The organism is Bradyrhizobium sp. SPXBL-04 (assembly GCF_051853035.1).
GTDB classification, from domain to species: Bacteria; Pseudomonadota; Alphaproteobacteria; order Rhizobiales; family Xanthobacteraceae; genus Bradyrhizobium; species Bradyrhizobium zhanjiangense.
In genome coordinates this window covers 2,508,366-2,617,976 of record NZ_CP182472.1, presented here as the reverse complement: position 1 = coordinate 2,617,976, position 109,611 = coordinate 2,508,366, and the positions used below count along the sequence as shown (strand labels likewise).

Annotated in this window: 122 protein-coding genes and 12 pseudogenes (1 of these 134 cut by a window edge); 54 read left to right on the top strand and 80 right to left on the bottom strand. The window is 60.8% G+C overall.

Translation table 11 applies throughout. From position 1 onward, the window contains the following. Positions 1-74: 74 nt before the first annotated feature. The 6 genes and pseudogenes from ACNJX8_RS12200 (at position 75) to ACNJX8_RS12175 (ending at position 5,002) form a co-directional block, all read left to right on the top strand. Entirely contained in the window at positions 75-572 is a 498-nt protein-coding gene (locus ACNJX8_RS12200; RefSeq protein WP_439360799.1) for an Hsp20/alpha crystallin family protein, read from the top strand. A gap of 434 nt (positions 573-1,006) precedes the next feature. Next, positions 1,007-1,743 (top strand): annotated as a pseudogene (locus tag ACNJX8_RS12195) (MarC family protein). Between the two features lie 102 nt (positions 1,744-1,845). Further along, the gene (locus ACNJX8_RS12190) at positions 1,846-2,316 is read left to right on the top strand and encodes an Hsp20/alpha crystallin family protein (protein ID WP_439360798.1); all 471 of its coding nucleotides are present in this window, start codon (positions 1,846-1,848) and stop codon (positions 2,314-2,316) included. Between the two features lie 74 nt (positions 2,317-2,390). Continuing rightward, positions 2,391-2,789 (top strand): Hsp20/alpha crystallin family protein, encoded by a 399-nt coding sequence (locus tag ACNJX8_RS12185; protein ID WP_439360797.1) that lies wholly within the window; start codon positions 2,391-2,393, stop codon positions 2,787-2,789. Positions 2,790-3,033: 244 nt separating this feature from the next. Beyond that, positions 3,034-4,671 carry a chaperonin GroEL gene (groL, locus tag ACNJX8_RS12180; RefSeq protein WP_439360796.1) on the top strand — a complete coding sequence of 546 codons (1,638 nt, stop codon included), beginning with the start codon at positions 3,034-3,036 and terminating at the stop codon, positions 4,669-4,671. A gap of 160 nt (positions 4,672-4,831) precedes the next feature. Next, positions 4,832-5,002, top strand: a complete 171-nt coding sequence (locus tag ACNJX8_RS12175; RefSeq protein WP_439360795.1) for a hypothetical protein — start codon at positions 4,832-4,834, stop codon at positions 5,000-5,002. 449 nt (positions 5,003-5,451) lie between these two features. Here ACNJX8_RS12175 and dhaK read toward each other — a convergent pair whose 3' ends face one another. From dhaK to ACNJX8_RS12110, 13 genes are all read right to left on the bottom strand, one after another. Then, positions 5,452-6,435 (bottom strand): dihydroxyacetone kinase subunit DhaK, encoded by a 984-nt coding sequence (dhaK, locus tag ACNJX8_RS12170; protein WP_439360794.1) that lies wholly within the window; start codon positions 6,433-6,435, stop codon positions 5,452-5,454. Positions 6,436-6,467: 32 nt separating this feature from the next. Further along, on the bottom strand, positions 6,468-6,890 hold the full coding sequence (locus ACNJX8_RS12165) for a hypothetical protein (protein WP_091883294.1): 423 nt from the start codon (positions 6,888-6,890) through the stop codon (positions 6,468-6,470). Next, the gene (ptsP, locus tag ACNJX8_RS12160; protein WP_439360793.1) at positions 6,883-8,502 is read right to left on the bottom strand and encodes a phosphoenolpyruvate--protein phosphotransferase; all 1,620 of its coding nucleotides are present in this window, start codon (positions 8,500-8,502) and stop codon (positions 6,883-6,885) included. The genes ACNJX8_RS12165 and ptsP overlap by 8 nt, the downstream gene beginning before the upstream one ends. Position 8,503: 1 nt before the next feature. Next, positions 8,504-8,812, bottom strand: a complete 309-nt coding sequence (locus ACNJX8_RS12155; RefSeq protein WP_439360792.1) for an HPr family phosphocarrier protein — start codon at positions 8,810-8,812, stop codon at positions 8,504-8,506. 25 nt (positions 8,813-8,837) lie between these two features. After that, positions 8,838-9,230 (bottom strand): dihydroxyacetone kinase phosphoryl donor subunit DhaM, encoded by a 393-nt coding sequence (gene dhaM / locus ACNJX8_RS12150; RefSeq protein ID WP_129143098.1) that lies wholly within the window; start codon positions 9,228-9,230, stop codon positions 8,838-8,840. Next, complete coding sequence (dhaL, locus tag ACNJX8_RS12145; protein ID WP_439360791.1) at positions 9,227-9,850, bottom strand: dihydroxyacetone kinase subunit DhaL; 624 nt, start codon at positions 9,848-9,850, stop codon at positions 9,227-9,229. The genes dhaM and dhaL overlap by 4 nt, the downstream gene beginning before the upstream one ends. A 12-nt stretch (positions 9,851-9,862) precedes the next feature. Further along, positions 9,863-10,888, bottom strand: a complete 1,026-nt coding sequence (locus ACNJX8_RS12140; RefSeq protein ID WP_439360790.1) for an ABC transporter ATP-binding protein — start codon at positions 10,886-10,888, stop codon at positions 9,863-9,865. Then, on the bottom strand, positions 10,881-11,978 hold the full coding sequence (locus ACNJX8_RS12135; protein WP_439360789.1) for an ABC transporter ATP-binding protein: 1,098 nt from the start codon (positions 11,976-11,978) through the stop codon (positions 10,881-10,883). Before ACNJX8_RS12135 ends, ACNJX8_RS12140 begins: the two co-directional genes overlap by 8 nt. A gap of 10 nt (positions 11,979-11,988) precedes the next feature. Next, complete coding sequence (locus ACNJX8_RS12130; RefSeq protein WP_439360788.1) at positions 11,989-12,189, bottom strand: hypothetical protein; 201 nt, start codon at positions 12,187-12,189, stop codon at positions 11,989-11,991. Next, positions 12,186-13,163, bottom strand: a complete 978-nt coding sequence (locus ACNJX8_RS12125) for a carbohydrate ABC transporter permease (protein ID WP_439360787.1) — start codon at positions 13,161-13,163, stop codon at positions 12,186-12,188. Before ACNJX8_RS12125 ends, ACNJX8_RS12130 begins: the two co-directional genes overlap by 4 nt. Further along, on the bottom strand, positions 13,160-14,134 hold the full coding sequence (locus ACNJX8_RS12120; protein WP_439360786.1) for a carbohydrate ABC transporter permease: 975 nt from the start codon (positions 14,132-14,134) through the stop codon (positions 13,160-13,162). Before ACNJX8_RS12120 ends, ACNJX8_RS12125 begins: the two co-directional genes overlap by 4 nt. Before the next feature lie 70 nt (positions 14,135-14,204). Then, positions 14,205-15,563, bottom strand: coding sequence for an ABC transporter substrate-binding protein (locus ACNJX8_RS12115; RefSeq protein ID WP_439360785.1), 1,359 nt, complete (start codon positions 15,561-15,563; stop codon positions 14,205-14,207). Positions 15,564-16,769: 1,206 nt separating this feature from the next. Continuing rightward, on the bottom strand, positions 16,770-16,901 hold the full coding sequence (locus ACNJX8_RS12110; RefSeq protein WP_439360784.1) for a hypothetical protein: 132 nt from the start codon (positions 16,899-16,901) through the stop codon (positions 16,770-16,772). Positions 16,902-17,270: 369 nt separating this feature from the next. Here ACNJX8_RS12110 and ACNJX8_RS12105 point away from each other — a divergent pair, with 369 nt between their 5' ends. Next, a complete protein-coding gene (locus ACNJX8_RS12105) occupies positions 17,271-18,083 on the top strand; it encodes a hypothetical protein (protein WP_439360783.1) in 813 nt (270 codons plus the stop codon). Positions 18,084-18,217: 134 nt separating this feature from the next. On the opposite strand, the gene ACNJX8_RS12100 is transcribed toward ACNJX8_RS12105, so the two are convergent. From ACNJX8_RS12100 to ACNJX8_RS12030, 15 genes are all read right to left on the bottom strand, one after another. Further along, positions 18,218-18,667 carry a tetratricopeptide repeat protein gene (locus ACNJX8_RS12100; protein WP_439360782.1) on the bottom strand — a complete coding sequence of 150 codons (450 nt, stop codon included), beginning with the start codon at positions 18,665-18,667 and terminating at the stop codon, positions 18,218-18,220. A gap of 167 nt (positions 18,668-18,834) precedes the next feature. Beyond that, positions 18,835-19,236, bottom strand: a complete 402-nt coding sequence (locus ACNJX8_RS12095; RefSeq protein WP_439360781.1) for a hypothetical protein — start codon at positions 19,234-19,236, stop codon at positions 18,835-18,837. 12 nt (positions 19,237-19,248) lie between these two features. After that, positions 19,249-20,910: a type II and III secretion system protein family protein gene (locus ACNJX8_RS12090; RefSeq protein WP_439360780.1), complete on the bottom strand. Its 1,662-nt coding sequence runs from the start codon at positions 20,908-20,910 to the stop codon at positions 19,249-19,251. A gap of 557 nt (positions 20,911-21,467) precedes the next feature. Continuing rightward, the gene (locus tag ACNJX8_RS12085) at positions 21,468-21,884 is read right to left on the bottom strand and encodes a TadE/TadG family type IV pilus assembly protein (RefSeq protein WP_370986613.1); all 417 of its coding nucleotides are present in this window, start codon (positions 21,882-21,884) and stop codon (positions 21,468-21,470) included. Beyond that, positions 21,884-23,254, bottom strand: coding sequence for a pilus assembly protein TadG-related protein (locus ACNJX8_RS12080; protein ID WP_439360779.1), 1,371 nt, complete (start codon positions 23,252-23,254; stop codon positions 21,884-21,886). Before ACNJX8_RS12080 ends, ACNJX8_RS12085 begins: the two co-directional genes overlap by 1 nt. A gap of 8 nt (positions 23,255-23,262) precedes the next feature. Beyond that, complete coding sequence (locus ACNJX8_RS12075; RefSeq protein ID WP_439360778.1) at positions 23,263-23,757, bottom strand: hypothetical protein; 495 nt, start codon at positions 23,755-23,757, stop codon at positions 23,263-23,265. Between the two features lie 30 nt (positions 23,758-23,787). Beyond that, on the bottom strand, positions 23,788-24,435 hold the full coding sequence (locus tag ACNJX8_RS12070; protein ID WP_439360777.1) for an isoprenylcysteine carboxylmethyltransferase family protein: 648 nt from the start codon (positions 24,433-24,435) through the stop codon (positions 23,788-23,790). A 2-nt stretch (positions 24,436-24,437) separates the two neighbouring features. Next, positions 24,438-25,346, bottom strand: a complete 909-nt coding sequence (locus tag ACNJX8_RS12065) for a type II secretion system F family protein (protein ID WP_438109401.1) — start codon at positions 25,344-25,346, stop codon at positions 24,438-24,440. Continuing rightward, complete coding sequence (locus ACNJX8_RS12060) at positions 25,343-26,062, bottom strand: type II secretion system F family protein (protein WP_439360776.1); 720 nt, start codon at positions 26,060-26,062, stop codon at positions 25,343-25,345. Before ACNJX8_RS12060 ends, ACNJX8_RS12065 begins: the two co-directional genes overlap by 4 nt. Positions 26,063-26,271: 209 nt before the next feature. Further along, positions 26,272-27,648, bottom strand: coding sequence for a CpaF family protein (locus ACNJX8_RS12055; RefSeq protein WP_439360775.1), 1,377 nt, complete (start codon positions 27,646-27,648; stop codon positions 26,272-26,274). Beyond that, on the bottom strand, positions 27,645-28,847 hold the full coding sequence (locus ACNJX8_RS12050) for an AAA family ATPase (RefSeq protein ID WP_439360774.1): 1,203 nt from the start codon (positions 28,845-28,847) through the stop codon (positions 27,645-27,647). The genes ACNJX8_RS12055 and ACNJX8_RS12050 overlap by 4 nt, the downstream gene beginning before the upstream one ends. Continuing rightward, entirely contained in the window at positions 28,847-29,803 is a 957-nt protein-coding gene (gene cpaB / locus ACNJX8_RS12045) for a Flp pilus assembly protein CpaB (RefSeq protein WP_439360773.1), read from the bottom strand. Before cpaB ends, ACNJX8_RS12050 begins: the two co-directional genes overlap by 1 nt. 1 nt (position 29,804) lies before the next feature. Continuing rightward, the gene (locus ACNJX8_RS12040; RefSeq protein WP_439360772.1) at positions 29,805-30,308 is read right to left on the bottom strand and encodes an A24 family peptidase; all 504 of its coding nucleotides are present in this window, start codon (positions 30,306-30,308) and stop codon (positions 29,805-29,807) included. 103 nt (positions 30,309-30,411) lie between these two features. Beyond that, positions 30,412-30,621 carry a hypothetical protein gene (locus ACNJX8_RS12035; protein ID WP_439360771.1) on the bottom strand — a complete coding sequence of 70 codons (210 nt, stop codon included), beginning with the start codon at positions 30,619-30,621 and terminating at the stop codon, positions 30,412-30,414. 795 nt (positions 30,622-31,416) lie between these two features. Continuing rightward, the gene (locus ACNJX8_RS12030; protein WP_439362075.1) at positions 31,417-31,644 is read right to left on the bottom strand and encodes a hypothetical protein; all 228 of its coding nucleotides are present in this window, start codon (positions 31,642-31,644) and stop codon (positions 31,417-31,419) included. Between ACNJX8_RS12030 and ACNJX8_RS12025 the strand changes: the two genes are divergently transcribed. The 5 genes from ACNJX8_RS12025 (at position 31,544) to ACNJX8_RS12005 (ending at position 35,267) form a co-directional block, all read left to right on the top strand. Further along, the gene (locus ACNJX8_RS12025; RefSeq protein WP_439360770.1) at positions 31,544-32,254 is read left to right on the top strand and encodes a GntR family transcriptional regulator; all 711 of its coding nucleotides are present in this window, start codon (positions 31,544-31,546) and stop codon (positions 32,252-32,254) included. The two genes, ACNJX8_RS12030 and ACNJX8_RS12025, sit on opposite strands and share 101 nt — an antisense overlap. Positions 32,255-32,256: 2 nt before the next feature. Continuing rightward, positions 32,257-32,988: an aspartate/glutamate racemase family protein gene (locus ACNJX8_RS12020; protein WP_439360769.1), complete on the top strand. Its 732-nt coding sequence runs from the start codon at positions 32,257-32,259 to the stop codon at positions 32,986-32,988. Continuing rightward, the gene (locus tag ACNJX8_RS12015; protein ID WP_439360768.1) at positions 32,973-33,635 is read left to right on the top strand and encodes a hypothetical protein; all 663 of its coding nucleotides are present in this window, start codon (positions 32,973-32,975) and stop codon (positions 33,633-33,635) included. Before ACNJX8_RS12020 ends, ACNJX8_RS12015 begins: the two co-directional genes overlap by 16 nt. Positions 33,636-33,697: 62 nt before the next feature. Then, positions 33,698-34,039, top strand: coding sequence for a DUF2249 domain-containing protein (locus tag ACNJX8_RS12010; RefSeq protein ID WP_439410335.1), 342 nt, complete (start codon positions 33,698-33,700; stop codon positions 34,037-34,039). Between the two features lie 910 nt (positions 34,040-34,949). Continuing rightward, positions 34,950-35,267 carry an ArsR/SmtB family transcription factor gene (locus tag ACNJX8_RS12005; protein WP_439360766.1) on the top strand — a complete coding sequence of 106 codons (318 nt, stop codon included), beginning with the start codon at positions 34,950-34,952 and terminating at the stop codon, positions 35,265-35,267. Positions 35,268-35,269: 2 nt separating this feature from the next. Here ACNJX8_RS12005 and ACNJX8_RS12000 read toward each other — a convergent pair whose 3' ends face one another. The 16 genes and pseudogenes from ACNJX8_RS12000 to ACNJX8_RS11925 all read right to left on the bottom strand — a co-directional run bounded on the left by ACNJX8_RS12000 (position 35,270) and on the right by ACNJX8_RS11925 (position 47,053). Next, positions 35,270-35,821 (bottom strand): YeeE/YedE thiosulfate transporter family protein, encoded by a 552-nt coding sequence (locus tag ACNJX8_RS12000; RefSeq protein WP_439360765.1) that lies wholly within the window; start codon positions 35,819-35,821, stop codon positions 35,270-35,272. A gap of 14 nt (positions 35,822-35,835) precedes the next feature. Further along, positions 35,836-35,976: pseudogene (locus ACNJX8_RS11995) on the bottom strand (YeeE/YedE thiosulfate transporter family protein); the annotation flags it as partial. Positions 35,977-36,032: 56 nt separating this feature from the next. After that, a complete protein-coding gene (locus ACNJX8_RS11990; RefSeq protein WP_439360764.1) occupies positions 36,033-37,103 on the bottom strand; it encodes a YeeE/YedE family protein in 1,071 nt (356 codons plus the stop codon). Positions 37,104-37,188: 85 nt separating this feature from the next. After that, on the bottom strand, positions 37,189-37,632 hold the full coding sequence (locus ACNJX8_RS11985) for a DsrE family protein (RefSeq protein WP_439360763.1): 444 nt from the start codon (positions 37,630-37,632) through the stop codon (positions 37,189-37,191). Between the two features lie 8 nt (positions 37,633-37,640). Beyond that, on the bottom strand, positions 37,641-38,546 hold the full coding sequence (locus ACNJX8_RS11980; protein ID WP_439360762.1) for an alpha/beta hydrolase: 906 nt from the start codon (positions 38,544-38,546) through the stop codon (positions 37,641-37,643). Positions 38,547-38,560: 14 nt separating this feature from the next. Continuing rightward, complete coding sequence (locus tag ACNJX8_RS11975) at positions 38,561-38,995, bottom strand: DsrE family protein (protein ID WP_439361892.1); 435 nt, start codon at positions 38,993-38,995, stop codon at positions 38,561-38,563. A gap of 26 nt (positions 38,996-39,021) precedes the next feature. Next, positions 39,022-39,714 (bottom strand): c-type cytochrome, encoded by a 693-nt coding sequence (locus ACNJX8_RS11970; RefSeq protein WP_439360761.1) that lies wholly within the window; start codon positions 39,712-39,714, stop codon positions 39,022-39,024. After that, positions 39,698-40,969, bottom strand: a complete 1,272-nt coding sequence (gene soxC / locus ACNJX8_RS11965; RefSeq protein WP_439360760.1) for a sulfite dehydrogenase — start codon at positions 40,967-40,969, stop codon at positions 39,698-39,700. The genes ACNJX8_RS11970 and soxC overlap by 17 nt, the downstream gene beginning before the upstream one ends. A gap of 6 nt (positions 40,970-40,975) precedes the next feature. Then, complete coding sequence (gene soxB, locus ACNJX8_RS11960; protein ID WP_439360759.1) at positions 40,976-42,667, bottom strand: thiosulfohydrolase SoxB; 1,692 nt, start codon at positions 42,665-42,667, stop codon at positions 40,976-40,978. 27 nt (positions 42,668-42,694) lie between these two features. Further along, positions 42,695-43,516 carry a sulfur oxidation c-type cytochrome SoxA gene (gene soxA / locus ACNJX8_RS11955; protein WP_439360758.1) on the bottom strand — a complete coding sequence of 274 codons (822 nt, stop codon included), beginning with the start codon at positions 43,514-43,516 and terminating at the stop codon, positions 42,695-42,697. 29 nt (positions 43,517-43,545) lie between these two features. Continuing rightward, a complete protein-coding gene (gene soxZ / locus ACNJX8_RS11950; RefSeq protein WP_439360757.1) occupies positions 43,546-43,872 on the bottom strand; it encodes a thiosulfate oxidation carrier complex protein SoxZ in 327 nt (108 codons plus the stop codon). A gap of 18 nt (positions 43,873-43,890) precedes the next feature. Continuing rightward, complete coding sequence (gene soxY / locus ACNJX8_RS11945) at positions 43,891-44,343, bottom strand: thiosulfate oxidation carrier protein SoxY (protein WP_439360756.1); 453 nt, start codon at positions 44,341-44,343, stop codon at positions 43,891-43,893. An 18-nt stretch (positions 44,344-44,361) separates the two neighbouring features. After that, positions 44,362-44,817, bottom strand: a complete 456-nt coding sequence (soxX, locus tag ACNJX8_RS11940; protein WP_439360755.1) for a sulfur oxidation c-type cytochrome SoxX — start codon at positions 44,815-44,817, stop codon at positions 44,362-44,364. 128 nt (positions 44,818-44,945) lie between these two features. After that, positions 44,946-45,523, bottom strand: a pseudogene (locus tag ACNJX8_RS11935) (SoxW family protein). A gap of 174 nt (positions 45,524-45,697) precedes the next feature. Then, positions 45,698-46,246 carry a hypothetical protein gene (locus tag ACNJX8_RS11930; RefSeq protein WP_439360754.1) on the bottom strand — a complete coding sequence of 183 codons (549 nt, stop codon included), beginning with the start codon at positions 46,244-46,246 and terminating at the stop codon, positions 45,698-45,700. Positions 46,247-46,321: 75 nt separating this feature from the next. Further along, a complete protein-coding gene (locus ACNJX8_RS11925) occupies positions 46,322-47,053 on the bottom strand; it encodes a cytochrome c biogenesis CcdA family protein (protein WP_439360753.1) in 732 nt (243 codons plus the stop codon). Positions 47,054-47,128: 75 nt separating this feature from the next. Here ACNJX8_RS11925 and ACNJX8_RS11920 point away from each other — a divergent pair, with 75 nt between their 5' ends. The 6 genes from ACNJX8_RS11920 (at position 47,129) to groL (ACNJX8_RS11895) (ending at position 53,434) form a co-directional block, all read left to right on the top strand. Then, a complete protein-coding gene (locus ACNJX8_RS11920) occupies positions 47,129-47,500 on the top strand; it encodes a thioredoxin (protein ID WP_439360752.1) in 372 nt (123 codons plus the stop codon). 41 nt (positions 47,501-47,541) lie between these two features. After that, positions 47,542-47,892: an ArsR/SmtB family transcription factor gene (locus ACNJX8_RS11915; RefSeq protein WP_092183595.1), complete on the top strand. Its 351-nt coding sequence runs from the start codon at positions 47,542-47,544 to the stop codon at positions 47,890-47,892. Between the two features lie 72 nt (positions 47,893-47,964). Beyond that, a complete protein-coding gene (locus ACNJX8_RS11910; RefSeq protein ID WP_439360751.1) occupies positions 47,965-49,047 on the top strand; it encodes a YeeE/YedE family protein in 1,083 nt (360 codons plus the stop codon). A gap of 1,594 nt (positions 49,048-50,641) precedes the next feature. Next, positions 50,642-51,067 (top strand): Hsp20/alpha crystallin family protein, encoded by a 426-nt coding sequence (locus ACNJX8_RS11905; RefSeq protein WP_439360750.1) that lies wholly within the window; start codon positions 50,642-50,644, stop codon positions 51,065-51,067. Positions 51,068-51,144: 77 nt separating this feature from the next. After that, positions 51,145-51,543, top strand: a complete 399-nt coding sequence (locus ACNJX8_RS11900; protein ID WP_439360749.1) for an Hsp20/alpha crystallin family protein — start codon at positions 51,145-51,147, stop codon at positions 51,541-51,543. Positions 51,544-51,799: 256 nt separating this feature from the next. Further along, entirely contained in the window at positions 51,800-53,434 is a 1,635-nt protein-coding gene (gene groL, locus ACNJX8_RS11895) for a chaperonin GroEL (RefSeq protein ID WP_439360748.1), read from the top strand. 614 nt (positions 53,435-54,048) lie between these two features. On the opposite strand, the gene ACNJX8_RS11890 is transcribed toward groL (ACNJX8_RS11895), so the two are convergent. After that, the gene (locus ACNJX8_RS11890) at positions 54,049-54,234 is read right to left on the bottom strand and encodes a hypothetical protein (RefSeq protein WP_164934581.1); all 186 of its coding nucleotides are present in this window, start codon (positions 54,232-54,234) and stop codon (positions 54,049-54,051) included. Between the two features lie 134 nt (positions 54,235-54,368). Between ACNJX8_RS11890 and ACNJX8_RS11885 the strand changes: the two are divergent. The 4 genes and pseudogenes from ACNJX8_RS11885 to ACNJX8_RS11870 all read left to right on the top strand — a co-directional run. Then, positions 54,369-54,623: pseudogene (locus tag ACNJX8_RS11885) on the top strand (SOS response-associated peptidase); the annotation flags it as partial. Positions 54,624-54,814: 191 nt separating this feature from the next. Beyond that, the gene (locus ACNJX8_RS11880; protein ID WP_164934602.1) at positions 54,815-54,988 is read left to right on the top strand and encodes a hypothetical protein; all 174 of its coding nucleotides are present in this window, start codon (positions 54,815-54,817) and stop codon (positions 54,986-54,988) included. A gap of 8 nt (positions 54,989-54,996) precedes the next feature. After that, on the top strand, positions 54,997-55,392 hold the full coding sequence (locus ACNJX8_RS11875) for a hypothetical protein (RefSeq protein WP_439360747.1): 396 nt from the start codon (positions 54,997-54,999) through the stop codon (positions 55,390-55,392). 961 nt (positions 55,393-56,353) lie between these two features. Beyond that, positions 56,354-56,530: pseudogene (locus ACNJX8_RS11870) on the top strand (transposase); the annotation flags it as partial. Between the two features lie 95 nt (positions 56,531-56,625). Here the strand turns inward: ACNJX8_RS11870 and ACNJX8_RS11865 are convergent. Continuing rightward, complete coding sequence (locus ACNJX8_RS11865) at positions 56,626-57,156, bottom strand: hypothetical protein (protein ID WP_439360746.1); 531 nt, start codon at positions 57,154-57,156, stop codon at positions 56,626-56,628. Between the two features lie 162 nt (positions 57,157-57,318). On the opposite strand from ACNJX8_RS11865, the gene ACNJX8_RS11860 reads away from it, so the two are divergent. Next, entirely contained in the window at positions 57,319-58,089 is a 771-nt protein-coding gene (locus ACNJX8_RS11860) for an outer membrane protein (protein ID WP_128945169.1), read from the top strand. Between the two features lie 299 nt (positions 58,090-58,388). Here ACNJX8_RS11860 and ACNJX8_RS11855 read toward each other — a convergent pair whose 3' ends face one another. Both ACNJX8_RS11855 and ACNJX8_RS11850 read right to left on the bottom strand, forming a co-directional pair. Further along, positions 58,389-59,759, bottom strand: a complete 1,371-nt coding sequence (locus ACNJX8_RS11855) for a transposase (protein ID WP_439360745.1) — start codon at positions 59,757-59,759, stop codon at positions 58,389-58,391. 62 nt (positions 59,760-59,821) lie between these two features. Beyond that, positions 59,822-60,406: pseudogene (locus ACNJX8_RS11850) on the bottom strand (transposase); the annotation flags it as partial. Positions 60,407-60,495: 89 nt separating this feature from the next. Between ACNJX8_RS11850 and tnpA the strand changes: the two are divergent. From tnpA to ACNJX8_RS11830, 4 genes and pseudogenes are all read left to right on the top strand, one after another. Further along, positions 60,496-60,918: an IS66-like element accessory protein TnpA gene (gene tnpA / locus ACNJX8_RS11845; RefSeq protein ID WP_128942559.1), complete on the top strand. Its 423-nt coding sequence runs from the start codon at positions 60,496-60,498 to the stop codon at positions 60,916-60,918. After that, positions 60,912-61,265, top strand: a complete 354-nt coding sequence (gene tnpB / locus ACNJX8_RS11840) for an IS66 family insertion sequence element accessory protein TnpB (RefSeq protein WP_128942560.1) — start codon at positions 60,912-60,914, stop codon at positions 61,263-61,265. The genes tnpA and tnpB overlap by 7 nt, the downstream gene beginning before the upstream one ends. A 50-nt stretch (positions 61,266-61,315) precedes the next feature. Then, positions 61,316-62,881, top strand: a complete 1,566-nt coding sequence (gene tnpC, locus ACNJX8_RS11835) for an IS66 family transposase (protein ID WP_439361891.1) — start codon at positions 61,316-61,318, stop codon at positions 62,879-62,881. Then, a pseudogene (locus tag ACNJX8_RS11830) lies at positions 62,878-63,297 on the top strand (plasmid pRiA4b ORF-3 family protein); the annotation flags it as partial. The gene tnpC and the pseudogene ACNJX8_RS11830, both read left to right, overlap by 4 nt. Before the next feature lie 226 nt (positions 63,298-63,523). On the opposite strand, the pseudogene ACNJX8_RS11825 reads toward ACNJX8_RS11830, so the two are convergent. The 3 genes and pseudogenes from ACNJX8_RS11825 to ACNJX8_RS11815 form a co-directional block, all read right to left on the bottom strand. Next, positions 63,524-64,219 (bottom strand): annotated as a pseudogene (locus tag ACNJX8_RS11825) (IS256 family transposase); the annotation flags it as partial. A 236-nt stretch (positions 64,220-64,455) separates the two neighbouring features. Next, the gene (locus ACNJX8_RS11820) at positions 64,456-64,644 is read right to left on the bottom strand and encodes a hypothetical protein (protein ID WP_128945168.1); all 189 of its coding nucleotides are present in this window, start codon (positions 64,642-64,644) and stop codon (positions 64,456-64,458) included. A gap of 295 nt (positions 64,645-64,939) precedes the next feature. Next, positions 64,940-65,707, bottom strand: a pseudogene (locus ACNJX8_RS11815) (ABC transporter substrate-binding protein). Positions 65,708-66,107: 400 nt separating this feature from the next. Here ACNJX8_RS11815 and ACNJX8_RS11810 point away from each other — a divergent pair. From ACNJX8_RS11810 to ACNJX8_RS11795, 4 genes are all read left to right on the top strand, one after another. Next, positions 66,108-66,521, top strand: coding sequence for a hypothetical protein (locus ACNJX8_RS11810; protein ID WP_439360744.1), 414 nt, complete (start codon positions 66,108-66,110; stop codon positions 66,519-66,521). Between the two features lie 217 nt (positions 66,522-66,738). After that, complete coding sequence (locus ACNJX8_RS11805) at positions 66,739-66,870, top strand: hypothetical protein (protein ID WP_283811002.1); 132 nt, start codon at positions 66,739-66,741, stop codon at positions 66,868-66,870. Positions 66,871-66,991: 121 nt separating this feature from the next. Beyond that, positions 66,992-67,207, top strand: a complete 216-nt coding sequence (locus ACNJX8_RS11800) for a hypothetical protein (protein WP_439360743.1) — start codon at positions 66,992-66,994, stop codon at positions 67,205-67,207. Between the two features lie 57 nt (positions 67,208-67,264). Then, on the top strand, positions 67,265-67,699 hold the full coding sequence (locus tag ACNJX8_RS11795; protein WP_439360742.1) for a hypothetical protein: 435 nt from the start codon (positions 67,265-67,267) through the stop codon (positions 67,697-67,699). A 67-nt stretch (positions 67,700-67,766) separates the two neighbouring features. On the opposite strand, the gene ACNJX8_RS11790 is transcribed toward ACNJX8_RS11795, so the two are convergent. After that, positions 67,767-68,273, bottom strand: a complete 507-nt coding sequence (locus ACNJX8_RS11790; protein WP_439360741.1) for a hypothetical protein — start codon at positions 68,271-68,273, stop codon at positions 67,767-67,769. Between the two features lie 184 nt (positions 68,274-68,457). Between ACNJX8_RS11790 and ACNJX8_RS11785 the strand changes: the two genes are divergently transcribed. Both ACNJX8_RS11785 and ACNJX8_RS11780 read left to right on the top strand, forming a co-directional pair. Then, entirely contained in the window at positions 68,458-68,970 is a 513-nt protein-coding gene (locus ACNJX8_RS11785) for a DUF1269 domain-containing protein (RefSeq protein ID WP_439360740.1), read from the top strand. Positions 68,971-69,407: 437 nt separating this feature from the next. Next, a pseudogene (locus ACNJX8_RS11780) lies at positions 69,408-69,851 on the top strand (adenylate/guanylate cyclase domain-containing protein); the annotation flags it as partial. A gap of 86 nt (positions 69,852-69,937) precedes the next feature. Here the strand turns inward: ACNJX8_RS11780 and ACNJX8_RS11775 are convergent. From ACNJX8_RS11775 to ACNJX8_RS11760, 4 genes and pseudogenes are all read right to left on the bottom strand, one after another. Then, positions 69,938-70,234: pseudogene (locus ACNJX8_RS11775) on the bottom strand (transposase); the annotation flags it as partial. A gap of 10 nt (positions 70,235-70,244) precedes the next feature. Continuing rightward, positions 70,245-70,839, bottom strand: a pseudogene (locus ACNJX8_RS11770) (peptidyl-alpha-hydroxyglycine alpha-amidating lyase family protein); the annotation flags it as partial. A 39-nt stretch (positions 70,840-70,878) separates the two neighbouring features. Beyond that, positions 70,879-71,550 carry a 4-carboxy-4-hydroxy-2-oxoadipate aldolase/oxaloacetate decarboxylase gene (locus ACNJX8_RS11765; RefSeq protein WP_128932275.1) on the bottom strand — a complete coding sequence of 224 codons (672 nt, stop codon included), beginning with the start codon at positions 71,548-71,550 and terminating at the stop codon, positions 70,879-70,881. 96 nt (positions 71,551-71,646) lie between these two features. Next, positions 71,647-72,633: a LysR substrate-binding domain-containing protein gene (locus ACNJX8_RS11760; RefSeq protein ID WP_439360739.1), complete on the bottom strand. Its 987-nt coding sequence runs from the start codon at positions 72,631-72,633 to the stop codon at positions 71,647-71,649. A gap of 186 nt (positions 72,634-72,819) precedes the next feature. Here ACNJX8_RS11760 and ACNJX8_RS11755 point away from each other — a divergent pair, with 186 nt between their 5' ends. The 6 genes from ACNJX8_RS11755 to ACNJX8_RS11730 are packed head-to-tail and all read left to right on the top strand — an operon-like array spanning position 72,820 to position 77,467. Continuing rightward, positions 72,820-73,575, top strand: coding sequence for an SDR family oxidoreductase (locus ACNJX8_RS11755; protein ID WP_439360738.1), 756 nt, complete (start codon positions 72,820-72,822; stop codon positions 73,573-73,575). Then, positions 73,572-74,081 (top strand): acetyl-CoA carboxylase biotin carboxyl carrier protein, encoded by a 510-nt coding sequence (locus tag ACNJX8_RS11750; protein ID WP_439360737.1) that lies wholly within the window; start codon positions 73,572-73,574, stop codon positions 74,079-74,081. Before ACNJX8_RS11755 ends, ACNJX8_RS11750 begins: the two co-directional genes overlap by 4 nt. Further along, positions 74,081-75,436, top strand: coding sequence for an acetyl-CoA carboxylase biotin carboxylase subunit (gene accC, locus ACNJX8_RS11745; protein WP_439360736.1), 1,356 nt, complete (start codon positions 74,081-74,083; stop codon positions 75,434-75,436). Before ACNJX8_RS11750 ends, accC begins: the two co-directional genes overlap by 1 nt. Beyond that, positions 75,433-76,095, top strand: a complete 663-nt coding sequence (gene pxpB, locus ACNJX8_RS11740; protein ID WP_439360735.1) for a 5-oxoprolinase subunit PxpB — start codon at positions 75,433-75,435, stop codon at positions 76,093-76,095. The genes accC and pxpB (ACNJX8_RS11740) overlap by 4 nt, the downstream gene beginning before the upstream one ends. Further along, positions 76,092-77,069, top strand: coding sequence for a biotin-dependent carboxyltransferase family protein (locus ACNJX8_RS11735; protein ID WP_439360734.1), 978 nt, complete (start codon positions 76,092-76,094; stop codon positions 77,067-77,069). The genes pxpB (ACNJX8_RS11740) and ACNJX8_RS11735 overlap by 4 nt, the downstream gene beginning before the upstream one ends. Then, positions 77,060-77,467: an acetyl-CoA carboxylase biotin carboxyl carrier protein gene (locus ACNJX8_RS11730; protein WP_439360733.1), complete on the top strand. Its 408-nt coding sequence runs from the start codon at positions 77,060-77,062 to the stop codon at positions 77,465-77,467. The genes ACNJX8_RS11735 and ACNJX8_RS11730 overlap by 10 nt, the downstream gene beginning before the upstream one ends. Here the strand turns inward: ACNJX8_RS11730 and ACNJX8_RS11725 are convergent. From ACNJX8_RS11725 to ACNJX8_RS11685, 9 genes are all read right to left on the bottom strand, one after another. Then, positions 77,460-78,227: a LamB/YcsF family protein gene (locus ACNJX8_RS11725; protein ID WP_439360732.1), complete on the bottom strand. Its 768-nt coding sequence runs from the start codon at positions 78,225-78,227 to the stop codon at positions 77,460-77,462. The two genes, ACNJX8_RS11730 and ACNJX8_RS11725, sit on opposite strands and share 8 nt — an antisense overlap. Before the next feature lie 91 nt (positions 78,228-78,318). Continuing rightward, positions 78,319-79,296: a biotin-dependent carboxyltransferase family protein gene (locus tag ACNJX8_RS11720; protein ID WP_439360731.1), complete on the bottom strand. Its 978-nt coding sequence runs from the start codon at positions 79,294-79,296 to the stop codon at positions 78,319-78,321. After that, complete coding sequence (pxpB, locus tag ACNJX8_RS11715; RefSeq protein WP_128932266.1) at positions 79,293-79,988, bottom strand: 5-oxoprolinase subunit PxpB; 696 nt, start codon at positions 79,986-79,988, stop codon at positions 79,293-79,295. Before pxpB (ACNJX8_RS11715) ends, ACNJX8_RS11720 begins: the two co-directional genes overlap by 4 nt. A gap of 237 nt (positions 79,989-80,225) precedes the next feature. Continuing rightward, positions 80,226-81,320 carry an ABC transporter ATP-binding protein gene (locus tag ACNJX8_RS11710; protein WP_439360730.1) on the bottom strand — a complete coding sequence of 365 codons (1,095 nt, stop codon included), beginning with the start codon at positions 81,318-81,320 and terminating at the stop codon, positions 80,226-80,228. Between the two features lie 11 nt (positions 81,321-81,331). Then, complete coding sequence (locus tag ACNJX8_RS11705; RefSeq protein WP_439360729.1) at positions 81,332-82,396, bottom strand: extracellular solute-binding protein; 1,065 nt, start codon at positions 82,394-82,396, stop codon at positions 81,332-81,334. A 29-nt stretch (positions 82,397-82,425) separates the two neighbouring features. Beyond that, on the bottom strand, positions 82,426-83,229 hold the full coding sequence (locus ACNJX8_RS11700) for an ABC transporter permease (RefSeq protein WP_439360728.1): 804 nt from the start codon (positions 83,227-83,229) through the stop codon (positions 82,426-82,428). Then, positions 83,229-84,161: an ABC transporter permease gene (locus tag ACNJX8_RS11695; protein ID WP_439360727.1), complete on the bottom strand. Its 933-nt coding sequence runs from the start codon at positions 84,159-84,161 to the stop codon at positions 83,229-83,231. The genes ACNJX8_RS11700 and ACNJX8_RS11695 overlap by 1 nt, the downstream gene beginning before the upstream one ends. Before the next feature lie 221 nt (positions 84,162-84,382). Further along, a complete protein-coding gene (locus tag ACNJX8_RS11690) occupies positions 84,383-85,585 on the bottom strand; it encodes a pyridoxal phosphate-dependent aminotransferase (RefSeq protein ID WP_439360726.1) in 1,203 nt (400 codons plus the stop codon). Then, complete coding sequence (locus ACNJX8_RS11685; RefSeq protein ID WP_439360725.1) at positions 85,578-86,381, bottom strand: SDR family oxidoreductase; 804 nt, start codon at positions 86,379-86,381, stop codon at positions 85,578-85,580. The genes ACNJX8_RS11690 and ACNJX8_RS11685 overlap by 8 nt, the downstream gene beginning before the upstream one ends. Positions 86,382-86,619: 238 nt before the next feature. Between ACNJX8_RS11685 and ACNJX8_RS11680 the strand changes: the two genes are divergently transcribed. The 7 genes from ACNJX8_RS11680 to ACNJX8_RS11650 all read left to right on the top strand — a co-directional run bounded on the left by ACNJX8_RS11680 (position 86,620) and on the right by ACNJX8_RS11650 (position 92,106). After that, on the top strand, positions 86,620-87,312 hold the full coding sequence (locus tag ACNJX8_RS11680; protein WP_128939460.1) for an SDR family NAD(P)-dependent oxidoreductase: 693 nt from the start codon (positions 86,620-86,622) through the stop codon (positions 87,310-87,312). Positions 87,313-88,245: 933 nt separating this feature from the next. Next, on the top strand, positions 88,246-89,688 hold the full coding sequence (locus ACNJX8_RS11675) for a toll/interleukin-1 receptor domain-containing protein (protein ID WP_439360724.1): 1,443 nt from the start codon (positions 88,246-88,248) through the stop codon (positions 89,686-89,688). 547 nt (positions 89,689-90,235) lie between these two features. Further along, a complete protein-coding gene (locus ACNJX8_RS11670) occupies positions 90,236-90,640 on the top strand; it encodes a Rap1a/Tai family immunity protein (protein WP_439360723.1) in 405 nt (134 codons plus the stop codon). Between the two features lie 48 nt (positions 90,641-90,688). After that, on the top strand, positions 90,689-91,075 hold the full coding sequence (locus ACNJX8_RS11665) for a hypothetical protein (protein WP_439360722.1): 387 nt from the start codon (positions 90,689-90,691) through the stop codon (positions 91,073-91,075). Between the two features lie 130 nt (positions 91,076-91,205). After that, positions 91,206-91,532, top strand: a complete 327-nt coding sequence (locus ACNJX8_RS11660) for a hypothetical protein (RefSeq protein ID WP_439360721.1) — start codon at positions 91,206-91,208, stop codon at positions 91,530-91,532. Then, a complete protein-coding gene (locus ACNJX8_RS11655; RefSeq protein WP_439360720.1) occupies positions 91,529-91,846 on the top strand; it encodes a hypothetical protein in 318 nt (105 codons plus the stop codon). The genes ACNJX8_RS11660 and ACNJX8_RS11655 overlap by 4 nt, the downstream gene beginning before the upstream one ends. Before the next feature lie 5 nt (positions 91,847-91,851). Further along, complete coding sequence (locus ACNJX8_RS11650; protein WP_439360719.1) at positions 91,852-92,106, top strand: hypothetical protein; 255 nt, start codon at positions 91,852-91,854, stop codon at positions 92,104-92,106. Between the two features lie 10 nt (positions 92,107-92,116). Here the strand turns inward: ACNJX8_RS11650 and ACNJX8_RS11645 are convergent, their stop codons facing one another. Then, on the bottom strand, positions 92,117-92,602 hold the full coding sequence (locus tag ACNJX8_RS11645; protein WP_439360718.1) for a hypothetical protein: 486 nt from the start codon (positions 92,600-92,602) through the stop codon (positions 92,117-92,119). 5 nt (positions 92,603-92,607) lie between these two features. Then, positions 92,608-93,726, bottom strand: a complete 1,119-nt coding sequence (locus tag ACNJX8_RS11640) for a hypothetical protein (protein ID WP_439360717.1) — start codon at positions 93,724-93,726, stop codon at positions 92,608-92,610. 869 nt (positions 93,727-94,595) lie between these two features. Between ACNJX8_RS11640 and ACNJX8_RS11635 the strand changes: the two genes are divergently transcribed. Beyond that, a complete protein-coding gene (locus ACNJX8_RS11635; RefSeq protein WP_439360716.1) occupies positions 94,596-94,742 on the top strand; it encodes a hypothetical protein in 147 nt (48 codons plus the stop codon). Between the two features lie 61 nt (positions 94,743-94,803). Here ACNJX8_RS11635 and ACNJX8_RS11630 read toward each other — a convergent pair whose 3' ends face one another. The 11 genes from ACNJX8_RS11630 to ACNJX8_RS11580 all read right to left on the bottom strand — a co-directional run bounded on the left by ACNJX8_RS11630 (position 94,804) and on the right by ACNJX8_RS11580 (position 101,905). Beyond that, the gene (locus ACNJX8_RS11630; protein WP_439360715.1) at positions 94,804-95,250 is read right to left on the bottom strand and encodes a hypothetical protein; all 447 of its coding nucleotides are present in this window, start codon (positions 95,248-95,250) and stop codon (positions 94,804-94,806) included. A gap of 8 nt (positions 95,251-95,258) precedes the next feature. Further along, complete coding sequence (locus ACNJX8_RS11625) at positions 95,259-96,338, bottom strand: SGNH/GDSL hydrolase family protein (RefSeq protein ID WP_439360714.1); 1,080 nt, start codon at positions 96,336-96,338, stop codon at positions 95,259-95,261. Positions 96,339-97,164: 826 nt separating this feature from the next. Continuing rightward, positions 97,165-97,575 carry a hypothetical protein gene (locus tag ACNJX8_RS11620; RefSeq protein WP_439360713.1) on the bottom strand — a complete coding sequence of 137 codons (411 nt, stop codon included), beginning with the start codon at positions 97,573-97,575 and terminating at the stop codon, positions 97,165-97,167. A 97-nt stretch (positions 97,576-97,672) separates the two neighbouring features. Then, on the bottom strand, positions 97,673-98,170 hold the full coding sequence (locus ACNJX8_RS11615; RefSeq protein WP_439360712.1) for a hypothetical protein: 498 nt from the start codon (positions 98,168-98,170) through the stop codon (positions 97,673-97,675). Beyond that, positions 98,167-98,532 (bottom strand): hypothetical protein, encoded by a 366-nt coding sequence (locus ACNJX8_RS11610; protein WP_439360711.1) that lies wholly within the window; start codon positions 98,530-98,532, stop codon positions 98,167-98,169. Before ACNJX8_RS11610 ends, ACNJX8_RS11615 begins: the two co-directional genes overlap by 4 nt. A 189-nt stretch (positions 98,533-98,721) precedes the next feature. Further along, positions 98,722-98,943 carry a hypothetical protein gene (locus tag ACNJX8_RS11605; protein WP_439360710.1) on the bottom strand — a complete coding sequence of 74 codons (222 nt, stop codon included), beginning with the start codon at positions 98,941-98,943 and terminating at the stop codon, positions 98,722-98,724. 238 nt (positions 98,944-99,181) lie between these two features. Then, positions 99,182-99,469, bottom strand: coding sequence for a hypothetical protein (locus tag ACNJX8_RS11600; protein WP_439360709.1), 288 nt, complete (start codon positions 99,467-99,469; stop codon positions 99,182-99,184). Positions 99,470-100,133: 664 nt separating this feature from the next. Next, positions 100,134-100,934 (bottom strand): hypothetical protein, encoded by an 801-nt coding sequence (locus ACNJX8_RS11595; RefSeq protein WP_439360708.1) that lies wholly within the window; start codon positions 100,932-100,934, stop codon positions 100,134-100,136. A 103-nt stretch (positions 100,935-101,037) separates the two neighbouring features. Further along, positions 101,038-101,223 (bottom strand): hypothetical protein, encoded by a 186-nt coding sequence (locus ACNJX8_RS11590; protein ID WP_439360707.1) that lies wholly within the window; start codon positions 101,221-101,223, stop codon positions 101,038-101,040. 179 nt (positions 101,224-101,402) lie between these two features. Next, on the bottom strand, positions 101,403-101,615 hold the full coding sequence (locus tag ACNJX8_RS11585) for a hypothetical protein (RefSeq protein ID WP_439360706.1): 213 nt from the start codon (positions 101,613-101,615) through the stop codon (positions 101,403-101,405). Between the two features lie 50 nt (positions 101,616-101,665). Continuing rightward, complete coding sequence (locus tag ACNJX8_RS11580) at positions 101,666-101,905, bottom strand: hypothetical protein (protein WP_439360705.1); 240 nt, start codon at positions 101,903-101,905, stop codon at positions 101,666-101,668. On the opposite strand from ACNJX8_RS11580, the gene ACNJX8_RS11575 reads away from it, so the two are divergent. The 5 genes from ACNJX8_RS11575 to ACNJX8_RS11555 all read left to right on the top strand — a co-directional run bounded on the left by ACNJX8_RS11575 (position 101,904) and on the right by ACNJX8_RS11555 (position 105,063). After that, positions 101,904-103,178: an IS256 family transposase gene (locus tag ACNJX8_RS11575; RefSeq protein ID WP_439360704.1), complete on the top strand. Its 1,275-nt coding sequence runs from the start codon at positions 101,904-101,906 to the stop codon at positions 103,176-103,178. The two genes, ACNJX8_RS11580 and ACNJX8_RS11575, sit on opposite strands and share 2 nt — an antisense overlap. 601 nt (positions 103,179-103,779) lie before the next feature. Beyond that, positions 103,780-103,953 (top strand): hypothetical protein, encoded by a 174-nt coding sequence (locus tag ACNJX8_RS11570; RefSeq protein WP_439360703.1) that lies wholly within the window; start codon positions 103,780-103,782, stop codon positions 103,951-103,953. Positions 103,954-104,172: 219 nt separating this feature from the next. Then, positions 104,173-104,358 carry a hypothetical protein gene (locus tag ACNJX8_RS11565; protein WP_128956676.1) on the top strand — a complete coding sequence of 62 codons (186 nt, stop codon included), beginning with the start codon at positions 104,173-104,175 and terminating at the stop codon, positions 104,356-104,358. Beyond that, positions 104,351-104,533: a hypothetical protein gene (locus tag ACNJX8_RS11560; RefSeq protein ID WP_439360702.1), complete on the top strand. Its 183-nt coding sequence runs from the start codon at positions 104,351-104,353 to the stop codon at positions 104,531-104,533. The genes ACNJX8_RS11565 and ACNJX8_RS11560 overlap by 8 nt, the downstream gene beginning before the upstream one ends. Before the next feature lie 317 nt (positions 104,534-104,850). Next, positions 104,851-105,063, top strand: a complete 213-nt coding sequence (locus ACNJX8_RS11555; RefSeq protein ID WP_128945135.1) for a hypothetical protein — start codon at positions 104,851-104,853, stop codon at positions 105,061-105,063. Between the two features lie 1,007 nt (positions 105,064-106,070). Here the strand turns inward: ACNJX8_RS11555 and ACNJX8_RS11550 are convergent. Together ACNJX8_RS11550 and ACNJX8_RS11545 are read right to left on the bottom strand one after the other, a co-directional pair. After that, complete coding sequence (locus ACNJX8_RS11550; protein ID WP_439360701.1) at positions 106,071-106,331, bottom strand: hypothetical protein; 261 nt, start codon at positions 106,329-106,331, stop codon at positions 106,071-106,073. An 86-nt stretch (positions 106,332-106,417) separates the two neighbouring features. Further along, positions 106,418-106,624 (bottom strand): hypothetical protein, encoded by a 207-nt coding sequence (locus ACNJX8_RS11545; protein ID WP_439360700.1) that lies wholly within the window; start codon positions 106,622-106,624, stop codon positions 106,418-106,420. Between the two features lie 1,866 nt (positions 106,625-108,490). On the opposite strand from ACNJX8_RS11545, the gene ACNJX8_RS11540 reads away from it, so the two are divergent. Together ACNJX8_RS11540 and ACNJX8_RS11535 are read left to right on the top strand one after the other, a co-directional pair. Further along, complete coding sequence (locus tag ACNJX8_RS11540; protein WP_439360699.1) at positions 108,491-108,733, top strand: hypothetical protein; 243 nt, start codon at positions 108,491-108,493, stop codon at positions 108,731-108,733. A gap of 692 nt (positions 108,734-109,425) precedes the next feature. Beyond that, positions 109,426-109,611, top strand: the 5' portion of a protein-coding gene (locus tag ACNJX8_RS11535) for a hypothetical protein (protein ID WP_439360698.1). It continues 63 nt past the right edge of the window; only the first 186 of its 249 coding nucleotides appear in the window; it begins with the start codon at positions 109,426-109,428; its stop codon lies off the right edge, out of view.

Genomic DNA, 109,611 nt, shown 5'->3' with positions numbered 1-109,611 from the left:
TTGGGCATCGTCTCGCGGCGCGGTGACGCCGCGACAGCGGGAATTTGCCAGTTACCGGATACAAGGAGGAAACCATGGCTATGACTGATCTCATTCCCTGGGGCCGCGGCCGCAACCTTCCCGCCCAACGCGGCGGAGATGCGGGCCCGTTTTTGGCCCTGCATCGCGAAATGAATCGTCTGTTCGACGACGTCTTTCGGGGCTTCGACCTTGCCCCCTTTGGCGATCACTTGCTTGAGCGGTCGATCGGCTGGCCCAACATCGAGGTCAGCGAAACCGACAAGGACGTGAAGGTCGCAGCGGAATTGCCCGGCCTCGAGGAGAAAGACGTTGAGGTCGAGCTCGCCAACGGCATTCTGTCGATCAAAGGCGAGAAGAAGACCGAAACAGAAGACAAGGATCGACGATTCAGCGAGCGCTACTACGGTCGCTTCGAACGGCGCATTCCAATCGAGAATGTGGATCAGGACAAGGTGTCCGCCGCGTTCAAGAACGGTGTGCTGACCGTGACCATGCCGAAGCTGCCGGAGGCACAGTCGAAAGTGAGGCGCATCCGCATCAACGACAAGTAAGCGTCAAGGCGGGAGCGGACGTCGCTTCCGCCCCAAGGGTTGGATAACGACTGCTCGGCTCTGAGGGGGCGGCAGGGCTTGCGAAAGTGATTTGACCGTGGACAAGAAACGTCGATCCAGCTTTGCCGGCGCGGCGGAGCTAGTTACACATGCCGAGGCGGCCAGCAGATACCTCAAAGAATTGAGCACGGCTTGCTCGAATGGCGACAAAGCGGCAGCACGAGCGGCGCTCCGCCGAGCAATCAGCGAGCTGGAGACGGCACGCGCCATGTTACGGACTGGTCTCGACTGACACGGCTGCGCCTCACCTTCCAAATGGAGCAAATTGTTTGTTGGAACGTTGACGGCGGGGCTGCTCGTCCTTGCCGAATCCCCGGCCCAACCACAGCACGCACACCTGCACATCATTTCGCAACGTTGAAGATCCTAAAACAATGGTTTGGAATCAGTTTGTCGGCATTACCATGCTGCTGTATGCGCTGACGAACCCGGTCGGAGCCATTCCGATTTTTCTGGCGATGACGCGCAAGGTCGAAAGAGTAAAGATACATCGCATCATCTTTCTGGCTTCAGTCGCTGTCGCGGTCTTCTTCATGGGAGCGGCGCTGCTCGGCAAGCAGATTTTGAATTTCTTCAATGTCGGACTCGATGACTTCCGCATTGCAGGCGGCCTTCTGGCTTTGATGATCGCCTTCGAGATGTTTCAGGCTCAGTATGGAAGATTTATTCAAGTGGCTGACGAAACGGCCCGCGAGGAAGTGGATATTCATGGGCTCGCAATCACGCCCTTTGCTTTTCCGCTGCTTGTGGGTCCAGCCGAGCTGAGTATCATGATCACTCTTCCAACGACAATCCGGGATGGCTTCCCAAAGCACTGCTTGCGGTTGCATCGGTGCTCGCAACGTTCCTGATTGGACTGACCCTGTGGATGGCCACAGCGATCGAGCGGTTCTTGGGCAGAACCGGCATCAACGTCATGACGCGCGTTATGGCGCTTATCGTCGCCGCGATCGGCGTGAACTTCATCATGACTGGTATCAAGAGCGAATTGCCGGGGTTGGCGAGCCAACAGAGTCGCGTCTCAAGCGAACCCGTCTCCACTCGGAATCTGACGATGACGGTCCGCAATTGGCCTGCAGACAGCGCGCATGCGCTAAACTTTTTTATGTAAAATCAATATCTTAGACAGATAACAGCAATCGCTTGCGCCGATTGGCACTCGCCTCTTGACAGTGCCACCCATCGTCCCAAATCAAAGTCTCGAGGGGCGACCATGACCCTTCGTCGCCCCGTCAACGATGAGCAAGGGGTTGCAAACATGATCATGGGATTTGCCGATCCGTTCGACACACTACTCGAACTACAACGCTCTCTTGAAGCAACTTTAGCCAGCGACTGGCTGCAAGACCTCACCACTAGTCGGGGCCCATTCCCACCGATCAACGTTTTCCAACAGGGCGAGGATATTCTGGCCATCATCGAGTTGCCCGGTGTCAGCAAGAGCGACCTGCAAATCGAGGCCAAGGAAAACTCTATTCGCATCTTTGGGAAAAAGACGGTCGACTATCCCGAGGAGGCGAGCCTGCATCGACGCGAGCGCGCATTTGGTCAGTTCGACCGAACGCTGTCCGTCCCCGTGCAGATCGAGCCGGATGGCATCAAGGCCGAATATCGGGACGGCATCTTGGCGCTATTCCTGCCGCGCGCGGAAAGCGACAAGCCGCGCAGCATCAAGATCACCTGAATCGCAATCTCGCGCTGCGCGTTTATCCCTTACGGAAGATTGGCGTAGCGCAGTAGCCTTGAGGAGATACGATCATGGCTTCAAAAAGGGAACTGCAGGTAGCCCAAAAGCGTGAATTGGAGAAGAAGGAGGAGAGCACCATCCCCGCGCGGCTATTTGTGCCGAACGCGGACATCTATGAAACCAAGGATGGCCTCAACGTGATTCTCGAAATGCCAGGGGTCGACAAGGATAGCGTCGACGTTCGAGTGGAGGACGACGTGCTCAAGGTCGACGGAAAGCTCGACTTCTCCAAGTACCGAGGCCTCCAGCCGCTGTACACTGAGTACAATGTAGGCCACTTTTCGCGGAGCTTCCGGCTATTCGGCAAGATCGATCAGAGCAAGATCGCAGCCGAGCTCAAGGACGGCGTGCTGTCGCTCATGCTGCCGTTGGCAGAGAAAGCCAAGCCGCGAGCCATTCAGGTCAACTGAAGCGACGGTAGGCCCAGGTGGTGTGGGCTAAGTGGATAGCTCAGCCCTATCGACGTCAATATCGGCGATCGTGTGTGTTCGGCAAGTAGTCGGAAATTGAGATCAAGTTCGATGGCGTCGAATACCTGGTCATGAAGCGCACACAGGATGTCGGCGTGCTGACCAGGTTCGGCCGAAACAAGAGGCGACCAGTCGCAGAGGCGCTCTTGAAGTCGCGAGGCAAGCTATTTCGGGAGGAACGATCATGAGTGCAAAGGAGGTACGGTTTTCGACTGACGCCCGAGACAAAATGCTTCGCGGCGTCGACATTCTAGCCAATGCCGTCAAAGTGACGCTGGGACCGAAGGGTCGCAACGTCGTGCTTGAAAAGAGCTTTGGTGCGCCTCGCATCACAAAGGATGGCGTGACCGTTGCGAAGGAAATCGAACTCGAGGACAAGTTCGAGAATATGGGAGCGCAGATGGTCCGCGAGGTCGCCTCGAAGACCTCCGACCAGGCAGGTGATGGAACGACGACTGCTACCGTTCTCGCACATGCAATTGTCCGCGAGGGAGCGAAGGCGGTTGCAGCGGGCATGAACCCGATGGATCTCAAGCGTGGCATTGATCTCGCGGTCGATGCGGTCGTCGATGAACTCAAGAGGAATACGAAAAAGCTGACTTCAAATGACGAAATTGCGCAGATCGCGACGATTTCTGCCAATGGTGACAAGGAAATTGGACGCTTTCTGGCCGATGCAATGAAAAAGGTCGGCAACGAGGGAGTGATCACGGTCGAGGAAGCCAAGTCACTCGAGACCGAACTGGAGGTCGTGGAAGGCATGCAGTTCGACCGCGGCTACATCTCGCCCTATTTTGTTACCAATGCGGAAAAGATGCGGGTTGAGCTAGACGATCCATATATCTTTATCCATGAAAAGAAGCTCTCCGCGTTGCAGCCGATGCTGCCCCTGCTGGAATCAGTCGTGCAGAGCGGCAAGCCCCTGCTTGTGATCGCCGAAGACGTGGAAGGTGAGGCGCTTGCCACGCTTGTCGTAAACAGACTGCGGGCAGGATTAAAGGTCGCCGCTGTCAAGGCGCCCGGATTCGGTGACCGCCGCAAAGCCATGCTGCAGGATATTGCGATCCTTACCGGCGGCAATTTCATTTCCGAGGAGCTCGGCACGAAACTTGAGAGCGTCACGCTCAATATGCTGGGACGCGCCAAAAAGGTCACGATCGACAAGGATAACACGACCATCGTCAGCGGTACCGGCAAGAAGTCAGAGATCGAGGCGCGCGTCAAACAGATCAGAACCGAAATCGAAGAGACCACTTCGGACTATGATCGGGAAAAGCTGCAGGAACGACTGGCAAAGCTTGCCGGCGGGGTCGCCGTCATCCGGGTCGGCGGCGCAACCGAGGTGGAGGTCAAGGAACGAAAAGACCGTGTAGATGACGCCATGCATGCGACGCGCGCGGCCGTTGAAGAAGGTATTCTTCCAGGCGGCGGAGTGGCGCTGCTGCGGGCCACGGCTGCGCTGGCGAAAGTCAGGCCCGCAAATGACGATCAACGCCACGGCCTGGAAAGCGTCAAGCGGGCGCTCACGTGGCCGGCGCGGCAGATCGCGGAGAATGCGGGAGAAGATGGATCGATCGTGGTCGGAAAGGTGCTCGAGGGCAAGGAGTACGCCTGGGGGTTCGATGCACAGACGGCAGAATACGGTAACCTGTTCGCGAAAGGGATCATCGATCCGACCAAGGTCGTAAGATCCGCGCTGCAGGACGCAGCTTCAATCGCCGGGCTGTTGATCACGACAGAGGCCATGGTCGCCGAAGCGCCCAAGAAGCAGAATGGAGCCGGCCAAACCGTCCCCGCCGGTCCCGGCGCAATGGACTTCTAAAGGACGAACAACGTGCGGACAAAGGGCCGGTCGTCGGCCTCTTCCCCCGCATACCATTGGTGGCCACTACAAACGTCACGGCAATGGTTCTTGCCCACCGCGACTTCAGCACATCAATGTCGGCCCGTTTTCGAAGGATCGGATCCAAGGAGAACATCGGGTGTGGAACAAACTCGCGACGACCCGCATCGCGGCGTTCCTTACACGAAAGCAGGAACTGCACAGCCGGCTGAAGGAATTTCCGGGCCCGAAGGAGCGGGATGAAATCGAGCTTCTACTCGACAAGATTGATGCCGAACTGAACGCAGTGGACAGTCCTGATCGGCTGTGAGCCCTCTTCGGAAGCCCGAGTGCACACGAACGGCGGCGTTCGCTCAGTCGCCTCGGAAAATTGGCGCTTTGTCGCTGGAGCCATTCCTCTCTCCACTCTCATCGCAACACGAGCGACACAATGAAAACGCCAAGTGCGACGCACATTCAACCCAAACCAAGAAGCAGCTCTGGCAAGGAAATCAGCATTGATCCAACGCTACGAGGGGTACGTCACATGCGCCACAACGTGAGCGCAATTCAGGAAATGCCTCAATAGAGCGTGAGGGACATGGGACCGACGGGAGATAGCTCTCTACTCGGCACGTAAAAGAATGCCGTGCCCGAGGGACACGGCAAGTTTCAGGGAGGGTGAACCGGAAGACTCCCGGTGCATACGTGAGGCGTGGCCTCGGCCGATCGTCCGCCGGTGCGCGATCGGAAAAAGTCAACGGCCATTCGCGGCCGCGGTCACCATTTCAACGCGGCCGTGCGCACGGGATGGTCCCAGAGCGCCGCGGTCTCGCTATCGAGCACGCTCACGGTGAGCGAGCACCCGGCCATGTCCAGCGAGGTGACGAAGCTGCCGACCAGCGAGCGAGCAATGCGCAAGCCGCGCTTTTCGAGCAGCCGGCGCGCCGCGTTGTACATCAGATAGAGCTCGATCGTCGGCGTTCCGCCAAATCCGTTGACGAGCAAGAGGGCTTCGGCCCCGTCGCGCGCGTTGAGATCCTGCGCGATGGCCGTCGTCATCTCGTCCGCGATCGCGTCGGCCCGCTCCAGTTTGACCCGGCGACGTCCGGGCTCACCGTGAATGCCGACACCAACCTCCATCTCGTCCTCGCCGAGCGAGAAGGTCGGCGTGCCTGCGGCAGGCACCGTGCAGCTCGTAAGCGCCACCCCCATCGAGCGCGTGCGCGCGTTGACGCGCTCGCCCAGCGCAACGCAGCCCTCGAGCTCGGCGCCCTTCTCGGCCGCCGCGCCGACGATCTTCTCGACGATCAATGTGCCCGCCACGCCTCGGCGCCCGATGGTGTGTGTCGAGTTCTCGACCGCGACGTCGTCGTCGGTCACGATGGTAGCAGTGCGACCTTCGGCGATCTCGGCGGCCATCTCGAAATTCATGCGGTCGCCTGCATAGTTCTTCACGATGAACAGCACGCCGGCTTCACCGGCAACCGCCTGGGCGGCCTCGACGATCTGGTCTGGCGTCGGCGACGTGAAGACCTGTCCCGGACAGGCGGCGTCGAGCATGCCATAGCCGACGAAGCCCGCATGCAACGGCTCATGCCCGCTGCCGCCACCCGAAACGAGTGCGACCTTCTTTGGGTTCAGCTCACGGCGCCGCACGAATTTCCGCTCCGGCCCGAGCGCGACGAGATCGGCATGCGCACCCGCAAGCCCGTCGAGGCTCTCTGCGAGCACGGCGTCGACCGAATTGATGAACTTCTTCATTGTATCCTCCCCGTTTCCTCCCTGGCCTCACGCTATTTTTCCCGCATGATGGCAATCAAGCGCCGCGCAAATTCCTGGAGCAGCGCATCGAGTTCGGCGTTCCGCTTGGCGCTGCCGAGATCCGGCAAATGCAGCGTCAAGGTCCGCTCGTGCGATCCCTCCGTCAGCCGGCCGATCCGGCGCGGATGGGCGCGCGCATAGGCACGAAGGAAGGCGGCCTTCGCCTGCGGCGGGAAGTGGCAGACATCGAAGATCGTATTGAGGTGCTGCACGGGTATCGGCACCGGATAGGCGGGGTTGCTGATCTGGCTGACGAAGCTGCGGTTCTTCCCGATGGCATGCGCCAGACGCAGCCGCATGCCCGACGGGCGGCTCTCCAGCACTTCCTTGAAGATGCGCTTGTAGACCGCAACAGCGCCGGCCTCTGCCGGTTCATCAATCGCCGTGTCAGCCAAGCCCGCCTCCGTTGCTCAGCCGGTCGATCGTCCGCTTGATCTGTGCGAGGGCCGATGCATTCACGGACAGCTCCCGCAAGCCGCAATTCAACAATGCGGGCAGGCAGCGCGGGTCGCTCGCCATGTCGCCGCACAGGCTGACGCTGATGCCGGCGCGCCGCCCGTGCTCCGCGGTCCGTGTGATCAGTTCGAGCAAGGCCGGATGTAGTGGATCCATCAAGGGGGCGAGAGCTCCATTGGAACGATCGCAGGCAAGGACATATTGCGCGAGATCGTTCGAGCCGATCGAGAAGAAGGAAGCCTTGAAGCTCGCAATCGCCAGGGCCGCCGCCGGGACTTCGACCATGATTCCCAGCTCCGGGAGCATCGCGTCAATGCCGTCCACCTGCAAGCGCTGCACGATTTCGGAGAACAGCTTGCGTCCTGCTTCGAGCTCGTCCGCCGATGTGACCATCGGAAACATGACCTTGAGGTTTCCGCGCACGGCGGCACGCGCGAGCGCGCGAAGTTGAACGGTAAAGACGTCGGGCCGGGCCAGGCAAAGCCGCAAGCCGCGAACCCCCAGGAAGGGATTGGCTTCGCCGTCCAGCGTGAAGCCGGGCACCGGCTTGTCGCCACCCGCGTCAAAGGTGCGAATGGTGACCGGACGCCGGTCGGCCCAACGCAACACCGCATCGTAGGCTGCGAACTGGGCCTCCTCGTCGGGCAGGCGGCCCCGCTCGGTGAGCAGAAATTCGGTGCGCATCAGGCCGATGCCATCTGCATATTGTGCGTCGGCGTGATCGAGATCGTCGACGCGCTGGATATTGATGAACAGCTTGATCCGCTCGCCGCGCCACGAAGCCGTCGGCCGCCGCAGAATTGCGCGCGCAGACGCTCTGCTCTTGCGATGGTTCTCGCGCCGCTTCTCGAACAGCCGGACCTGCTCCGCATTGGGATCGAGCTCGAGCGTCGCACTTTCGCCGTCGAGCAGCGCCGTGGCTCCGATCTCCGGAACGGCGCCGAGTTGCACGACCATGGGGATCCCCCGTGCCCGCGCCAGCATGGCGACGTGGCTCGTGGGGCTGCCGCGCAGGAGCGCCAGACCGCCGCCGCCGGACCAGTCGATCTCAAGGAATCGCGAGGGCGGCAGATCGTCGGCGCAGACGACGGCGCCGCTCGGAATTTTCAGGACATGCCCTTCGCCTCCCCGCAGAATGTTGATCACGCGGTCACGCAGGTCAGCGAGATCCGACGAGCGCGCCTTCAGATATTCGTCCTCTGCCGAATTGTAATCGGCAATCTGCTCATCGAGCGCCGAACGCCACGTGACGTCCGCAGAACTCCCCTCCCCGATCGACGCGAAGATCGCTTCGATGAAATCTTCATCCTCCAGCAATGCGACCTGGAATTCGAGAATTTGCGCGGCTTCGCCTCCGGCGATCGTGGCAAGCTCCGCAATCTGCCCGCTCGCCACGTCTATCGCACTGCGCAGCGCGAGCGCCTCTTCGACCAAGGTACCGGCGATGCGCTCGCCGTTCGTGCCGGCATCGACACGGACGAACGGGCCATGGGCAAAGCCGATCGAGGCGGTTCTGCCGCGGTAGGCCAGTCCTGTCGCGCCTCCCTGCATGCTACGGAGCTCCGTCAGGAAAATCAGTTGCGATCAGGTCGACGAGCGCCGCGACGGCGGCCTCGGCGTCACTGCCGGATGCCTTGATCTCGATCGTGCTGCCATGCGCCGCACGCATGGCCATGATCTTGGCCACACTCTTGGCATTGATCCACTCGGCCGCCCCCGCCACCCGAACGAAAATCTGTGCCTCGAACTTCTTGGCAAGCTTTGTGAGCTTGACCGCCGGGCGTGCATGCATGCCCACCGCGTGCACTAGCCGTACATTGCCGATGAATGTCTGTCCGTCCGCTCTGTCCAGCATGCTCATTTTCCATCATCGCTTCGCCGACGCCTCAGTCGGCAGAGAGTTCCTCGGCCACGGCCTTCACCTGGGCCAGTGAGCTGCCGCCCGCCGCCTCGGTCGCCGCCATCACGGCGCCCTCGACGATCGGCGCGTTGCATACGACAACGAGCTCGCGCCGTGCGGGCTCCAGCATTTCGACCGCCATTTCGCTGTTGGTCTCTGCGCCGCCGAGATCGACGAGGATCGCGACGCCCTTCGCCGACCAGGCATCGTTGATGGCGTCGATGATCAGGGAGACGCTCGTGCCTAACCCGCCGTCGGGATTGCCGCCGCAGAAGGCCACCTTGACCTCGCTGCCGACCATCTGCCGCACCATGTCGGCGGTGCCCTTGGCGATATCCTTCGAATGCGAGACGATCACGATACCCACGGTGTCGGTCATTGCTGTCCCTCCAGGCTTGCGCAGACCGCCTGCACGAGTATGCAGCTCGAACGTGCGCCGGGATCGACATGTCCGACGCTGCGCGGCCCGAGGAACGACGCTCGCCCCTTGGTGGCCTGCATCGGTGCGGTCCGCTCGACTGCTTCGGCAGCAGTGGCTCGGACCCGCGCGATCAGATCCGGCTGGCCGGCCGCCGTCCTCAACGTTTCCAGGACGGGAACGAGCACGTCGAGCATTGTCTTCTCGCCGGCCTGCGAGCGCCCCCGCGCGCTCACCGCATTCACGCCGCTGCCAAAGACGTCCGCGAGATCGTCCGGCAGGTGCTTGTCGTCCGAAAGTGCTTCGCCCGCGGCAAGAAAGAAACTGCCGTAAAGTGGCCCGGAGGCGCCTCCGACGGTCATCACCAGCGTCTTGCCGATCATCTTCAGCGCCTCGTTCAGCGGCTGCGCCGAAATGGCATCGAGCTTGCCGAGCACGGCCTCAAAGCCGCGCTTCATGTTCGTTCCATGGTCACCGTCGCCGATCGCTTGATCCAGGGTCGTGAGTTCCGGCGCGCTCGCGATGACCCGCTCTGCGGCCACCTTGACCAGCGACTTGAATGTCTCGGGTTGCAGCGACATCGAACGGATCCTCTAGTGAACCATCGCAGGGATGCGTTGCCCAGCGCGATCGAAACAGAGCGGATGCAGCAGGTGTAGTTCGACCTCCTGGCCGGACTGAAGCGGCCGGCGCGGATCCGCAAGCGTCACCAGCATCTCGCCCTTGTAGTCCAGGTGAACGTGATTCTGCTCGCCGAGGTGCTCGACGCGGTGCACGCGGCCGACCATTCGTCCGCCATTGCGCGCGGCAATTTGCAGATGCTCGGTTCGGATACCAACGGTCTCCGTCCCCGGCGGCACCGGCACGTCTGACAACAGACGGGCCGGAAGGAAGTTGATCTGAGGCGTGCCGAGACGCGAGGCGACATAGCTCGAGGAAGGACTTTCATAGATCTCCCGCGGCGTACCGCACTGAAGGAGCTGGCCGTCCCTGATCACGCCGATCCGGGACGCCATCGTCATGGCCTCGACCTGATCGTGGGTCACGTACAGAATGGTCGCGCCAAGCTCGAGCTGGATCCGCTTGAGCTCAAGACGAAGCTCCGCACGCAGCTTCGCATCTAGAGATGAGAGCGGCTCGTCCATCAGATAGATCGAGGGATCGCGAACCAGCGCGCGGCCGATCGCCACCCGCTGCATTTCGCCGCCGGACAGACGGGTTGCACGGTTGTTCAGCTTGCTTGCGATGTGCAACAGCTCCGCAGTCCGTTCGACGCGCTTGCGGATGATCGGCTCCGGCACGCGCCGTGCGGGAGAGCGCAACGGAAACGCCAGATTGTCATAGACCGTGAGGTGCGGATACAGCGAATATTGCTGGAAGACGAAGGCGATATCGCGTGATCCCGGCGGATCACGCGTCACGTCGCGGCCGTCGATCATGACCGAGCCCGCGTCGGGGGTCTCGAGCCCTGTGATCAGCCGCAACGTCGTGGTTTTGCCCGCGCCGCTCGGCCCGAGCAGGACCAGGAACTCTCCATCGTTCACCGCCAGCGAGAGCTCGCGGACCGCCTCGGCCGCGCCGAAACGCTTGCTAATGTTGCGCAACGCGACGTCAGTCATGGCGCACCCTCCCCTCATTGGCGGTTCGAACAGCGAGGCCGCTGGCGATATCGAACAGCGCCAGCCGCCCGGAGTGGAATTCAAGACCCACCGTCTCGCCGATCCGCACCGACGCGCTGGAGGGCAACCGCGCCGCGAGGCGTCCGTGCGGCGTGTCGACGGTGACGATCTGCGTGGTGCCGAGATATTCGGCACCGAACACCTCGCCGCGGACGGGAGCCTCGTCGGCAAAGCGGATGTGCTCAGGACGTATCCCGAGCGCCAGCGGTGCGCTCGCACGATCCTCGCGGATCTCCGGGACTTCGACGCTGACGCTATGAAAGGTGACAGCCCGATCCCCCGACCGCAAGCCGCTTTCAAACCGCAGGAAATTCATCGGCGGCGAGCCGATGAAATCGGCCACGAACATGCTGGCGGGCCGGTCATAGACCTCTTGCGGCGAGCCGATCTGCTCGACCCGTCCCTTGTTCATGACCGCGATCTGATCCGCCATCGACATCGCTTCGAGCTGGTCGTGCGTCACGTAAACAGTGGTCGCACCGATGCGCTCGTGCAGGTCGCGAAGCTCGCCGCACATCAGATGCCGAAACTCGGCATCGAGCGCCCCGAGCGGCTCGTCCATCAGGAAGGCCTTCGGCCGCCTGACCATGGCGCGCCCAAGCGCGACCCGCTGCCGGTCGCCACCCGACAGCTTTGACGTCTTGCTCGACAGGAGATGCTCGATCCGCAGGAGCCGCGCTGTCTCCTGCACGCGCTCGCGAACGTCGCGCCGGCCCATGCCCTGGCACTTCAGGGGAAAGCCGATATTGTCGGCAACATTCATGTGCGGATAGAGCGCGAAAAGCTGGAAGACGAAGGCGATGTCGCGGGCCGCGGCACGGCGGAACGTCACGTCCTCGCCGTCGAGCAGGATCTTGCCCTCGGTCGGCAGCTCGAGGCCCGCAATCATGCGCAGCGTGGTCGTCTTGCCGCAACCGGAGGGCCCAAGCATCGCGAAAAAGGTGCCATCATCGATGGTGAAGTTCGAGCCTTGCACGGCCGTGAACTGATCGAACGACTTGCGCAGGTTTTCGACGCGGATTTGTGCCATGTCTGCCGCCCTATTCCGGAAAATGGCTTACGATGACGTATCCGACCGTACCGGCGAGGATCGTCACGAAGGAATAGCTGTACAGATCGATCGACCAGGGCTGCACCAGCATGATGATGCCGCCCGCGATCAGGGTCATCGCGCCCGTCTCCCAAGGCCCGCGTCGGAGCCAGCGAGACACTCCCCTTTTGGCGACCGCAGAACCGCTCATTTGCGCACAGCTCCGAAGGTGATGCCGCGCAACAGGTGTTTGCGCAACAACACGGTGAACAGGACGATCGGGACGACGAACAGCGTGGTCGCGGCAGCCACCGCTGGCCAATCCTGCCCGCCCTCGCCGATGATGAAGGGGATGAATGGCGGCATGGTCTGCGCTTCGCCGCTCGTCAGGAGAACCGCGAAGGCGTATTCGTTCCACGAGAAGATCAGACAGAAGATCGCGGTTGCTGCAATTCCCGTGACGGCCTGCGGCAATACCACCTTGCACAGGGCCTGGAGTCGCGTGTAGCCGTCGACGAGAGCGGCCTCCTCATACTCGCGCGGGATCTCGTCGATGAACCCCTTGAGCAGCCAGACCGCGAGCGAGACGTTCACGGCGGTGTAGAGCAGGATCATTCCGAGCCTGGTGTCCGTCAGATTGAGCTGGCGGTACATCAGATAGATCGGGATCGCGACCGCGACTGGCGGCATCATTCGCGTCGAGAGGATGAAGAACAGGAGGTCGTCAGCCAGGGGAATGCGAAAGCGCGAAAAAGCGTAGGCCGCGAGCGTGCCCAGAAACACGGCCAGGAACGTCGAGCCAAACCCGATGATCAGCGAGTTCACGAAGCGCGGCACGACCTTCGATGGTCCGGCAATGACCATGTCCCGCTGGCGCACGAGCTTGTCGTACCACGTCTCCGGCGGCGGCAGCTTGGCGATGAAGTCCGGCGTCTGGCGGGTGCGCACGGTGAAAAGGTTCACATAGCCTTCGAGGGTCGGCTCGAAGAGCACCTTGGGCGGATAGGCGATGGCGTCGCTCTGCGACTTGAATGCGGTGGCGACGATCCAGAGTAGCGGCAGGATCGTGATCACGGCATAGAGAATGACGAAGCCACCGGCCACGGCCTTCGAACGCGGCGAGGCTTCGACTATGGAATGAGCGGTGGACTTGGCCGGGACGGATTTGGCGAGTGCAGCGGTCATCGTTGCTTCACCTTGTTGAGCGCTTTGACGTAGATGTTGGCGGCACCGAACACGGTCACGAACAGGATGATGGCGAGCGCGGATGAATAGCCGGTGCGCCACTTCTCGAATGCGGCACGCTTCAGCGTGATCGACACAAGCTCGGTAGTCGACCCCGGCCCTCCCGATGTCAGGAGGTTCACCATGTCGAACATCTTGAAGTTCTCGATCGCACGAAACAGCACCGCGAGCATCAGGAACGGCACTGTCATCGGCAGCGTGATCGACCAGAACTGCCGCCAGGCCGAGGCGCGATCAACTTCGGCCGCCTCATAGATGTAGTCGGGAATGGAGCGAAGCCCGGCGAGGCAGATCAGCATGACATAGGGCGCCCACATCCAGGTATCGACGAGCACGATGGTCCAGGGTGCGAGTGAGACCTGGCCGGTCATGCTGAACGAGCTCGGCGGCACACCGGTGAACATACTGATCAGGTAGTTGAACGGCCCGATTTGCGGCTGCAGGAGTAGTGTCCAGAAGTTGCCGACGACCGCAGGCGACAGCATCATCGGCAGCAGGATGATCGTGGTCCAGCAGCTGTGACCACGAAACTGACGGTTGATCAGGAGCGCCAAGCCGAAGCCGATGATCACCTGCAACGCCACCGACCAGATCACGAATTGCGCCGTGGTCTGGAGCCGGATCCAGACGTCCTCGTCCGTGAGGATGTCGCTGAAATTGTCGAGCCCGACAAACCGCAGCGGCAAGTACGACATGCTGAGGTTGAGGCTGGTGAAGGACAGCCGGATCATCCACGCCAGTGGAAAGATGTTGATCGCCAGCAATAGCGCGATCGTCGGCGCAACGAACAGCCAGGCGATGGTCCGGTCCGACAGGCCGCGGACGCGCCGCGTGGCACGAGATTTGGCGGGCTCGCTCACGCCGGGGATGATAGCATCATCGGGTTGAAGGATCGTCGTCATCTTGTCCATCGGCTGGCTGGTTCGGTTTCCCCGAGGCACATCCCCGGGGAAACCAGTTCGGTTGACGCGAATACCGCGCCTATTGCGACGCGACCTGCTTACCCTGCTCCTTGAAAACCTTGGTCCAATCCTTGACCAGGAGATCGAGCGCCTGCTGCGCCGTGCCCTTGTCGGCAACGACGTAGTCATGCACTCGCTTCTGCATGTCGAGCAGCAGTTGCGCGTAGGACGGCTCGGCCCAGAAGTCCTTGACAATGCCCATCGATTCCAGGAATTGCGGCGCGAATGCTGCGCTCTTCGGGAAGTCGGGCGCGTCGACCACCGCCTTCAGCGCCGAATAGCCGCCGAGCTGCCACCACTTCTGCTGCACGGCGGGCTGCGCGAACCACTTGATGTAGGCCAGCGCGTCGTCCTTGCGATCGGAGGTCGCTACGACCGAGATGCCCTGTCCGCCGAGCTGGGTGAAGTGTCCGTTCGGGCCGGCCGGATTGACGAAGAAGCCGATCTTGTCGCCGCCGACATTAGGATCCTTGTAGAGGCCCGGGAAGAAGGCGAACCAGTTCATCTGCATCGCCACCTGGCCGGACTTGAAGGCATCGAGCCCTTCCTGCATGTAGGCGTTGGTCATGCCGGGCGCGGTGCAGCACTTGTAGAGCTCCTTGTAGAATTCAAGCCCCTTGGCCGCCTCGGCCGAATTGACGATGCCCTGCATCTGGTACGGCTTCTTCGGGTTGTCGTAAGCGAAGCCGTAATTGTAGAGGACGTTGGTCACGCCCATGGTGATGCCTTCGGAGCCGCGTTCGGTGAAGATGTAGGCGCCGTAGACCTTCTTGCCGTCGATCTCGCGGCCCTGGAAGAACTCCGCGACCTGCTTCAGCTCGTCGTAGGTCTTCGGCGGCGCCAGGTCGCGGCCGTACTTGGCCTTGAATCCCGATTGAATGTCAGGCCGCGAGAACCAATCCTTGCGATAGGTCCAGCCCACCGCATCGGCCATAGCCGGCAGCGCCCAATAGTTCGGCGAGTTCTTCGGCCACTGCGAATAGCCGACCACCGTCGCCGGGACGAAGTCGTCCATCGATATCTTCTCCTTGTCGAAGAAATCGTTGAGCTTGACGTACCATTTGTTCTCGGCAGCCCCGCCGATCCACTGGCTGTCGCCGATGATCAGGTCACAGAGCTTGCCGTGGGAGTTGAGCTCATTGAGGAAGCGATCGGCATAGCTCGTCCATGGGACGAACTCGTACTTCATCTCGATGCCGGATTGCTTGGCGAAGTCCTTGCCGAGCTCGACCAGCGCGTTGGCCGGATCCCAGGCCGCCCAGCACAGCGTGAGCTGCTTGCCCTGAGCTGCGGCTTCGCCCCCACCAAATATTCCCAGCAGCGCCGTCCCGAGGACCGTGGTTGCCGCCGAGCTTCTTAGCCAATTGAATGTCCGCATATCCGTTTCCTCTCTCGTTGAAGCATCTAACCCGCTCGGCGCTCCCTGCCGGAACGACGCCAAGACCCTGAAACCGAGTTTGAGGAGCGATGAGTGGAGAACGAGACGGACCATTTCCGGAAACGGGTCCGGAAGGCTTGGGCTCCTCCACACATCGGCTCGATGCGCGATGTTTAGTTTCTTGTGGAACTAAACGTATTACTAAATTTTGGAGATCGTCAAGCCGGTTTGTCGCGAGCCTGGCGAAAAGATCTGCCACGTTCGCGCGCGCAAGCGAGATGCACGCAGTGCAGCAAAATGCTTGGATTTTGTCGGAAGCTTCGATTGCCGATCTGGCGCCGCGGAGCAATCCAGCCCGCCTGGATAACCGGCGAGCCAGAAGCTGGCCAACGCCAAGCATGTTTAGCAAATGGATTTACTGAACGTTCAACGAAGCGATTGAGAGCGTGAGCAGTCTCCTCATCCGCCGAAGTCTGCCATTGCCGCGGACCACACCTGTTTCGCCCCAAAAACAACCTCGCCAAAGCGCAGCTAACGCGATCTCGAACTCAAGCAATGGGTGCAGCAAAATCAGCGAAGGCGATCGATATCCCGTCGCTCACCATGTTCCGGTTGCAGATTCGAGTCCCGACGAGCCCACCAGCAAACACCGACCTTGTGCAGCCAATGCAAATTCGCGCCAGCGCGCCAACCGGTACCGTCAGGCGCGCAAGATCGCGGAACATCGTAGTTTGGCGTAGAAATCGCAGGTTTTGGTAGGGAGGGTCCGCCCCCACCCCGCACAGCAACAGCTGTTTGTTCTTAAGTTCGACCAGCGGGGCTGCACGGAGCGGGATGAGAGGGTGGTGCCTCACGTTTCCAGCAACTGATGCTGATCGTCAGCACTCACCTATCTCCCCTGCACTGGGAAACAATGGGCGTGCTCTTCCGCCGACCAGAGGCAGCCCAATCTCATTTCACGAGGTCTGCTGACATTGGCTGTGACGAGATTTTTCTTGATCTCTTGGTGCACACGTCGTGCACACGCCGCCTTCTAAGCAATTGAAGAACTTGAACTCTCGCTCCAATCCATCATGGGCCAATTTGAGCAACCTCCAGCCAAACGACGCAAGCTAGAGCATGCCGCCAGGCTCCTCCCAATGCGGCGAGAAAGACACCGAGCGAGAACGCCAAGATGAGGGTCCGGTTGATATCGATGCCAATTGACTACGCCATCTCGCGGTCGCTGGTGACCGCCGGGATCAGGCGCCCAAGCCGGACATGGTTGATCAGGAGCCGCAGGCCGATGACGACGAGGATGGCCATCCCGACAAGCAGAATCTGGTAGCTTGGATTCATGACGCCATCAATGCTCGACGTGCAAAGCAATCGTATCGGTGCATCTTCGTAGAACGATTGCAAGCAGATCAGGCGCTCGAAGTCCTCCAGAAGGCGGCGAAGTCGTTCGTCTGTAAGGCGAACCGTTGTGCGCGGTGCCCCGCGCATAGGGCTTGTGCTACGAAACGATATCTGTGGTTCCGATGTCCAGATCCAATGCTGCCGCCGTTGTCCTCAATTGACATAGGCTTTGCCTTTCGGCACGCTTTGCGCCCACGGAAATGGTGAATGATTTACAGACCCGGCGACGTCGGCACGCAAACGCAGCGTGCAAACGACCGTTTGGTGCCCTATTCGAAGCCGCGTCGGCGCACCCGCTAAAGTTGATAGATGACTCTTTCGAGAAAAACTATCGGCCAGCCTGATCAGCCGATGGGGCGTGATCCGTTCCACACCGCCGCTCATCGGCCGGTGGAGCGTCACCTCCCCGAGAACCAAAAGCCGGAGCCACGCGCCGAGCAAACCAACAAAGCACCTATAGTTCATCCGGCCCAGGAGGCCTCTGCTGCGTCATCCGCACATTTCGGTTCTGTACGAGGTGTGTCCGCCAGTGTGACCGCCTATACAGATTGGATGAAGCGAGGACGCCAAATTTGGCACGAGCATTTGCAGCGCGGTCAACTACCCGAGGAGCCCACAGGGTCGATGGGAAACATCGAGCGCTGGTTGCTCGGATTGCTGAGCATTGTTGTTCTCGTGAGCTGCGTTTGCGCGACGATTGTCTTCACGCAGGTCAAGTCGCTCAAAGTAGAGATCGCCACGCTGCAACGCGAGATCATCGCGCTCAAGCTCCGCGTAGCCAGGCTTGATCAGATCGCAACCGCCAACGAGGCACGTGAGAAGCCAAGCAGTGAACCGCCTAAGCCGCCGCCAGAGACCCGGCCTGATCAGGCTTCGCTCATCCTGTCGCGCGAAGAGATTCAGCTGATCCGCGACTATATCAAGCCTGCCCCGGTCGCGGGGTCCGTGACTGAGTCGATCAAGGTCGGCGATCCCGTCTCGGGAGAAACCATCCCCTTCCCTTCTCCGATCACGGAGAAGGTGCGGAAACTGCTTGGCGCGAGATTTACCATTCGCAATGGCGTCATTGTCATTACGCGAAATGGGAGCCACTACGCTGATGCTGTGATCGGGTCCAATTGACGAGCGGCGGCCCAACGCCCCCTGCAACGACTGTGAAGCATATAGAATGGCGCGCAAGGTTCGATAACCGATCTGCAGTTTCAAGGGCGAGCGCCAAAGCCCGCCTGCAATAGCCTTGCAGGTAGTTATTCGACTTATGGCTGGTTGTTCGGCGGCCGTTCAATGAACCGTCGGCTGCCGTTCAGTAGCTCAAGGTTATTGGCGATAACCGGGTTGCCTGGATCGAGCGAATAGGCCTTCTCAAATTTCCGCCGCGCCGCACTTAGATTGCCACGCAGCATGTACGAATATCCCTGATCATTCAGGACTTGCACGGTTTCGCCTCCCAGCTGGATCGCCTGGGCATAGGCCTGGTCAGCCAGATCAAAACGACGTATCCGATCATAGCTCGCAGCCAACCCGATCCAAGCGGTCACGTCCTTGGGCGATTTCTCGACGCCGTCCTTGAAATAGCGCTGGGCAATCCCGTAATTGCCGCGGTTGAAATGCTCCAAGCCCAGCCGTACCGGTTCGTCCGAGGGATAATATTTGACGTCGGTCGGCTCCTGCACGGGATCCCCGCCAGGCGGCTCGACGGGAGCCACGACGGCGGCCTCCCTTAGTGTCTGGTCACAGGCTGCAAGGCCTGGTGCCAGCCAGCAACAGGTCAGCAATACAATGGCACGTCGCATAACTCTTGTCCCCCGCCCGGCCTAGCGGACTCACTGCAGCTTTGGCCAGTAGCGTCGCAAAGTTCACTTATCAAACGCCGTTACCTAGCCCCTGCCGGCGCGCCAACCGGTACCGATACTCCAGCAGTCGATCCAGCCCCCAATCCGGTTACGTTGACATTCTGGGTCACGGGAGGCTTCTGGCCCATTTGTTTCGTCGGATCGCCCATGTCGGGAAGCTGATCCACCGGCTGTTGCGTGTTGCCGTAACGCGAAACGGCTGCCCCCACGCGCCGCGCATCGTACGCGATCCTGCGATCACCGACGTTGCGCGGCCATGGATGGATTGTGTGGGTAGCGGCGTTAACCTCTTTGGCGTTGCCGGCGCTCATCGTGATGGTGTCAGAACGCTGGAAGTAGCGGTCGACCTCGTCGTGACCGGCTAGCCCGTAACATCCCCCAAGCAGGAGCGGTGCGAACAGAGCCAAATATCTGATGGTCATCTCTCGCTTCCTCTAGTTCAGCGTTTTCACGACCGGCTGCTCGACAGCAGCGGCCGGAGCTACAACGGGCGCCCTGACTTCAGGAGCGATGATGTGCCCGTACGCCCCCTTCACGTCGCCGCCGGAATTGACGTAGTCATTGTAACGCTTGCGGACTTCCATCTGGCCATTGAGGAAGAAATCGACATCATTGGCTGGAAGGCGGGAATCGAGCGGAGACGCCAGCTGCTGGCCTGGTGCAGCCGGTGCGACCAGGTGCGGCGTCACGATGATGACCAGATCTGTTTCCTCCTGCTGGTACGACTTGCTGCTGAACAAGGCTCCAAGCACGGGCACCGACCCGATCCATGGTAATTGCGAAACGTCTTGGCGATTGCGGGTCTGCAGCAGGCCGGCGATTGCAAAACTCTGGCCGTCGCGCAGTTCGACCGTCGTGCGCGCATCGCGGCGGGTCAATGCCGGAACGGTCGTCCCCTGAATCGTCACCGCATTGGCGAAATCAAGCTCGCTGACCGACGGTTCAACCCGAAGGTTGATCACGCCCCGCGAGAGGACGGTGGGGACGAAGGCCAGTTCGACACCGAATTTCTTGTAGTCGATCGTAACAGTGGGAAAACCGTTCGTCGTCGTGTTTGGTATCGGCACTGGAAATTCACCGCCGGCCAGAAAGCGAGCGGCATCGCCGGAAAGCGTGGTCAGGTTTGGCTCGGCCAACCTGCGAGCCAATCCCTTGGTTTCCAGCGCCGAGATCAATAAGTCCACCGAGCCGCCATTGCTGGTTCGGATGATGCTGGTCAACAAGCTTCCGAACGGGGCCGGAGCTATGCCGCCTGCGGTCCCCAAGAGCGTTCCTGCGGTTCCGAGTATAGGAAGACTGCCGGTAGGCGAAGCACCAACAGGCGTGCCGCCAGTATTACCAATGGGGTTTGGGACCGTATTGATACCACCGATCGGCCGTCGCCCCGTCGCGGCAGTTGCACCACCACGCCCCGTGTTCCCGACATTGGTCCCATTGGCATTTGCCGCGTACAGGTTCACGCCGAGGTCGCGGCCGGCGTCCCGGGTGACCTCGAGAAAGCGCACCTCCAGCATCACCTGCTGCGGCGCCGCGACGCTCATCGCGTTGACGACGACACCGCCTTTCGCAACTGTGCTGGTGGCGATGGCCATAGCCCGCTCAGCCGCGACCGCGTCGTTGGCGGTTCCGCTGAGCACCACCTGTCCCTCGGAGGCCGAGACGCGAATGCCCTGCATGCCGGTGCTGGACCGGATGTTCTGCTGCAGATTCCCGGTGTCGATCACAACCTCGATGTCGAGGATTCCGATCTGCTTCATCGACGAGTCAAACAGGATGACGTTGGTGGTACCGGTCTGCTTGCCCTGGATGTAGATCATGTGATCGCTCAGGGACTTCACGTCGATGATGTCGGACGAGCCCGCGACGATGGTCGAAAACGCCGTGTCGACCTTGAAGGTGCGTGACTTGTTGACGACCACCCTGACCCGCTGGACGTCGCTCATTTCGCTGACGATCACGCCGCCGGAGGAGCCCCGCCGGTCTGCAGCCGCCGCGAGGTCTGCGGACCCAAGCAAGGCGAGCGCCGCGCCAAAACTCATCACGCTGAAGGCGAGAAGCCCCCCTACCGCCTTATCCGAAACGCGACCGCCACCCATTCGAGTCCCCCCGCCGCGATCCGCGGCATCCCCGCAAATCCACGTGCTCGACGTCCCTCAACAGTTCCCCTCTGCGCACCACGTCGCAGAGCTTACAATCTGTCCCACTACAATTCGTTACTTCATGTTTCCAAGATCATCGCCCTTCATCCTGCCTCCTTGCAACAAGAGACACTTACCGCACAGCCACAAGCTGCAAAGAAAACTTTCCAATGTTGCCAGCGAGCATCATTTTCTCTGCCGCCCTGTCCAGAACTATCCTGCAGCACAACCACCTTGCGCGAGGTTCCGTCGTCGCCCCGCCATCGAACGGGTCGACTCGCAGTCTTGAGATGCGCTTGGCCAGGCGCGAATTGCTCTGACGCAGTTCGATGCCAAGCGTTTGGCCAGTTCCACCGGCGCCGACGCGAAGCGGCGCCCGTCAATATGCGTCAGGTATATTGCCATATTCAGGCTGCGGCAGGGTGGCACTTGCCATGGCATGTCTTGGCTTCGCGTCCGGCATCATCGCCATCGCCAGGGGGGCGGGTGTTCATCGGCCGATGCTCGGGGGTGCGCTAGAAGGGAATTTGCGTGGACGCGCTCGGCGCATTGAGTGCTGTGCCCCATATCGGCATCAGCATGGCGAAGCCGGCTTGAGAAGCTGTAACAGTCAAATTGTTGCCGCTGGACGCCACACTCAGCGTCGGCGTGAGACCGCCGAAATACAGGAACGGCGCCGCGTTCTGCTTAGCGCTGGTGGACATGGGATCGCCGGTGCAGCCGGCCGGCGACTGAGGCGGGCTCTGAAGCAAGTCAGGCGTATAGCAGTTGATCATGACCGCCCGGGCGCCGGCGCTCGCGAGCGTCCGCAAAGACTGCATCGTGATGGCATAGCGTCCGAGATCGAAGATGGCGAAGATCAACATGAAAAGCGGCACGAAGACGAGGACGAATTCGAACGCCGCGATACCCCGCTGATCGAGCTTTCTCATCACTGCACCAAGCGGACAACTTGGGTGTAAGGGACGGTGACCGGATTACATCCATCCGTGCTCAAGAAGCCGCCACCGCCCATGGTGAGTGTTTTGGCGATCACTTGTGAACAGGTCGTATTAGAACTTTGTGTCGCTCCGTTCCACGTAACGTCGACGTGCGGGAAATACATCGCACCACCCAATTTCACGTTACCACCATTGATGGTGACCTGATTACTGCTCTTGCTCGGTGCCTGATCATCAATCAGAACGCCGTTCAGATCAGAAGAGAAGGTGTTGCTGTAAGGGGCGGACAGCTCAACGCTGGCGCCGCCAGAGATCGAAATGCTCGAATCCCCGAGCAATACAAGGGTTACGCCTAAACCCGTGCCCGCCGGTGGCCAACGTGTACAGCCACTGCAGGTGATGGTTCCGCCATTAAATTTTATTGTCCCATTGTAGAAGAAGTACGTGCCCGGAGTAAAATCTACCGTGTTCCCAGTCGTGCACGTTAGGTTGCGGTACAGGTTAGTGCTGCTTGGCGGGGTATTGGGCCTCAACGTACCACTGCAGGCCAAATCGTTTGGCCTCCCGCTCGAGGTCAAGCTGTTGAACGTTTCGCTGTCCAATTTGCTAAGTGGATTGTTTGCGTACGGCATAAAATAGTTGTGCGTGACGCCGGGATCGGCGCAGGTGCTGGCTGGACTACAGCCAGTTGCACCCAAGACGGCCCATCCCGAACCGGTGAAAGAGGCAGTGCTGGCAAATTGAACACTGGCATCCGACATTATCGGGCAACCCGTTCCGTTGTTGCTGACGTTGCCGGCAATTTTAAGCGCCCCTCCGCCGCCGCTCGGATCAGGCCCAAGCGCCAAGGCGCACACCTTGCTCGGCAATTCAACCAGAGCGATGGCTTGGGCGGGGATGTTGACGGTCGTCAAACCCAGCACTCCCGACAAGTAGGCCGGCTGTTGCTGGCTGACCCTGGCGCGAACGGCGTTACCGCCTCCTGCGGGCGGCGTTGTGAACGCACCAGCACTGTAGCTGCCGATATCGATCTGCACGGCCCGCGAGATTCCTGTCGGAAGGCTGGTCGCACAATTGGTGCCCGGATAGGCCGTGTCGCCGGAGTTGCAGAACCCGTTCTGTGCCGCGAATTCCTTTGCGTGATAGTCCACTGATGTATCGCAGAGCACACCAGCATTCGCGCATGCAAGCCGCAAGGCGCCCGAATAGGCCGCCGCGTCGGCGGCATTCTGCGCCTGTTGCCTTGTGACGTACCACGATCCAGCCTCAGCCCCGATCGCGACCACGCCGATGAGGGGGACGAGCGCGATGACTGTTGCGAATGCGGCGGAGCCTCGTCTGGAACGGAGCAGACTACGCATGGAAACACCTACTGGAAGCGTTCAGAGTAAGGCAGCGTGTAGGTACAACCGCTGGGACACAGCACCGACGTCAACACAATCGGGGCCAAAGTGACAGTTGTCGAAAACGTAAAGTACTTTGGAGTCGAACCAAGATTGCCGGAGTTGCAGGCAGTGCTTCCGCACATGACCTGGATGTTGCCGATCGTATGCCCTGCGACTGTTGTCTGCAGCGTTGACACCCAGGTCCCCGGGTTCGCCGGGTCGGGCGGATTCTTGTATTGGATATATTGCCCGAAGGAGCGCAACGCGGTCCACGCGGAGATAAAGCGGAAGCCCGCGGCGGCTACGTCGGCGAGCGGCATCAGCAGGAACGACACCAAGAATATGTAGACGAACACTGTCTCAAACGCGACGGCGCCGCGCTGATCTGCGATGAAGGACTCCCTACGGCACGCGCGCCTGACTTGACCGATACCTACGACTTCCGATCGCGGAGCCCGAGCCTTGGCGATTTGAACCATGTCCATGACAATCCGGCCACGCATAGCCGCTCACCAAACATACGGGATCACGCGCCAACGTGATGCTTCGTAGCTGGAATATTCAGGGCAATTGCGCCGAAGCAGATCTTCTTCGTAAAGAATCCGGCATGCCTGGATGCCCATATGCAGGACCAGTACCATCACTGTAACCGGTGTCAGATATTGCAGCACGACGCCCACGACCACGATCTCTTCTGCGACATAGAGTGGGTGCTTGATCCATCGATACGGACCGGTCTGCACTACCGAACGCGCCTGCGGCACCAAACTGAACGACCGACCTAGATGTCGGATGGTGACAAGCATCATGATCGTGCCGACCAGCACGCAAGCTGTCGATGCCAGGTTTGGCAGCGTTTCGTCGGTTTTGCCCAGGAAGCTGATCGTCCATGGTAAATAGCTCCCGACGAACGCAGCTATTCTCGGAAGTAGGCCGTCTGCATGCGCCTTTGCTGGAGAGCGAGTGATGATCAACAGCGCCAGGAGCATGTAGAAAATGGCAAGGCAAAAACCCGACAGAAGCGATGGCCAGGGATCGGCAAGCGATGCCCCAATCTTGATGGCTACGCAAAGCGCCAGCAATAAGAACCACATGCTGCCGAACAGTCGCATGATCCGATCGTGCGAATAGTTTTTCGAAAGGGCGATTGTGCTCATGGCTACTTACCGAAGCTTGCGAACGAACGCACGAGGTGCAAAACGGGGCTTCCTCCCATGATGACAAACATGGCTGGAAGCAGGAAAAGCACCATAGGAATGGTCAGCTTGGCGCCCAATTTGTGTGCTCTTTCCTCGAGCTTGGTAATACGTTCTCGCCGCAGGTCGACCGCTATACTGCGTAGTGCTTGGCTCAAGGGCGTTCCGTATTGCAGGCTCTGGCTGATCATGGTGCCGAACCGGCGAAGCCCCTCTGAGGTATTTGCCAAATTCTCGAATGCGTCGATGCGATTTGGCAATATCCGGAGATCATCAAGGAGACGGTGCAATACCCAAGCCATGGCAGGATTGGTCTGCTTCATTTCTTCCGCTACACGTCCCAGCGCGCTCTCCATGCCCATTCCCGCTTCGCTGCACACGACCAGCAAGTCGATCATGTCCGGCGCGCCCAGCCGAATGGCTGCATCAAAACGGCGCTTCAGCACAGTCAGAATCAATCGTGGCCCCATAATTCCGATCACGACGCCCACCAGCGTGAAGACCAGCACGTCGGCAGGTCCCCTTCCCGAGAGTTGCGCAAGAAGCAGCGCAATCACCGGGAACAAGAACATGCTGACGACCTTGACGCCGATCCAGATCGGCAAGCTTCGATGATGATTGAAACCAGACGAGTGAAGGATCGTTCGCAGTTCTTCCAAATTCTCCTCGGCGTAGAAGCGCCGATACCGCACGCCGAGCCATGAAAACCAGCTGGTCACGTCTTGGAAGGTCGCTGACCGGTAAGGGATACCCATCACGGCGTTTGACACCCGCGTATCCATCGCGCGGACGTGCATTTCGCGGATGATCAACAGGCAGGCCGCAGTTCCAGCTGCTACTGCGAGGGCCACCAGACTGAGACCAAACGTCATAGTTCTGTTTCCCGTCTGACCATCCAGCTTATCACTAGGTGTCCGATAAGCACCGAGGCTATTGCGTAAGCCAGAAGCTTGTTTCCCATCGGATCAGAGAACAACAGATCGACATTTTGCGGATTGGCGGCGTAGAGCAACGCTCCGGCAATCAGGGGCGAGACCGTAAGTGCCCGCGAGGAGAAAATCACCTCTCCTGCCAGTGCCTTGGCGCGAGCAGCTAGCGCAACACGCTGACTTACTGTGTCGCCTAGCGTCTGCAAGGTTTCACCCAAGCTGCCGCCTGACTTCAATTGGACTGCAAGTGTCACCGCGAACATCGCATACTCTGCCACCTGCGTTCGCCGATAGATGGCTTCGACGGCTTCCTCCGGCGGTCTACCCAGATTCACTTCGCTGCATACGATGGCAAACTGTCCAGCCGTTGGTTGCGGCATCTCGCGCGCGATGGTACGAAATGCTTCGTGCACCGGAAGACCCGATCGAACCGTACTTGTTACCAGCTGGATCGCGTCAGGCAGCTGTCGAAAAAGTTGACCGGCGAAGCGACGTTGCTGCCATCCAAACAAACCGCGTACGACCACTATTGCGGCAATTGCAGCCGCGACAGACACGTAGAGAATGGAAAATCCCAGCAGGCTATTGGCGTAGAAGATTGCGGCTACCGTGATGGCGGAGGCCAGTAGCACATACGCCGGATGCCAGACGTGAACCATCTCGGGCCTGTAGTTCGCCAGGTGGTGGAGAAGCAGAGACCGGGACCCGGTCTCCGACCGGCGAATGGACGGAAGGCTAGCCGGATGTGAAGGTGGTAAAGCTACCGCCAGCCGGCGATGCATGCGTCGTTCTCGGGCGTCGAGCGACAACGAACCGACTGCTGCGCAGATCGCGAGCACCAGAACAGCGACGATCACGAACTCAGGTATCATATTTGCCTCATGACCTCGGCCCAAGCGCGATCAAGGCCGAAATAGACAAGACGGCTTTTGAATTTCGGGACTGCAAGGGTAGACTTGTAAGTGCCCGATATCCGCCCATGCTCATCCTCCTCCTGGTACTCGAAGGCTGCGATGTCATTGGTGGTGACCACATCCCCTTCCAGCCCCATCACCTCGGTGATCTGGATAATGCGACGTTGTCCATCGCGCATGCGTTCGACTTGCACGATGAGATCCAGCGCAGCGACGATCTGAGCTCGAATGGCCCGCGACGGCAGATTGACCTGTCCCATCTGCACCATGTTCTCGATGCGGGTCAGGGCATCGCGGGCACTATTGGCATGGACCGTGGAGATCGAACCATCATGGCCCGTGTTCATCGCCTGCAGCATGTCAAACGCTTCTGCGCCGCGCACCTCGCCCACGACGATCCGGTCAGGACGCATGCGCAGGGCATTCCACAACAGATCGCGTTGTGTCACCTGCCCAGTGCCTTCAAGGCTGGGAGGCCGGGTCTCCAGGCTAATCACGTGCGGCTGCTGAAGCTGCAACTCTGCCGCATCCTCGATGGTGACGACGCGTTCACTGTGATCAATGAACTGGCTCATGGCATTGAGCAGCGTGGTCTTGCCGGAGCCGGTGCCGCCGGAGACCAGAACATTGAGCCGAGACCGAGCGGCAATCTCCAGCAATTGTCCGATGGCTGCGGTCATTGAGCCGTTTTCGACCATTCCGGCGATGTCCAAACGGCGGCTTGGAAATTTTCGGATCGAAATACAGGGGCTGTGGATCGCTAGCGGCGGAAAAATGATGTTGACCCGGCTGCCGTCGGGCAAGCGGCAATCCACCATCGGACTGGATTCGTCAACGCGTCGCCCAACCTGACCGGCGATTTTCTGCGCCACCGACGCAATGTGATCATTGTCGCGGAATCGCACCGCGATCCGTTCCAGCCTGCCAGCTCGTTCCACGTAAACGTTACTCGGTCCATTGATCATGATGTCGTTGATCGATTGATCGAGCAGAAGCGGACGCAGCGGCCCGTAGCCGGTCATGTCGTCCGCAATCTCGTCAGCCAGCTGAAGCTGCTCGCGACCTGACAGTTCGAGCCGTTCCTCATTGGCGATTCCATGAATGATTTCCTCGATCTGCCGGCGAAGGACATCGCGCGAAACAGTCGCGGCCACCGACGGCTCAATCTGCTCAATGACCCGTTCGCGGAGCGATGCTGACATCAGGGGCCGCTGAGGCAATGGCTCGTGCCTGGGCGCAGTTGCAGGTAAGCTCGGCGTCGACGCGGGCCGTGGCGTCGATGCAGGCAAACGAGCTGGCGTGTCGTCGTCGCGCCGACCAAAGGTCTTCATAATCCGAGCAGCCTCCTCAGCCGTCCCTTCCGCTCGGCGCCGAGCCCTGTAATCTCCCTTACAATCGGGGCGAGGTGACGTCGCAGTCCCGATACGTGCTTCAGCGCTGGAATTCCGAGATTGACCGCCTGGGTCATCCCCTTGCCGAGATCGGGTACCACCATGTCTGGTTCTGCGCCCAAAGCCTTGACAATCGCAGCCCTGGGAAGGCCGCCGGGGCGATTGGCGCGGTTGAGCAAAGTAAAGACCCGATCTTTGCCAGCGATGTTCGTGACAGCGGTGCGCAGTGCGTGGGCATTGCGAAGTCCGGTTATCTCGGCTTCCAGCAGCACCAGCACGTGACGAGAATGAGTGATCACCGGATGGATAGATGGCGGAAACGGGACCGGTACATCGACAACGATGTAATTGAACCGTTGGCGGAGCAGACCCAGCACGTGTCTCACGCCCGCTTCAGTGATGTCGAGCTGCGCATCCAGCTCCTCATCGGCGGAGATCAGGCAAACCCGTTCATTGACCTCAATTGCCGCGCGCTCCAGGAACAGTGTGTCCGCCCGCATGGGATTTTCCAGAGCGATGCGCAGCCCTGGTCCGGGCTGAACACCCAGCATCACGGCCGTCTCGCCGGCTTGCAGGTGAAGGTCGAGCAGCGCGACCTTGGCCTTGGTGGTCTCGGCCAGCTGCAGCGCGAGATTGATTGCGATACTCGTTGCGCCGGCACCGCCCTGCGCACCGCAGATCGAGATCACATGTCCGCCCCGATCAATCGAACCGGCCGTCACGTCGCCAAGCAGCTTCGGACGCAGCTGGTCCAGCACCATGTCCCGCGTGAGCGGCCTGGGCAGGTACTCGGTCAAGCCGAGTTCCATAAGCTCGCGGTAGAAGGTGATCTCCCTGTTCTCACCGATCAGAGCCACCCGGACATCGGGTGGGCAGACGCCGGCCAGCCTCTCCAGTTCGGCAAATGGATCATCGATTCCACTGATGTCCGTCACCAACGCGAATAGTTCGGTGTCGGTTTCGAGCATCCGTATGGCATTACGGATCGTGCCACGCTTGATCAATATGTTACTGCCTTCGAGGCCCTTGCGCAGAGCCGCAGCACTAAGCTCATCATTTACAAAACAGACGATCCGGTTGCGCGCTACGACAAATGTGGCTTCTTCAGGCGAACTGACGACTGCAATGTTAGCGCTCATCAACGTTTCTCCAGCAACTTGCCTGCCTGAACCACCATCGTCGTACCCCGGCGGGAAACTTCCGACCCATCGCAGTTGACCATCGTGTCGCCGTCGCCTGAATCCTGTTTCCTGACCGAGTATTGCTTGACCTGACCGCCAGCATGAACGACCACCGCCGCGGTGCGGCCGGCAATTGCATTCTGCCGAGCAATTTCCGGCGACACATCGCAGCTGGACATGGCGCCAGTGTCCGCCGTATCCCACTGCTCGACTGCTGCCCGTACGGCCAGAGAGAGCGTTCCGAGCTGCCTTGCGACAGTGATCTTTTTGACCTGGTCTGGCGCAAGCTCCAACGACACTGTTTGCGCTTGCTTGCCGGCCACCGAGCTTATGGTTCGCCCGCCTTGCACAATCTCCTGGTCAATCGCAATGACTCGAACGTTGCCTAGGACGGTTTCACTCAGGGCCCGACGCGCGGGTTCTGCCTTTTCGAACACCTGGGTCAATAAGACATCAACATAATCACCCGGCCTGATGAGCCCCGAGACGCCAGACTCCTCGTCCACCTTGATGCTGATTGCACGGCTATCCGGTGCCAAGACGCTGGCCAGGAAACCCCGATCCCGCGGCCGCAATACGTCCTGCAAGGTGATCGGACTGCCGGCGTCGACGAACTTGCGAACCAGAGAGCCGGGAAGTCCGACCTTGGAGTCTGGCGTTTCAAGAATCGCCCCTGCTGGAAGACGTTCAGGCGGCACCGAGCGTACTGCGAAATCTTCTTCGCGGGCCAATGTACCTTTCGACAGCGGACGTGCCGCAACAAAATAGCCGACGGTCGAAGGAGGCGCCGGCGCCGGCTCCGCGACCGCCACCGGAACCTGCTTCGGCAGGTTCATGTTGTAGCCAATCAGCCCGAACGCAGCGGTTGCGAGCAATAGCACCAGGATAATTGAGAGACGCAACGCGGATGACATGTCACAATCCTTTGCTCAAGATGGCCCAGATGCCACCGCACGCTATGGCCACGCCGTAAGGGAGCGGCGCGTGTCGCACGTGGCGCCAGCGCTCGATCGTGTAGACTCGGCGTGCGAGCGACGATCCGACTGGCGCCAGCTTCGGATATGGCAGGACGCGCATCATCAGATGCACCAGGGCCAGCACGCCGCCGGCCAACGAGGTTACGGTCACCAACTGCATCAACGCTGTCGGCGGCAGACCAATGGCCAAAGCTACCAGCAATTTGACGTCGCCCCCGCCAATCCACCTCCGCTGGAAAATCATGAAAAGCAACAAGAACAGGATCGTCGCGGCAGTCAGCGATTCGATCAGTTGCATCGGGCTAGCAAGTTGCCCAGCAATCCCGAGGAGCGCCAGCACCAGACAGACGTCATTTCTGATCAAGCGGGTCGCGACATCGAGCGTTGCGACGTACAGCAACAACAAGATTTCCAGTATTGAGACTATGTAAACCCAGCCCATAGGAATGCATGCCTCAAAGAGGTGGTAGGCACACTAAAATCAAGGGAGCCCATTCAGGAGGGGGACACGTTCCAATGCCCCCCTCTGGCGTCAGTTGGTAGAATCAAACTGCCGCAGTGAAAGCGGTGGTGATGGCGGTAATCCCGCCTGTCAGCGCCGTCCCGATCGCACCACCAGCCCCAACACCGAACACCGCCGACACTGCGCCAATGATACAAACCGCGACGATGATGTACTCGAACGACACCACGCCATCCTGGTCCGTCCGCAGACGCTTCAACGCTTCCCTGGTCTCGACGTAATACTTCAACATAGGAGAAACCCCTTCTTTCAACATGGATTTGTAGACACCTCGGCAACTTTTAGCGGCTGCGGCTTTTAAATCTCAGCCGCCACCGATAAACTCTTCATTAAATATCCACTCCAGTCAATATTTAAAATAAAATTGTCCTTAAATTAACCAATTTGAATTTTGTCGCCAAAGCGAGTCATCGTTGGATCGCGCCCAGGACGAACAGAAATCCCAGTGATACGAATATGATAGCTACCCCCTCCCCTCCGGTCAGACTGTTGGCAGAGAGCCGGAAGCGTTCTCCGGAATAATACGGGGCACGTCCGAGAGATAATAATCGGAATATTGGAGAAAGACCGCCTGTTGTGCGGCGGCATTTAATTTGCGTGCCACGCCGATGTGTCAGGCTCCCACAATCGCGAGGACGCTGCGAGGAAGTACTCGGCCGGCACGCCTGGAGCAGTTTCGCAAGGACGATCGACGTGCAAGGGCGCGAAGCGGTACACCTACCCACGAGGCTCAGGCGCGATCCTTCTGAAGGCACCCTGATCGCTGCGTTGCAGCCACATGATTTCGCCAATTGTACTAGGGTGACGCAATCATCGATTCGAGCTCGCGCATCGATATCCGCACCGTGAGCCAGCAGAAGCTCGACTACCTCGTCATCATCCCGCGCTTACGGCATAGTGCAGCAGTGTCCAGTCGTTCAATCCGCGTTGCTGCACGTCAGCACCGCCCGCGCCACATCAAACTTAGTCCGCTCGAAGCGGCCCACTCGAACGGATGTAGCCGATGTAACGGCTGCCACCCGAAGCGCTATATCTGGCCCACTTGCGGCACGAATTTGCGGAAGGCGCCGTCGCGCCGGATCGCGAGGCGGCCGTTCTCGACGCCGATGTCGAACCTGCCACCGGTCATGGTGAACTGAAGCAACGAGGCGCGCGTGCAGCAGAAGTCGGAAACCCCGAAGGGACGAAAGTCGCCCAAACTCAAGCGGATGGGCCTGCATGAGCGCGCCGCCGCGCGGATGCGGACGATGATCATTCGCGGCGAGTTGCCGCCGGGATCGCAGACCCAGGAGACCAAACTGTCGAAGGAGCTGGGCGTGTCGCGCACGCCGCTGCGCGAGGCAATGAAGGTGCTCGCGGCTGAAGGCTTGATCGAGCTCCGCCCCAACCGCAGCCCGCGCATCGCCGACATCGCGGTTGACGGCATCTCGGAGTTGTTCGAGGCGCTCGCTGGCATCGAGCGGATTGCCGCCGAGCTGGCGGCGGAGCACGCCACCGAGCGCGACCTCGCCCGCCTGCGCACGCTGCAGACACGGATGGAAGGTCATCACCGCAGCGGCAAGCTCGATGAATATTTTGCGATCAACGGCGAGATCCACAACACCATCGTCCGCATGGCCCGCAACACGCCGCTGCGCGAGGCGCACGAGACGCTGATCTCGCGCGCCGAACGTGCGCGTTATCTCGCGCTCGGCGCCGACAGGCGCTGGAGCAATTCGGTCGACGAGCACGCCGATATCCTGGCCGCCCTCGAGGCGCGCGACGGCGAAGCCGCCGGCCGCCTGCTCGGCGCCCACGTCGCGTGGACCGGCACGGCGCTGCTCGAAGTCCTCGCCGCCTCTCAGGCCAAGCGGACGGCGGCGTAATCATGAAGCTGCTGCTGCTCAACCCCAACACCAGCACCGCAGTCACCGAGCTGATGCTGGGTGTCGGGCAGCGCGCGGCCTTATCAGGCACCGAGCTGATCCCCTGCACCGCGACGCGCGGCGTGCCCTATATCGCGACACGTACCGAGGCCCAGATCGGCGGCGCCATCGCGCTGGAGATGCTGGCCGAGCAGCACATGCATGTGGATGCCGCGATCATCGCGGCGTTCGGCGATCCCGGCCTGTTCGCCGCGCGCGAGACCTTCGACATTCCCGTGGTCGGCATGGCGGAGGCGGCGATGCTGACCGCCTGCATGGCCGGACGCCGTTTTGCCATCGTCACCTTCGCGCAAGCCTTGGGCCCCTGGTACGAGGAATGCGTCCGCGCGCACGGGCTCTGGAAGCGCTGCGCCGGCATCCGCATGCTCGACACGCCGTTCCAGGCGATCTCGGAGGTCGGCACCGAGAAGGAGGATGTGCTGGTCGACCTCGCCCGGCGCGCCATTGTCGAGGACGACGCCGACGTGCTGATCTTTGCCGGCGCCCCGCTCTCGGGCCTCGCCGAGCGCGTCGCCGACCGGATTCCGGTCCCCGTGGTCGATCAGGTCATCGCCGCGGCGAACTCTTTGCGATTGCGATCACGCAGACCAAGAAAGACGCACAGCACTATCGCCGGCTCGCGGCTTCAGGTGACGAGGCCTTCGAATCCGTCCGCTGCGTGTTCGAAGTGCTGAGCGAGCGTGAACAAGAACGCGCACGGGGGATCGAAGAGGCCTGCATCGACGCCATTGGACGCGCGCCGACTGAGTTCGATCTCCGCTGGATCCCGATGGACCTGGTCCCCGCGGAAGAGCTTTCCGATCTCAAGAACTCGCTGCTTTCGACCGCCTGTGGCGCATGGGCCCTCGCCGTCCGACACCGCGACCGTGCTTTCATCTTCTGGACTTATGTTGCGGCGCTCGCGAAAACCGGAATCGTACGCACGGCCGCCGAGAGCATGGCCCGCGAGGCGCTGCGCGACGGCAATCTGCTTCGCCGCGAACGCCGCCTGGCATGGCGGACTGAGCGAAGAGAAGCCCTTGCGCCAGACGCGCCGGCCGCCACCGAGCTATCCTGGGCAGCGCTGCTTGAAAGCCTTCTTCTCCGGGACATCTATCGGTGGTCGGAGGATGCGCCCGCTTCGCAGCGACGACACCTCCTGTCCATGATCGGAATTGGCTCACCGACTCCGGTCCCCGGAACACTCGACATACGGCTGCACGCCGAATCCTACGATGAGATCAAGCGTCGCGCGCTTCGTCACGCAGAGCAATTGACGTCGATTTATCTGGACGAAGCCGACAAGGCCGTCGACCAGTCCCGGCTGGAACTGGCCCAATAGCTCGCGGCACGCTCTATCGCCCGGCTGGCAGACCTTCGGACGATCGCATCCCTGACCGGATGATGGACAGCGAACGTCCCCGACGTTTGCGCAGCGACAAAGACATGGTCGCGATTCCGGCCAATGTCACGTTCATGAAACAACAGCAGCTCGTCGATCACCCGCGTAAAGAAAAGACGATTGATGTCCGCGCGATTCCGCGGCCGGCGCGTCATCCGTTGATTTTCGGTACGTTCAATCGGTTGGACTCGGGAGTGTCCTTCTGTGTGGTGAGTGACCACGACCCGCGTCCGTTGCACTACCTATTCGGTGTCAGGCACCCTGGCGCCTTCACTTGGGACTATGTCGAGAGAGGCCCCGACGTCTGGCGTGTCTGCGTCGGCCGTACCGCCCACGCTGAATGAGTCACTACATCCTGGATGGACACGAACCCGAGCGCGCGGACCCGGTCGCGTGGCAGCTTTGACTCGGCGGATCGCATCCGTCGCAAGGACACCGGTCAGTCCAAGTATTGTCGTCTCGACCATCTTCGTGGATCTGGCTGACGTAGCCTCCGTCGATGCCCGACGCGTGCGTTACCCCCCATGGACCGAAGCTGAACTTGGTCACCGAGAGGTCTGTTGGTTCAAAGCCAGCTCATCTGGTTTGTCGCGGAAGAAAGCGATTGACGATGATCGTGTCACGCGCCTCCCCGATCTGTAGATGGAAGGCCTGAGAAAACCATTCGAGAGAGCGCGTCACGCTTGATGGCGACCGTCCTACGTTAGCTCATTGTGGAATCTTTTGTATCTCCCGGTGCACACGTCGCGCACACGTCACCCTCTAACTGACTGAAAAGCCTGAACTCTCATTCCAATCCATCGTGGGCAAAATTTGGAGCTAACTAGCACCAGTTAGGATCAAGAGTGGTCCTTTTGCGCCACAAGAGGACTCCCCCGGACAAGCGGCCCTGCAGTACCTAGCGTTCGCAAATAAGTACGCAGATGGCGGAAGGGGTGTCTGTCAATCCACCTAGAAATCGTATGTATTTTCGTCTGCGCGGCCAGCAATTCTACGGTTCCGGCTAGGGCGCCGATGTGCCTCACGACCGTAGGTTTTGAGCAGCTACCCCGCCGTCGCCAAGCACCCTGCTGCCCGCCGTCAGTTCCAGGCAAGGCCGCGCAAAGACTCTGAGGGGCCAATAGAGATCGAATCCATGTTAAGCCTTCCGAGAGGCACCACCGAAATTGCTGTTTATCCCTTGCATCGCTGCGCCAGCGCGTTTGACGGCCGGCCGACAGATGCTATTGAAGACGGCACATGGGCAGAGCGGACATGAGCAAGACGGACACACGCGCGCTGGAACGGCAGGCCAAGGACGTGGCCGCCCTGATGCGCACGCTCGCAAGCGAGCACCGGCTGCTGATCGTCTGTAAGCTGGTCGAATATGGCGAGGCCAGCGCCGGCACGCTCGCCGAGGAGGTCGGTCTCTCCGCCTCGGCGCTGTCGCAACATCTGGCCAAGCTGAAGGCGGAGCGCGTCGTCGCGACGCGCCGCGACAGCCAGACCATCTGGTACCGCATCGCCGACCGGCGGGTCGAAGAGCTGTTTTCGACCCTGCACCGGCTGTTCTGCAGCCCTCGCAAACGCTGAGCTCAGCTGCGCTTCTGCCTCGCTTCAGAGGATTCCACCCACCAGAAGAACAGCGCGGCGCCGACCGCGAGTGCTGCGAACCAGGCGATGTCCGGAATGTGCGTGACATCGGGAAGGCGGACCTTGCCCAGCGCCCAGACGTTGAGGACATGCGCCTTCAGCCAGTCGAAGCTCAGCGCGTAGAAGATGGCGCCGGCGACCATGCCGAGCGCGCCGACCAGAGCATGGACGCTGCCGGTAGCAATGGCGCCGAGCGCCGTTCCCGGACAATAGCCGTAGACCACCATGCCGACGCCGAACAAGGCGGCGCCGAGCGCGACCGCCAGCATGTTGGCATCCTTCACATAGTACTTGGTATTGCCGGTATCGACGAGCAGCAGCACGCCGATGCCGCCGACCACTATCGCGGTGCCCATCACCTTCAGCACGGTGAAGTCGCGCAAACGAAACTGATTCTCGATCACGTTGCAGTTGGTCACCTTGCCCCGCTGCAGCAGGAAGCCGAAGGCTGCGCCCATCACGAGCGGTCCGAGGATCGTCATCATTGCGGTCATCTCGATTCTCCCCTTCAGCGCTTGCGGAACATGAGTGCGGAGATGCCGAGCCCGGTGCCGAACATCACCGCCAGGAACAGCCAGCTCGACACCGCGAGCTGCAAGCCGCCGGAGATGCCGTGTCCGCTGGTGCAGCCGCCAGCAAGCCGCGCGCCGGCCCGCATTGGAGAAAATCCTGTTCAAAAATTGTAATTTAGAAAAGTCTAAAATATCAGGCGCCGGGCGAACCCACCACTTGCTGCGCTTGCGGCATGCCGGCCCGGTCGACCAGGAGATCGGTGAGCCCTGCCCCCAGCCACATGCAGGCGGTGAGCGCGAACACCGAAGCCCCGGTCACGCCGGCGCCGACCGCGCAGCCGCCGGCGAGCATCGCGCCGAAACCCATCAGCACCGCGCCAAGCAAGTAGCGGCGCATGCCGAGTCCGTCGGAAAACCCCTCGAGCTTCAACTCGCCTGCGGCCGCCGCGGCGATGAACGAGCCGAGGAACACGCCGGGGATGATGCCGAGGTCGAAGCCGAGCCTGATCTGCGAACTGTTCAGGACCAGCATCAGCACTTCGGCTGACGGCCCGCTGAAAGTGAGGCTCTTCAGCGTCACCGGCGCGAAGGAGGCCTGCGAGAGCTGGTAGGTGAAGAGCCAGCCGGCGACGACGGCAGCACCGGTTGCGAGCGCGGACAAGATCAGCCGGCGCGGCAAATGGCTGCGAAAGGCGAAGGCGAGCCCCGCGATCAGCCAGAGGCCGCCAAAGGCGAGCTTCTCGGGCAGGCCTGCGCCGAATACCGCCATGATGTCGCGCGACGGCCCACCGTCGACCAGCCAAAGATTGGTGACCCATTCGCGCGCGGGCGACAGCAGGCCGCGATAGGAGGCTTGTGCCGTCACCGCAAACACGAGGCCCGACAGCAGCGCCCGGAGATTGCCGTTGGCCGAGAGCACCAGCAGCCGGCTGGCGCAGCCCCGCGCCAAGATCATGCCGCAGCCGAACATCACGCCGCCGACCAGCGCGCCGGAGATGCTGCCCTGCTGGGCGAGCTGGCGCGCCTCGGAAACGTCGAGCAGGTGGAGGGCGACAAAGCCTTGCGTGCCCACCAGCGCGGCGGCGAAGGTCAGCAGCCACACCGCAAGGCGCGGCCCGCCCTCGCCGCGCGAGAATTCGACCGCCGCGGCGCGCAGACAGAAGCGGCTGTGCTGGGCGAAGAATCCGAAGAGGCCACCGACCAGGAGGTCGCCCAGCCATGACAGCGGGTCTTCTCCCAGGAGATCGATCAATGTCGTCAGCACGACCGCCTCAGCGTTCCCTAGAGGTGCCAATCTATCGCTCGCCGCGGCCGGGCCATATGAGCCAAATCAAGGCTCGCGATAGCGGTCATGGCCGCAGATAGGCATATCCCTGCCGTTGCAGCTCGGCGAGCCGCACCACGCCGCCCTTCTCCGCCACCACGAAACCCGGCGTGAGGTCGTCGAGCTTGACGCCCTGAGCCTTCATGGTGTTGGCGCAAGCGTCGAATCCGACGCCGGCGTTGGTGAGCTTCTTCATCATGTCGATGGTGTGATCTTCGGCGGCGAGCGCATGGAAGGCGCGTAGCGCCGGCCCGTGCACGACCAGCCTGATATCGGCCTTGCCCGGCCCGCCGACGCCATCGACATGGTTCTGGAGATTGCCCAGCACGAAGATGACACGGTCGGCATCGGCGAGATGATAGACCACGCGCTGCCGCGCATTCGCTTCCGTCGCAGCCGTCGCTTCGCGCACGGCGAAGATGCCAAATAGTCCGGCAAGGCTTGCGCGAAGGATGGATCGACGCTGCATGGTCCCTCCTATCGTGTCTGCTTGATGAATTCGGCGATCCGGTCCGCCACGTCTTCCGCGAACAGGTCGCGGAAGAAATGATCGGCGTCCTCGATCTTGTCGAGTTGCACCCTGCCGCCGCTCGAATCGGCAAGCGGCGCGAAGGACGCTATCACATCGGGCACTACGGTATCCTTGGTCGCGGCGAACACCAGCACCGGCAGCTTCATGCGCGCCACGAGCGCCGCGGTGTCCTGGGCCGCATCGGCAGCATAGAAGGATGAAAAGGCCCGCGCGGTGACCACGGCGTTGCGGCAGTAGATGAAGCCCGGCGCATCCATCCATTCCCCACCGCGTCCCGCGGCGACAGCCTTCGTCGCTTTCTCCAGAAGCGGCTCGAGCGGCTTGCCATAGGTCTGGACATAGGAAGCGCGCAAGCTCGCTTCGGCTCCCGCGGTCGTCGGTGCCAACAGCACCGCGCCCGCGACGGGAGGTGTTTCGTTCGCCGCCAGATAGCGCGCGACCTGATTGCCGCCGCGCGAATGACCGAGCGTGAAGACGAACCGGGACATGCTCTTCGCCTTCGCGACCCAGGCGCCGATCTCCGCAACCGCGTCCTCGGCGACATAATCATGCCGCGTGGCGCAGTCGTACATGCCTTTGCGGCGATCGAGCCCGAGCGACAGCGTATGCGCGAGCGAGGCGATGCCGCGCTGCTCAAGCGCTTTCGCGACGCCCTGAATGATCTCCATGTCCTTGTGAGCGAGCGTGCCGTGCGTCATCACGACGAGCGGCGTGTCTGACGCCATCGAGGTCGGCGTGTGCAGCGTCGCGAGCGTTGTACGGCCGTTGATGGACAGTTCGAGCTCCTGCTCGGCAGCGCCGACGGGCTGCGCGAGAGCGAGCAAGACGACCAATCCCATAAACCATCGCATGGGCGGCTCTCTCCTCAGGGACGGACGATCGTCCAGTTGTTTTCCGCAAGATCCATCAACGCGGCAACCCCGACCTGAGTAACGCTGACGCCCTCGATCAGCGGCGGCCGCTTGTCCTCCTTCGCCGCCAGCGTCTCCAGCGTGTTCCCGCAGGCGACGAAGCTCACATTGGGCATCGATTTCAGGAAGTTCACAAGGCGCTCCTTCACCGGCGAGCGGTCGTCGAGCAGCATGTCGAGGCCGCCATTGAAGGCCACCACTACGATCTCGACGTCTTCGCCCTGCCCGGAATAATGCCGCGACACGTTCGCGGCAACATCGAGCACGGCGCGCATCTTGACGGGGTCGTCGTCGCTGATCTGCAGCGCGAGCCTGTGCGGCTCGGCCGCGCGGGTCGGGACGGCGAGACCTGTCACGATGAAAGCGGCAGCGACCAGCCCGCGAAGCAATCCGCGGCGGCTCGCCTGCCCGCGGCTCACTCCACGCCCCGCGACTTCTTGTCCTTGCTGTCCTCCGGCGTCACGTCGATCGCGGCGGCACGCGCGGTAATCTTCACCGGCGCGATGCAATCCTTCATGCAGGGGTCCTTCTGCCAGAACGATTTTTCGCTCGTGGCGCGATCGTCCATCACGAATCCCTGCTCGTTCGGCATCTTGATCGTGGCGAGGTTTTTGTTGGTCAGCTCGAAATTCTGGTCGGTGACGACGTCGTTCAGGTAGAGGACATAGGCGACCAGCGCATAGTATTCATCGACCGATAGTGACTCAGTATTACCATAGGGCATGGCGTGACGGACGTAGTCGAACACGGTCGAGGCGTAGGGCCAGTAGGAGCCCACGGTCTTGACCGGATTGTCTGACGTCAGCGAACCCTTGCCACCGGCCAGCACCGGCCAGCGGCCATTGCCCTCGCCGAACTCGCCGTGGCAGGTCGAGCAATTGTCCATGAACAGCTTTTCACCTTGGGCGACCGTGCCCTTGCCCTCCGGCAGGCCCTGCCCGTCTGGCCGCACGTCGATATCCCAGCCGCGGATCTCGTCCGCAGTCGGCGCACGACCGATATGGTAGTGCGGACCGGCCTTCGCGTCGGTCTTCTGTTGTGCGAGCGCCGGCGCGCCCAGCGCAAGGATGAGCAGCGCCGCTGCGATGAACTTAGGCGACTTCGACATTCTCGACCTCACCGCTGGCCTGCACGTACCAGGTCTGGATGCCATTGTTGTGATAGATGGAGTTGACGCCACGAATCTTGCGCAGCTCGGCCTTGCTCGGCTGCACGTATCCTGTCTCGTCCTGGACCCGCGATTGTAGCAGCAGCGGCTCGCCGTTCCAGTCGAACTCGTAGTAGAAGCGCGTCAGCGCCTTATCGAGCACCGGCCCGTCGAGCCGCGCCGGTCGCCAGTTGCGTCCACCGTCGAGCGACACGTCTACGCGCTTGACCTTGCCATTGCCGCTCCAGGCGAGACCCGACACGATGGTAAAACCCTTGCCGTGCTTGATCGGCGCCTGCGGGCTCGGGCTCGTGATCACCGATTTTGCGTCCATCGACCAGGTAAAGCGGCGCGCCTTGCCGTTCGGAAGAAGGTCTGTGTACTTCGAGGTCTCCTCGCGGGTGTGCCAGGGCTGATCGCCCACCTTGATGCGGCGCAGCCACTTGACCCAGAGATTGCCCTGCCAGCCCGGCACCACGAGCCGCATCGGGTAGCCCTGCTCGGGATAGAGCGCCTCGCCGTTCATCTTGTAGGCGATGATGCAGTCGTCGAGCGCCTTCTCGATCGGCAGGCTGCGATCCATCGCAGCCGCATCGGCGCCCTCGACCAGCAGCCACTTGCCGTTGGTCTTGACGCCGGCTTCTTCCAGCAGGGTACGCAGCGACACGCCGGTGTACTGCACGCAGTGAATCATGCCGTGGGTGAACTGGCATCCATTGAGCTGCGCGCCGCGCCACTCCATGCCGGAATTCGCCGCGCACTCCATGAAGTGGATGCGGTTGACGCGCGGATAGCGCTTCAGCTCTTCCAGCGTGAGAATGAGCGGACGTTCGACGAGCCCATGGATCATCAGGCGATGATCTGCGGGATCGATCTCGGCGATGCCGCCGTGATGCCGCTCGAAACAGAGGCCGTTCGGAGTGATGATACCTTCGAGCTCGTGCAACGGCGTGAAGCTCACCGAGGACTCGCGCGAGGCGGTCAGCCATTCGACGTCGCGCCGGACGACGTCCTTCTCGAATTTCGACGGCTTGCCGTAGGGACGCACGGCGACGCCCTCACCGAGTGCCTTTGTCCATTCCGGCACGTTGGGCGGCTGGTTCGCTGGATTGCCGCCGCCGGCGAGAGCGGGCTTGGCGAGCACCGATGCCGCAACACCGGCGCCAGCGGCCAGGAAACTGCGTCGGGATTGCCGGGGACTGTCCATCTTCGACATCGCTTCTTACGCTCCAGTGACTTTGACAGCTCGGTTGGGTTCGAGGCGAACCGTCTTCTGTCGGGTCAGATAATTGCCGATGACCTCCCAGATTGGCGGTCCCTCGGTTCCTTCATTGACGCTGGCCCAGCCGGCGACCTGATATTCCCTGGCGGGATCGATCGGCGCACCGGTCTTGGCGAGCTGCATGTCCGAGATGCGGCTGCCCTGCGGCTTCGCGATATCGATCGCGTAGGACAACCCGCCGATCCGCACCATGTCGCCGCCCTGCTGATAATAGGGATCGACGTTGAAGAGATTGTCGGCAACGTCCTCGATGATTTCCTTCAGGCGCGAGCCCGTCATGCCCATGCGGTAGACCGCGGGATAAGTGATCGCGGTCGCGTTGGTCACGTCCTCGAAGGTGATGTCCTGTCCGGGCAGCACGCTGGTGCCCCAGCGAAAGCCGGGCGAGAGCGCGATCTCGGCGTCGCGCTCCTGCAGCAGGGCCTGGCAGATCAGATCGTCGAATGTGCCGTTGAAATTGCCGCGTCGGTAGAGCAACGTCTCGGTCTTGCCGAGCACCTTGGATAGGTCGGACGCGAAGGGCTTGCGCACCTCGGTGATCTTCGCCGCCATCTCGGCGTCCGCAGCGATCACATCGGAGAACAGCGGAATGAGCTTGTAGCGGTAAGCCTTGACCTCGCCGTCGCGGACGTCGAGATCGAGCCGCGACACGAACTTGCCGGACGAGCCCGACGCAATCAGCAGCGTCTTGCCGACCTTCACCGCCTCGGGCAGCGCGTCGTGGGTATGTCCGGTCAGGATGACGTCGATGCCCTTGACGCGGCTGGCAAGCTTACGGTCGACGTCGAAGCCATTGTGAGAAAGCAGGACCACGAGCTGCGCCCCGCCCTTGCGCGCCTTGTCGACCTGCGCCTGCACATCCTCCTCGCGCACGCCGAACGACCAGTTCGGAATCATCCAGCGTGGATTGGCGACGGGCGTATACGGGAAGGCCTGGCCCAGCACCGCGATCTTGACCCCGCCACGCTCGATCATGGTCGAGGGTTCGAAGGCGGCCTCGTTCCATTCGGTGTCACGGATGTTGAGGCCGAGGAACGGGAAGCCGAGCCCCTCGATCGCCTGCTTGACGCGTTCGGTGCCGTAGGTGAACTCCCAATGCCCGGTCATGGCGTCCGGCTTGAGCAGCGCCATGCAGTCGATCATGTCCTGGCCGCGCGTCTTCAAGGACGTCCACGACCCCTGCCAGGTATCGCCGCCGTCGAGCAGCGCGACCTTGTCGCCGCGCTCGGCGCGGATGGCCTTGATCACGGTCGCGGCACGATCGAGCCCGCCGATCCGGCCATAGCTCTTGGCCAGCGCCTCGAAATCCTCTGACGTCAGGGCATAGGCCGCGGACGAACCGGGCGCGATGCCGAAGCGGCTGAGAAATTCCTTGCCGGTGACGTGCGGCGGAAGGCCCTTGGCCTCGCCGACGCCGAGATTGGTCGAGGGTTCCCGGAAATAGAGCGGCATGAGCTGGCCGTGGATGTCGGTCACATGCACCAGCGTGACATTGCCGAGCGGCTCGAACGCCAGCAATTCGTTCTGGGTCAGACGCTGCTGGGCGACCGCCCGGGTCAGGCCGGTGCCGATACCGGTCGAGAGTGCCGCCGTTGCCGCAGCAACCTGAATGAACTCGCGGCGAGAAATCATGCGCAATGCTCCTGCATGCTCATCGTTTCAGTTGCGCACCGACGGCGTCTCGACCGGCAGCCCGATGCCGCGCCAGGCGACGTAAAGCTCGAGCGCGAGGAACTCGTCCGACAGCGGCTTGAACGGCTCGGCGCGCACGTCGAACATGCAGCCTTCGAAGCGCTCATGCAGCGGCACTAGGCGCTGGTCGCGCAGCCGATAGGTCGGAAAGCCGTTGGTCTGGCCCTGGCTCAGGAAATCGGCGCGCATGAACTTGCCGTTGTTGCGCTCGTGGCAGGATTCGCAGGCGAGATCGAGCTGACCGTAGCGCGTGTAGTAGATCTGCTTGCCGCGCTCGAACCAGGGCGACATCGGCCCATCGGTCTTCACCGTGACCGGCATGCCGTGCGACTGGTAGCGCACGAAGGTGGTCATGTCGGTCAGTTCCCGGGATTTGAATGTCCAGGGCTCCGCCTTCATGTGCTCGCTGCGGCAGATGTTGATGCGCTGCTCGAGATTGACCGGCTTCTTCTGCCTGTCGTCCCATTTCGGCATGGCGGCGCCGACGCCCTTCATGCTGGTCTCGGCCTCGCCGTGGAAGCTCATGCAGGACTTGCCCTCGCTGCCCTCGACCTTCTTCCAGGCGTCCGCCGCACGCTCCACGGCCAGGAAGCCCGGATTTTCGAGATCGTCGTCCTGCAGCGCGCGGGTCTCCTTGCTGCGAAACTCGTAGCCAGAGATGATGGTCTTGAAGACGTGGCCGGGCGGCGCCGGGATGCCCTTGCGCTCGGCCTCCTCTGCGAAGGCGACCGTCGCGATCGATGCGGCGGCCACGATCGCAGCGGCTATCCCAATAGATCGTGGCGCCATCCGAGCCTCCCCTCAATGCGCGATGCGCATCATGCCTTGAGCGCGATCTTCTCTTCGGCGGTGATCACGGTGCCGTCGTCGTCGGTCCAGGAGAACTTGAACGTTCCGGCTTCATCCACCTTGGCGTCGAACTGGATGTAGGGATTGGCCGAGATCGCCGGCTCCAGCGCGCATGCGAACACCGGCTTGCCGTTGAACTCACAGGCGAACTTGTTGATGATCTTGCGCGGAATGGTTTGGCCCTGCGCGTCCTTGCGCTGGCCCGATTCCATGACGTGCGAAACCAGGGTCTTGATCTGGATGACCTCGCCCTTGGCCGCCTCCTTCGGAAGCTTGATACGTGGTTTGTCTGCCATCTTCTCTCTCCTGAGCCCTTAGCCGCCGCAGCCGCCGATGGTGACCTTCACGGTCTTCTGCTCCGTGAACAGCGAACCGTCGCTCATCTTCGCAATCGCAACCACATTCTGCGTGGTCGCGAGCCGGATCCGGATCGAGGCCTCCGCCTTGCCCGACATCGGCGTGAAGGACAGCGTCGCGACGCCCGCATTCGGGTTGCCGTCCGCGATGATCATGACGTCCTTGACGTAGGACTCCACCGTCATCGGGCTCTCGATGTTGATCGACAGCGGCACGGTGTTGCCGTTCTCCGCGATCTCCGGCAGGTCGAGCGAGACCTTGCCCTTGGCGGGTTGCTTGCCGCCGGTGAACTTCTCGATCCACTTCGCCGCGTCGTTCGTGACTTCGGCATCGGCCGCCATGGGCATCAGGGTCAGCATGACGAAGCCGCCCCCGAGCGCAAATGCCTGCCGTCGATTGATGGCCTTCATTCCTGATCCTCCTCGCCGTCAGTTCAGCGTCTTGAGAAAAGCGATGACGTCCTCGACCTGCGCGGCCGTCAAAATGGATTTGCCGACGAACTCCGGGCGCACCCGGCTCAAGCCCTCGTTCTTGAAGAACGCCGGCATGACCGTGTCGGTGAAGATGCGCTTGGGGTCGGCGACGATGAGGCGCAATTGCGCCTCGGTGTAGCGGCCAGCCACGCCGTCGAGCGACGGACCGAACTCGCCGTGAAATTCCTCGGATTTCAGGCTGGTGACCTGATGGCAGGCCAGACAGTTGCCGAGCGTGCGCGTCAAAAACACTTTCTTGCCGGCCTCGGCATTGCCGGGTGTGCCGGTCAGGGACTTCGGCAGGGAATCGTTGACGACATCGAGCTTGATCGGCGTCTTCGCGGGCTCCTGGGCGGAAGCGCCGACAGCCGACAGACACAGTGCAAACGCAGCCACAAGCGAGCGCCGCATGTTCCCTACCCTTATGACGGGGTGACGCCCGTCTTCGATCGCGATGGACTCACGATCCATCAAATTCAATTATGATGATATGTTCATATAAACGACGCCGTCAAGCGAAATTCGCGAGCCGCTCTCGGCTAGCCGTTTGCGGCGAGAAAATCCCGGAACGATCCGCGCTCATAGGCTCGCTCCCGCACGAAGCGAAACATCGAAAGGAAGGCGGCGGCTTGAGATAGCCCGGCGCCCGCGCAACCTCCCGCGCCATCGGCTCTTTTGCTTCGATACCGGCCGACGTCGGCGGGAAGAACTGAAACGTCGGGGTGAACCTGATCCCGTATTTCTGAGCGAGGTCCTTCTCGGACAATTCCTGGCCGTCGACATCCGTAACCTTACGGGAGCCGATCAGATTGAGCTGCAACACCTCGAAATTGTCGCGGATGTATTTGGTGATGTCGGCATCGGCAAAGTTCACCAGATGCGTCTCGCGGCAATAGGGACAGCCGCGCAGCTCCCACATGATGGCGAGGCGCTTGCCGCCGGCGGCGGCGCTGTCGAGGTCCTCGCGCAGATCGAGGAAGCTCTGCAGGAACCAGGGCTCGTGATAGATCCCGTCTTCTCCAAGCGCAGGCTCAGCCGCCGCCGCGCCGCGGCTCGCGGCAAGAGCCGCGCCCGACGCCAGGGCAAGAAGGCCGCGCCGTGTCGGCGCTCGAAGCATCATCATGGATTTGTGCTTTGGAAGATCTTGCGCGTCGGTCATTTTCATTATGATATTCAAATACACGAATGTGAGAGGATTTCCGATCTTGCGCTGCATCATCGTCCTGTTGGCCTGGCTGGCCTCGTACGCGCTCGCCCTTGGCGCCGAGGGCAACGGGCACCTTTGGATTTCTCATCGGCGGTCGCGCCGATCATGGCCAATCTGCGCACCGCAGCGAGCTACGCCCGCACCGGGAATATCGCGCTGGCACAGATGGAGACCGATGAGGCGGCGATGACGTGGAAGCGGCTTCAGGTCAACATCGCGGCCGGCGCCCTGCCCGCTTACGCCCCAGCCGCGCCGGCGGAATTTCTGACCAAAGGCGGCGAACGGGTCGTGCAGGTAACGCGCGCGCTCGATGGCGGGGATCATGTCGCCGCCGGTCTCGAATTGCTCGCGCTTCGTCAGTCCTATCATGAGCTCAGACGTCGTTCGGGCCTCTACGATCTCGGCGACTGCGTCTTCGAGCTCGCGCCGGCCATGGAGAAGCTGCGCGTGGCGGCTATTCGGTATGGCGAAGAGCCCGCGCCGGCGAACGCCGAGGCGACCGTCGCCGCCGCAAGCGCGTTCCGCGATCGCCTGCAGCGCTGCAACGAGTGGGCAAGTCCCGACATCGCCGAAAAGAGCGAGTTCCGCCGCCTCATCGATGGCGCGGTCGCAAGCAGCGGCGAGATTGCGCATGCGGCGATGGCCGGCGACGGGCCGCTCGTGCATCGGTACCTGATCGAGCTGGCGTCCTACGCTCAGCTGTTCGATTTAGCCGATGCTGGTGAGCCCCGGGAAGCGCTCCAGCAGCCATTCCGAGACCGCCGGCATCAGGCCGGTCAGGAACATCAGTCCGGTCGCAACCAGAAAGACGCCCATCGTCTTCTCGACCAGACCAAGATGCCGGCGCGCACGGCCAAGCAGCGCGATGAAATGACCGGTGAAGGCGGCCGCGATCAGGAAGGGAATGCCGGTCCCGACCGAGTAGGCCAGAAGCAGCAACGCGCCTCGTCCCGTGGCCTCTTCCGAACCCGCCATCAGCAGGACCGCGGCGAGAATGGGGCCTGCGCAAGGCGTCCAGCCGAACGCGAATGCCAGCCCCATCACGAAGGCGCCTGCGACGCCAGCCGGCCGGTTCTCCACCTGCACGGTCGCGCTGCGATAGAGCAGCGGAATCCGGACGACGCCCAGGAAATGCAGACCCATCACAATGATCAGGCCGCCGGCAACCATGCCGAGGGTCGACAGATGCGCGGAGACGAAGCGGCCCGCGATCGATGCGGTCGAGCCGAGTGCGACGAAGACCAGCGAAAAGCCGGCGACGAAGGCCAGGGCGGAGATCAGGATCCGCGGCCGCAGATTCGGCCTGTCGCCGGACAGGTCCGTGACCGACACGCCGGTCATATAACAGAGGAAGGGCGGGACCAGGGGCAGAATGCAGGGCGACAGAAACGACAACAGGCCCGCGACGAAGGCCGCACCCAGCGTGACGTCCAAAGTCATGTCGCCTCATCCCTAGCACATATACGAATTTAATGATATAAAGCCTCGAGGAAGTCCAGAGGCTCGTGCCCCCTCATGAACCGAATCATCGCCTTGCTCGCCGTCACCGTCGCGCTCGCGCTGGCTTCGGCGGCATCGCGCGCGGCCGAACTCGTCATGTTCGAGCGCCCCGGCTGTGTGTGGTGCGCGCGCTTCAACGCCGAGATCGCGCCGATCTACGCCAAGACCGAGGAAAGCCAGGCCGCCCCGCTGCGCCGGGTCGACCTGAACAGCCCCCTGCCCGCCGATCTCGCCGGAATCGATCCCGGCGCCTTCACGCCGACCTTCGTCGTGGTAAAAGAAGGCCGTGAGATCGGGCGCATTCGCGGCTATCCGGGGGATGCCTTCTTCTTCGGCCTCTTGGACCGGATCCTGTCCAGCACAGGATCGGAACCGGGACGCTCGTGACTGCAGATGTTAGGGATGTGACCCCAGGGGAATTTGACGCGATGCCATTGCCAAAGCTGAAGGAGATTGAAGGCTCGGCCGAGCTCGAGCAGATGATCGAGAAGGCGCGCGAGGCGAGCGACATGCTGAAAGCGCTGTCGCACGAGTCGCGGTTGCTGCTGCTCTGCATCCTCGCCGAGGGCGAGAAGTCGGTGACCGAGCTCGAGCAATTCCTGGGCGAGCGGCAGTCGACCGTCTCCCAGCAGCTCGCGCGGCTGAGACTCGACCGACTGGTGACGACCCGCCGCGACGGCAAGGCTATCTACTACAGCCTCGCCAACGAGGACGTCCGCAAGATTCTCACTGCCGTCTACGACGTGTTCTGCGAGCCGGTGCGGCGCCGCCGCCGGTAATTTTCCGCACTGGATTTTCGCACTCCTCCGGCGCAGACTGCCAAGAGGCAGAACGAACATCATGCGGGAGGAATGCTGAGCCCTTCGACCATAGCGTTTGCATGCGGGCTTGCCGCAGGAGCCGTGCTCGGCGTTGCGGGCCGCGCGGGCCGTTTCTGCACGCTCGCGATGCTGGAGGATGCGTTCTTCGGATCGGACTATCGCCGGCTTAAATCCTTTGTGCTCGCTGCAGCGGTCGCCCTGCTCGCAACGCAGGCGCTCGCCGAGCTCGGCATCGTCGACCTGTCGCGCTCGATTTACTTGACATCGTCGATCGGACTTGGCGGCGCGATCATTGGCGGGCTGATGTTCGGCGTCGGCATGGCGCTGGTCGGCACCTGCGGTTTCGGCACGCTGGTGCGCGTTGGCGGCGGCGATCTGCGCGCCATCGTGGTCTTTCTCGTGCTCGGCCTGTCGGCGCTCGCCACCATGCGCGGCATCACAGGCATGCTGCGTGTGGCATTGATCGAACCGTTATCGCTGCGTCTTCCCGAAGGCAGCAACCAGACGCTGACATCTCTGCTCGGCGCAGGCGGCACGGCGCGCGCGGTCCTCGTCGTGGCGATTGCCGCCGCGCTCGCCGTCGGGGCGCTCGCGGATGGCAAGCTGATCCAGTCGCCGCGGCTGCTCGCCTCCGGCTTCGCCGTCGGCGCCACAATCGCATTCGGCTGGTTCGCGACAGGATGGCTTGCGGACGACGAGTTCGATCCCGTGCGCGTCTCCTCGCTGAGCTTTGTCGCTCCCCTCGGCGATAGCATCCTCTACGTCGCCACCTTCTCCGGCGCGCGGCTGAACTTCGGCATCGGCTCGGTCGCCGGCGTCATCGCCGGCGCCTTTGCCGCGGCATTGCTCGCGCGCGGCTTCCGCTGGGAAGCCTGCGACGACGCGCGCGAATTGAAGCGTCACATGACCGGCGCGCTGCTGATGGGCATCGGAGGGGTCATGTCGATGGGATGCACCATCGGCCAGGGACTGACCGCGTTCTCGACGCTTGCCGTCTCGGCGCCGATTACCATGCTGGCGATTGCCTGCGGAGCTCGACTCGGGCTCGAATTCACAATGACCGGCGAATGGTTGCCTGCAGTGCGCAAGCTATTCGGCGTCTCGACGTACTAAAAGACCGCCGCTTTTACACATGTGGCCTGATCCGAAGCGCCTTTGCCAAGACGCAGTCGGCTTTCGACGGCTTCATCCCTTGTCCAGGCCAACTCAATTCGCATCAGTGGGCTTTCGACCGCAACCGTCCGAAGTGCAACATCGCCGCAGATCATAGACTGGCGCACAGATTCATGGCGGAGAGAGCGGTCAAACCCACGATTTTCGATCATTACGCGTCGAACAGCTGAGACTGCAAGCAAGCACTCGCCGGCCTGCTGCGCCGGCCTGCTGCCCTCGGAAATCCAGATTTGCACATGCGCCACAAGCCTGCTCACGTTGGCTGTGGTGAGATTTTTCTTGATCTCCCGGTGCACACGGCGGGCACACGCCGCCCTCTAACCCATTGAGAATTCTGAACTCTCGCTCCAATCCATCATTGGACGAGGTTCAGCGCCCCCCTTCTGGCCGTGATCTGTGCCGAGTTAAGCAGTGACGCGGCCCATCGCATCGTAACGCGCAAATTGATCGCTATTCGCAAGAGAGGACCGTTTGAAAAATCCACTCCTCAAACGGTTTTACCGGCTAAGTCATTGATTTGGTGGGCGCACCAGGGCTCGAACCTGGGACCCGCTGATTAAGAGACACGATACGATCATTGATTTTACAAGAGATTTTTTCCAACCGGGCCAAAATCCGACCATTAGAGATCAATGGCTTAGAGCGAAATATCCAACCGCCGAGGGCACCTCACGGTTTGGGGACACACGATAAGAGATTGTCGGGGGCCCGCGTCCCTGGCCCGCTGCATCGCAAAGCGCACTAACGCCGACGCCTATTTCTTGCCGAGAGCAGCCTTATTCGGAATGTGACATCCTGATGGCCAGCCAAGGACTGCTGTTCGTGCGCGAGCCATCGCGGCCTAAGCGTGCGCACTTTTCGACCGCCTCCTTTGGCACAAATACATCCAGGCGGTGTCGCTCCGCGCTTCCGTAGCTGATATCCCGAGGCTGGTACCTCGCGGTTACGTCGTGACTTCTAAGGGGGCGCGAAATGGTTACGGCTGCAATGCTGGATGGCTTTGCGAAGGTGGCGCGACAGCGCGCTGGGCAAGGGAGACAGCAGCAAAGCGTGAGTTTGATGAAACGTCAGGACAACCGACGCGCCATCAGCAGCCCGCACGGCCGTTGCTGACATGAGCGGACACTGTGGATGGCCGTAGCAATCGAGCGCTTCTTGGGTAGAACCGGCATCAACGTCATGACCCGCGTTATGGCGCTTATCGTCGCGCGATCGCCGTGAATTTCATCCTGATAGGCATCAGGAGCGAATTGCCGGGATTAGCGGGTCAATAAAAGCGTGTCCCGAACGAGTGCTTCCCTATTCGAAACCTGACGAGCACGGGGCTGCAATGGCCTGCGGCTGGTCTCCACCCACGGCCTGCCCCAAGAGCGATTTTTGATTGCAAAATCAATCACTTGTATGGAGGTCGGGTAACAGCTTGCGCCTATTAGCACTCACCTCTTGACAGTGCCACAAGTCGTCCCAAATCAATTCGTCGAGGGGCGACCATGATCCCTTCTCGCCCCGCCAACAACTACATGGGGTTGCAAACATGGTCATGGGATTTGCTGATCCGTTCGATACGCTTCTCGACCTACAACGCTCTCTTGAAGCAACCTTGGCAAGCGACTGGCTGCAAGACCTCACCACCAGCCGCGGGCCATTCCCACCGATCAACGTCTTCCAGCAGGGCGATGACCTCTTAGCCATCATCGAATTGCCCGGTGTGAGTAAGAGCGACCTGCAAATTCAGGCCAAGGAAAACTCCATCCGCATCTTCGGGAGGAAGGCTGTCGATTATCCTGAAGAGTCGAGCCTGCATCGACGCGAGCGCGTTTCTGGCGAGTTTGATCGAACGCTGTCGGTCCCCGTGCAGATCGAGCCGGATGGCATCAAGGCCGAATATCGGGATGGCATCTTGGCAGTATTCCTGCCGCGTGCGGAAAGCGACAAGCCACGCACTATCAAGATCACCTGAACCACAATCTATCGCCAGCCGTTCGTCCCCATGGGCGGAGGGCCGGCGCAGCTGAGCAGCTTTGAGGAGAGACGATCATGGCTTCTAAAAAGGAACTGCAGGTCGCCCAGAAGCGCGAGTTGGAGAAGAAGGAGGAGACTACTATCCCAGCGCGGATATTCGTGCCGAACGCGGACATCTACGAGACCAAGGACGGGCTCAACGTCGTTCTCGAAATGCCGGGAGTCGACAAGAATAGCGTGGACGTTCGAGTGGAGGACGACGTGCTCAAGGTCGACGGAAAGCTCGACTTCTCTAAGTACAAGGGTCTACAGCCGGTGTACACCGAGTACAATATCGGCCACTTTTCGCGAACCTTCCGGCTTTTCGGCAAGATCGACCAGAGCAAGATCGCGGCCGAGCTCAAGGACGGCGTGCTGTCGCTCATGTTGCCGCTGGCAGAGAAAGCCAAGCCGCGAGCCATTCAGGTCAACTGAAGTGGGCGGTTGGCCCGGCTGACCGGGACCAAGCTCGAAAGCTCCGCCCCATCAATATCAATGTTATCAATGTCGACGATCGTCGTGTTGCCGGCAATAGTTCAGGAGATCAAGCTCGAGGACGTCGAATACCTGATCATGAAGGAGACAGGTATTCTTGGCATTCTGACCAAGACTTCGGCTGAGTGTAAAGTTGCCTAGTCGCAGGCGCGCCTCTTGAGGTCGCGCTGGCAAGCATTTTTCGGGAGGAACGATCATGAGCGCAAAGGAGGTCCGATTCTCGACTGACGCGCGAGACAAAATGTTCAATGGCATCGAGGTTCTAGCCAATGCCGTCAAAGTGACGCTAGGGCCGAAGGGTCGCAACGTTGTGCTTGAAAAGAGTTTTGGTGCGCCTCGCATCACCAAGGACGGCGTAACGGTTGCGAAGGAAATCGAACTCGAGGACAAGTTCGAAAACATGGGGGCGCAGATGGTCCGCGAGGTCGCCTCGAGGACCTCCGACCAGGCAGGCGATGGCACGACTACTGCTACCGTTCTCGCACATGCAATCGTCCGGGAAGGTGCCAAGGCAGTCGCTGCGGGCATGAATCCCATGGATCTTAAGCGCGGTATTGACCTGGCGGTCGATGCTGTCGTCAATGAACTCAAGAAAAACTCGAAGAAGCTTACTTCAAATGACGAAATAGCGCAGATTGCAACGATCTCTGCTAATGGCGACAATGAAATCGGACGCTTCCTGGCCGATGCAATGAAAAAGGTTGGCAACGAGGGGGTGATCACGGTCGAGGAAGCCAAGTCACTCGAGACCGAACTTGAGGTCGTCGAAGGCATGCAGTTCGACCGCGGCTACATCTCGCCCTATTTTGTCACCAATGCGGAAAAGATGCGGGTTGAGCTAGACGATCCGTATATCTTCATCCACGAAAAGAAGCTCTCAGCGTTGCAGCCGATGCTGCCCCTGCTGGAAGCGGTCGTGCAGAGTGGAAAGCCCCTGCTTATGATCGCCGAAGACGTAGAAGGTGAGGCGCTTGCCGCGCTTGTCGTGAACAGGCTGCGGGCTGGATTAAAGGTCGCCGCTGTCAAGGCGCCCGGGTTTGGTGAGCGGCGTAAAGCCATGTTGCAGGACATTGCGATCCTTACTGGCGGCAATTTCATTTCCGAGGAACTCGGCACGAAGCTTGAAAATGTCACGCTCGCCATGCTGGGACGCGCCAAGAAGGTCACGATCGACAAGGATAACACGACCATCGTCAGCGGGGCCGGCAAAAAGTCGGAGATCGAAGCGCGCATTAAGCAGATCAGAACCGAAATCGAAGAGACGACCTCGGATTATGATCGGGAGAAGCTGCAGGAACGGCTGGCAAAGCTTGCCGGCGGGGTCGCCGTCATCCGGGTCGGCGGCGCAACCGAGGTGGAGGTCAAGGAACGAAAAGACCGTGTAGATGACGCCATGCATGCGACGCGCGCGGCCGTTGAAGAAGGTATTCTTCCAGGCGGCGGAGTGGCGCTGCTGCGGGCCACGGCTGCGCTGGCGAAAGTCAGGCCCGCAAATGACGATCAGCGCCACGGCCTGGAAAGCGTCAAGCGGGCGCTCACGTGGCCGGCGCGGCAGATCGCCGAGAATGCGGGAGAAGATGGATCGATCGTGGTCGGAAAGGTGCTCGAGGGCAAGGACTACGCCTGGGGGTTCGATGCACAGACGGCAGAATACGGTAACCTGTTCGCGAAAGGGATCATCGATCCGACCAAGGTCGTAAGATCCGCGCTGCAGGACGCAGCTTCAATCGCCGGCCTGTTGATCACGACAGAGGCCATGGTCGCCGAAGCGCCCAAGAAGAATGGAGCCGGCCAAACCGTCCCCTCCGGTCCCGGCGCAATGGACTTCTGAGGGCACAACGGCGTGCGGGTAAAGGGCCGTCCCTCGGCTTTTTTCGCCGCGGGCGAGGAGTGGCCATAGCTACAGAAACGGTCATGGCAATCGTTTTGCCAACGGTCTGCTGCCGTTCGTGGTCGCCTAGGTGGGCGCCCAAGGCTCCGAAAGTCGACCATGCTAGAAAACGGAACGAAGATGGCATTTGCGATGAGATCGACGCGGGATGCAACTCGTCCAAATTGCCCCGCGTAGGTCAAGTCGGCAACCTACCGATGTCCGGCGTCTTCCCGAACTACCGGGCGCCCGTGATCATAATGCCGAAGCCGGAGCTGAGATAGCGCTGAACTGTCACACACGCTTCATTCGTCTGGAGGGCGCCGTGGCCTTACCTTCGCCGCCGACTTCGAGGTTCGGCTTGTGACAGCTTCAAACACCGCAATACGGCGATCGAGTTGCCATAGCTCGACATCGTTGACATCAACTAGCTGCTCAGCACGTTCTCGTGCTTCCTGCTCGTCGGCACATTGCAAATGGGCCACGCTTATAACGTGGTGGTACTGGTCCAAAAGGTAAGCTCGGTAGTGCGCCATGCCCACGACTCCAAGGCCCGCGTTTATCGGATCGTCACCTCAACCCTTCAATAAGCGCCCTCCAGCCGAGCGCATCGTCCGCCGTTCGGGACGCGCGTTCATATTGCCGACAAACGAGGCGACCGCGTTCTTAAGATCACCTCGGTCGAGATGATCGAACGCCCGTTGCTTGCATCGCTCGATATACTTGTCGCGCGTCATCTCAATTAACAGGGAACGTTCCATTTCGCCTCCCCACCGATGAGTTACTTCCAATAGTGGAGTTGGAACCGAGCGGATTTGGCCTGTCGGTTCGAAAAGCGACAAACAGACGCTCTTTGGTCGCAAGTGTGGGAATTAGGATACAGACGCACGTCGCGGGCGCTCGCAGCACGAAGTCCAAGCCGATCCCCGGTCCGCACCTCGTCTATGGTTTCCTGACGACAAACGCCGAATGCCGTCGTCGAGCCGATCCATCCAACGCGATGCCGGTGATCCTGGCGACCGATGAGGACCGCGATGTCTGGATACGCGCGCCGTGGGGTGAGGCCAAGGCGCTGCAACGGCCGTTGCCGGATGATGTGCTCAAGATCGTGATGCGCGGGGCGGAGAAGGAAGATCGGACGGTAGCCTAAAAATACTCGGTCGCCGCGATCCCTCCGCTCGCGACAGGTCCTTTCGCATGGCTATCTGCGCACAACTGCCACGATGGCAAGTTGGCATCTGAAACAAAAAGTGAAAAAAAGAGCGGGGATATTCCCCAAAGCTGACTTGATTTCTCCATTCGCTAGCTTTCTCAGCGCATTTTATCGATGAGTAAGCAGCGATGACTGATCAGCAATTAGCCCTGCAAGCGATTAGCGAAGCGCAACTCATATTGGAAGAATACCTTCGGCCCTGTCCTAAGGATAATGCGCATATCCTTGAAAAGTTGTTGGAAGTTCTCGAACGCCCCGCCTTGCTCGTTGCTGTAAGTCGATTGCAGCAACACGGCAATTGAGCGCGCCCATGAGCAAACCGCTTCAATCGTTTGCTTTAACCGTTTGCATTGCTGCGCTCTCGTCGCTCGAAATGACAAGCGTGCATGCTAAGCAACAATGCGCCGCTGCAATCCCGACAAATCCGCAAGGTCAGTGGTGGTCCTATCGTCTCATCGACGGACGAAAATGCTGGTACGCGGGCAAGCCCATGCTTTCGAAATCACTGCTGGAGTGGCCTACAGAGGTCTCCTCCGAACCCGGTTCTCGCGGAGAAGCTAAAGGCATTGTCATAGCTAGCAAGCCCGGCAATCCATTAGATGCACGAGCGTTGGCATTGAAAGACTTTGACACTTTTGAAGAGCGATGGCGTGAAAGGATCTCAAGTCCAAAGGGGGCCGCGCAACTGACCGATACTCATGACTAAGCGATCCTGCATCGCGCTCATCGTCGGCGAGGAATTTCGACCGTCTGTTCGCGGTCGTGCGCTTGGCTACGTCACGCAATCACGCGCCCCGAGTTCGCCGAAAACAACGTCTCTACGCAAATTGTGTGCAGCGGCCGTCAAGTGGAAGCCTACGATCAGACCTAGCCGCCTTAAGGTCAGGAGAGCAACGGGGTCACACAGCTCGATAGAAAGTCCGGCTCCCAAGATCGCAAAGGTGCGTTGCTCCTCCGCGTTGAGATCAGCCCAGGAGATGCTTTCCATCACGCACCGTAAAATTATCCCGGTATCTCAAAACCCAAACGCGTGCCTGATTTGCCGTAGCATAGTCATGGCCGCGTCGGTGTACCGACCGTTGGTTAGGTATTGATCCAGCTGCGCCGTGCTGACCAGCGCCACAACTGCCACCGTGAAGCCCTTAAACATTGGGCCTCTCCTTCAAGAGACCGCCAACCGAGCGTGTCGAAGTATTAAACTGCCTTCGAAATATGCTGCCACATATGGTGGTGACCTAATATGTAAATGGTGACAGTGACTAGTAACCAGTTCCTTAACGGGCGCGATGTCGCCATGCGAGCGCCATGGGATGAGGCGAAGACGCTGCAACGGCCGTTGCCCAATGAACGCGCTCAAGTCGTGATCTCCGAAGGAAGATCGAGCGGTAGCACAAGGTTCTGAGCACCTGTCCCGGTGTCCTTCGGCCCCATATTCGACGTATGCAACTCACCGATATCCACGACCAAGCAATTCAAGCCCGCATGGCGCTAATCGTCGGCGCGAGACGGTTCGACCGCCTGTTCGCAGGCGCGCGCTTCGACGAAGTCGATGGTGATATCCTCTTCGTCTACGCGAAAGACGAGGACACCGCAGCACAGATAGAAGATGAATTCGCGCTGCACATATCGATCATTGCCTCAAAGATACTGGAGCGCGAGATCAACATCGTCGCCGCAAGAAAATCGAGATGTTGTTCGCGCACCTCAAGCGCATTCTCAAGCTCGACCGTTTGCGTTTACGAGGTCCAAACGGCGCGCGCGACGAGTTCATCCTCGCAGCCACCGCCCAAAACCTTCGAAAGATGGCCAAGCTGATCCCGATGCCTACCCCGAGGCTCGCATAGGGTCGGTCGAGCAGTTCGGCCACGTCGCGACGGAGCTATTACAACGAATACTACCGGCCTTTTTCAACAGAATCGGCCACAAACGGACTTTGAGCTTAGTCGCTAGCAGTCGCGAAGGGGCCGACCGGTTCGGCGTCACTCTCAGCAGACACCAAGAACTCATCTAGGAGGTGCCGCTTGATCCTAATCGGTTCACGCTCCCCTTGCGAAGCGAGCCAGAGAACGCGCTCGGCCACTTCCACGGCAGATCGCTGCTGCTGACGAGTGAACGACGGGCTGGAAAGAACGTCGTCTAGAACGTTGCGGAGCATATGTACTGTTGCCGTGTCGTATGCCATGCGCCAAATATCCCGGCCGTCGAAACAAAATGCGCCGTAGCGATGGCGCAAGGGCAAAGGAAGTGAAGCGTCGCCGGGCTCGAAATAAGCGTCGCGGCAGCGCCTATTCTCTAACTGAGCGCTGAAATCCCAGTTGCCCTGAATTATGCAATGGTCATGCCACAGGTTTGTGACGCGGTTCTCGCTGGCGTGCCGCCATGCTACAGTCGAGCGGCGACCGGAAGCCCCGATCGCAAACTCCCGCCGCATCTTTTTCTCTTCTTCGTAGTATGGCACGTTAGCGGGCATTTGGTCCCCCAAATGCCTAACAAAAATAAAGAATTACCGCTGAACATCCCAGCCGGTTGTTGCGGCTTGGCTACATCAATCTGCAGGCGAACGGGATAGTCTTGATTCCTCACGTGGGCGTCGTGCCTTTTTTGAATTTTCTTACTGGGGAGATTTCTCGTAATGAAAAAGCTTCTGATTGCCGCGGCTGGGATGATGGCCGTGGGTCTATCCGTCCCCGCGTCGGCGGCTGATTTGGCGGCGCGTCCGTACACCAAGGCGCCGCCCCCGATTGTCGCTCCAATCTATGACTGGACTGGCTTTTACATCGGCGCCAACGGCGGATGGGGCCAAAGCCGCGGTTGCGTGGATTTCGTCACGCTCGCAGGAACAGTCGCGGGTGGTTGCGCTTCTCGCTCCGGCGGCCTTGTCGGCGGACAGATCGGGTATCGCTGGCAAACCAATCAGTTCGTGTTCGGATTGGAAGCGCAGGGCGATTGGGCCGACATCAAGAACACGCGCGTCAGCCTGATCGATCCGCTGCTTTCGACCACAGGAAAAACCGACGGTATTGGTCTCTTCACGGCCCAACTCGGTTGGGCGTGGAACGCCTCACTGCTCTATGTGAAGGGTGGTGCCGCCGTGACCCACAATCGTCTTGATGTCTTCAACAACCTCACCGGAGTCGGTCTGGACTCGGCAAGTCACACGCGCTGGGGCGGCGCCTTGGGCGTCGGCTGGGAGTATGGCTTCGCGCCGAACTGGTCGGTCGGTGTTGAATACGACCATCTCTGGATGGGGAATGACACCCGCACCTTCGTGGGTGCAGGCGTGGTCACGCCCGGTGGCATCACCCTCCTTGGCGAGCGATTCAGCCAGGATGTGGACATGGTCACCGTCCGGTTGAACTATCGCTTCGGCGGCTACGGCGCTCCGGTCGCAGCCAGATACTAATCGCTTCAGTCTGCGCAAACCAAAGCCCCGGCGAGCCGGGGCTTTTTTTTGGTTATGGCGATTGCTGCATTTGCGATGTCTGAGTTGGTTCACTCGCGTCATTTTTGGCCCGTTTTTGGCCCGTTTGCCGGATGTCTGCTTCTCCCCTGACAGCGGCGGAATAGCAGATATCCACCAACCGCTGCTTCGGGCCGATTTTGTTGCAAAAGTCGGCTGTAACCGACTGATGTCTTTCGGCCATTCGGTAAGCCGACCGGCTTTGGTCCGCCGACCCTGACGCTCTCAACGCAACTCCTACGCTACGCAATGCACAGGGCATGAGCGGGTGGTGGTCGCGCAACGAACGACGCGAGGCGCCTCAGATTTTGAGCGATGGCAGCCAGAACAAACTCGTCCTGGGCGCCCCGTGGGCCACGAAGCCGAAGCCGGCCAAGCTTCAGGATGCGCTTCAAGTGTGCAAACTGCATCTCGATCTTCTTGCGCTGACGTCGCGACGTCTCGAAACCCTCGGTGCCAGCGAACGACCGGGCGACGTCCCGGGCGTGCTCATGTATGTCGCGCGGGATCTTGCGCGATGGTTCTTTTGGACAGCACTGCGGTTTAAGCGGGCATGCGTCGCAGTCGAGCTTGCTCGCACGATACAGAAGCGTTTTGCCCTCGTGCACGGTGCCACTTGTCCCGAGCCGCTTTCCGCCCGGGCAGTGGTAGACGTCGCTGGTCGGATCATATCGAAAGTCGCTGCGTGAGAAGGTACCGTCATCTCGCTTCGACTTGTCGAACACGGGGATATGTGGCGCGATGCCCTTCTCCTCGACCAGCCAGTTCAGCATCGGAGCAGCCCCATAAGCGGTATCCCCGACAAGCCGCTCCGGCTTGAGACCAAAGCGCTCCTCTGTTCGTTCGATCATTGTCCTCGCCGCTCCGACCTCGGCCTGGCGAATAGAGCGGGACGCCTCAACATCAACGATGACGCCGAACTTCACGTCGATGAGATAATTGTCGGAGTAAGCGAAGAATGCTGGTCCCTTGTGAGCTCCGGTCCACTGGGCCGCGGGATCGGACAGCGAGATGAACTTCGGGACAACGTCGCTGGCCGCGCCCCACGCCGTATCGTCGAGGGTTGCCAGATACTCCTTCACCGCGCGGCTTGACCTCGCCGGATCGCGATCCCTGCGCCAATCCTGACCCGCGATCGAGCGCTGCTTGTTGGCATCTGCCTGGATCAGGCTCGCGTCTACCGCAAAACCTTCGCCACCAACCAGACCGGCAACAATGCACGCCTCGACAATACGTTCGAATACGCGACGAACGATATCTCCCTCGCGGAAGCGCTCATTGCGGGCCCGCGAGAAGGCCGAATGATCCGGGATAGCATCCTCGATACCGAGCTTGCAGAACCATCGATAGGCGAGGTTCACCTGCACTTCACGGCAGAGCAGCCGCTCCGAGCGAATCGCGAAGACATACCCCACGATCAGCATCCGGATCATCAGCTCCGGATCGATCGACGGGCGCCCCATCGACGAATAATGAGGAGCAAGTTCGCTGCGAAGCCAAGACAGATCGAGAGCAGCGTCGATCTTCCGCACTAGATGATCTTCGGGAACCGCGTCGCTGAGATGAAACTCGTAGAACAGTTGACCTTGGTCACTCTTCAGACGGCCCATCATGGATCGAGGGGATGTCCCGATCGCTGTTGAACTAGGTCGGGCCGACGTCGCCGGACTGAATGTTACGCGGCCCTCGTGACGTGGGCAACGGGGTTGATCGTCATGCGATTGTGGCGAGCTTGAAGAGCCGCACGCAGAACCGACAATTGCTTATGCGCCTTCAATCGTCGGAAGCCCTTGTTGGCCTCGATCATGCCGGCCGCAACCCATCGCAAGGCCATACCGGCATCTCGCCAGCGTTTGACGTTGCGCGTGACGCGGCGAATGGTGCCCATCATGTTCTCGGCGATGTTGGTACAGGCGAGCGATCGACGAAGCTCCTTCGGCAACTTCAACCGGACGACAGTCAGGATTTCGTCGAGGCCTTCGAGGATGCTGGCCGCTACGCCGGGCCATTGCTGGTCGAGTCGACGCGCGAGATTGCGGATCAATTTTTCAGCCTTGTCGGCGTCATCGAGCTCCCAGGCCTGGCGCAGCACCCGACGGGTGGCCGCATGATGCTCTTTCGGCAGGCGTTCCATGATGTTGCGCGCCTTGTGGATCTGGCAGCGCTGGATCGCAGCGGCCGAACCGAAGGTGCGGCGGATCGCCTTCGACAACGCCTTCGCGCCGTCGGCGATAAACAGTCTTGGCACTGTCGGGTCGAGCGTAAGCGTAGCGCCGAGGCCCTTTGGATTGTTTGTGCGGAGTCTTGAGAGCACCGTTAGAAGAGTCATCTTCTGGAAGGGTGCTCACAATGGACGACCATTCTGACGACATAAGACGACCGTTGTCACCGCGTATTGAAGTGTTCGCTGGCGCAGGTCGAAAGCGCTGGCCGGATGATTTGAAGGCACAGATTGCCGCGGAAAGCCTCGAGCCGGGGGCGGTTGTCACAGACGTCGCCCGTCGCCATGGCTGCCGGCCCCAGCAGGTGCATGACTGGCGGCACCGGGCGCGTTTGGGCCAGTTGGTGCTGCCAGCTTCGGCGGAGACGCTGTCGTTCGTGCCGGTGGTGTCGGAATCGGCGCTACCAGCGGCCGCAGAGCCTACCGGGTCGCCGGAAGCAGCCATTGTGACGGTTGAGCTCCAGGGAGCACGCGTGGAGGTGCGGGGGGCGCCTGGCCTTGCTGTGTTGAGTGATGTGTTCTTGGCGCTTCGACGGACACGTTCATGCTGACGCCGCCTGCGAACCTTACGATTTACGTGGCGACGCAACCTGTGGACTTCAGAAAAGGTGCGGAGGGCTTGGCGCTTTTGGCGAGGGAGACGCTGGGCCATGATCCGATGAAGGGCGTGGCGGTGGTGTTCCGCGCGAAGCGCGCCGATCGGGTGAAGATTGTCGTCTGGGATGGCAGCGGCCTTGTGATGTATTGGAAGCGGCTCGATAGCAACGGCTTCAAATGGCCTCCCATCGTGGCCGGCGTGATGCGGATGAATGCCGCGCAGTTGTCGGCGCTTCTGGCCGGCATGGATTGGACGCGGATGCACGCGCCTCGGATCCCGCAGCCGAAAGCGCTTGCGTAAAGATACAAATCTCGCTGCATCGGGGCGCGAAGCATGGCAGACTCGGGCCAATGAGTGATTTGCCTGATGAGCTGCCGAGTGATCCAGCTGAGTTGCGTGTCTTTGCCGCGGCTCTGCTGGATCGCTGCGCCAGGCTCGAGCGGTTGCTCAAGCTTGCAAAAGATGCGCAGTTCGGTCGGTCCTCGGAAAAGCTGGACGCTGATCAGCTGCAGCTTGTTCTGGAGGACATCGAAGAGGCCGTCGCGGCCCTCGAAGCAGCCGAGGATCGCGGCAATCCCAGAACCTGCGAGAAGAGGACGGCCGAGCGCAAAGCCAACCGTGGTCAGCTGCCGGAGCATTTGCCGCGCATCATCGAGACCCTGATGCCCGCTGCAACCTGCTGTCCGTCCTGCAAAGGCGATCTCTTTGAGATCGGTCACGATGAGAGCCAGAGGTTGGACGTCGTACCGGCGCAGTATCGCGTGATCGTCACCCGCCGGCCCAAACTGGCCTGCCGCGCCTGTCACGGTGTCATACTCCAGCATGCTGCTCCCGAGCGACTGATCAGGGGAGGATTGCCCACCGAGCGGCTGGTCGCGCATGTGATCGACGCGAAGTATCATTGGCATTTGCCGCTTTATCGCCAGGCGCAGATGCTGGAGACCCACGGAATAGCGCTGGACCGTTCCACGCTCGCCTTCTGGGTCGGCTACGCCGCCCAGGAATTGAAGCCCTTGTGGCATCGTCTGCGCCAGCTTCTGCTGGCCTCCTCGAAGCTCTGTGTCGATGAGACCCCGGCGCCGGTGCTGGATCCGGGGCGCGGCAGGACAAAAACCGGCTACTTCTGGGCGCTGTCACGCGACGACAGGCCTTGGGCCGGACCTGATCCGCCTGGGGTGGTCTATGCCTATGCACCGGGCCGCGGCGCCGTTCATGGCTTGCGGCTGCTTGAGGGCTATCGCGGCATCATCCACTGCGACGGCTATCAGGCTTACAAGACCATGACCCGAGAGACGCGTGCGGACGCCCTGTCCGGGACGCTCGCCTTCTGCTGGTCGCATCTGCGGCGCCAGTTTGTGAAGATCGAGCGGGAGGCTGCGCCGGCGCCAGCTCCGGTTGCCCGCGAGGCGCTCGCGCGCATTGCCCAGCTCTACGCGGTCGAGAAGGCACTGCGCGGCCGCTCTGCTTCCGAGCGCTGCGCCGGCCGACAAGCGCATGCCCGGCCTCTGGCTACAGCCTTGAAGCAGTGGTTTGAGGCCAAGCTTGATCACCTTGCGGGGAAGAGCGACACGGCGAAGGCTTTGCGTTATGCGCTACGCCATTGGAACGGCCTGACGCTCTACCTTGATGACGGGCGCATCGAGATGGACACGAATGCGGTCGAGCGTGCGATGCGGCCGATCAAGCTCAACGCCAAGAACTCCCTTTTTGCCGGTTGCGACGAAGGTGCCGAGAATTGGGCATTGCTGGCTTCGCTCATTGAGACCTGTAAGCTCAATGGCGTCAGTGCCGAGCACTGGCTCGCTGACGTTCTCGCCAAGCTCGTCAATGGTTGGCCTGCGGCGCGACTGGACGAACTGCTTCCCTGGGCGTCGACCTATACGATGCATACACACGATCCGAGGCTGGCGGCATGAGCCTGAACACGACCGCGGTCCGGATCAAGGTGACCCTCAAGGATGTGAAGCCGGAGGTGATGCGTCGCCTTGTCGTACCCGTCACCCTGCGCCTTGATCGGTTGCATCTGACGCTTCAGGAGGCATTCGGCTGGACGAACAGTCACCTCTTCGAGTTCTTCGCTGGTGAGGTCCGTTGGGGGATTCCTGATCCCCACAACGATTACGGCCACCAGCCCATGGATGCCCGCCAAGCGCGGCTTTGCGATATCGTTCGCGAGACCGGCGCCAAGACGATCCACTATCTCTATGACTTCGGCGACAGCTGGGACCATGTGATCAAGCTCGAAAAATGGTTCGAGAACACCACGACGGAGGGGCTTCCCTTCCTGCTCGAGGCCGCCGGCCGTTGTCCTCCGGAAGACGTCGGCGGTGCGCCAGGCTATGCCGAATACCTCGCCGCCATCAGCGACCCCGGCCATCCCGAGCACGAAACACATGCGCCTCTGGGGCCCGGAGCGGTTCGATCCCAACGTCGTCGACCGGAAGGCGCTCGAAGCCGCCGTCAACGCGTTGTCCGACACATGGATACCGCGGCGACGCGCCACGCGAACAAAATAGGCGTCAAGCGTCATTCAAAAGGGCTGCAGAGCTACGCTTACGGTCGAGCCCGCGCGAGATCAGGTTGTCCAGCAGGGCCTGCACCGTCGCGGCATTCTCGGTCGCCCCTTCCACCAGAGCCAGCGGATGCTTGTTGCCTTCGCCGTCAACCCCGATCGCGGCGACCAGCACGAGATCGTCGCCGAGATGCAGCCCGTCGATTTGGACCACCAGAAGGTCGAGCGCGGACAGATCGGCAGCCATGAAGTCGGCCAGCCGCGCCGCCGACAGCGCTACGAACCTCCGCGAGGCCGCCGACTTCGAAACCCCCGATCCGGGCGGTGCCGGCACGTCACCCTCGGGCAGCCGGACAGCGCGGCCGAACCGGCGCGTCGACACATTGATCAGCATCAGGTTCATCGCCCAGCGACCGAGCCAATCCTCCGCCGCCGCCGTTTCCCAGCTCGGGATCGTGACCTCGCGGCCGTCCACGCCCCGGACCCGCGGGCGCTCGACCTCGATCTTGCCGCCGTGGAAGCCGATCCGTCCCCGCGTTCGGCCCCAACGGTGCGCCCGCCGTGCCGCGTCGCGACCGTGGCGCGGCCCGCAGGCCGCCGTGACATCCGCCTCCATCATCGTGCCGAGCGCCTCGATCCCTGCCGCAAGGCAGAACCGATCGAAGCTCGCCCGCACTTCTGCAAGCGCTTCGTCCACAGCCCCGGTCGCCGGCGAACCAGCCGGTGTGATATCTCTCGTCATGGCGTTGCTCTCCTTTGTGGAATCAGCACCCCGAGCCTACCGGCTCAAGGTGGGCAACGCCGACCTCTTCAGAAATTCAACAGAACCCGGGACATCCCCTGGATCGACCTCGTCGCGATTCGCGTCAGCACAACGGAATCACGCTTGCCGGCTCGTCTCAACCGACTTTTGCAACAAAATCGGCCAGAAGCAAACCTCAGGGACCAAAATGAAAGGGGCTGGCAACTGAGGCGGCCTTACTGCTTTGTCTGGGGCTGATCGGCCTCTAAGCGGTCATCAGCCAGCATTTCGAGCTGATGTGATAAAGCGCTAAGACTGTGCGAGATGTTCCTTAAGAGGCTTGCCCTTCTAGGCGACGCCCCGGCTTTATTCGCTTCATGGCGATATTGCATCGCCATTTCGCGGCATTCGGTCGGATTCAGCATGGCTGCTTCCCCCTCAATTTGAGATCAGCTTACTTCCAAACCCGAATTGGGACACTCACAAATTAAACTTAGGACAGGGGCTTAAATACGGACAGTACCAAATACGGGGCATAGGAACAAACCATGCCGACAGCACAAATTGAGAACCGCCGGCAGGTCCGCTGTGGGTCGATCATAAGCGGCCGTCGAAGCGAGCGCGGCCACACGTCTGCTCTACCGACGATAACCGACATCACGACGGGATTATCGTGGTTCGATTAAGGGCCAACAACGCTCTACCGCCTTGCAGCATGCATTATTCCATTACCTCGTCGGCGTTGGCGATCAATGTAGGAGGCACGGTCACACCGAGCGCGTTGGCAGTTCTTAGGTTGATGAGCAGCTCAAATCTGGTCGGTTGCTCCACGGGTAATTCGGCGGGCTTTTCACCCTTCAAAATCCGATCAACGTAAACCGCCGCACGGCGGGCCATCGCCCGCTGGTCAACTCCGTAGGAGATAAGACCGCCAGCCTCAAGAAGCTCTCTTACGTAGCCGCAGCTCGGCAAATTACGCGCAAGTGCGAGATCCGCGATCACTTTCCTGGCCTGAAAGATCAAGCTTTCGCCGTTAGCGACCACCCCTTACATGCCTGCCTTTACCATCGCGTCAAATTCGGGCTCGAAATCGCCGAGCGCGCGGACCTCGAAACCTTGGGTATCAACGCCGAGCTTTATCCCTGCCTCGGTCGCCTCCTGAACATAGAGGCTCGATATTTTGACGTTTGGATTAATGAGCAAGCCAACACGCGTAACCGTCGGGACAATCTCCTTAAGATACTGCAACCGCTTCGCACTGAGCTGGACAGAAAAATTCGACAATCCCGTAACATTCCCACCGGGTCGTGCAAAGTTTTCGATCAGGCCGGCTCCGATAGGGTCAGAACCGAACAGGAAGACTATTGGAATTGTTTTGGTCGCCTTCTTTAAGTGCGGCGCAGCCGCCCCGGCACCAACCAATACATCACACTTTAAAGATACGAGTTCGGCTGCCATCCTGGCGAAAACCTCGGGTACTTCATCCAGGAAAGCGATGTTCTAGCGTTATGTTCTGTCCGTCGACATAGCCCTGCTTCCTGAAACCCTCAACCAGTGACTGATAGTATGGAGTTTCTTCTTCGATGTTGGCGGCATGCCAGAGGACGCCAATTTTGGGGATGCGATGCGGCCGTTGCGCGCGCGTTAGGCGTGGCCACATCGCAGCCGTGCTGCGGAGTAATGTGATGAATTCGCGTCGTCTCATGTGCTGCTCCAGCCAGAGACTGCTCGCGAGTATAGCAGCTTTTGGGCCTTGTCTGTACCGCGCTGCAGCGCAATGAGCGCGGCAATGTCAGCTCAGGTTCACGAGCAGTAATGCTCTGAGCGTAAGATTTCCGCTTGGCCGTCAGAAGCTGACATCTACGCCTTATGAGCACACCTACTACCCATGCCGACGCTCGGGGTCGATTTCGATTTCTCGCAGATCAAGCAGCGCGCCATGGACCTCGGCGCGACCGCTGATCAAATTCCCTACATCATGGCGACCACGCTCAACATGGCCGCCGATAACACCCGGTCCTATCTGATCGAGACGACGTGGCCGTCGTCAGTCACCGTCCGCAATCGTTCGTTCATGAATGCTGCGCTGACCACCAAGGGCTCGCGCGCGACTAAGGGCGATCTGACGGTTGAGATTTACGACAAGCTCGGTCGGGCGAACCTGTCCCTGCATGCCAAGGGCGGCACGCGCCGGGCGAAGGGCGGCAACCTTTCGATTCCGTCATCGGTCAACGTACAGCAGACGAGCGGCGGCGCCGTGCGGACGCAGCAGCAGCCCAAGAACTTGCGGAACAGCTTCTAGCGGGGGCGCTTCATCTTCCAACGCCAGGGCCGATCGACCCGCAAGGCGAAGGGCCGCATCAAGCTGATGTATTCGCTGCGGCCATCGGTCCCGATCCGGCAAGACGTGCCGTTCTACAAGGACTTCGCCGAGCTAATGCGGCAAGAGATGACGCTAAACCTCGCAATCGCGGTCATCCGGGCGATGTCGAGCCGGCGCCGCTAACACGGGGGGTGCCATGGCAGGCAAGCCGAAAGAGGACGAGCGCGAGGATCGGCGCCAAGCGGACAAGCCGCCGGCGGATCATTCCGAACAGCCGCAGACGGCGGCGAAAGATCCCGCGCCCGGCATCCCGCCCTTCAAGGAATAGGCCGTGCTGATACAGCGCGTTGCGCGGGACCGGGCGGTCAACCGACTCGATCCCGAGTACCTCGCGCAATGGCGCGCTACTATTGCAACATCGTCGAGCGATATGTCGCTGGCGCGATGTCATGTCCGACGCCCAAAATGCGCTGGTCTCCCTCGGCTACCGGGACCAAGCACTCAAAATCGAACTGCTTGAATTGGACAAGGCCCGCGCCGGCAATGGCATGGCTGACGATCGTCATCGATGCACCGCAGTCACCACTGGCATTCGGCACTTGACGCGCCCGATGGCAATCAGCATTGCCGTTGATTTAGATCAAGCTTGGATGCATCCGATCTAAGAGGATTTGGCAGGGAGCAAAGTTGCGGGCTGTCCAATCTATCGGGGGAACGACAGCATGAAATGCTGGGCGGGGTTGTTGATCGTCATCCTCTTAGTATTCTGCCCTCCCGCCAACGGTGCCGCCGTGCGGATCACAGATGACCCCGGCGGACGAATAGGTAAATACATCTACAAGTATGAACGCCTCCGCGCTTCGGGCCAGAATGTGATCATCGATGGTTTCTGCGCGTCGGCTTGCACCATTGTGCTTGCAACCATCCCAACGGACAGGATTTGCGTGACTTCGCGAGCCGAGCTAGCGTTCCACGCCGCGTGGGATATTGGTCCGCGCGGACGGCCTGTTACTAACTTCGGCGCGACCCGAATGGTCTATTTGATGTACCCTTCGCCGGTGCGCCGCTGGATTGCCCAGCGCGGCGGCTTAACGCCTCGCACCATATTTCTGCGCGGAAATCCACTACAGGCTATGTATCGCTCATGCCCATCCTGAGCCCGCGAGGAAGAAGAACCAACGGGCGGCGGCCCCAAGGCTCGCCGTCCGCGCTGGATCGATTTAGTCAGTACCTATATCCATAAGGATACTGACCCGGGCAAACGTAGTTGCCGGAGGCGTTGTAGTAGCAGTTGCTGTTGTAGTTGTTGTAGTAGCCGTAGGCTCCGGCTGCAGCGGCGGCCCCAACTGCGGCTGCACCATAGCCCCAACCCGGGCGATAGTAGCCGCCACCGTAGCCCGGATAACCCGCGATCGGACGACCCGGACGGCCAGCGATCGGACGACCCGGATAACCGGGACGACCCGCTATTGGATGCGAAGGCCGAGGACCACCGGCCACGCGGTAGCCGCGACCACCATGGATGCGTCCGGTATGAACGGCACCGCCCCGGACGTGGGCGGCCCGCATGCCGCCGCCATGGAAGCTACCAGCGCGCATCCCGCCGCCGTGAAATCCTCCTCCACCGCGAAAGCCGCCACCTCCACCACGGCGAGCAAATGCGTCATCGGGAACAAGGCTTGCGGCAATAAGAACGATTGCTGCGAGAGCGGCGAGTGCATACCGAAGCATGATACTCCTCCCTCCTATTTGGATTGTTGAACGGTGAGTTCCGCGAAGCGCTGGCTGGTCCGAACAAGCTCGCGAAGAGAAGCCGTTCAGCAGCGTTATGCGCTCTTGCATGAAAGATTTGACGTAGATCAACAGCAGCGACAATCATTTGGTCTGCGGTCAAGTTCCCAAAAGGAGAACGACCATGAGTGATCTAGTCGTGATCGCGTTTCCCACCGAAGCAAAGGCGGAAGAAGTTCGCCAGAAACTTCTGGCAATGCAGAAAGAGTACCTGATTGAGCTTGGTGATGCGGTAGTCGCGGTGAAGGACGCTCAAGGTCACGTCAAACTTAACCAGCTCATCAACACCACCGCCGCGGGGGCAGTTTCGGGCACGTTCTGGGGAGCGCTTATTGGCTTGATCTTTTTGATGCCGCTGGCGGGCGCTGCCCTCGGTGCGGCGTCCGGCACTCTTGGCGGATATTTGACCGATATTGGCCTTGAGGACAAATGGATGAAGGAAACCGCTGCCGCCATTCAGCCCGGAACCGCTGCCCTCTTCGTGCTGGTTCGCAAGGTGACGGCCGACAAAGTGCTTGAAGGTCTCAAGGGTGAAGGCGGCACGGTGTTGAAGACGTCGCTCGACCATACGAAAGAGGCGGCTCTCCAAGCCGCTCTGGCAGGCGTTCAGGCAAGTGTGCCTTCTCCGTCCTCCTGAGTGGAAGTTCTCTGCGGCTCGGCACCATCTGCTCGCGAGGATCATGCGAAATGCTTACGTCACCTGCTGAAACCTAGCCATCAATGCCAAGTTGTGACCACCGATCGTCGAAATTGACTGCATAGGCTGCTCCTTCGAATCGTGGGAGCCTCAAAAACGGCGCTCATACCTTGGCACTCTCGTGCCGGTGGAGGAGCCGTCCACGCATCAGAAGCTGACCTATCGCCATCTGACAGATTTTTCAGCAAGCGCCGGTGGAGAGTTGCGGCATTGGGCTGCCTAGCGGCCCATTCCAGATTATGTTCGCCATTGATCTTCACCCAGTACGTACGGGTAGGCTCATCGTTGTTCGGCTAAGGCCCAAAATGCGACATCAGCCAGGTGGGCATCCCGTCTGATCTGTCATACAATCGCATCCACGTTGGGTTGTGTGGAGCATGGTGCAGGAGCGGCCAAAACGGGTCGAGCGCAGATTGTCGGCGATATTGGCCGCCGATGTGGCTGGCTATTCGCGGCTCATGCACAATGACGAAGAGGCCACGCACGTTGAACTGACCGCGCTCGTGACGGACGCTGTCGTGCCGGCAATTGTCGAACACGGCGGACGTATCGTGAAGAATACTGGCGACGGGTTCTTGGCGGAGTTTACAAGTTCAGTTGAGGCAGTCCGAGCTGCTGTGCAGTTTCAGACCCGGATCAAGCAACTTACCATCAACGAGGATGAAGAGCGGCGAATTGCTTTCCGCGTCGGCATCAATGTTGGCGACGTAATCGTTGAGCCCCATGACATATTTGGAGATGGAGTTAACATCGCGGCGAGGCTTGAGGGCATCGCAGACCCTGGCGGCATCTGCATCTCGTCTTCTGCCTACGATCAAGTTTGGGTGAGTAATGTCGCCAATGGGTCTTGGCCGTATAAAAAAAGCCTAACAGGACCATCAGTCTTGAAGCCAAAACTGGTCCGGTCTCAGGCCGCGATCGCGGCGATCAGCGGCCTGATCCCGAGGATATTCATTGCTCGGGTCAGATTGTAGGCCAGAACCGAGAGGGCCATCTCGGCGGCTACCTTTGGGAGGGTTTTGGTCAGGAAGTGCGTTGCTCCCATGCGTGCCTTCATCGTGCCGAACGGGTGCTCGACAGTCTCGCGACGAAGGCGCATAGCGAGCGGGTTCGCATCGAGCCGCTGCTGCACGGCGTCGAGCAGATCCTCGTGCTCCCATCGCGTGATCCGTCGCTCTGACCCGGGCGTACACTGGGGTCGCATCCCCGATCAGGTCACCGTCGAACACCTGCACGCGATGGTTCTCGCGATCGGCGACATAGACCCAGCCATCGGCGTCGGCGACGATATTGTGCACGATGTTGAACTGGCCGGGATCGGTGCCCGGCTCGCCCCAGCTCTGGATCAGCTTGCCGTCGGGCGTGAACTTGTGCACGCGGGCGTTGCCGTAGCCGTCAGAGACGTAGATCTCGCCCTTCGGCGACAACGCCGTGTGGGTGCAGCGATGGAAGGGATCGCCGCTCATGAACGGCGCCGGCTTTGCGGGGACGCCGATCGTCAGCAGCACCTTGCCGTCGGTGGTGCATTTGCGCACGGTGTGGTCGCCGTCGTCGGTGCAGTAAAGATTGTCGTCTGCATCGATGTGTAGGCCGTGGGCACGAGAGAACAGCCCCTCACCCCAGCTGCGCAGGAAATTTCCGTAACGGTCGAACACCACCATCGGATGGGCGCCGCGGTTGAAGACGTAGATGCGGCTTGCTGTCGACAGCGACGGAGGCGACGTCGGTGAGCTGCCAGCCATCCGGCAATTTCGCCCAGTTGTCGACGACGCGGTAGCGATGCTCACCCGCGCCGAGAATGGCTGCCACTGGTTTTCCTGCTGTTGCGCGCCCGCGGCGCGTGATCGCTCAGGCGAAGGTGCAGCCCTTGGATTCCAGCACCTTGCCGATGCCGGACAGTTCGAGGATGTCACCGCCGGCCTTGAGAGCCTTCATCACGCCGGCTTCCTTGTCCTCGCGCGCCGCCGACTTGGCGCAGACGTCAGCGATGTTCTCCTTCGGCACGATCACGACGCCGTCGTCATCGGCGCTGACGATGTCGCCGGGGCGGACGGCGATGCCGCCGATGACGATCGGCTGATTGATAGTGCCGAGGGTCTCCTTGACGGTGCCCTTCATGCACAGGCCGTAGGAGAAGACGTTGAAGCCGGTGTCACGCACCGCAAGGCCGTCGCGAACGCCGGCATCCGTGACCAGGCCGACGATGCCCTTGGCGACGCAGGCCGTCGCCAGCACCTCGCCGAAGCCGCCCTGCTCGGGATGATCGCCCGCGCTGACCACGAGCACGTCGCCCGGCTTGGCCAGCGAGATCGCCGTGATCAGCATCATGTTGTCGCCGGGATGGCAGCTCACCGTCAGCGCCGGTCCGCAGGCGCGCATGCCGGAATAGATCGGCTTGATGCGGGAGGTCAGCGCGCCCGATCGCCCCTGCGCCTCGTGCAAGGTGGACGGGGGAAACGTCTTGGCGCGCTCGACAAGCTCGGCGGCGGGCCGATCGAATGTCCTGATTACATGCACCATGAAAACCTCCTTACGACCGCGATCTCCGTTACACCTCCATAACCAACCGCCTTGAGGCGGCAAATTCAGAATTTAGGATTGCCGCATCGTGTTTCGTTATGGCTCGTCCTTTGGCCCGTCCAGCGGCGACGTTGGGCCAGCCGCGGCGCTCGCAGCCGAGCCGAGCTGGGCATCGAACGGCCCCCAGGTCTTGACGATGATCTCGAGCAAGATCTTGTAGACGGAGAATGCGGCGTCGGACAACGGGGCGCTATCGGAGATGCATAGCGACATCTGCTGCGAGGCCGACGGCGCGTTGATCCGCCGAATGCAGAGTTCGTCGAGGTTCGGCAACTCCTTTGCGATCGACATGGGCAGCACGGCCGCCCCCACTCCGCCTGCAATCGCCGAAGAGAGGGTCGATTGGGAATGGATCTCGGCGACGATGCGCGGGCGGAGCCCGACCTCGGCGCAGACCCGCTCGACCGTCTGCCGCAGGAAGGATTCCCGGTATGGCAGAAGCAGGTCGAATTGCGCGACCTCCGCCGCCGAAACGTCCTCCAGAGGCATCTGCTCAGGATACATGCTGCGGGGCGCGACGAGATAGAAGTACTCGCGCATCAGCGGCTTGTAATCGAGACCGGTCACCGGGCGTTCGCCGTAGAGGACGGCCATATCCATGCTCCCCTTCAGCATCATCTCGCTGAGCATGACCCCGGAGCTGTCGTAGATGTGCGGCACGATGCCGGGATAGCGTTCGCGTATCTGCGTGAGCAGCGGGGTCGCCAGCAATGCCGCCGAGCTGAGCGGGGCCAGACCGATCGTGACGTTGCCGGTCAGCTCCGGCTTGTTGTCCAGAATGGTGCGCCTCGCCTCTTCGATCTGCCGCTGGATCGACTTGGCATAGCGGTAGAGAATTCGGCCGGCCTCGGTAGGCTTGACCCCGCGGGCGCTGCGGTCGAGCAGCTTGCACTTGAAATCCGCCTCCAGGCTTGCAATGTGCTGGCTCAGGGCCGGCTGTGCGACATTCAGCACCTTCGCCGCGCTCGTCATGCTGCCGAGATCCACGACCTTGATGAAGGCCTCCAAACGTTTCGTATCCAATACGGCGTCTCCGGATGTCCAGTCAGGGAGCAGTGCAGCAGCAATAGGCTGAAGCTATGGGATCAGAAGGAATTGTTCTTACCACCGGGAACCTGAGGGGCCTATAGCTAGTGCTGAACTCGTCCGCCGCGCGCGTTGCAGCCGACGCCACCCGCGGCTTGGACGATAGCAGAGGAGCCCTCGCGGATGGGATTTTCGGACTATCGTACGGCCCTGGTGACGGGCGCATCCTCCGGAATAGGGGCTGCGACGGTTCGCCGCCTGAGTGCGGAAGGGCTCGAAGTCTACGCCGCGGCCCGCGACGCCACTCGCCTGAGCGCCCTGTCGGCAGAGACCGGTTGCCGTCCCTGCGCCGTCGACATCAGCGACCTCGACGCGCTTGCGGCCTTGGCGAAATCGGCCGAGTTCGATGTTCTGGTCAACAACGCCGGCCAGTCTCGGCGCGGCAACATCCTGAACACCACGCCCGAGGATGTCGACGCCCTGATCGACGTCAATTTGCGGGCGGTCCTGCATCTGACGAGGCTGGTCGTGCCCGGCATGGCGCAACGCGACCGCGGCCACGTCGTCAACATCTCCTCGATCGCCGGCCACTACGCGTTCGGCGGCGGCAACACCGTGTATCACGCCACGAAGGCAGGCATTCACTCGCTCTCGCAGCAACTGCGTGTCGACCTCTACGGGACCAGGGTTCGCGTCACCGAGATATCGCCGGCGCGGGTCGAGACCGAGGTTTTCGGCCGGCTGCTCGGTGACCTCGCCAAAGCCAAGCGCCGCTTCTTCGACGACTATGATTCACTTCAGCCCGAGGACATCGCCAATTCGATCGCGTTCGCGGTTGGATCGCCGGCGCGCATGAATGTCGCCTTCATGGAAGTCCTGCCGACCCAGCAGGTCGTCGGCGGCCTCAATTTTGCAAAGAGCAGGCCGCCTGCGGAGTGAAGCATGAACGCACCGAATGCGGCGGGCCGTCAACGCAGAGCGTGACTGTGGACCTCTCCAAGATCGAACAGCTCGTGGATCTCGTTGCCCGCTCCTCGATCGCGGAGCTGGACCTGACGCAGGACGGCACCCGCATCCGCATCCTCAAGCGCGCGTCTGCAGGAGCACCTGCGGGCCCGGCTCAGCCTGCAAACCACATCGAGGTCGAGGCCCCTGCTCTCGATCATCAGAACAGCCCTGCTGCCGAGGCTGTTACCGACATCGTCGTGCCCGCGCCGATGCATGGCATCTTCTACCGGGCTGCGGCGCCGGACGAGCCGCCGCTGGTCGAGGTCGGCGCGCGGATCGAGGCCGGGCAGAAGATCTGCATCATCGAGGCGATGAAGACCTTCATCGACATCGCGGCCGAGGCACCCGGCGTGGTGCTTGCGGTCCTCGCAGAGAACGGTGAGGAGATCGCGGCGGGGCAGGCCCTGTTCCGGATCGGTCCTGCGGGTTCATCCTGATGTTCGACAAGGTCCTGATCGCCAACCGCGGTGAGATCGCGCTTCGTATCCAGCGCGCCTGTCGGGCGATGGGGCTCAAGACGGTCGTCATTCATTCGGAAGCGGACCGCGACGCGCGCTACGTCGCGCTCGCCGATGAGGCACTCTGCATCGGGCCGGCGCCGGCGAGCAGCACCTATCTCAACATTGCGGCGATCCTGCTCGCAGCCGAGGTCAGCGGCGCCCAGGCGATCCACCCGGGTTACGGATTTCTCTCGGAAAGCGCGGACTTCGCCGAACGCGTCGCGCGCGCCGGTCTCACTTTCATCGGCCCGCCTGCGGACTGTATCCGCACCATGGGGGACAAGGTCGCGGCCAAGCGCGCAATGCGGCTGGCAGGCGTGCCCTGCGTGCCCGGGCCGGACAGCGCCCTGCCGGATGATCCGGCCGAGGTGCGCGCGATCGCGCAGGACATCGGATACCCCGTCATCATCAAGGCCGCCGGCGGCGGCGGCGGACGCGGCATGCGGATCGTGCGTAGCGAAGGCGCGCTGGACGAGGCGCTGGCGTTGACCCGAGCGGAAGCCAGCAAGGCCTTCAAGAACGCTGCGGTCTATATCGAGAAATTCCTCGAAAAGCCGCGCCATATCGAGATCCAGGTGTTGTGCGATCAGCACGACAACTATCTGTGGCTCGGCGACCGCGACTGCTCGCTCCAGCGCAGGAACCAGAAAGTGGTCGAGGAAGCCCCCGCGCCCGGCATCGACCGCGCACTGATCGAGCAGGTAGGCGCGAGCTGCGTCGAAGCCTGCCGGCGGATCGGCTATCGCAGTGCCGGCACCTTCGAATTCCTGTACGAGGACGGGCAATTCTTCTTCATCGAGATGAACACGCGCGTCCAGGTGGAGCATCCCGTCACCGAGATGACGACGGGGATCGACATCGTCAAGGCGCAGATCCGCATCGCGCAAGGCGAGCCCTTGGGCATCGCGCAAGGCGACATCGCACGTGTCGGCCATGCCGTCGAATTCCGCATCAATGCGGAAGATCCCGCCACTTTCGCGCCCTCGCCCGGCACGGTGACGCGCTGGGACGTTCCCGGCGGCATCGGCATCCGTGTCGATTCGCATATCACCGCCGGCACCACCGTTCCCCGACACTATGACTCGCTGATCGGCAAGCTGATCGCCCACGGCGGCACCCGCGAGGAAGCTCTGGCGCGTGCGCGCGTCGCCCTGTCTGAGCTGCGCGCCGAAGGCATCCGAACCAATGTGCCGTTGCATCAGGCGATCCTCGCCGATCCCGCATTCTGCCGCGGCGGCTGCGACATCCACCATCTCGAGCACTGGATGAATGCGAAGGTAGCCGCGCCATGACGACGCCGGACCGGCCGCGGATCAGCCTGCTCGGGACATCGGCCCTTCTGTTCGAGGCGCCCGGCGCATTCGACCTGTCGCACCAGCGGCGCATCTGGGCGCTGGCGGCCACTGCATCGAAATGGCCGGGAATCCGCGAGGCCGTTCCCGGCATCACCAATTTGATGCTGACTTTCGAGACCTTTCCTCGCGAGCTCGACACCCTGATCGCCGCTCTCAACGACGGTTGGGACGCGGCGGACAGCCTCGCAATCGGCGGCCGCGAGATCAGGCTGTCTGTCACCTATGGCGGCGAGATCGGATCGAAGCTCCAATCCGTCGCCGATCATTGCGGCCTGTCCGTCGACGACGTGGTCTCGATCCATGCCGCCCCGCTTTACACCGTGTTCGCGCTCGGCAGTCATCCCGGCTATTGCTATCTCGGCGGCATGGACCCGCGCATCACCATGCCGCGCCGGCAGACGCCGCTGCAACGCTCCGCGGGCGGCTCGGTCTCGATTGGCGGATCGCAGACCGGCGTCTCCGCATCACCCGGGCCGAGCGGCTGGCACGCGATCGGGCATACGAGCTGGACCTTCTTCGATCCATCCTGGCCGACGCCTGCCGCGCTCGCTCCGGGCGATACGATCCGGTTCGAGATCGAACGGGTGATCCGGTGATCGAGATCCTGTCAGTCACGGGGCCTGCCAGCGTCCAGGATCTCGGCCGCTTCGACCAATATCGCTTCGGGGTTGGCACATCGGGTGCAATGGACGATGTCGCCCTGCGCGCCGGCAACATCCTTCTCGGCAATGACGAGAACGCCGCCGGCATCGAAATCCCGATACTGCCGTTCAAGCTTCGTTTCGACGGGGACATGGCCTTTGCGCTCACGGGCGCCGGTGTCGAGGCCGAGATCGCGGGAGGCGTGATTCCGCCATGGTGGCGCTCGCATGCCCGTGCCGGCGATATCTTGACGGTCAAGGGAATGCCCCGCGGTGCACGACTCTATCTGACCGTTGGCGGTGGCATTGACGTGCCCATGATGCTGGGCTCGCGCAGCACGCAGTTTCGCGGCGAGTTCGGCGGCTGGCACGGACGATCGCTCCAGGTGGGCGACATCCTACCCTGCGCCGCGTCGACTTCGACCAACGGCGAGCTCGGGGTCGAGCCGGCCGAGATCACGCTGGCGCGGCCGAACACCGCCGGAGACGAGACCATCGTCAGGGTCGTGATCGCCGGCGAATATGATGGGTTCGACGCCGCCACGCAGGCGCTGTTCTGGTCCAGCAGCTGGAAGATCACGCCGCAGAGCAACCGTTACGGCTACCGCCTGCAGGGGCCCGCCGTGACGTCGAAGGCGCCGATCGAGAAGCGCTCGCACGGCATCGTCCCCGGCGTCATCCAGATTCCGCCGAACGGACAGCCGATCATCCAGATGCGCGACGCGCAGACCTCCGGCGGCTACCCGAAGATCGCAACCGTGATCGGCGCCGATCTGTTGCGCGTCGGGCAGGCGCGGCTCGGCAGCAAGCTGCGATTCGAACAGACCGCTTATTCAGATGCGCTGGCAGCCGAAGCCGAGATGTCGGCCTATCTCGATCGGCTCAGGACCAACGTGCGCCTTGTCGAGGAGACCAGGACATGCCGATAGAGCTGACCGACATCGCGCGTCTGGCGCAGATCCTCGAAACGTCCGGCGTCGACACGATCGAGATCGAGGAGCCCGGCCAGTCCTTAAAACTCGTCGTCGACACGAGCCCGCGAACGGCTGCGTCACCGACGCTTGCCGCTCCCGCCGAGGACCATTCCGTCATCGCCAAAGCCGACGTCGCGGGGCATTTCCTTGCGGCTCATCCCTGGCGGGACAAGCCGTTCGTCGCACCGGGCCAGCGCATCGAGGCCGGCGCGATCGTCGGCCTCGTCAAGATCGGGCTCCTGTACGCGCCCATCACGGCGCCGGCCGCCGGCACCGTCGGTGCCGTGATCGCGGAGACCGGCGCAACGGTCGGCTACGGCACATCGGTTGTGCGCATCCACCCGCTCAGTTGAGCAGCACGGTCGCGGGCGTGACTTCGCCGCCGCCCTGCTCGATCACGCGGCGCACCGTGCCGGCGAGGTCGACTGATCCGGGCGTATCGCTGTGGATCAGGATCGAGCGCGCCTCGACCTTGATCGACTTGCCCTCGATCGTCTGCACAGTGCCGCTGTCGAGGAAGCGCTTGACTCGCTCGGCCACCGCCTCGGTCGAGGTGATGACGGAGTTGGGAAGCTTGCGGGACACCAGGTGGCCGTGCTCGTCATAGGCGCGGTCAGCCAGGAACAGCGTGAGGATGCGCAGGCCCACCTTGCGCGCGGCGCGCACGATCTCGGCGTCCGGCTGCGAGAACACGATGAAATCGCGATTGATGGTTGCAATCGCGCGGGCGACGACATCGGCCATGTCGGGGTCGGCATTGACCATGTTGCCCATCGCGGCGTGGAAGCTGACGTGGGTCACGCGATGGCCCGCATTGGCCGCGATCGCCTGCAAGGCGCCGATCTGATAGACCATGTGCTTCTCGAGCTCGGCGGCGTCCATCTGGATCACGCGGCGGCCAAATCCGAGAAGGTCCGGCAGCCCCGGATGGGCGCCGACCTCGACGCCTTTCTGCTTCGCCAGCCGAACCATGCGATCCATGATGATGGGATCACCGGCGTGGAAACCGCACGCCACGTTGGCGGACGAGACGATGCCCATCAGCGCCTCGTCGTCGCAGATGCGATAATTGCCGAAACCTTCGCCCATGTCCGAATTGATGCCGATTTTCATGTTCGTACCCTGCTCTTGTTATTGTTGACGTCCACTTTTATTTGAGCATGATCTTTTCGGAAAACCGCTTCACACTTTTCCGGATCATGCTCTAAAGCGCTCGATAGAGATCCGCTGTCGCACGCAACTTCGCGAGATAGTCGTTGACGGGAGCCATGGCTGCGACCGCGTCCTGGTAGCTAACCTCACTGAAGGCGATGAACGATCCCGGCGGCGCCTGGCCGAGGCGCCAGAGATCGGCCTGGATCACGGCCGCCATCTTCGGATAGCCACCCGCCGTATTGGCATCGCTCATCTGGATGATCGGCTCGCCGGCCGGCGGCACCTGCACGACGCCGGCCACCACACCGTGCGAGCGCATCTCGACCGGCGCGTCCAATGTCAGCTTGCCGCCGATGAGACGATAGCCGCCCCGATCGCTCCGGGCGCTGATCTTCCATCGCGTCGTCCAGAAACTCGCCTGCATCGCCTCGGAGAACAGGTCGTACTCGCCGGCCCGCATCACGCGTATCCGCAGCACGCGGTCATCCGCTGAAGCTATGCCCGCGATCGCGACATCCGGCGGCGCCACGCCGAAATCGAAGCGCCCGTCGCTGCTGCTCGGCGAATTCCCGATCGGCACGACGTCGCCCGCCTGCAAGGTGCGGCCCTCGAGCCCGCCGAAGCCGCCGCGCAGATGCGTGCTGCGCGAGCCCAGCACGCGCGGAACGTCGATGCCGCCGCCGAACGTCATGTAGACTCGCGCGCCACGCCGCGGCGCGGTGATCGCGAGAACATCGCCCGCCTTCGCACGCGTGCACCACCACGGCCGAACGGCCGATCCGGCCAGCGTCGCGTCGTGATCGGCGCCGGTGAGCGCGAATGCGGTGTCGGCCGAAAAGCGCAGGCGGAACGGAAAGGTCTGGATCTCGATGCCGGCCGCATTGTCGTCATTGCCGAGCAGCGCATTGCCGGCGGCGAGTGCGACGGGATCCATGGCACCCGACGTGCTCACGCCGAAACGGCGCGCACCATGACGGCCCAGGTCCTGGATGGTGTTGAAGGCGGGGCTGGTCAGGATCTCGATCACAGCTCGATCCGATCGATCCTGAATTTGACACGGTCGCCCGGAAGCATGAGCGAGGGCTGTTCGGAGCTCGGATCGAACATGGCGACAGAGGCCCAGCCGATCGCGTTCCATCCGTTCGGGCTTGTCAGCACCGCGACGCCTGTCTGCATCCCACCGATGGTCACCGAGCCCGCCCGCATGTTGAGCGACGGTACCGATTTACGCGGCATGTGAATGCGCGGATCGAGGCCGTGGAGATAGCCGAACCCCGGCGAGCTCGCGACCGCACAGACGGTGTATTCGCCTTCGCTGTGAATCCTGATGACATCGCGCTCGGATAGTCCGGCGCGCTTTGCAACCGCTGGCAAATCGAAGCCGAGTTCGCCGCCATAGACCACGGGAATCTCGATGAGCTTGCCGTCGGCCTTGCGGCCCGGCAAACGATGCCACAGCTCGACGATCGCAGCGCCGAGCATACCGATATCCGCCGGCGGCTGCTCGAAGACGAGCATCACATTGGTGACGCCAATGACGGCCTCCTGGACATTGGGCCAGGTCGAGACGGCATCTGCAAGGGCCCAGATTCGTCCCTGCTGCAGCAGGTCGAAGTCACCCGGCGCCTCGACCAGCATCGCAAGCGTGCCGATCAGGCTGATCTTCGGGCTTTTCTCGATCGTGCCGACAAAGGGAGCGTTTGGCTGATTAATCGACAAAAGGGCCTCGCTGGTCGAACGCCCGTGGCGCTGCCACTCCTAAAGCGCGATGAGATTTAGATGAAACGTCATCGCGCTCTAGGTTGTTGTTTATGCATGATCTTTCGGAAAACCGCTTGGCACTTTTCCGGATCATGCTTTAGATCTAGCCAAGCGTCGCAGGCCGATCCAAGACGATGTTCGTCTGCGGGTATAAGGGATGTCGATTGCCGCAGGACCTCGCGCTCGCCTCCGATTTCAGTGACGCGCGATGACGTGATTGCTGGGTGACTCCCACCGCGCCACGACCTCCTCGCCCACCGCGTATCGGAGTCCGGCTTGCTGCGACTGGTTCTGCTCGAACACGATGATCTGGCCGCCACTCGGCGTCTTGAGATAGTAGTGACTGACGAAGCCGCGATAGATGGCCTGATCGACACGCGCCGTCACGCTGTTGGCGCGTTGCGCCGCCGGGCTCTGGCCGGCTCGCTCGACGATGATCGCTTCGGGCCTGATCGAAACCATCACGTCGCTGGCCGACGACGGGATCTGATCGACCTGAAGGCTGAGTTCGGGCGAGACACGAATGACGGCTCCGCTGCCGTTTCGCTGCTCGATGGGCCCCTGAAACAGATTTGACGCACCGATAAACTGCGCGACGAATTTCGAGGCCGGACGCTGGTAGATTTCCGTCGCGGAGCCGACCTGCTCGAGCTTGCCATCGCGCATGACCACGATCTTGTCGGCCATGGTCAGGGCTTCGTCCTGGTCGTGGGTCACCATGACGGTGGTCAAACCGAGTCTGCGCTGAAGCGCGCGCAATTCGACCTGCATGCTCTCGCGAAGCCCCTTGTCGAGCGCCCCGAGCGGCTCGTCGAGGAGCAGCATGGCGGGCTCGATCACCAGGGCTCGCCCCAATGCGACACGCTGCTGCTGGCCACCGGAGAGCTGCGCCGGATAGCGCTTCCCGAAATTGGAGAGCTGGACGAGGCTGAGCGCCTCGGCCACTTTCCTTGTGGCATCGGCCTTGGATATGCCGCGCATCTCGAGGCCAAAGGCGATGTTCTCCTCGACGGTCAGATGAGGAAACAGCGCGTAGTTCTGGAACAGCATTCCGACATTGCGGCGATGTACGGGAACGTCGGTCATCCTCTTGTCGTTCACGAAGACGTCGCCGGATGTCGGACGGATCAGCCCCGCGATCATGCGCAGGCAGGTCGTCTTGCCGCATCCGCTCGGACCGAGCAGCGCGACCATATGGCCGGGCTCGATCGTGAGCGAGACGTCGTCGACCGCAACGGTGCGGTTATATTCCTTGCTGAGGCGGTCAAGCCTGACTTCGGAAGACCTCATGGCAGCCTGTCCTAGCTCGTGAACACCTGATTATAGCGCTCCAGCCACGGACCGCGGCGCGGAACGATGAACTTCCAGTCCGGCGTGAACAGTCCGAGATCGGTTGCCTTGGTGTCGGGATAGGCCAGGAACTTGGCCGTCTCGGGCTTGAAGTCGATGCCGCCAACCGACGGCGCGCTGAGCGTCTGCTCGGACAGCATCTTGGCGACCGAAGGCTCCAGAATGCGGTTGATCAGGGCACAGGCGAGCTCCGGCTCGGGCGCATTCTTGACCAGCGTCATGCTGTTGATGCCGGTGAACGCACCTTCCTTGGGGAAGGTCATGTCGATCGGCATCCCCTTGGCCGTGTGCGGATAGATCGCCTTCGAATATTCGATGCCGCCGATCGTCGCCTGGCCCTGGGCCACCTGAAGCACCTGCGCCTCGCTGTCGTAGATCGTCAAGACGTTGGGCTTGAGGGTCGCGAGCTTGTCCCAGCCGCTGTCGACCAGGTATTGCGCCTCCTTCAGCGGCTTGCCGGTCACGAGCGCCGTCGCCACGATGAGCATCAGCACGCTCTGGGTGTTCTTGGGCGTGTTGAGCAGGATCTGCTTGCGATACTTGGCGTCGAAGATCTGCTCATAGCTCTCGAGCGGCTTCGTCACCTGCGGATTGATGAACATGGCCGCGCTGGAGATCGAGAAGCCGACGCCATAGCCGTCCTCGAAGAGATAGCGCGGATAGACCTTCGCAAGGTTCGGAATCTTGGCCGCATCGAGCTTGTCGATCAGCTCCTCCTGCTTGGCCTGGGGGATGCCGACGTCGTCCATCATCATCATGCTGAAGCGCGGCGTATCGCGGGTCGCGCGGAGAGCGGCGATGTTCGACAGTGTTGCGCCTTCGATCGTGAAGACGCGGCATTTGAACTCGGCCTCGAACTTGGGAATGACCTCCTTCTGGATCAGCTTGCCCAGCGCGGAGTTGTAGACGCCGACATGCAGTTGCTTGGCGTCCTGCGCCCACGACCGGCTGATGATCGTCGGGAAGGCAACCGCGGATGCACCGGCCTTAATGAGAGTCCTACGTGTCAGCTTCATGGGTCCAATCTCCATCTAACCAATGCACATCAGGCAGCCAGCGCGCGGCGAAGGCCGACCAGTTTCTCCAGTAGCAGCACGCCGACCATCGCCATCAGGATGATGATCGTCGACATCGCCGGCACGGAAGGGTCGAAGACGTTGACCAGTTGCCGCATCAGGACGAGCGGCACGGGCGAGTATTCGGAGTTCGCCAGCCACATCGTGACGGGGTAATTGTCGAAGGACACCATGAAGGCGAACAGTCCGCCGGCGGCGACGCCCGAGGCGATCTGCGGCAGCGTAACGCGCCAGAAGGTGGTCAGCCGGTTCGCGCCGAGGGTGCGCGCGGCATCCTCAAGGTTCTCATCCACGAGCTGGAGGCTGGTGACGACGGTGCGGATGACATAGGGCGACGTCACGACCACATGGCCGATCAGGAGGTTGAGCCGCGCATCCTGCGAACCGAGCTTCGTCAGGACCTGAAGCAGCGCCAGGCCCGTGACCAGCGCCGGGAAAATCAGCGGTGACAGCAGGAACCCCTTGATCGCAGCCAGACCGAAGGAATTGCCGCGCACCAGCGCAAAGGACGCCGGCACGCCGAGCAAGAGTGAGCCCGCGGTCGTGCCGAGCGCGAGCAGAATGCTCAGCCGCATCGCCTCGAGGAAGTCGCGGTCCTGCAGAACTTTGGCGTACCATTTCAGCGTGAAGCCCTGCGGCGGGAACGTCACGAAATAGGAATCGGAGACCGACGCCGCAATGACGAGGAGAAGCGGCGCCAGGATGAACAGCATCATGCCGGCGGTGATGGTGTAGAGAATAAAGGCGCCGAGGCCGGAGAACCGCTCGTCCATCACTCGGGCCTCCTGAGACGCCGGCCTTCCAGAAGCCACATCGAGACGCCGTTCACCGCAAGGACGAGGCCAACGAGAACGACGGCGATAGCAGCCCCGAACGGCCAGTCGTAGACGACGAAGATCTGCTGCTCGATCAGGTTGCCCAGCATGACCGCCGAGGCGCCGCCCAGGATCGCCGGAATGACGAAGGAGCCGGCGGTGAGCGAAAAGACCAGGGTAAAGCCCGCGACGAAGCCCGGCATGCTCAGCGGCAGCGTCACGCGGAGGAACACCTTCCACCATGGCGCGCCCAGCATCCGGGCGGCATCTTCGAGGTTGGGATCGATCTTGCCGAGCGCCGAGGCCAGCGGCAGAACCATCATCGGGAAGAACACGTGCAGCGATCCGATGACGACGGCAGCCTCGGTGTAGAGGACAGATATCGGCGCATCGACGATGTGCAGCGACATCAGGATCCAGTTCAGCATTCCCTTCGGACCGTTCTGAAGCACCAATTGCCAGCCGTATCCACGAACGACGACGCTGACGATCAGGGGCGCAATGACGATCAGAGTAATGATGCGCGTGACCATCGGACGGCTCTTGACCATCACCAGCGCGACCGGATAGGCGAGTACCGTCGCAAGCAGCGAGGTGATGATGCTGATCCGCAGGGTCGTCCAGAGCACACGCGCATAGAGCTCGACGTTGACCAGACGGGCGTAGTGCGCAAGCGTGAATGGACGGCCGATGATGCCGCGGCTGTCCTGGGTCTGGATGCTCGAGAGCAGCAGCCCCAGCGCCGGATAGAAGAAGAAGTACGTCAGGAATGCCAGCATCGGGACGGCGAGAAGCCCGACCGGCAGAGCCAGGCGCCACCTCAATGCCCGCCGGGATGCCGGTGGAGCTTGAATACCCAAGACTGCCACCGCATCGTCGCTGGTGGTCATCGCTGGCCGTCCTCGACTGCGCGATACCAAGGCAATACCCCTCTTTGCACAAAGCTTATGCGTCGACATCCTACAGGACCAAGAACATCTTCGTTTAGGGGCATCAGGAAGGATTATGACAATTGGTGCGGCATCCTGCTCCGATCTTGGTCGACGAATGCCGCTGGTTGCATCTTTCGTTCTCCGCCGAGGGCCAAGCCTCCTGACATATCGACGTTCGGTCAGCGCAGGCTTTCGCAGAAGCTCGCGATACGCCGGCAGCCTTCCTTCAGCGACTCGGTATCGGTCGCGTAGGAAATGCGGAAGTACGGGCTCATGCCGTAGGCGCCGCCCGGCACGGCCGCGACATGCTGCTCTTCCAGCAGAGCCGAGATGAAGTCGGCATCGGTTTCCAGCCGCCGACCGCCCTTCGTGGTCTTGCCGATGCAGCCGGCGATGTTCGGAAACACGTAGAAGGCGCCCTGCGGCTTGTGGCAGGTGATGCCCGGAATCTGATTGAGGAGCTTGACCACCAGATCGCGCCGGTCGCGATAGATGTCGGCGCGCTCCTGCAGGTAGTCCTGCGGTCCGTCCAGCACCGCGACGGCCGCTGCCTGGCTCACCGTGCAGATTCCGCCGGTCGCCTGACCGTGGACATTGTTCATCGCCGCAATCAGGTCCTTGGGACCGCCGCAATAGCCGACCCGCCACCCGGTCATGGCGTAGGCCTTGGACGCGCCGTTCACGGTCACGACGCGATCCTTCAGCTTCGGCTCGACCTCCGCGATGGTGCAGAACTCGAAACCGTCATAGGTGAGATGTTCATAGATGTCGTCGGTGAGTATCCAGACGTTGGGGTGCTTCAGCATGACATCGGCGATCGCGCGCATCTCCTCGCGCGTACAGGCAGCGCCCGTCGGATTGTTGGGAAAATTCAGGATCAGCCACTTCGTCCGGGACGTGATCGCCGCATCCAGGTCCGCCGGACGAAGCTTGAACTGGTTGTTCTCCGGGCAAGGCACCGCGATGGGCGTCGCCTCCGCCAGAAGAACGATGTCCGGATAGGTGATCCAGCCCGGCGCCGGAATGACGACCTCGTCGCCGGGATTGCAGGTCGCAAACAGCGCGTTGAAGATGATCTGCTTGCCGCCATTGGCGATCAGGATCTCGTCGAGGGCGTAGTCGAGATTGTTATCGCGCTTGAACTTGCGCTGGACCGCAGTCCGCAGCGCAAGAGTCCCCGGCTGCGCAGGATACTTGGTATCGCCTGCGAGGGCGGCGCGATGTGCGGCCTCGATCGCATGCGGCGGCGTCGGAAAATCGGGCTCGCCGGACGACAGGCCCACGATCTTGACGCCCGCATCCCGCAACTCGCGCGCCTTGTCCGTCATCGCCGCCGAGGCCGACACCTTCACGGTCTTGAGGCGGTTTGCGAGTTCAGGCATTGTCAGCTCCACTTCTCATGTCTTTCAAACGTGCGGCGTCGGATCGGCTCGCAAATCGCAGTTCGCCGACGACCTGGAATGTTGGTAAAATCTCGATCGTCGCGACGTTCATCCGCGCCGGCGATCCGACCGCGAACGCAATGGCATCCGCGATGTCCTCGGACTGGAGCGTCTCGAAGCCGCCGACGAAGCGGGCATCCGGATTGTCGGCGGCGTTCTGGTTCTGGAAGATGCTCGTCGCCACGCGCCCGGGCGAAACTTCGGTGACGCGAACGCAGGTGCCGCAGAGATCGATTCGCAATTGCTGCGACAGCGAATGAACGCCGGCCTTCGTCGCGTGATAGGCCACGGATGAGTTGAACGTCGTGGCGTTCTCGCCGAAGGCATAGTGGCCAGCGATCGACGAGACATTGACCACGTGGCCACGGCGGCGCCGCGCCATACTGGGTGCGATCAGCCGCGTCAGATGCAGGATCGCCCGTAGATTGACGTCCACCAGCGTGTCGACATCGTCAGGCGCGGTATCCAGGATGGTGCCGCGCCGCGACTGGCCGGCATTGTTGACGAGAACATCGAATTCGGCCGAGCTTGCAAGGCGCTTCAAGGCGTCGAGATCGTTCACATCGACCGCACAGGCGCGACATCCGGTCTTAGCTGACAGGCTGGTCAACCAGCGAATATCGCGCGCCAATGCATGAACCTCGAGCCCCTCGGCGCGAAGGCGACGAACCGTCGCAGCCCCGATACCGGAGGACGCGCCCGTCACCAACGCCGTTCGGTAGTCCGAAAATCCCATCCGCAAGGCTCGCTTGCCGTCAGCCAGAGCGGCGGAAAGTTACGTGCAGGGATTGATGCACGCATATAGCGGATTTGTTCTGCCCTCATAAGGACATCCAATATCCCCGGCCGGAAGTCGTCGGGCGCGCGAGCCATAAGCACACCCGATGCAGGCAGAGTGAATTTCTCTTACTCGTCCTCGCGCGTATCGCCTTACATTTTGCGGTGCTCTTCTCACCCATAGGAGACGGACTAGGATGTTGGAAGTCGGCAATCGGATCGTCATGGTCTCCGGGGCTTCGCGCGGCATCGGGCGCGCGGTCGTCGACCGGCTGCTGACGTCGGGCTTCCGCGTGTCGGCGGGGCTTCGGGACCCGAGCCGTCTCGCCGAGAGCGAGAGGCTCATGACGCACCGCTATGACGCCGAAGACGCCAAGAGCCCGATCTCCTGGGTCAATGCAACGGTCGCGCGGTGGGGCGGCGTCGACGCCATCGTCAATGCGGCCGGCATCAATCCGAAGGTCCGCGTCTCCGACGAAGGCGAGAACGAGCTGGACGAAATGTGGCGCGTGAACGTCAAGGGTCCTCTGCGCCTCGTCAGGGCGACCCTGCCTCATCTGGCCGTCTGCGGCCATGGGCGGGTCATCAACCTGGGATCGCTTGCGGGCAAGCGCGTGGGCAGCAATGTCGGCTACGCCATGACCAAGTTCGCCGTGGTCGCGCTTACCCACGGCATTCGCCGCGAGGGGCGCGCGGCGGGTATCCGGGCGACGGTGATCTGCCCCGGCTACGTCGCCACCGACATGACGCTGAACGACGACGAGATTCCCCGCCACGAGATGAGCCAGCCGGGCGACATCGCCCGCCTGGTGGAAACTGCGCTCATGATGCCGAACAATGCGTCGGTCTCCGAGATGCTCGTGCACTGCCAGTTCGAGCCGATGCTATAGGACCCGGCCGGAACCGATACCTTACGACAGAGGCCGGCCCGAACGGCAACGCGCCGCGGATGCGGCCCCACTTTCGGGCCTGCCCAGATTGGCCGACGCAGGATTTTTCTTGATCTGCCGGTGCACACGTCGTGCGCACCTCGCCAGCTAATCGAGAACTTGAATTTTCGGTCCAGCCCATCATTGGACAAGCCGCCGCGCCCGTGGCTTGCCATTCGCCGACAGCCAGTCAGGCCTCACTACACAACGAACTGCCGAGGTGTCGCGCGACGCCCCTCTTTATCGGGCGCTTATTCAACGATTTCAACGCGCGTTTGGAAAAAGCACAGAATTGCGCCTCAGCAATATCAATAGGTTGGCGGTTGTTTCCAAATGAAGAGGGCCCGGAGACGGGCGCAGGTTTAGCAGCGACGGCACCGTTCGAGAGCAACCCATCAGCGATAGGCGATTTCGCCAGGTAGGTTCAAATCCGGGACACGCAACATCCGATTATTGCGATTGGTCGAACAAGAAATCCCCCGGCTTGTTGCATGAAAGATTCTCTGCGTCCCGAATGCAAGTAGCAATCGAGTTTGCGCTGTTTGACGTCCTGTTGCGCGGTTTGTCGGATTTCAGTGGTCAATCGGCGGTTAGACTGAGGTGGGGGCGTCTTGGCCGAGTAGCGGATTTCTACTCCGCGGGTTGCAGGTTCGAGTCCTGCCGGGATCGCCAATGTTTCCAATAAGTTAGCTGGTCGTAACGTCGCCAAATTGTGTTGCGCCTGTTGCGCAAAATTCCCCAATACTTCCAACGATTCCCCACAACTCCCGGCTACTCGGCGCGACACAGGGCGCGACACGGCCTGTGAATAGGTCGGATAGCTCTGAAGTGCCGTCCAGCGTGCGCGCAAGGTGTGCAACGATCGGTCGTTGATTCGCGATTTGGAGATTGAGAGTGGCCGCCCCCGTTGCATTCATCTCTTATTGCTGGACCTCCCCAGCACACGAACAGTGGGTGATTGAATTGGCGACGGAGCTGGTGCGCAACGGCGTCGACGTCCGACTCGACAAGTGGGATCTCCGCGAGGGCCAAGACGCGCACGCGTATATGGAGTCGATGGTGACCGATCCAAAGGTTACCAAGGTGATCGTTGTCTCCGACCAAAAGTACGCGGAGAAGGCCGATAAGAGGGCTGGCGGCGTCGGCGCTGAATCGCAGATCATGTCGGCTGAACTCTATAACAATACCGATCAAACGAAGTTTGTCGCCGTAATACCAGAGGTCGACGGGAATGGAGAGCCGTACTTGCCGCGGTTCTTCACCTCCCGCATCTATATTCCGATGACGGAAGCACTTTACGCCACCAATTTCGAACAATTGCTCCGATGGCTCTACGATAAGCCTCTCTACACAAAGCCAGCTCTAGGCAGTATGCCTGAGTTCTTAAAGGAAGATCGCCCCCTCAGTCCGACGAGAGGGAAAGCAAAGCGAGCAATCGAAAGTGGCGCCATTGCAATTGATGCTCGATCTGCGTTGACCCAAAGCGCCTCGCTCGAAAGCTACCTCGAGTCTTTCGTGGTCATTTTCGAAGATTTTCGCGCCGATCCCAAATCCTCGGATTTTCCGCAGGCGGTTCTCGACAACATCGAGAGATTCCTACCCTATCGAAATGAATTCGTTGAGGTCATAACGGCCGCCACATCCAATCGCACGCCTGAACTGGCTCAGTCACTCCAACGTTTCTTCGAACGCGCGATTCCCTTCATGTTCCGACCCGAAACAGTCAGCAGTTGGAGCGGTTGGGACTTCGATAATTTCAAGTTCATTGTCCACGAGCTATTTTTATACTCTGTCGCCACGCTCCTAAAGTTTGAACGGTTCGATGTGCTCTCTGAGCTGATTGAATTGCGCTTTTTTGCTCGCCTCGACGATTATCCATCGACCCAAATGCTTCCTTACACAGTAATTTGGCAACCGATGGAGTCGCTTCGCCCTAAACAACAAGAGCTGCGAAGAGCCTCCCTCCGCGCCGATCTGATGGAGCAGCGCAGCCATGTCAGCGGTGTGCCATTCTCGCTGCTGATGGCGGCCGACTTCGTGCTTTTCCTAAGATCTGTCTCGTTTGACGTCCCCAATGATCATTGGTATCCGGAGACGCTTCTGTACACTACATTCCGCTTCCGCCCGCCATTTGAAATCTTCGCTCGATCGGAATCGAAGGCATATTTTGCCAAATTGGCGCCTGTTATCGGCGTTGATAACCGAGAGCAACTTGCGGAACTCGCAAACTCCTTCACCGTGAATGGCGAGACCGGGCGTTGGCTTCCCCGCTGGAGTTACCGCACCCTCAGCATCTCTCAGCTCGCAAATATTGAGAAAGTCGGGACACGATCCTAGCTCGAATGAAGCCCTGCTCTGTCAGCTATCAAATCCGCAGCTCCGTTATGATCGTGATGTTCTGCAGCCCGCTCAGCTCGGTTAGCGCCCACACCAGCGCGTCAACACGATCCGGCGAATAGGCGTTCGCCTACAGCCTGATGATCTCACGGCGGTTGATGACTGGATAGCGCGGCAAGAAAAAGCTCCTACCCGCCCGGAGGCTATTCGGACGCTGATGCGACAGGCGCTGAAGGCGAAGCCGAAGGGTTGATCTTGTGAGTGGATGGCTCATCGGGGCTGTAATTGGCGCTATTACTGGCTTCCTCGTCGGTGGCGTCGGAATAGCCGTTCGCGCTAGTGCTATTGGTGCGCCGTCTTGGGCCGTCGCGGTGATTTTCGCCGCTTTGGGCGCAATCACTGGCAACTACATCGGAAAGATGATTTCGCGCCGCAAGAGATGAGATCTGCCCCATCCGCTGCATGGGAGTCATGGCCTCGCGCGAAAGTAGAGTTGCCCGCTCCCGCTCGCTCGATCTATGGTGGCACTTGGGTCTGGGGGACGAATATGGGTCAATTTGGAAATGATGGCGCTCTGCGCAGTGCTGAGCAGCGCTGCCGCGCCGCACTCTTAACCACCACGCTCGCTCTCGCTCCTGTTTCCTCCGTATTCGCGACCGGAGTCGATTTTGGTAGCGGCAACTACATGCTGCAACATTGTGAACACTACATATTCAAGAGCGGTCAATTCGACGTTTGGGACGGTGAGTGCGGGGGCACGATCGCAACACTCACTTTCCTCGCTAGTGCGCTGCCCGAAGGGTTCAAAACCTGCCCTCCTAAAGGCTACACTAAAGAGCAGGCAGCCAGAGTTGTCGTTACTTTCATGCGAAACAACCCGCAGCTTCTCAATGAACCATTTCGAATCTTGGCGATGACCGCTCTCAGTCAGGCATGGCCCTGCAAACCATAGATTTGAACGAGGGTCAGCGGCGTACTAGTCGCGCCAATGAGGGTACGGATGAACTGGCGACGCGGTCTTTTTCGGATCTGGTTGATACTCAGCAGCCTCTGGCTAGCAGCTTGTGCAGCCATCGTGATTATAGATGCGCGTCTGTTTGAACCGAGTAAGACCTATGAGGTCGAAGGTCGGTCCAAAGAGAAATACGAAATCACCGCGCCGGCTTATGCCACCGAGGCCCAGGTGGTTGCATTCGCTAAGGAGCATGAAGGAAGCGATTGCACGTCGAGCACAGGACCTTGGTGCAGTTATCCGTTAAAGCTTCAGATGCCCGGGAGGCCGATCGAATGGGCCTTGATCTACGTCGGCATTGGCGTGCCTGCGGTCCTACTGTTGATTGGCTCAGGTTTTTATTGGGCGTTTGCCGGATTTAAGTCCAGCTCCTGAGTCGGGCGGTAAAGAGATCGGTGTGCGGTATCCACAACTAAAGATTGGTGCACGCCCGTGCACCTACGGCTTGCGCTCTCGCCTTGGTTGCGATTGAGTCACAGTTTGAATTGGGGGAGACGCGCGGCAGATGAAAGGTTGGCTAGCTGCCCTGTTTGTAATCGTTGCGATGATCATCGGAGCGCAGTTTATATCAATATTTGTCGTCCAGCCGATCGGAGCGCTTCCCGAAGGCCGAACCGTCATTTTACTTCGCAAACCTTGGACCGGCCAAAAGGGGCTCGCCTTTATCGATAGCCCGGATGCATTCTGCGAGCGGAATAGTGGAGGCGTCACACTCCTCTGCCGAGGTGTCACGGCAGGCGCTATAGCGAAGAATGCGACCATTCTCGCTCGGCTTCCCTATTCTGCAACTCTCTATGGAATCAGCACGGGCGGCAAAAAGTATGATCGATGAACGTCTGCAACCCGCCGCGCGGAGCTTTCGACGCGTGGTTCATCCGCTATAGGCATCACGAAATGAAGATCGCGATCCTATCTGCCGCGGATGTTGCTGGGTGGTACACCGCGACACTAATGGAGCGCGGGCACGAGGTCACCATTGGTCCGTTCGGCCACGTGCCTACGGCAGTGACCAGCATGATTGAGGACGGTGTAGAAGGCGTCCTCATCTTGACTGACACCGATGATAATTTTGATGAGATTGCTGCGCGCTTTACCAGAGCAACTGGCCGCCCTGTGTGGCGCAATCTGACTGAAATCCCGCGGTGATTGGTATGCACAAGAAAGCCGACGCCGAGCAAAAGATCCGGCATCTTGCGTTGGAGTGGATGCACGAAACGAATTATCGTCCCCGGCCCGGCCATTACCCTAGCTTTGGCGCTTTCAAAACATGGCTCGAAAGCAAGCACTACAGCCACTACCTTCGATTTCAATCACGTATTGATCCCCGGTACGAGGCCGAGGGATGGTTTGAAGCAGAAATCCGCGACTACTGGCGTAGCATGCGCTCACGCGGTGTCGAGCCGTAAACACCCATCACTAAATGGGCCGCCAACGTGTCTGCGCTTCCGCGATTCTCTTGGAGAGATCCATTCTTGTCGCGTAATATTTAGAAACGGACTGCACGAAGTCCTTTCCGTTCGCAGGTCCAGATAGCCCTTCCGCCGACTTCTGCAGTTGTACAAGCGCGTCGGCGAAAGCTTCTACCTCCTTGGTGACATCAGGAAAGCGTTCGCGAAGACGCTCAGCCGCTGCAAATGAGTCCTGCACGGAAGCTTTTAAATTTTTAAGGTCGTCCGGAGTAGTCGTGTTTTTGCCGAGCGCTTTATCAGCAAATTTTTGCAGAATTGAACTCATATCGTGCTCAGCTTTTTCGCTGGCCTCGATCTGCTTGTTTATGGCTTCGCGATTAGCGGCACGATGACTGGCGTAGTCGCTCCCCAGCCCGCCGATGAGCAGACCAACAGCTCCGGTCAGTGCGGCTTTCCAATTCTCTTTCGCGAATTGTCTGAGTGCGTTGAACATTGTTACTAGTCTCGTTTTACAGTAGCGGGGCTCTTTAAACCGGTTCGGCGAGCTACCTCTCTTGCTTTGTCACAGGCTGCAGGCCACTCGTCCAAACCGAGCAACTGAATTTGCCTGAACGCCTGTCGTTCAACTTCGGCTGTACAGGTGTCGGCGGCCGAAGCTTTAGAATTTCGCAGAACGATGTTGCCTCTCTCAATCTCTTGGACCGCAGCCGGTCCGATCTCGACCGCAATGACGAGCAACGCCGACGCGACCAGTGGAGTGATCTTTCGCCCGATAAGAGAAATGAACCCGGGCGAATTGATATTGGTCTGGAGCTGAGCGGTGTACTCGCCGGAATCAATGAAGGCGGCATCCACAAAACCCTTAACGTCAGCATCTCGGTCTTGGGCCACGGCACGGGTATTAGCCGCGGTAAAGTTGAAGAAAGCCTGAAGCAAGGCATCGTCAAATGTATCGAAGTCGGCACTGGTAACTTCGAACCTGCCAGAATAGAGGTCGTCAATCGAGTAGTTGCCATAGGCCAGCTTGTAGAACTGACCACGTAGCGAGCGCTCGACGATGAACGCTGCGTTCGGCTTCTGCAGCGCGTCCAAGATGGCGAACGGCAGATCGGTTTTTGGAATCCGAGCAAGCCAACGGACTGACCGGGCGGGTAAGTCCTCGTTGCCAAACAACCTCGGAACCTTTTCGGTATCATACCGGGTGCCGGCATGACGCACCTCTCCGATCAGGGCCTCTTCCATATACGCCTTGGGTGGCACTATGACGAGATCGCCGCGGCGGATTTTTTCGTAGTACGTGCGAACCAGCCCTTCGAGCTGTGCGGCACTGTTACCGCCGGCCTCCGGCGAATAGTTGCTGAGATCGCGCGAAGGACGATCGTCTGACGGTTGGCCCCGGTTATACCAAGCCCGAAACGCTCGCGACCGATTGACGCGTCGGCGCAATTCTTGGTCATCCAGAGGGACGCCTGGCTCCAGCTTAAGCCCAGGGAGCTCAAGGATTAAACTGCTATTCTCCCTAAACTCGCGATATAAACGGTAGCCCTTCCCCGGCCGCGCAACGAAGACGTTGTGTTCTTCCCCGAGAACACGCGCATTCAAATCAATTTCAATCATTATGCCCCCAGCACCGTACGAGCGTACGGCACAACTAGGGGTTATCTATCCCGAAGCGGGGTTGATTCCAATGGGTCCTCAACACCCGGATAGGTCCGAAACGGTACTATATTAGCCTGTCCTCCTCACCTCCACCACTTCCTGCCGCCTCATCTCCCGCCGCCACGCCGCCCAATCTTCTACCGGTTCAGGCCGGATAGCCGCGCCAGCGTGGTCATTTGAATACTGGTGCACAACGCGCTGGGTAATTCCCTTGGCGTCGATAGAAGTAAGCAGAATCTTGCCTCCTACCCAGTGCGCGCTCTCAATCTGTTCCTGCCGTGCGACCTCTGTGATGTGCAGTTAAATCCACCTCTGGCACGTAGTCGTCATTCCGACGAAGCTTGAAGCCGCATCGCTCCACAAGCTCCGGGTTCAATGGCGTGCCGGAGATCGTCGTCTGCTCAACCAGCCGCGAGCGTTCTGCCTTGGTAGCGAACGAGTTGGCCAAGATCTGTTCAACTCGCGACGATTGGTCGGTCCACAAATCCATCGAATATGCGGCCGGACGGTTTTGCTTTTCGTGCCAGCCGATAATGTAGAATGCCGAAAACGCATCACCGTTCCGATGCTTCGACGTACTGGCACTGCGGCTTTGATTGCTGTGGCCAGCCTGTCGGCCTCCTGAGCGATAGCGGATGCGAGTTGACGTTTTAGCCTGAAAGGAAGTTCACTGATCTGCTTTTGAAAGTCGTCGTTCGGCAATTGGCCTCCGTTCAGTAAGTAGCCTGGCTTACGGTCCCACGTTCCAGAATTAACCCGGGCCGTACCCATCAAGCTTAACGATGGAATTTCGCGCGAGCGCCGGTTGTAGCCGCTAGGCTGCAAATATGGCGAAACGCAACCGTCAAAAAAGCAAGCCGGCACTGGCGCCGTTCGACCCGGAGATAGCGGCTCGATGGGCAGAGATCCTGCGGCTGCGCGAGCAAATCAAGAAGGCGCTCGCGAAGCGCAAAAAGAAGATCAGACCGCACTGACGAAGCCAGCGCTAATGTAACGCCGTGCTCGCGATGCCGTAGAGCGCGTCACGGCGTCACCTTAGTGATTCCAGATTGACGGCCCGAAATACATTCGAGCAAAAGTGAGGGTTACAGCTTCTTTTGCTGTAATATCGCCGGTGCTGAAATTGATGAACCCGTGCAGATATTGCCAGTTTCCGGAGCCCGAATCCCAAGCCAGCAACTCTGTTCCCTGCGTGTGCGACCCTGGAAGATGATAGGCATGAACGGTTCCTATCACAGTGCTCGCAGCCAGTGTGCTAGGCGACGTTTTTTGAATGTAACCTGACCCAAGCACAGCCGTACCATTGACCTGTGTGCCCATGTCTTCAACGGTGCCGGGCAGCGTCCAACCTGACGCCGGAGTGATGTTCAACTTGCGACATGCTGCATACTCAAAATCGGATTGGAAAATGCAGTCAGCAACAAAGCTCCAAATCGCGATGCTGAAATCGTCGGCTGCGTGCACCTTGTCCGTTGCGTTCAACCATCCGGTCAACAGATTGAAGCGTGCTTCGCGAACTGCGCGTAGCTGTCGATGAACATAATGCCGTAATCTCGGCATGCTTCTTTGGCGCCGACCGCGAACAATTCACGCCACAATTCGTTCCGCGCTCCTGTGTCGTCATAGGCGGTGTTCGGCATCACGTAGACAACGGAAGTCTGATTACCGGTCCATGTTCCCCGCAGCAGTGCGAACCCAGCCCGCAAATCTGTAATCGACTGCGAAACACTGACCGGAGATCCGCCCGTGTAAGGGTCGTTCATCCCGTAGTTGAGAACATACAGCTTCGGAATATTACCGCCCGTGTAGGTCGAGAGATCGGACGGAAGGTGGGTGTTTTTCCAGTCAGCAATAGTTGTACCTGACACACCGCTGTTTGTGACCGACGCACGTTTGAGCCCCTTGCGTAACGCGACCGCCTTCAGGACAACATCCGGCGCCGTTACCGCCGAGCTAGATAAACCAGTGCCGACCACCGTGCTGTCGCCGCGCAAAATCACATTTGCAGTTGCCCCTCCACCGGATCGCCACGAGTTCAGATAGGCACCGAGATATTCACGACCGAAGAAATTGCGCGATAAATCGGTGTAGCTAGCAATCCGCGACGAGCCGTTGTAAAGGTCGGTTGGGGCAAGATTCCGAACGGAATCCGCTTTGTCTGAGATATCCGACAGATTGTTCGCGCTTGACAGATCGCCCGCGCCAGGCTGGCCAACAATGTTGAGATTCCAGTCCGCCAGCGTGCCGCTGCCGTTGGTCTTATCGACCGTAATCGTCAGCGTCGTGCCGCTATAGGTCGCGAGACCTTCCATCCAATTCGACGTGTTCGCGGCGGAGCTGGCACGCACGCGTGCGCCGTTCTGGTAGGCGAGGCCCGATTGCGTGGTGAACGCCTTCGAACCCGTGCCGATCGTGAGCGACGTGGTCGAGGTGCCACCGTAGCCTGCGCCGGTCGGCCCGGTCGCACCCGTGTCACCTTTGCTCGCCAGCAACTGCCAATAGGTGGTGTTCGGCGGCGTGTGATTGGTGTGGTCGAGCACGCAAGCGTAGCTCGAACCGCTGAGCGTCACGACGTCGCCGACAGAATAGGCCGTGCCGCTATCTCACGCGCCCTTGAGTTGAAATGCCTTGAAGATGCCGAGATAGGTCCAAACGCCACCTGACTTGACCCACGTTTTGCCGGTCGTCGGCTGGAAAGCATACTGCCCGTCGTTGCCGAGAGAAGGATCCGGCACTGATAGGCAGGCCCGACGAAAACAAAGAAGCCGCTAGTGTCCATTGCACTAACAAGCTGGTCAACCAACCGAGCAGAGGTCTCACCGACAATGCGCTGCTGGGACACCTTCCAAATCGTGTACGTCGCGCCGCTCAGCGTTGCGCCAGGCCATGGCGTAATGACCAAATGCGTGTCATCCGTCACATCCGTGATAGGCACGCAGTAGTGCCCGCTTTGAAACAGGTCGCCCGGCTTGACGTTACCGGTCATATTCCATAGAGGCCCAGTGCCGGTAACAGCAGTGCTGTCGGCCGCAACCGAGGCCGTTCCGGTCGAATAGCTAGAAAGCGCGGTCAATGTGAAAGTTTCCTCGCTTCCCTAAGAGCGAGAGCTTCCTCGATTGGAAGCCACTTACCATCGATCTTCCACCAGACTTTTCTGGTCGAGGGTTGAAATGCGAGCCAGCCTTTTGCGTCCGGTGGCGGTTCGGTGAGTTCGGGCGGAATCCGGCTGGCGTTCACGACGTGATCGACCGTAGTCACGAGAGCACTTCTCCGACTTTGTCATGCCAGCTGTGAATGATGCGCGTGGCAATGCCGTCAGCGGCGATTGTCGTCAATTGAGCAAAGCCGCCGACCCAACACGGAGTCCGACCGTTCCTATAATCTCGGCTGGCGATGTCACGCTGCATTCAGCGCTGCGATTGCGTGTGCTTCCAGGGTTGCCGGCGCAGTGGTCAATGCCGCTTGGATCTCCTGTTCATTCTCTTCGGTGTTGCACGGGCACGGATTGAACCCGCGCGGCATATCAATCACCTGCCAAGGATCGAGATGCTCGCCACCGGCCTGCACCGTAGTAATCCGGAAACCGGAGGGGCCATGCTGTTCCGAGATTCCCGCGACTGACACCTCGAATGGACTCGCTGCGCCCACTGCCGCCATCCGGTCATTCAGCTCCAAAAGCGTGGGACCGACCGCCTGCTTGAATTCGTCAAATCCGCTTGCGGTCATTGTCGATAGAGTGAGACCGACCGCTTGGAAAACAACAAACTGCTCGGCGCGGATCGTCGCTGCAGCTCTGAACTGCGGCAACAGGACAGCCTTTGCAAATTGCAGTAATCGTTTGATCTACCGTATTCCAGACTAGTGCCTCTGAAACGAGATGCGCACCATCGGAGGCGACGATGGGTTAGCTGCAGACACCATAAAGTTCCTCAAATTGAAAATTGACAATCCGTACTGCACTGACCGGGAGCGCTCCGCCAACAGCTATCCCCGCTCCTATGAGCGTTCCTGCGAAGCCTGGCAGCGAAAGCGCTGACGCAATGGATCCGCCCAACGGACCCGCGAACGCTGAGACCGCAATCAAGGCCGTCAGAGCGATGATTTGTTCGGCCGTGTTATTGCCTCCGCCAAGCGGATAGGACACGAACCGCACATTATCATTCGCGGCGATGCGTCGCCGCGACCAACTCTTGCGCAGCACCGCCTCGCCATTGATCTCAAGGACCGTCGGCAAGCCCTTCTTGAACTGCCAGCCATACTGCCGGTCTCGCCAGGCCCAGCCCGTGCGGCGCAGGAACGCCGTGACAGTCTCGCGAGGCCGCGGCTCGGCGCGCGCGACCTCAAGCCCAGGCATGACGAGATGCAGCACAGGTTGTGCGCGTGCGCGTGCGGCGTCCGTCAATCGAGCAAGTCATCCCTCACCTCCTCTGGCGCCCACGACACCTTGCTCGCATCAGCCGGCGTCGCACCCATGCTTCCCAAGCACAATCGCAGCAGCGAAAGCGCCTTGGTGCCGACCTCCTCACCTGACCGCAAGCGAGCACGCACGGTGCAGGCAATTTCCAGCAAGGCGCGATGGCTGTGGTTCAACCACGGCAGTTCGCCAGCGAATTCTCGCCACGCTGCGGCCTGTGGCTCGGTTAGCCACTTGGGTGGATCGCCGATTGCGTCGGCTGTCGGCTCATTGCGCTTAAAACGGCCAGCATTGATTAGATGCCGGCCCTCAACGCGCGCCTTGGCCGATGGCGTTCGTGATCGTGGCATTTTTTTACCCTGGGGGTCTGAATTGCAGATGCGTGAATTTTGGGGGGCCGCCGGTAGCTAGCTGCGGGGCCGGAAGGATCCGACCCAGCCCTCCCCGTTACGACCTTAGCCGGCGCTAATCGTCTCGACGGCAAGCCTATCGCCGCCAACCTCCCGGTAGACTTTTGTCGTGTAGCTGCCCATAGGCCCTCACCAAGTCCGTAGAACATCAGTTACGCGGCCGTCATCATTGATGACGATCTCAGCGCGATCTCCACCGTACAGTTGGAATGGACCCTTCCACTCGGGATGACGCTGCGCCGCGCCGAGGTTGCGTGCATGAACCTGCACGATCTTGCCACTGTCCAATTCGGCGATGCCGCGATGCCCGTGGCGATCCCACGAGTGCACGGTGTCATTGATCGTTTTCATTTTGTTGGAATCCCCCGAAGCTTCATCGCCATTTCAGCCCGCCTGTAGGCTACAGATTTCGGCACCCGTATCCTCCATAAATGGTGTGTTGCGATTGTTCGGGGAAATAAAAAGCTGCTTGGCGGCCTGAAAAAGAGGTGCGCCGGGATCGAACCGGCGCAGAAGTTTTGCACGTCACGTCAGCCACAAAACGTGGCCTCATATCTCTGGCAGCGCCAACGTTGATTAGCGCAAACAGCTACGCAGCCAAAAGGTCGGCCAGTTTTCGCGCGGCGCGGACTACCGCCTGTTTGCCGATTCCCTCATAGGTGCGTTTACTACTACCCGGGCCGGCAACCAGGTGGCCGATTTCGGCGGCCGTACTGTCATCAAGGACCGCGTCCAATACGTCGGCGTGCTTTCCCATCTTAGTCCTAAGTCGGCTCTCGTCGATGTTTCGCACCATGACGTCCTCGACCGTCTGGGTATTCACTTGGGCCGGGGAAGCCTTGGCTTTACGCGGTCGACGGAACCGTTCGATGTGCATGGCCGCGCTGTACGGGGAAGTTTCTTTTCGAAGGTCGGATCCCTTTTCGCCTCCTGATCCTCCTCGTACATCGCGATGAGGTCTTCGGCGCTCATCGTCTCCATCAGGGTTTCGACGATCGTGCCTTCAGGCAACGCCGGTTTGTTGACAGGACGCGCTGGCTCAGCGTGGTTGTCGTTATCGGCAATGAGTGCCTTGCCGGTGAGTTCGGACTATGCGTTGATGTCTTGGAGCGTGATGGTATCGCCAGCCCTGTGGAGGGTTGGAATAAGTTGGGAGCGGTTCACAGTGGGATATTTCTCGTAACGTGACCTTCTGGCCGTTGTCCGGCTCGTGGTGTGGCCAAAGGCGCGGCTGCACACATTTTGAAAATATTTTGAAAACTTGCGGGATGACGCGCGCGAGGGCGGCACTGGTAGCTAACGGCGAAGATGTCAGGGTGTGCGGACACCCCGGATCTAGACTAGCTGCTCGGTGCTTACGGGAGCAAACGTGTCGCCAACTACCATGAAGGGCTTGCCGTGCAACTCGGCCGAGTCATAGACCTCATCCAAACCGCAAGCGCCGCACAGGCGCGTCAAGTGGCCCTGACCTTCTTCTTGCTGTTCTTGGTTATTTCCGCCCTCGGTCATGATCGCAATGTTACCTTGATCTGTGACGAGGGCTAACCAGGTATCCTCCCCCGCTTCTGCATGGCGCTAGCCACGATCATCAGTGGAATATCGCGCGGCACATCAATTTCGATGGTAGATCTTCGGATTCTACGCCACCTTTCGGCCGCCTCGTCTGGATACTCATCGGACGTTGGCGGTTCAGCCTTCGATTTTACGCTGCGGTCAGCCTCGTCATATTTTTCGGCGGCCAGCCATTTTTCCAACGGCATGCGACGCTGGCCTGGCTTTGCACTTGCGGCCCACGCGGCGGCGCGGCTTGCGATGTGGTCGACGTCGGGGCTGGCGATCGTTTCAAATGCCTGCCTGCTGGACTGCTTATTGCCGTAGCGGCCATAAGCCTTCCAGATGCGCTCAAAGCTCTTTCCCGCCACGGCCGGCGCCTCAGCGTCCGGCCCGCTGGCGGATACTGATTTACTTATACCGTCAGCCGGACTGTAAGCCGGTGACGGTAAGTAGGATTCACTATCAAAAGTGCATGAGGTTGGGTGCAAACCTCCTGCAAAATCGACAGAGGCACCTCCTGCACTTTCGCCAGTAGCAAATTCACCAGAGGTGTTTTCACCTCCCGCAAAATCGACAGAGGTGGGGCACGGCTTTGCTGTCGCCCAGGAAGGCACGTATTCAGTCGTCCGGCCACTGACGACGCGCCTCGTCACGAAGCCCCAGTCCGCCAACTCACGGCAGGTCTTGACGACGGTCCTGTCATTCATGCGGGTGGCGCGCTTGATGTAATTGATGCTGGCACGACCATTTCCAAAATCACGCCTGAATGCCTGGACGATGACCAGCATCGCGCTCACGTGCCGCGGCTTCGTTCGCGGGTCATATTGAACGCGAAAGACCACTGGCTGAGGAGGCTTGCCGGCTCAGTCTTTCGCTCTGGTTCCGCTGCCCTCAGCCAACGCGCAGCGCTCCGTCCACCGCAGCCTTCACTTCCAGCAGCCATTCTTTCGGCATTTCGGCAACCGGCACCCTACGCCAATCCGGCGCATCGTCACGGCCGTGATAGGTCTTGATGGTGATGTCGCGACCACCGGTGTAATAGACGTCGTCGATGTAGCTGCCATCCCGAAAAACCATCTGTGCCTCCTGCTTTAGATCCCCATGCCAACTAGTGCGATCGGCAAGGCATCCCACTAAATGGCCGGCACTTCCCCTTTCGTTCTTTTCAGCAACCTAAGAGCGATTTATTTGGTTGTGCGGTTGTGTTTTGGATCCACGGAACGCCCCGCCGCCACCCTAGCCCGGTTAGGCAATCACTAAATTTCTCTATGGAAAGCAATGGCTGGAAAACTGCCTAACCTAGGCGGCAAGCTATTGGGATGATTGAATTCAATCAGTCCTGCCGGGATCGCCAGCCTTTTACCTGACAATTCAGAATCTTGCGCGCGTATCGGCTCCGTTCTTGGAGCCGTTTCGTGTTGCGCGGCGTTCTCTGTCGCTTGCGGCAATTTCAACGCGATACGCGGCATTCCCAACTGCTCCACGCAACACGGGCGCAACACGCCCTTTCGCCTTCTGTTCACGACATGGGGGAAGCAATGAGTGCTGTCGATATCGTCGGCTGGATCTTGCTGGCCGTTACGCTGGCGGTCACGTTGTGCATCGACAACAAGCCTCGCACATAGGCGTTGTCCACACCCACCACGGGCAGTAGCTCGGGGGATGTCCCGGGTTCTGTTGAATTTCTGAAGAGGTCGGCGTTGCCCACCTTGAGCCGGTAGGCTCGGGGTGCTGATTCCACAAAGGAGAGCAACGCCATGACGAGAGATATCACACCGGCTGGTTCGCCGGCGACCGGGGCTGTGGACGAAGCGCTTGCAGAAGTGCGGGCGAGCTTCGATCGGTTCTGCCTTGCGGCAGGGATCGAGGCGCTCGGCACGATGATGGAGGCGGATGTCACGGCGGCCTGCGGGCCGCGCCACGGTCGCGACGCGGCACGGCGGGCGCGCCGTTGGGGCCGAACGCGGGGACGGATCGGCTTCCACGGCGGCAAGATCGAGGTCGAGCGCCCGCGGGTCCGGGGCGTGGACGGCCGCGAGGTCACGATCCCGAGCTGGGAAACGGCGGCGGCGGAGGATTGGCTCGGTCGCTGGGCGATGAACCTGATGCTGATCAATGTGTCGACGCGCCGGTTCGGCCGCGCTGTCCGGCTGCCCGAGGGTGACGTGCCGGCACCGCCCGGATCGGGGGTTTCGAAGTCGGCGGCCTCGCGGAGGTTCGTAGCGCTGTCGGCGGCGCGGCTGGCCGACTTCATGGCTGCCGATCTGTCCGCGCTCGACCTTCTGGTGGTCCAAATCGACGGGCTGCATCTCGGCGACGATCTCGTGCTGGTCGCCGCGATCGGGGTTGACGGCGAAGGCAACAAGCATCCGCTGGCTCTGGTGGAAGGGGCGACCGAGAATGCCGCGACGGTGCAGGCCCTGCTGGACAACCTGATCTCGCGCGGGCTCGACCCGACAGTGCCAAGACTGTTTATCGCCGACGGCGCGAAGGCGTTGTCGAAGGCGATCCGCCGCACCTTCGGTTCGGCCGCTGCGATCCAGCGCTGCCAGATCCACAAGGCGCGCAACATCATGGAACGCCTGCCGAAAGAGCATCATGCGGCCACCCGTCGGGTGCTGCGCCAGGCCTGGGAGCTCGATGACGCCGACAAGGCTGAAAAATTGATCCGCAATCTCGCGCGTCGACTCGACCAGCAATGGCCCGGCGTAGCGGCCAGCATCCTCGAAGGCCTCGACGAAATCCTGACTGTCGTCCGGTTGAAGTTGCCGAAGGAGCTTCGTCGATCGCTCGCCTGTACCAACATCGCCGAGAACATGATGGGCACCATTCGCCGCGTCACGCGCAACGTCAAACGCTGGCGAGATGCCGGTATGGCCTTGCGATGGGTTGCGGCCGGCATGATCGAGGCCAACAAGGGCTTCCGACGATTGAAGGCGCATAAGCAATTGTCGGTTCTGCGTGCGGCTCTTCAAGCTCGCCACAATCGCATGACGATCAACCCCGTTGCCCACGTCACGAGGGCCGCGTAACATTCAGTCCGGCGACGTCGGCCCGACCTAGTTCAACAGCGATCGGGACATCCCCGTAGCTCGCGCGCATTCCGAGCCGCTAGGAATCGATAATTTGCGAGGGACTTACGATGCCGCTTTGATGGCGGCGGCATGCCTCGTTCTGCTCGACGCCATATCACTGCCCACGTTGGCGGCCGACCCGTGAAGATCACCTTTGGCGCGATGCGCGCGATGGGGCTGCGCGGCGTCCTGGTCTACTGTCATTGCGGCCATCACGTTGCTCTGAGCGCCGATCGCTGGCCAGACGATGTTCGCTTGTCTGATATCGAGCCGCGCTTCGTGTGCGGCGGATGCGGCAGCCGCGGAGCTGAGGTCAGGCCCGATTTTGCCAGCGGCCGACCTCCGCAATTTGCAATGTCGAACGCCCGTTAGCGCTGCGTCGATTTCCCCGATGAAGGCCCGCAGAGGCGCCATGCCCAGGGACGGCAGCTAACCGATGATGGGGCGTCTTCGAAGCCAGAATCGCGCTAAGGCTGGTTCATGAAACTCACCGCCGAACGTCCCTTCACCTACCCTGAAGCCGCGGCCCGTAAGCTGGTCGAGCTCGTCCATTGAGCTGGTGCAGGACGGCCGCATCCATATCGAGAAGATCAACGCGCCGTTCCTGTACACGCTCAAGGCCAGCGGGAGGGAGTTCGGCGCAGGGATCAAGTGCGCGGTCGATCGCGGCTGGCTCGAGCTGCACGAGAGCGGGACTTACGTGCGATTGCTGAGCCGAGGCGAGATCGACTGAGCAGACAAATCGGCCCCGTGCCACCTGGAGGTCCGCACCGAATCCGCAGCACAGGGCGAGAGGTCCGCTGCTCAGGCCAGCCCCGAGGCAGACGCCTCTATCATGCGCGCCGCCGACCGCCTCTGCACTCAGACAAAGGTGGATTGAGACGGCGAGGCGCGAGGCGGAACCAAGAACTAACCTAAATTAATCTGTCGGTTTGCAGCGGGAGGCGTCCCCATGCCGGACGACGAGATGGATTTTGTTGCCAGGTTGGTCACTGCCAAGATCGAGCGCGTCAAAGCCGGGACGGAACGCGCCCGAGAGCAACTACAGGAGTCGTATCAACGGCTCGCCCTTTCGGAAAAAGTGCTCCAAATTCCCATCCCCAAGGTCTGGCATCCCGAGCCGCCGGACGATGGATGAACTGCCCGGGTTCGGTGTTAGCGTCAGAGCCATGACCAAGATGATTCTGATAATGACGGCGGCCGGCGGTTCGCTGGTCGGATCAATAGTCGTCCTGTTCGAGATCATGGCCGCGCGCGAGCGTAAGCGCCTGAAAAGCAAAATTACCTCAGTCGAGCGGCCCCCTTCATCCTAATTTCAACAACCCTAAAGACGGCCCCGGCCGGGGGCCGCTCGAGGGCGAGGCCGGGGCCGCTGGAGGAAGCTGGGCCCTCGGGCTAGCAAGGGCCAAGCGAAACGAGGCTACTCATCGCTCATCGCGGTGTCTGTACGCCTCAGCACTGTTCCCCGCAGGAACTTCAGCAGATTGGTAAAATCCGTGGCGGGCTCCTAACCGCGGCCATTGTGCTGAGGTGGCTGCTTTCAATCACCAAGTAGCTTTGTTTCCCGCCGCAAGTTTTCCGTTTTGTGTATCGACACTTTCGCAGTCCAAATTGCCATTGGAGACGTTTTATGCCCAAGGAGAATTGCCTGATTGTTCGTGCTGCCGGGAAACAACTTGATCTGTTACGGGGCGAAGCTTCCCGCATCGCGAAAGAAGCTAACGTCGGTTGGTGGACCGACCGCGCGGAGATCGGCACCAAGTTCTGTTTTGAAGATCCTAAATCAAAAGAGTCGTTTGCGCTCACTTGCGACAGCCTCGGCATCGCCTGCCAGGACGGCTAGTGCATTGAAAAACCCGCCGACCGGGGAGCCGGCGGGTTCTCAATGCCCATGCGTACCGCGGTACTCGTCACCAATCCGCGATGCCTTAACTATACTGATCACCTGTTGACGTTGAGTTACCTCGCCCAGCGTGAACCGGCGGCCCTAGCGCTCTAGCCCATCGTCGTGTGCGTCCATCCTGCGCTTCTCGCGCATGGGAAAACTCCGCTTGTTGGGGAATGCTGCGGATCAACTGCCCGCAGTCCCCAAAGTTCCTGTAGGAGAGTGTCGACAGCTCGCGGCGCCAGAGCCCGACGGTGGCGCGGAAACGCCGCAAAACGGGGCCCGAAGGGCTGCCGGCAAGTGTCGGGAAGCGAACCGAGAGCGGATCGAGACTCGATTTGGTCTACGGGGCGTTTGGCCATACGAGGGAACGGCTGTTGGAAACTTACACGTTGGTCGTTGACGGCATCGCGATCCTCGCCTTCGCAGCGATGGTCGCTAGACAGCGAACGCGTCGGCGCGCCCGAGGCCGAAGGCCGTCCGGCTGACGCAACTGCCAGACCAGCTGGGGCCGACTCGGAGAAGCTGATCGAGGGTGAGCCGCCGGCTCTTCCAGCCAGTATCGCCGGCGGCCCGATTGCTGGCCTTGCAATTCTGGCGACAAGCGTCAGACGGCAAGCATCACTGATGCTGCAAATCGCATGCCAAGTTGCAATGACGCACTGAAATTAATGACGCACTGAATTTAAGGTAACGGCTCAAGGTTAAGCCGCTGGAGCTAGCCGCCAGAGGTACATTAGCAACGCGCACGGCGGTAACTTGCTGGCGCTCGGATATCCCAGCGGCGCGCGCGGCTTCAGCTTGCGTTGGAGCAGAACTGACGGTGCCGACAGTTTTGGTTCTGTCGCCGCCTCGGCTATGGAATTGCTTCTGGCGCTCGCGAAGGCAGACCAGCATCCAGTATAGCCCAAAAGCTCTATCCCGCTACAGATGTGCGACACGTTCACCACGCGCGCGTTGCGCTGTTAACGATCCGTAGACTTTCGACTCAGCCGCGAAATCATCGATACGTCGACCGCAAAGCTCTTGGCGAGCTGCATGCGCAGGTCGATTACTTCTTTCGCGCGCTCGTCGGCGACCTGCATAGCGCGGCGCTTGGCATCGCGCAGACGAACGATCTCGGCTTTTGCCTCGCGTAGCATCGCGGCCGTGCGCTCGATCTCGCGTGCTGCCTCGAGGCAGAGCGGGGATCGCGCGGATTGCAATCGTTGCACCAAATCGATCATGGGTCGGCCCTCCCTTATTCGGCAAGGCAGCCGTCAACGGTGTTGATGAGAACGCAGGCAGCGCGGGCGGAAGCCTCATCATCTGGTCATTCATCGGCGGGTAATTTCCGGATGTTGGCTGGGTCGGCCCTGGCCCAATCCGGCTCGCCATCCTCACTGGCCGGGGCGAGTACGACGTCGGCATGGCAATGATGATGGTCGGTCAGGATGTCGTATATGCCGAAAGTAAGGTCGCGGGTGTCGTTCGTCTGAAGTTGGTCCGCGTCTGCAGGTTTAGGAAGCGAGACGTTCATGCTGCGACAGTCCTGCGACAGTAAGGATGGCGATCTTATTGGCGATGTCGTGGTTGAACGCACAGGTGCGGCCACGCTCATTGTCAGGACCAAAGGCGCCGTACGAACCGTCCGAGGCCCGCGATACTCGCACGCCGTAAATCTTGATGCCCTCTGCCGTCTCGACATCGACGTGCGCAATAGCGGCCGGACCCGCTCTTGCGGGGCGTAGTCCAATAATTCTCATATCAATCCTTGTGATTGCTATGTAGGCAGCAGGCCTATCAAAAAAACGACCGGAACAATGAACGGCGCACCTAAGAAGGATGCGGCTCAAGCCTGACGTCCCACTGAGGCTTGGGCTTCGGAGACTGCTGCTGCGGCGGCTTTCTCTTTGTGGTGGAAGACCGAACCTGCATCACTTCACCTCCAAATTGGTTTGCTCACCAATAGTGAGGCTAGCGGGGCCGGACACTAAAATGCCGCCCCTAGAGAACGGCCCACATTTGTTCTATTCAGCAACCTAAGAGCGATTTATCTGGTTGTACGGTTGTGTTGGGTCGAACTGACCGCCCCGTTTGCCGGCGCTAAGGTTAGGCAATCGCCAGATTTTCCTACGGGAAACAAATGGCAATAAAATTGCCTAACCTTGCCGTTAAGCTACTGAAGTCTTGGAAACGGCTAATCCTGCCGGGATCGCTAGCGCCCAAATTCGGGCTTGAAATCATTGCAGAAAACGCGCCTCAGTTACCCACTCTTTAGAACCTCTGTTCCGGTGGGTAACAAACCGGCTTCGAGCCCTCGCTTATACGAAGTCGGAGCGTCATCCCGCCGGCTGACATTGACGATGAAGCCCGCCGGCACGCCGATGATGGCGCCGAGCGGCCGTAGCCGAAGGCGCTGAGTGCGCCGGCCATCACCGCGCCGTACAAGACGCTCATACCTGAGCAGAGAGCCGCGATACCGATCAGGGTCTGATCGTTTTTCTTTTCGATCCGGTGTAGGCGCTGCTCTCTTGAGCTTTGCCTATAAAGCCCGGCTGGCTCAGCGCGACCCGCAGTGCGGACAGGCAATGGCTAAAAACGAGATACTACCGCCGCAATCGTAGCACTCGATCAGTTCCCGTTGTGCGCGTCGGTTCGTGATGTGCCGCTTGTAGCCGCCTCGCTGTTGCTGCGCCATACGTTCTGCGGTGACTGCTCCGGGCAAGCAACGGCGCGATTTAGCCGATATGCTCGAGGAAGCCCCGCGCCGGATTCCAAATCGGTTGGACGGTTGGCGGTCTCGCACATAGACGCCGACAATGAGGCCTGGCGCCCGCTGAACAGCCAGAGATCTAGCGCTTCCGCTACTGGGCGGAAGCGAGGCCCGGCAATGGAGGCGAATCCAACCGGACCTCGCAGCCGCTTGATCCCGGAGGGGATCGGGACGCAGGATCGCATAGAAAGCGTGCCGTTTTCCGTCCTAGTTGCAGATCATTTCGCCGGAAAGCGCACATTCGGGGTCCGCCAGATTCGCGACGGTGCCTAAAGACCTTCTGGTCGGCGATGGCGCTAACTTTTGCCGCCGCTCGCCGGGCAGCTGCATTATCGGATCTCTCTAGAGGTTATGTCGCAGTCGCCTCCGCTCTGCTCGCGCCTGGGTTTGTTAACCCTCGGCTGATCAAGCAGAAAGACGGCACAAGGTGGCCCATCGGCGCCGATTATCGCACTGGTTGCGATGTTAAAAGCCCCTCCATGAGCGCGTGTCGGTCGCCGAGCGGGCCGAGCGCGACATCACGAAAGATCGGAACCACTGGCGCGATGGCGGCAACAGGCTCGAGGCATTGCGTGCTCGAGCTTAGCGTCGACTGATAACCACCGACACGGCCTCGACGAAGAGAAGATCATGCCCGAGCAAATGAGCGCCGAGCTTTACCGCAAACTGCAGGAACTATCGCGCCATAACGCGGTCGCCCGCGCGCTTGTCTTCTTGTGGAACTCCGGCACGCTGACCTACGAGGACTGGTCGACGAAGGCGATCTCTCTGCTCATTGATCAGAACGAAACGCTCTCAGCGATCGCTGTGGATGCGGAGAAGCGCGCCTGCCGCCTGCCCAAAACCCCGCCGGTAGCCTCGCCCACGCGTTGAGAGAACCCGTCCCGTGCCAGACCCCCCAAGACCGAAACACCGCACTCGCGGCCCGCACTGCGGCTTGTCAGCGGCGCGAAACAGGAGCCGGCTGCGCTGCCCCGCCGCCGGCCGCGATGCCGAAAATGAGAAGATGCTTTGCTTCTACTTCAACCGGCGCGTGACCGACGACGAGATGAGGTACCTTCACGCGGTCATGCGGCAGGCGGCGGCCTAACCGCCGATCATCGACGGCCAGCCCGGCAAGCAAACGACCGAAGTCTCGGAACAGGCGGGCGGCGGCAGTGCTGCGGCGCTACCTGCTTATGCGCGAGATTGACGGTCACTATGAAAAATCCCGCCCTCAGGTCTCGTTCACACGGTGCGAGCTGATGAACGGGTCAATTACGAGAGCATCGATTTGGCTCTGCCGAAGCGCATCGACCATAGCGGTGGCGTTCTCTTCCACCACCTGAGCTCGCCCCCGCGTTTCGCGCCGCGAGAATAACCTCCATATACTGGCCGCTGTCCAGCCACAGCCGCCCACGGATATTCCAGCACGAATTGGACCGTATTCATCTCGGCGCGATGGCTCGCGCGACTACTGCCATTGGCGAACATCCCAGCCACCGCCGTAGTGTCCAGATGTAGCCCAACAATTCGCGGGGTGGCAGGCTTAGGACCAGGTCCTTGAGTTCCCCCGAAAACCTTACATGTCGGCGCGGCTTACGCGATGGGAGCACGAGTATCTGATCAAGGTTGCGCAGCATCACCTTGATGCAAACCCACACGCCATGCGTCAGCGTCGCGAAACAGTCGAGCATCCGTTAGGCACCATGAAGGCCCGCATGGGAGCGACACACTTCCTGAACAAAACGCTTGCGAAAGCGGCGGAAATG

Coding starts and splice junctions, on each gene's coding strand:
- ACNJX8_RS11690 (WP_439360726.1), bottom strand. CDS start 85,585: ATGCCTGAACTCGCAAACCGCCTCAAGACCGTGAAGGTGTCGGCCTCG.
- ptsP (WP_439360793.1), bottom strand. CDS start 8,502: ATGCAGGGAGGCGCGACAGGACTGGCCTACCGCGGCAGAACCGCCTCG.
- ACNJX8_RS11640 (WP_439360717.1), bottom strand. CDS start 93,726: ATGATTGAAATTGATTTGAATGCGCGTGTTCTCGGGGAAGAACACAAC.
- dhaL (WP_439360791.1), bottom strand. CDS start 9,850: ATGTCGCTGCAACCCGAGACATTCAAGTCGCTGGTCAAGGTGGCCGCA.
- ACNJX8_RS12155 (WP_439360792.1), bottom strand. CDS start 8,812: ATGAGCATGCTGGACAGAGCGGACGGACAGACATTCATCGGCAATGTA.
- ACNJX8_RS11755 (WP_439360738.1), top strand. CDS start 72,820: ATGGGATTTTCGGACTATCGTACGGCCCTGGTGACGGGCGCATCCTCC.
- pxpB (WP_439360735.1), top strand. CDS start 75,433: ATGACGACGCCGGACCGGCCGCGGATCAGCCTGCTCGGGACATCGGCC.
- ACNJX8_RS11790 (WP_439360741.1), bottom strand. CDS start 68,273: ATGCTTCGGTATGCACTCGCCGCTCTCGCAGCAATCGTTCTTATTGCC.
- tnpC (WP_439361891.1), top strand. CDS start 61,316: ATGAGTGATTTGCCTGATGAGCTGCCGAGTGATCCAGCTGAGTTGCGT.
- ACNJX8_RS12190 (WP_439360798.1), top strand. CDS start 1,846: ATGACCCTTCGTCGCCCCGTCAACGATGAGCAAGGGGTTGCAAACATG.
- ACNJX8_RS11880 (WP_164934602.1), top strand. CDS start 54,815: ATGACTGATCAGCAATTAGCCCTGCAAGCGATTAGCGAAGCGCAACTC.
- dhaK (WP_439360794.1), bottom strand. CDS start 6,435: ATGAAGAAGTTCATCAATTCGGTCGACGCCGTGCTCGCAGAGAGCCTC.
- ACNJX8_RS11685 (WP_439360725.1), bottom strand. CDS start 86,381: ATGGGATTTTCGGACTACCGAACGGCGTTGGTGACGGGCGCGTCCTCC.
- ACNJX8_RS11655 (WP_439360720.1), top strand. CDS start 91,529: ATGAACGTCTGCAACCCGCCGCGCGGAGCTTTCGACGCGTGGTTCATC.
- ACNJX8_RS11930 (WP_439360754.1), bottom strand. CDS start 46,246: ATGCGCAATCTCGCCGCTGCTTGCGACCGCGCCATCGATGAGGCGGCG.
- ACNJX8_RS12050 (WP_439360774.1), bottom strand. CDS start 28,847: ATGAGCGCTAACATTGCAGTCGTCAGTTCGCCTGAAGAAGCCACATTT.
- ACNJX8_RS11985 (WP_439360763.1), bottom strand. CDS start 37,632: ATGCAGCGTCGATCCATCCTTCGCGCAAGCCTTGCCGGACTATTTGGC.
- ACNJX8_RS11915 (WP_092183595.1), top strand. CDS start 47,542: ATGCCATTGCCAAAGCTGAAGGAGATTGAAGGCTCGGCCGAGCTCGAG.
- ACNJX8_RS11540 (WP_439360699.1), top strand. CDS start 108,491: ATGCCCGAGCAAATGAGCGCCGAGCTTTACCGCAAACTGCAGGAACTA.
- ACNJX8_RS11730 (WP_439360733.1), top strand. CDS start 77,060: ATGCCGATAGAGCTGACCGACATCGCGCGTCTGGCGCAGATCCTCGAA.
- ACNJX8_RS11545 (WP_439360700.1), bottom strand. CDS start 106,624: ATGAACGTCTCGCTTCCTAAACCTGCAGACGCGGACCAACTTCAGACG.
- ACNJX8_RS12010 (WP_439410335.1), top strand. CDS start 33,698: ATGGACAGCGAACGTCCCCGACGTTTGCGCAGCGACAAAGACATGGTC.
- ACNJX8_RS11710 (WP_439360730.1), bottom strand. CDS start 81,320: ATGAGGTCTTCCGAAGTCAGGCTTGACCGCCTCAGCAAGGAATATAAC.
- groL (WP_439360796.1), top strand. CDS start 3,034: ATGAGTGCAAAGGAGGTACGGTTTTCGACTGACGCCCGAGACAAAATG.
- ACNJX8_RS11650 (WP_439360719.1), top strand. CDS start 91,852: ATGCACAAGAAAGCCGACGCCGAGCAAAAGATCCGGCATCTTGCGTTG.
- ACNJX8_RS12140 (WP_439360790.1), bottom strand. CDS start 10,888: ATGACTGACGTCGCGTTGCGCAACATTAGCAAGCGTTTCGGCGCGGCC.
- ACNJX8_RS11575 (WP_439360704.1), top strand. CDS start 101,904: ATGACGAGAGATATCACACCGGCTGGTTCGCCGGCGACCGGGGCTGTG.
- soxA (WP_439360758.1), bottom strand. CDS start 43,516: ATGGCGCCACGATCTATTGGGATAGCCGCTGCGATCGTGGCCGCCGCA.
- ACNJX8_RS11560 (WP_439360702.1), top strand. CDS start 104,351: ATGGATGAACTGCCCGGGTTCGGTGTTAGCGTCAGAGCCATGACCAAG.
- ACNJX8_RS12095 (WP_439360781.1), bottom strand. CDS start 19,236: ATGACCATCAGATATTTGGCTCTGTTCGCACCGCTCCTGCTTGGGGGA.
- ACNJX8_RS11695 (WP_439360727.1), bottom strand. CDS start 84,161: ATGACCACCAGCGACGATGCGGTGGCAGTCTTGGGTATTCAAGCTCCA.
- ACNJX8_RS11920 (WP_439360752.1), top strand. CDS start 47,129: ATGAACCGAATCATCGCCTTGCTCGCCGTCACCGTCGCGCTCGCGCTG.
- ACNJX8_RS12005 (WP_439360766.1), top strand. CDS start 34,950: ATGAGCAAGACGGACACACGCGCGCTGGAACGGCAGGCCAAGGACGTG.
- ACNJX8_RS11875 (WP_439360747.1), top strand. CDS start 54,997: ATGAGCAAACCGCTTCAATCGTTTGCTTTAACCGTTTGCATTGCTGCG.
- ACNJX8_RS11970 (WP_439360761.1), bottom strand. CDS start 39,714: ATGTCGAAGTCGCCTAAGTTCATCGCAGCGGCGCTGCTCATCCTTGCG.
- ACNJX8_RS11820 (WP_128945168.1), bottom strand. CDS start 64,644: ATGCTGAATCCGACCGAATGCCGCGAAATGGCGATGCAATATCGCCAT.
- ACNJX8_RS12090 (WP_439360780.1), bottom strand. CDS start 20,910: ATGGGTGGCGGTCGCGTTTCGGATAAGGCGGTAGGGGGGCTTCTCGCC.
- ACNJX8_RS11925 (WP_439360753.1), bottom strand. CDS start 47,053: ATGACTTTGGACGTCACGCTGGGTGCGGCCTTCGTCGCGGGCCTGTTG.
- ACNJX8_RS12070 (WP_439360777.1), bottom strand. CDS start 24,435: ATGAGCACAATCGCCCTTTCGAAAAACTATTCGCACGATCGGATCATG.
- ACNJX8_RS11565 (WP_128956676.1), top strand. CDS start 104,173: ATGCCGGACGACGAGATGGATTTTGTTGCCAGGTTGGTCACTGCCAAG.
- ACNJX8_RS11590 (WP_439360707.1), bottom strand. CDS start 101,223: ATGGTTTTTCGGGATGGCAGCTACATCGACGACGTCTATTACACCGGT.
- ACNJX8_RS11795 (WP_439360742.1), top strand. CDS start 67,265: ATGAAATGCTGGGCGGGGTTGTTGATCGTCATCCTCTTAGTATTCTGC.
- ACNJX8_RS12085 (WP_370986613.1), bottom strand. CDS start 21,884: ATGAGAAAGCTCGATCAGCGGGGTATCGCGGCGTTCGAATTCGTCCTC.
- ACNJX8_RS11705 (WP_439360729.1), bottom strand. CDS start 82,396: ATGAAGCTGACACGTAGGACTCTCATTAAGGCCGGTGCATCCGCGGTT.
- ACNJX8_RS11860 (WP_128945169.1), top strand. CDS start 57,319: ATGAAAAAGCTTCTGATTGCCGCGGCTGGGATGATGGCCGTGGGTCTA.
- ACNJX8_RS11700 (WP_439360728.1), bottom strand. CDS start 83,229: ATGGACGAGCGGTTCTCCGGCCTCGGCGCCTTTATTCTCTACACCATC.
- accC (WP_439360736.1), top strand. CDS start 74,081: ATGTTCGACAAGGTCCTGATCGCCAACCGCGGTGAGATCGCGCTTCGT.
- ACNJX8_RS11600 (WP_439360709.1), bottom strand. CDS start 99,469: ATGCACATCGAACGGTTCCGTCGACCGCGTAAAGCCAAGGCTTCCCCG.
- ACNJX8_RS11610 (WP_439360711.1), bottom strand. CDS start 98,532: ATGCCACGATCACGAACGCCATCGGCCAAGGCGCGCGTTGAGGGCCGG.
- ACNJX8_RS12200 (WP_439360799.1), top strand. CDS start 75: ATGGCTATGACTGATCTCATTCCCTGGGGCCGCGGCCGCAACCTTCCC.
- ACNJX8_RS12075 (WP_439360778.1), bottom strand. CDS start 23,757: ATGGTTCAAATCGCCAAGGCTCGGGCTCCGCGATCGGAAGTCGTAGGT.
- ACNJX8_RS11810 (WP_439360744.1), top strand. CDS start 66,108: ATGCCGACGCTCGGGGTCGATTTCGATTTCTCGCAGATCAAGCAGCGC.
- ACNJX8_RS12120 (WP_439360786.1), bottom strand. CDS start 14,134: ATGGACAAGATGACGACGATCCTTCAACCCGATGATGCTATCATCCCC.
- ACNJX8_RS11865 (WP_439360746.1), bottom strand. CDS start 57,156: ATGCCCGCTAACGTGCCATACTACGAAGAAGAGAAAAAGATGCGGCGG.
- soxB (WP_439360759.1), bottom strand. CDS start 42,667: ATGATTTCTCGCCGCGAGTTCATTCAGGTTGCTGCGGCAACGGCGGCA.
- ACNJX8_RS12105 (WP_439360783.1), top strand. CDS start 17,271: ATGACTCTTTCGAGAAAAACTATCGGCCAGCCTGATCAGCCGATGGGG.
- ACNJX8_RS12055 (WP_439360775.1), bottom strand. CDS start 27,648: ATGAAGACCTTTGGTCGGCGCGACGACGACACGCCAGCTCGTTTGCCT.
- ACNJX8_RS11910 (WP_439360751.1), top strand. CDS start 47,965: ATGCTGAGCCCTTCGACCATAGCGTTTGCATGCGGGCTTGCCGCAGGA.
- ACNJX8_RS12065 (WP_438109401.1), bottom strand. CDS start 25,346: ATGACGTTTGGTCTCAGTCTGGTGGCCCTCGCAGTAGCAGCTGGAACT.
- ACNJX8_RS11805 (WP_283811002.1), top strand. CDS start 66,739: ATGGCAGGCAAGCCGAAAGAGGACGAGCGCGAGGATCGGCGCCAAGCG.
- ACNJX8_RS12115 (WP_439360785.1), bottom strand. CDS start 15,563: ATGCGGACATTCAATTGGCTAAGAAGCTCGGCGGCAACCACGGTCCTC.
- ACNJX8_RS12185 (WP_439360797.1), top strand. CDS start 2,391: ATGGCTTCAAAAAGGGAACTGCAGGTAGCCCAAAAGCGTGAATTGGAG.
- tnpA (WP_128942559.1), top strand. CDS start 60,496: ATGGACGACCATTCTGACGACATAAGACGACCGTTGTCACCGCGTATT.
- ACNJX8_RS11725 (WP_439360732.1), bottom strand. CDS start 78,227: ATGAAAATCGGCATCAATTCGGACATGGGCGAAGGTTTCGGCAATTAT.
- ACNJX8_RS11665 (WP_439360722.1), top strand. CDS start 90,689: ATGAACTGGCGACGCGGTCTTTTTCGGATCTGGTTGATACTCAGCAGC.
- ACNJX8_RS12030 (WP_439362075.1), bottom strand. CDS start 31,644: ATGATCATCGTCCGCATCCGCGCGGCGGCGCGCTCATGCAGGCCCATC.
- ACNJX8_RS11645 (WP_439360718.1), bottom strand. CDS start 92,602: ATGTTCAACGCACTCAGACAATTCGCGAAAGAGAATTGGAAAGCCGCA.
- ACNJX8_RS11635 (WP_439360716.1), top strand. CDS start 94,596: ATGGCGAAACGCAACCGTCAAAAAAGCAAGCCGGCACTGGCGCCGTTC.
- ACNJX8_RS12135 (WP_439360789.1), bottom strand. CDS start 11,978: ATGGCACAAATCCGCGTCGAAAACCTGCGCAAGTCGTTCGATCAGTTC.
- ACNJX8_RS11595 (WP_439360708.1), bottom strand. CDS start 100,934: ATGCTGGTCATCGTCCAGGCATTCAGGCGTGATTTTGGAAATGGTCGT.
- ACNJX8_RS12130 (WP_439360788.1), bottom strand. CDS start 12,189: ATGAGCGGTTCTGCGGTCGCCAAAAGGGGAGTGTCTCGCTGGCTCCGA.
- ACNJX8_RS11670 (WP_439360723.1), top strand. CDS start 90,236: ATGGGTCAATTTGGAAATGATGGCGCTCTGCGCAGTGCTGAGCAGCGC.
- ACNJX8_RS12040 (WP_439360772.1), bottom strand. CDS start 30,308: ATGGGCTGGGTTTACATAGTCTCAATACTGGAAATCTTGTTGTTGCTG.
- ACNJX8_RS11980 (WP_439360762.1), bottom strand. CDS start 38,546: ATGCGATGGTTTATGGGATTGGTCGTCTTGCTCGCTCTCGCGCAGCCC.
- ACNJX8_RS11890 (WP_164934581.1), bottom strand. CDS start 54,234: ATGGAACGTTCCCTGTTAATTGAGATGACGCGCGACAAGTATATCGAG.
- ACNJX8_RS11905 (WP_439360750.1), top strand. CDS start 50,642: ATGGTCATGGGATTTGCTGATCCGTTCGATACGCTTCTCGACCTACAA.
- tnpB (WP_128942560.1), top strand. CDS start 60,912: ATGCTGACGCCGCCTGCGAACCTTACGATTTACGTGGCGACGCAACCT.
- ACNJX8_RS11605 (WP_439360710.1), bottom strand. CDS start 98,943: ATGAAAACGATCAATGACACCGTGCACTCGTGGGATCGCCACGGGCAT.
- ACNJX8_RS12020 (WP_439360769.1), top strand. CDS start 32,257: ATGAAGCTGCTGCTGCTCAACCCCAACACCAGCACCGCAGTCACCGAG.
- ACNJX8_RS11585 (WP_439360706.1), bottom strand. CDS start 101,615: ATGCCGCGTATCGCGTTGAAATTGCCGCAAGCGACAGAGAACGCCGCG.
- cpaB (WP_439360773.1), bottom strand. CDS start 29,803: ATGTCATCCGCGTTGCGTCTCTCAATTATCCTGGTGCTATTGCTCGCA.
- ACNJX8_RS11550 (WP_439360701.1), bottom strand. CDS start 106,331: ATGATCGATTTGGTGCAACGATTGCAATCCGCGCGATCCCCGCTCTGC.
- soxC (WP_439360760.1), bottom strand. CDS start 40,969: ATGTCGAAGATGGACAGTCCCCGGCAATCCCGACGCAGTTTCCTGGCC.
- ACNJX8_RS11785 (WP_439360740.1), top strand. CDS start 68,458: ATGAGTGATCTAGTCGTGATCGCGTTTCCCACCGAAGCAAAGGCGGAA.
- soxX (WP_439360755.1), bottom strand. CDS start 44,817: ATGCGGCGCTCGCTTGTGGCTGCGTTTGCACTGTGTCTGTCGGCTGTC.
- ACNJX8_RS11855 (WP_439360745.1), bottom strand. CDS start 59,759: ATGATGGGCCGTCTGAAGAGTGACCAAGGTCAACTGTTCTACGAGTTT.
- ACNJX8_RS12035 (WP_439360771.1), bottom strand. CDS start 30,621: ATGTTGAAGTATTACGTCGAGACCAGGGAAGCGTTGAAGCGTCTGCGG.
- dhaM (WP_129143098.1), bottom strand. CDS start 9,230: ATGACCGACACCGTGGGTATCGTGATCGTCTCGCATTCGAAGGATATC.
- ACNJX8_RS12060 (WP_439360776.1), bottom strand. CDS start 26,062: ATGGTTCACGTCTGGCATCCGGCGTATGTGCTACTGGCCTCCGCCATC.
- ACNJX8_RS12080 (WP_439360779.1), bottom strand. CDS start 23,254: ATGCGTAGTCTGCTCCGTTCCAGACGAGGCTCCGCCGCATTCGCAACA.
- ACNJX8_RS11900 (WP_439360749.1), top strand. CDS start 51,145: ATGGCTTCTAAAAAGGAACTGCAGGTCGCCCAGAAGCGCGAGTTGGAG.
- ACNJX8_RS11765 (WP_128932275.1), bottom strand. CDS start 71,550: ATGGTGCATGTAATCAGGACATTCGATCGGCCCGCCGCCGAGCTTGTC.
- ACNJX8_RS11800 (WP_439360743.1), top strand. CDS start 66,992: ATGTCCGACGCCCAAAATGCGCTGGTCTCCCTCGGCTACCGGGACCAA.
- ACNJX8_RS12125 (WP_439360787.1), bottom strand. CDS start 13,163: ATGACCGCTGCACTCGCCAAATCCGTCCCGGCCAAGTCCACCGCTCAT.
- ACNJX8_RS11580 (WP_439360705.1), bottom strand. CDS start 101,905: ATGGCGTTGCTCTCCTTTGTGGAATCAGCACCCCGAGCCTACCGGCTC.
- ACNJX8_RS11660 (WP_439360721.1), top strand. CDS start 91,206: ATGAAAGGTTGGCTAGCTGCCCTGTTTGTAATCGTTGCGATGATCATC.
- soxY (WP_439360756.1), bottom strand. CDS start 44,343: ATGAAGGCCATCAATCGACGGCAGGCATTTGCGCTCGGGGGCGGCTTC.
- ACNJX8_RS11555 (WP_128945135.1), top strand. CDS start 104,851: ATGCCCAAGGAGAATTGCCTGATTGTTCGTGCTGCCGGGAAACAACTT.
- ACNJX8_RS11680 (WP_128939460.1), top strand. CDS start 86,620: ATGTTGGAAGTCGGCAATCGGATCGTCATGGTCTCCGGGGCTTCGCGC.
- ACNJX8_RS12000 (WP_439360765.1), bottom strand. CDS start 35,821: ATGACCGCAATGATGACGATCCTCGGACCGCTCGTGATGGGCGCAGCC.
- groL (WP_439360748.1), top strand. CDS start 51,800: ATGAGCGCAAAGGAGGTCCGATTCTCGACTGACGCGCGAGACAAAATG.
- soxZ (WP_439360757.1), bottom strand. CDS start 43,872: ATGGCAGACAAACCACGTATCAAGCTTCCGAAGGAGGCGGCCAAGGGC.
- ACNJX8_RS12110 (WP_439360784.1), bottom strand. CDS start 16,901: ATGAATCCAAGCTACCAGATTCTGCTTGTCGGGATGGCCATCCTCGTC.